The sequence below is a fragment of the Sinomicrobium soli genome (assembly GCF_003285545.1).
Lineage (GTDB): Bacteria > Bacteroidota > Bacteroidia > Flavobacteriales > Flavobacteriaceae > Sinomicrobium.
The window spans coordinates 1-115,343 of record NZ_QLNV01000012.1; the positions used below are offsets into that span (position 1 = coordinate 1).

Genomic DNA, 115,343 nt, shown 5'->3' on the forward strand with positions numbered 1-115,343 from the left:
AAATTCTTCATCAAATCTGAACTAAATAATAATTATTTATCGAATTTAGCGGTGTCCTAAAAGAGGGAAGGCTACAAGTCAAAAAATACGAGTACCCACATAATCCGGTAAGCGTTAAAACGATGTTGGTCCATCCTCCCGTTAATTTTAGTATATCACCGGGTAGCGAATGCTTCTCAATTCGCCGGTAATACATTTATACAGCGAAGAAGTAGTACTGCTTACGGCCACCATCAGCGGACGCAGTTTTTGCATGATCATCACATCACAGGTCGCCAGTTGAAGCAGATCAGCCTTGACTTCCCTGGTCAGTTTTCCTTCTCCCGGGTGTTCTTCCATCCACCGGTATACCGCCAGATCTACATAAGGGCGGTAGGGTTCCATAATATCATCTGCCAGGCAATACGCATTATACTTGTTGCGGTGAAAAATTCCGAGGGTGGGATTCAACCCGGAACTTACCAGGGCCCTCGCCACGATACTCCGCAATACGGCATATCCGAAATTCAGGAAATTGTTGGGCATATCCCCTTCTCTTTCCCGGGTAAAATTTTCAAATAACTGTTTCCAGTAATACTGTGCGGCAATGCCCTCCATATTGGTACTGTCGCCCGACCGTACCTGGCTCATATAATCCACCAGCGGTTCGTGAGGCTTCCGGAGCTTTTTCAACAATAACATCTGCTGGCTTATCTTGGCTTCCACGGTTTGTTTCCACAATTGTTTACGCAAGGGTTCCGAAATATTGATCTGCTGTTTAAGCCTTTCGGAATGTTCCACATGCCCGCTCATGGGCAGCATCATGGCAAACGGCAAATGCTGGGCATCGCAACTGATCACGGCCACATTGTTCCCCTGGAGGGCCACAATAAGCTGGTGGCTGATGGTTACCTGGTAATTATCCAGCATCAGAACAGCCATATCCTCTACCGGAACAGATCCTTTTTCTTCCTTGTTTTCAGGGTCGATAACCTTTAACTGCCGGTCCTTGAATTTCAGATATGCCGGATTACCGATATAAATGGTTCGCTTGATCATAATTAAAGGTTATTAGGTTGGTTAATCATTTTTTACGGTATTTATCTTCCTCCTGCCATTTAATGGGTTATTTTTAATGTATTGCGATATACGGTGATATGCCTGAGGGTTGCGGATAATGTGTTCGTAATAATTGCGTTGCCAGATCTTAAAATCTGATTTTTTTGATTATTTCCGTTGGGGCGGTTGGGGCGAATTTCAATGATGGCATGAAAACTGATCTGGCATTACGGTAAATTCATGTAAGGCCATGTTATCTCTTATATTCGCTGTATTCAGCCATTCCTCATGTACGATCTGCCCTTAGGGGTTTAAGATCATTCTTCTGTTTTCTATCTCTCCGAATATATGTTCCCGGCTCCGAACACATAGGGTTATAAAATACAATCCCGGCTGTGCATAATCATAGCCTTGCAGGCATATACTTCTGCGGTGATGGATATTGGGAGTGTATGGGTCATTGTTTAAAAAATTGTTTTATGCTCTTGATATATTTCCTAATCGATCTACTTTGAGTTTGATGCAATGTTCCTTTATTCGTGTAGTATTCTCTATATTCACTTCTGATTTATTTAAACTCCCAAATTCTCCTATTTTAGTTTTTGCATCATAGTTTTTAATAAGAGAAGCAATATGGGATTGAACAAAGTGGCATTCCGCACCGGTACTACTTACCATCTTATAGATATTCCTAACCTGTTCTTTACTGAAATTATTAAAATCAATTTGACCTATATTTTCCTGTTCTTCTTCCGTTGGTATATACACCAAATCATTTGGAGAAATATAAAACAATAGTCTATTTCCTTTTTCATCAGTTTCGGGTACAGAAGTCAGTCCTTGTTTTTGTCTTTCAATGACAATATTCAACGGAATAGTTTCGTAGCTCCGCTTTTGTTTTTTTTCATCCCAATAGACAGCAAAAAACAAGTTTGTTCCTTTTGCCGCTTCAACATATTTATCTTTTTTATTCCCTTTGTAACCAACTTGAAATTTACTACCTACTTCAAAAACCCGGACTTTTAGTATGGGGTGATGTGGTTTTCCATCATTGTATTGGGTAATTCTTTTATTCATATCTTCAATACCTTCCGGCGAAAATGCCAATTCAGGGTGTTCAATCAATTTCTTCTTTTTGATCAGTTCTTTTCTTTTTAAAATTTTTCCGGAAACATCATTCTCTTCAACTTCAATTTTGGGTTCATCATACTTTTCCAAATGATTTATCAATATTTTTTGAATACCCGTATCCGTTATGCTTTCAATATTTTTTGAATTAAACGACATATCTAAACTCTTACGAGTGGCTGTCAGGATTTTTCCTTTAGGCATTTTTATTCTTGGTAAATCAACTAATCCTGAAACCGTTTCTTTATGCATTGGTTTTCTGATTGCCCAATTCAGACCTTTTTGTTCAATTTTTGTCTTTTTACCGTTTATGATCTTTTCGTAATAATTGGTTGCCTTATTGATAACTCTTAAATTTTGCTTAAAACTCACCACAATTTTTTCCAATTCATTTTTGGCATCGACAGTAAAATTGTTCCACGGCTTTTTAAATTCAGTGAATTTGTCTCTTTCATTTCCATTTTTATCCTGCCATTTTTCTTTGTTACGCAATGTATGTTGCAAATCGTACCGTTCATTTTTTGATTTTGCGTGTTTGTTATTCAGCAAGTTAACGTGGTTACGAGTGGCACAGGCAATAACCAAAGCATCCAAAGCATGGTGACGATGGTCAATTCGCTTCTTTTGAAAGCCTCTCGAAAGCTCTAACGGAACAGTGGGTAAATGTTTCTGATATTTTTCATTCCAGGAGGTAAAATTATTGCTTTTTGTCAGTTCATTCATTCGCTCAAAACGAGGTAAAATCAAATCATTCCAAATATCATTTAATCCCCAATCCTGTTTTAGTCTCCCCGTTATTTTTCCATTGCCCGGGATTATATTTTTGGAATTTATCCCTTCATCACCCTTTTCTGTCCGAACGATATTGGATAACAGATTAGACACATATTTGCTAATATATCGGGTATCGTTGAGTTGGCGTTCAATCATTTTCTCAGGTATTTCGTCCAACAACAATTTGTTTTTCTTGCCTCTGTTTTTGTCGTAATGCTCTTTTACAAAAGTTGTATATGCTTCTTCCGAAAAAATTTCTACCTCCCCCGAACTTGTTGTTACCTTTTGTCCGTAATGATTTTTAATAAACTCCAGTCCAAGTTGTTTATCTTTCAGGCTGTTCACCTCGGCTTCACAAATTACTTTGTTACTAAAACTGTCGTCAAAATAACGACTTTGCGGAATAACATGTTCTATTTCATAAGCAGAAGTAAATAGTTTACTCAACGGGATAGGTTTGCCCGTATATGGTGACCGGTATTTTTGTTCCAACCAAAGTTTATAGCGTTGGATTTCCGACCTTGTCGGTTCTGATTTCTTACTGATTTTTTCGATCTCATCAGGAATGGCAATACCAGAATTAAGCACACCGTCTTCGTATATTTTTAACGCTTCCTGTTGCATCGGGGAATATGGTCTCACATTTTCTACCGAGTTATCATTTATCAATTCAGAAAGTATCGCTTTTATACGTAAATTGGTATTTTCGTTTTCGGAAATAATGCTCGACAAATATTTACGTTCATCTGCCGGATTTTTCATGTCCCGACCTAATTCGATATGAATTTCATCAAAATAATTTTTTGCACCTTTTCCATATTGTTTCCAAATATCTTTTACCACTCGTAGTGTTTCCGTTACAACTTGTTCCACAATAGGGTTGCGCAAAGAATGCTGTTTGAAATCTTTCAGATATTGCTCCAAATCGGTTACAGAATTCCATTGGCCTGCAACATTGGCTTCGGAATGACGATCATAAACGATGTATTGAGCCAACCATAATTGCAATCCCTGAAAATGATTTTCTTCGGTTAAGCGGATGGCTTTTTCACGAACTCTATCCTTTATTTCTTCATCGTATTCTCCGGTGATAATTTTACCGATACGAGCTTTGGTTTTCTCATCAATAGCATCCCAACTCCAATATTTCCCAATGCGTAAAAAGGGCAGCAGCTTTTTAATGGCCTTTTCAGAATACCTGCCATAACCACTATCGAAAGGTTTAAACTTTTTAAAGTTTTCAATAAAAGATTCCTCATTTAATGCATATTTATTAGCAAAAGACCGTAGAGCCTTTTCATATTCAATTTTATCGGTAACGGAATAAATGATATGCCATAAATGTTGCTCTATTTCTCTTGACAGGAAATCTTCAGGAACACCTTCAACTTTCCCTAACCGTCTTCTAATTTCGTATCCGGTCTCATTCATCGGATAATTCTTGGATTCATCTTTATCCGTATCATAGACGTAATTCCAACGATATTTTCCTATTTCTTTGGAAATTTCATTTTTTAAAACTTTACCTTTTGCGTCTGGAAACTTTTCTTTTATTATTGGTACAATAAAATAGCTTAAAATATCTTTATGATTGACCTCTTTTCGACTCATTAAAAATTCAAAAAGATTTTCCAAACTTTCAATTCCATTGATAAATTGAACCGTTATATCAGTATCATCCTCTTTAGTGTAAATTTTTAGGTTATACAACCATTGCCAAACTCGAAATTCCTGATAATAGGGATTGGATTTTGGAATGGCTTTCAGGTATACTATCTGCTCATTTCCATCTTCATCCTTGAATGTTCTAAATTCCAATGGACAATTCCCAATGGACGATTTTTGGCTTTTTAGTGGACGTTGATAAAAGATAATATCGTTTAAAAATAAGTGGACAAAATCGCGTTTGCTTAACTGCAATTGGTGAGCCTCATTATTCCTATACAATTCGCGAACACAGTCATTGTATAAATCATCGGTAAATAATTCGGGTTGCAGTTCAATTTGCCTTTGCAGAATTTGCCTTAGTTCATCTTTGTAAAACTTACGTTCAATGGTTCTTACCAATTTTCCCCTTATTTTCTGATTGGGGTTTTGAAGCAGGTTTTCGTAAATATATGTTCCTACGGTTTGACGGGATTGGTTAATTTCTTGTTCGGTTTTCTTTTTGATTAAAGTCCAGTCATCTTCTTTAGGGGCACGAAAACTTCTCTTTTCTTCTCCATCTTTATTCGTTTTTACAGAACCGTCATCGTTAATATCGGTTGTTACAATAAAATCTTTAACTTTATCTTTCCAATCAGATAAATCTGTTTTGCTTGAGCGTCTGTAAACCCAACCATTTTCAAGGATTAATGAATACCATATTTCTCCTTTTTTGTTAGGCTCCTCATCAGCTTTTACATCAGTAACTTTTAAAGAATAGAACTCCACCAGCTTATTGGGGTTTTCCTCCTCCTCTTCGCCTCTTAACTGATAATAGCCCCGTTTTTGATTGAAATTCAGGATTATCCAAACCAATTCTTCTTTTTCTATTTTTTGAGTTAATGCCTTTTTACGCAAATAATAAATAGTCCAATCATAAGGGATTTTTATCTCTTGCCCGTTTGCCTTGAAGTTGGCAACCATTTCGTTAAAAGACCTTTGGAATAAAAATTCAAATTTATCTTTATCGTTCTGCTTCCATGCCAATTTAGGTTCGGTTTCTTTAAAAAATTGCCCCAAACGTTTTTCAAAATCAATTTGTGAAGCATAATGTTTTGGAAGAAAGCCCAAAATATTAAGAATCCTATGCAGTCGTTCTCTTCGAAGTAAATGTCTTTCTCTCAATCGTCTTACACTGCGATAACCTGTTCTTTCAGCAGTTTGAGAAATAGAATTTCCTTTACCGAAATCTCCCAAAACATCTTGACTCATCGGAATTATCCTGCTTCCCAGTCCGAGTATTTGTCCTTGTTTATTCTCAAAATCCTGTTCAATCAAAGCCCATCCTATGCTATTGGTCCCCAAATCCAATCCTAAAATTCTCTTCATAATTAAAAACGGTAATACGATTAGTATAGTCAATATCCTTTAAAACCCTGCTTTTTTCGCATAAAAAGCCGGTATGAAAAATTAATTTTCTAAAAATAAGCAAAAAAACAACACCCTGTTTACGGAAAACCACATGCGGGATAAATTATTTTTTTATATATTAGCTGCACAAATTTTTTGAAAAGCAATTCACAATAAGGATTATTCCGTTGTGAAAACATTTGGGTTACCTCTTGTCCATAATCAGGAGGTTTTTTTATGCCCAAATGTTTCACGAACACCATTGTATAACAATGGAAAGACTTGTGAGCTAAAAATTTACCCGGGGCATTCGCAAGTTTGCCTCGTTTTTATTTGTAAATGTGTTATAAGCACCTGAAACGGAAAAGTAACAATCAGGCAAATGTGTTCAGGGAAGTTTCATTATTGGTTTAGCAACCCCCTTTTCCTTTTCTGGTCGGCAAAAAGCAGAAGCCACAAGATGCACAGGCAGGTACTGGTAAACATGCCTATGCTGTAAAATGTACCTGTCGGGGTATATAAACCGATGATCAGGCTTCCCAGGGCAATAATCCCGGCAAAGACGGCATACCATTTGGTATTATAGAACCAGGAATAAGGAAAGAGGTGTGCCCCGGTAATAATGGCATAGACCATGATGAAATAGTCCGGGGTTTTTATCAAAACATAAAAAAGGATGGGAAAATAAAAAAGCTGTGCAAAGTTAAGCCACAATCCCAGGCGTTGTAAGGGGTTGTTCCTGATCTTCCAGTTGGTACCCAGTATCCTGGAAAATAAAAAGGCCAGGGGGAGCAATGGCCCGCCTGCAATAAATGCGAAGATGCTTTTGGTCCCGGGATCGTAATCCAGGGTCCATACCAAAGCGATGACCGCCCAGATGATGATACCTGCCAGTATAAAATCTATCCCGTTTTTCGATGCTACGGACAACTGGTTCCGCAATGTGTCCAATTCCTTATCTGTCATATTTCTGGTTTAGCTCGTTTTTTCACACCTCCTGCATTCCCTGAAAATCAAACCGGTGTCATCGGCCCTTAAATGCCCGGTATTCCGGATACTGCCCTTTTCCTACTGTTCTTCCCCTCGGATAGCTGATCTCCATATCTTCCATAAAGAGCTCCCGTACCGGTCTTTGTCCCCGTTGAACACGGTTATTCTATACCGTTAAAAAAAAGGGCTACCTATCCGGTAACCCTTCCATAAATAGTGTACTGCAAAAACCGCTTACCACTGGAACAACGGCCTGGTTTTCATCAGTTTGTTTACTTTTTCGCGTATGTCTTCGATCACTGCTTCATCGGTGTGATGGGTAATGACCTCGTCGATAAGCTCCACTACGGTCTTTACATCGTCTTCCTTAAGCCCGCGGGTCGTAATGGCCGAAGCGCCGATACGGATACCGGAAGTGACAAAAGGGGATTTATCGTCAAACGGCACCATGTTCTTGTTTACCGTAATATCGGCCTTTACGAGGGCTTCCTCGGCTTCCTTCCCTGATATATCCTTGTTTCTCAGGTCGATCAGCATCATGTGGTTATCGGTCCCGCCACTGATCACCTTATATCCCTTTTCCACGAACAGTGCGGCCATGGTCTGTGCATTCTTGCGTACCTGGAGTACATAGTGGAGGAAGTTATCGGTAAGGGCTTCCCCGAAGGCTACGGCCTTGGCGGCGATAATATGCTCCAGCGGACCGCCCTGGTTTCCCGGGAATACGGCGCTGTCTAACAGGGAAGACATCATCCGGGGCTTGCCGTTCTTCAGGGTAATCCCGAACGGGTTTTCAAAATCTTTTCCCATCATGATGATCCCCCCCCTGGGGCCCCTCAGGGTTTTGTGGGTGGTGGTGCTTACGATATGGCAATGCGGCACAGGGTCGCTGAGTATGCCTTTGGCGATAAGCCCGGCAGGGTGCGAGATATCGGCAAAGAGAATGGCGCCTACGCTGTCGGCAATCTCCCGGAAGCGCTTGAAGTCTATATCCCTCGAATATGCGGAAGCCCCGGCAATAATAAGCTTAGGCTGCTCTTTTTTGGCTATTTCCTCAATTTTGTCGTAATTGAGCGTACCGGTTTCTTCATCTACCCCGTAGAAAACAGGATTATAGAGTTTACCGGAAAAATTCACAGGCGAACCGTGGGTAAGGTGCCCGCCGTGAGACAGGTCAAAACCGAGGATCTTGTCTCCCGGGTTCAGGCAGGCGTGATATACCGCCGTATTGGCCTGCGATCCGCTATGCGGCTGTACGTTGACCCACTCGGCACCAAACAGGGCCTTTGCCCTTTCGATCGCTATATTCTCTACTTCATCCACTACTTCGCATCCCCCGTAATAGCGCTTTCCCGGGTACCCTTCGGCGTATTTGTTGGTGAGTACCGAACCGGCCGCTTCCATGACCTGCCCGCTTACGAAATTCTCCGAAGCGATCAGTTCCAGCCCGTGTAACTGGCGTTCCTTTTCGGCTTCAATCAGTTCAAAAATCTGTTCGTCTCGTTGCATTATTTTAAGTTCAAAGTTCAATAATCCTGTTCCTGTTTACGGTACCGCCTGCCTTTTAATCCCGCCTCCGGCCCGGTGTTTACACCATTTGTTCACACGTACCAGGGGCAGTCATTCCCGCTCCATTAACAACTTTCGTTAAGAAAAGCCAAAAATAACAAATACATTCGGTAAATTGAGCGAAAATAATATCTTTGAATACAATTTTATCAAACATAAATCAACAATTTTATTATGCCTATCACTGCCAATGACCCCAACAGAACATCATGGATACAGGTAGCCCCGGACTCCGACTTTCCCATCCAGAACATTCCGTTCGGTGTGTTTCTCACCAGGGACGATGTGATTACCATCGGTACGCGTATCGGGGACACCGCCATAGACCTGGGAGCACTGCACCAGCTGGGATATTTCGACGGCATTCCCCTTACCGATGACATCTTTCTCCAGGACAGTCTCAATGACTTTATTTCCGACGGAAAGAAGACCTGGCGGCTGGTACGCAACCGCATAGCAGAATTGTTTGATACCGAAAACTCCAGGCTGAGAGATAATGAAAAACACAGGCACGTAGTGCTGTTTACCCTCGATGAGATCGAAATGCAGCTCCCGGTACAGATCGGTGACTATACCGATTTTTACAGCAGCAAGGAACACGCCACCAATGTGGGGAAAATGTTCCGCGACCCGGATCATGCACTGCTGCCCAACTGGCTGCATCTCCCGGTAGGCTACCACGGAAGGAGTTCTTCCATAGTTCCCTCGGGCATCCCGGTACGGCGGCCGCTGGGGCAAACACTTCCCCCGGGAGCCGATACCCCCGGGTTCGGTCCGTCCGAAAGGGTGGACTTCGAACTGGAAATGGGCTTTATCACTACCGATGCCAATCCGCTGGGAGAACCCATTCCGGTAAACGAGGCCGAAGACTATATCTTCGGGATGGTGCTGTTTAACGACTGGAGTGCCCGCGACATACAGAAATGGGAATACGTACCCCTGGGGCCTTTCCTGGCCAAGAACTTCGCCTCGTCGATGTCGCCGTGGATCGTGACCATGGATGCCCTGGAACCTTTCCGCGTGGCCAGCCCCGAACAGGACCCGCAACCGCTTCCCTACCTGCGCTGTGAAGGTCATAAAAGCTACGATATTCACCTCGAAGTATCGCTCACTCCCGAAAACGGGCAGGCGCAGACCATTTCCCGGAGCAATTTCAAATACATGTACTGGACCATGGCACAGCAGCTGGCCCACCATACGATAAACGGCTGTAATGTCAATTCGGGCGACCTGATGGGCAGCGGCACCATCTCCGGCCCTACCCCCGACAGCTACGGTTCGCTGCTGGAACTCAGCTGGGGCGGCAAAAACCCGCTGAAACTGAACGACGGAACCGAAAGGACCTTCCTCCGGGACGGCGATACGGTAACCCTGACCGGGTACTGCCGCAATGAGAACGTCCGTATCGGTTTCGGGGAAGTCTCCAACAAACTGCTGCCGGCAATCAGGAAGTAGAGCTCGTTGGTATTTTAAATGTCATTCAGAACGTAGCGCAGCGAAGTGAAGAATCTCAACCCTGGCCTAAAGGAGCTTCAACAACATGACAGGTCAAAATAGATTTAACTGCGTTGAGCCCTTCGGGGTTCTCCTATCGTCGGAATGACAAGTTCCACTGCGCCTGTGACAATACCTGTCATTCTGAACGAAGCACAGAGGAGTTGAAGAACCTCCGGGACGTATCTGTCGTACTGTACCTATTACCCTATTTTACAGTAACATTCACTTCAAGAGGATTTGCTATTATTTCGGCCTGCCGTTGCAGCATGGCGTCCCAGTCTGCCACAGCAGATACCTGCCCGCTTTTCTCCCAGGCAAAACCGGCATAAAAGGTGGCCTTATCCCCGGGTTTTGTCAGGACGATAAGATTGCTCTGGTCCGGTACGTCGCTCTGGCGGGCAAATGCGGAGTCTATTACCTCAGGGTCCATCACGATCCCCTCCCCCACTTTGGCGTCGTCAATGGTTTCCCAGTAACGGAACCAGCCTTCTTCCTCATTGATCCTGTGTTCGCCTTCGTTCTTGTGCAAAGTGATGCCCACGGCATAATTGGGGATATCTCCAGCCGCAGACAGGCTGACGTCGAAGCGGGAAAAATTGGAGCCCAGGTCGAGGCTAACCCTTTTGGTCTCTTCAATATCGTAGTCGCTCCACGCGGCGTATTTCAGTTCGAATACCGTACGCAAAGGGCCGTCGGCTATGGTGTTATGTGAAATATAATTTTCCGACACATAAAGACTGTCATTCTCCCATAACCCGGTTCCCCCGGTTCCCCTGCTGTCGCCTACATGATAAGGGTCGTAGCCCTCACCGTGGTCTATATGGTAATATCCCGGGGCTTTGACATGTTCGGCATACCATCTGTCGATCACCGACCTGTCTGTTCGCTTCAGCCACAGGTCCACGCCGCTGGACAGGGTACTTCCAACCACTCCCTCCAGGGCTTCTTTCTGCCCCGTGGGCCCGTAAACCCTGAAGGCCACCTTGTCATTTTCCCAGGTATAGTCGTCGGTACGCTCGGGGACAAACCGGGAATAGGCGATCACATCGCTTTCGGGTTCCGGGTTTACACTATCGGTCACCACGGTATATCTCGCCGTTCCGTTGGCCGGCACATCGGCCTGGAACAACCATTCGTCCGCAGTGCCGTCCTGGTCGTAATCGATCCACTGCGTGCGGAGATTCGTTTCTTCCCCGTCTTTTCGCAAACGCAGGTTTTTCCTGTCTGTTCCTTCCGGGACATTCAGTTCCGATACCGGGATGGCGACCACCTCCGTTCGTTTAAAACCCAGGTCATTGGACACTTCCACGGAAAGTCCGGGAGCCTCCTTCGGGCCATTACAGGAAAGCAATGCCCCCGAAATGACCATAGGTGCGCCATATCTTTTAAGCACACCGCTTACTCCAGTAGTCTTGATCTTGTTCATCTTCAGTTTGTTTTTCAGGTTATTCTCCGTTTGTATCTGATGGTGATCCGATGGATCTTTTGTCTCTCTTTTAATCCGTATAAAACATCTCACCCCTTCCTTTTGCGAAGCGATGAGGCCCTTTCCACAAAGCTGGCCTCCAGCGTTATGGTACGGTTCTCTACCTCCTCCCTTTTTTCGATCTTTTCGATCAACAGTTCACAGGCTATTTTTCCCATTGCAAAACCGGACTGGTCAATGGTACTCAGGGCCGGTTCTATGACTTCCGAGACCGGCTCATTACTGAAGCCGACCAGGGCTATTTCGTCCGGAATGCCGATATGGTGTTCCTTCAGGTATTTCATCGCTCCTATGGCTGCGGTATCATTGGCCGAAAACACCCCGTCGATAGCCGTCTTCCTTTCGTAAAAGTCTTTCATGACCCCGTATCCGTCCTCTTCCATCAGCCTGCTGACCACCACCAGTTGTTCGTCATACGGCAGCATATGGTGTTCCAGGGCCGCCTTGTACCCGAGGAAGCGGTTCCTGTAAATCTCAAGGTTCTGCGGACCGGAAAGATGGGCTATCCGGGTACATCCGTTCCGCACCAGATGTTCCACCGCATCGCGGGAAGCCCGGAAATCATCTCCCAGTACCTTGCTGCTGGATGGCATGCTCTTGCAATACCGGTCGAAAAAGACCAGGGGGATATGGTGCTTTTCAAAATAATCCAGGTGTTCGCAGTCATTGCTCTCCATCGATATGGAGATCAGGATGCCGTCTACCTGGTTGGCGATCAGGTTGGCGGTAATGCGCTGTTCCCGCTCCAGCTGCTCCAGCGACTGGCATATCAGTACATTATAACCGGCGGAAAAGGCAGCATCCTCAATGCCCGAAATGGATTCCGAAAAGAAGTGGCGGGCAATACGGGGTACCACTACTCCTATGGTATTCCCCCGGCTCTTTCTCAGGTTGGAAGCCAGCATATTGCGCTGATAACCGAGCTCCCCGGCTTTCTTAAGCACCTTGTTCTTGGTCTTCTGGCTTACCCGGCTGCTATCGTTCAGGGCACGGGATACCGTAGAGCTGTCAATGCCCAGCGCTTTCGCTATCTCATAGATGGTAACCCTGTTTTTTTCCATATCCGGCATGGGAATATTTCCCAGAAATTACAATTTATTACTACAGGCATAACCGCCTGTTACCCTTTCCCCGGCATCAATCAAAAAATCCCGGCAGCCACAGGCTGATAAGGGGGATAAACGTCACCAGCAACAGTACCACGGCCATGACCAGGTAAAGCGGCAACAGCGGTTTCATTACTTTTTGTATGGTGGTCCGCGCCACGCCTACCCCTATAAACAGTACCGACCCTACAGGGGGAGTACACAGCCCCACACAGAGGTTCATCACCATAACGACACCGAAGTGAACGGGGTCTACCCCGAGGTCTTTCAGTACCGGAAGGAAAATGGGCGTAAAGATCAGTACGGCCGGGGTCATGTCCATAAAGGTACCCACCACCAGCAGCAAGAGGTTTATGATCAGTAAAATGACATATTTGTTATCGCTGATACTCAGCAGCACCTCACTTACCGACTGCGGGATATCTTCATACGACAGTACCCACGACATACTCATGGAGGTAGCGATAAGCAGGGCCACCACCGCCGTGGTGTTTATGGAACTCAGGAACACTTCATACAACCGTTTCAGGTCCATTTCCCGGTAGATCAGCGACAGGATCAGGGTATAGAATACCGCGATCCCCGATGCTTCCGTAGCCGTGAATATCCCGGAAACAATACCTCCTATGACCACCACGAGCAGGAGCAGGCTGGGAAAAGCATCCAGAAAGGTACCGGCTATCGTACGGATACTGCTCCGTTCTCCTGCGGGGTATTTCTTTTTGCGTATCCAGTAGGTCGCCGCAAGCATCAGGGCAAGCCCCATAAGGATGCCCGGAAGGTATCCTGCCAGGAAGAGCGCGGCTATGGAAACCCCGCCGCTGGCCAGGGAATAGACAATAAAGACATTGGAAGGCGGTATGACCAGTCCCGTAGTGGAAGAGGTGACATTTATGGCGGCCCCGAATTCCCTCGAATATCCTTCCTTTTCCATTCTCGGCGCCATAATGCCCCCTATGGCAGAGGCTGCGGCTACTGCCGATCCGGAGATGGCCCCGAACAGCATGGCAGCTATGACATTGACGTAAATAAGTCCGCCCGGAAGCGCCCCGATCAGGGATTTGGCAAAATTGATCAGCCGGTTGGCTATGCCCCCCTGATTCATGATCTGCCCCGCGAGAATAAAAAACGGGATCGCCAGCAGTGAAAAGCTGTCCAGCCCGGTAGCCATACGCTGTGCCACCGTGGTAAGGGCGGGAAGGGAGTCTATGGTCAGTATCATGGTACATATACACGAGATCCCTATAGACCAGGCTACGGGAACGCCGATGCCGAGAAGTACGGTAAAAGTAATGACCAGGACCAGGATCTCAGATATCATGACAGGTATTTTTTTGCATTGAACAATTCGTTGATCTTATAGGCCATTATCAACAGGCCACTCAGCGGGATTACCGTGTACACCAGGTAAAGCGGTACATGTAGCGCTGCGGAATACTGTTCCAGTTCATAATTGATATACACGAGGTTTGCCCCCCCGACGACAAGGACAAAAAAGGCAAAAAGAGCAATAAGGATATTGATCCCTATCCTGAGCCGGATACGTCCCTGTTCGCTCAGCTTCGGTCCGAGAAGGTCGATGGCGAGGTGCTGCTGCTGTCCTGAAGCATAAGCAGCTCCAAGAATACCGAGCCATATCAGCAGATAGCGGGACAACTCCTCGGTAAAGGAACTCGGAGAGCCCATGATATAGCGGGAAACGACCTGCCATAATACGGAGCACACCATAATGCCCATCAGTATTACGAGAAATCCTCCCAATAGCCTGTTAAGTATTCGTTTCATACGAGTAAATTATTTATTGTGTGCCGGTTGCTGGTTTGCTATACCGGCTCCGTGCACCGCGCTTCAACGGGTATCCTGAATACCCTTTATGATCCTTTCCATTTCGGGGTCCTGCATAAAGGCATCGTACATGGGCTGTACCCTTTCCCGGAAGGCCTCCTTTTCCGGGTAAATGACCTCTACCCCTTCTTCCTTTATTTTTTCCAGGGCATGTTCTTCGGCTTCCTTCCATATTTTTTTCTCATATGCAGCCGATTCCCGGGCGGCTTCTTCAAGCCACTTTTTCTCCTGTTCACTGAGCTTGTCCCAGACTATGGTACTGATCATCAGTACGTCGGGAAGCGCGGTATGCTCATCCATGATAAAGTATTTACACACCTCGTAATGATAAGACAGGTAAAAGCTGGGCAGATTGTTTTCAGCGCCATCCACTATTCCCTGCTGCAGGGCGGTATAAAGCTCGCCCCAGGCGATGGGTGTGGGAGAACCTCCGAGGTTTTTTACCATGTTTACCGCGGTCTGGCTTTCCATGACGCGGACTTTCAGTCCCTTGAGATCATCAGGAGTACGTATGGGTTTCTGCGTATAGAAATTCCGGCTTCCGGCATCGTAAAAGACAAGTCCCTTCAGGCGTTTGGGCACACTGGCATCCAGCAGTTCCCCGCCTATGCTGCCTTCGAGTACCTCAAAGCGGTGCGCCTCGTCCCGGAACAGGAAGGGCAGGCCGAAAACCTTCATGCTGGGCACAAAATTTTCCAGGGCGCCGGCAGAGACCTTGGTCATCCCGACACTCCCTATCTGCAACAATTCCAGGCACTCCCGCTCCGACCCCAGTTGCTGGCTGGGATAGATATCTACCGTGAGCATACCGCCGGATTTTTCCCGGAGCCTGTCGGCCATAAACTGCATGGCCTTATGCACGGGATGCGACATGTCCAGGCCGTGTGCCAGCTTTATCACCTTATGACCGGTTTCGGATTTGCAGGAGCAGGCCAGCAACAGGATCAGTATCCATACTACAGGGTATCTCATGATGCGTTATTTTCTCAGGTCTGCAATGATATCCATCACCTCGCGCACCCTTCCGGTCACCGCCTCGTAATCGTAATCTCCCCCCGGACCTGCGGGGAAGAGTTTTCCTCCCATGCCCACACAGTGTACCCCGGCATCAAACCACGCCTTCAGGGCCTCTTTTTCAGGGGCCACCCCTCCCGTGGGCATGATACTGCTCCAGGGCATGGGCCCCTTAACGGCCTTAACAAAAGAGGGGCCTCCCACCTGGGCTCCCGGGAATATCTTGACCACTTCCGCTCCCAGTTCCTCCGCGTAGCTGATCTCGGTTACCGAACCGCAGCCCGGCATCCAGGCCACCTTGCGGCGGTTGCAGCAGCGCGCCATTTCGGCATTGACCAGGGGAGAGACGATAAAATCGGCCCCTAACTGAAGGTAAAGCGCGGTAGTTCCCGCATCTATGACCGACCCTACACCCAGTATCATTCCCGGAAGTGCTTCCGTCACAAACCCCTTCAGCTCCCGGAATACCTCATGGGCCAGGTCACCCCTGTTGGTAAATTCGAATACTCTTGCTCCCCCTTCGTAGCACGCCCTGATCACGTTTTTGCAAATCTCCGGATCCGGATGATAGAACACCGGTACCATTCCCCCGGCCCCCATAGTCCGGACCACCTCTATTCTCGAATATCCTGCCATCTTTATATGCTTTTTATGTGTTGATATTTATTATCAAGTTTTCAGACCACCCAAAAACTAACTACTCAATACTCAATACTAACTACTCAATACTAACCCCCAACCACTCACCTCTTTATACGCCCCCCCGTATTCCCCTTCATCACCTCGAGCACTTCCTCCACGCTCACCAGGTTGGCATCGCCCGGAATGGTGTGTTTCAGGGCACAGGCGGCATTGGCAAAGCGCAGGGTATCCCTGTCTTCAAAGTGGATCAGGCCGTAGATCACCCCTGCGGCAAAGGCATCTCCCGTTCCTATACGGTCTACCACCTGTGCTATCTCGAGCTCTTCGCCCGAAATATATTCATCTCCCGTCCATGCATGGCCGTAGACTTTCTGCCAGCTGGCACTCAGCCCGGTCCTGACCTTGTCGAATACCTTTGTAATATTCGGGCAATCGTCCTGTAATTGTTTACAGGCACTCACAAAACCGTCTTTCGAGTGATCGAAATCCGTTTCCAGTATCTCGTTTATTTCATTGACCCCGCCTATGAGGATATGGGAATTGGCTACCAGCGCTCTCAGCACCTCCGTACCATTGCGCCCGTACTGCCAGAGGTTGCTCCGGTATGCCGGATCGGCCGTTACGGTAACCCCCAGCCTGTTGGCCGCCTCCAGTCCTTCCTTCAGGGTCTGATACGCCCCTTCCGAGATGGCCGGGGAGATCCCGGTCCAGTGCAGGTAGTCCGCATCCCGGAGAATATGCTCCCAGTCTACCATTTCCGGACGGATATGGGCAAAGGCGCCGTAAAGCCTGTTGTATGCAATCCGGCTGGCCCGCATGCCGGAACCCGTTTCGAGAAAATAAAGCCCGAGCGGATGCGGCACCCTGTTGACTTCCGAGACATCGATACCGTGCCCTCTCATGACAGAAATAGCGGCATCTCCCACCAGGTCGTCGGAGACATTGGTGATCTGCTGCGCGTGCACCCCGAAACGCGACAGCGATGCCGCCACGTTCATTTCAGTACCCCCGAAATAGTATTCCAGGATATCGGAATGTACAAGCTTGCGATAGCCCGGGGGCGAGAGGCGCATCAGCACCTCGCCGAAGGTAACTACCTTATGGTGATTTTCCTTTTGTGCCATACTGCTGCTGATTTATTCTCCTGCCGGTTTTCCTATGGTAGCGAGGATACCCCCGTCGACATACACCACCTGCCCGTTGACAAAATTGCTGGCTTCGGAAGCGAGGTAAATGGCCGTTCCGGCCAGTTCATCGGGCTGTCCCCAGCGTCCTTCCGGGGTACGGTTGATAATAAATTCGTTAAACGGATGCCCGTCTACCCGTATGGGTTCGGTCTGGGAAGTGGCGAAATACCCCGGGCCGATACCGTTCACCTGGATATTGTGCCGGGCCCATTCGGTGGCGAGGTTTCTGGTCAGCATTTTCAAGCCGCCTTTGGCCGCGGCATAGGCGCTCACATTATCCCTCCCCAGTTCGCTCATCATGCTGCACATGTTGATGATCTTTCCCGACTTTCTCCTGATCATGTCGCGGGCCACCAGTTTCGACATCACAAAGGGTCCCACGAGGTCTACATCGATCACCTTCCTGAAGTCGGAGACCTTCATATCCACGGCCATCTGCCTCATGATGATCCCGGCATTATTGACCAGGATATCGATCTTCCCGTGTTTTTCCACGATGCGCTCCACGGCCTTTTCCGCCGCTGTCTCATCGGTAACATCGAACAGGTAGGGGGTCGCCTTATAGCCCTTTTCCCCGTATTGCCCTATGGCCGTATCTAATTTGTCCTGTGTAATATCGGTGATGACCAGTTCTGCCCCGGCCGAAGCCAGGCCATTGGCAATGGCCATTCCGAGACCGTGTGTACCCCCGGTGATCAAGGCTGTTTTTCCTGTCAGATCAAACAAATTCATAATGTATTAAAGTTTTAGTCGTTTTTATTGTTTTGCACGTATCCCGCATTCATCTATTTTAACTCATCGGGAGCTACGCCGTCCATATCCCCGTAATCCAGGTTTTCACCGGCCATACCCCAGATAAAGGTGTAATTGCTCGTTCCCGCACCAGAGTGAATGGACCACTCGGGAGAGATAACGGCCTGGTGGTTTTTCATGAATATATGGCGGGTCTGGTCGGGCTGCCCCATAAAATGGCTGATGGCCTGCCCTTCTTCCAGGTCGAAGTAGAAATAGACCTCCATACGGCGTTCATGGGTATGTGCCGGCATGGTATTCCACACACTGCCTTCCTTGAGTTCGGTCATCCCCATCTGCAACTGGCAGGTTTCCACGACACTGTTTACCAACAGCTTGTTGATGGTGCGTTTGTTAGAATATTTGCTGTCTCCCAGTTCGACGATCTCGGCTTCGTTTCGCGTGACCTTTTTCGTGGGATAAGCCGTATGCGCCGGTGCCGAATTGATATAGAAATAAGGCTGTTCCCCTCCTGCCGTTTCGAATACGACTTCCTTACACCCCCTGCCTACATAAAGGGCCTCCTTGTGATCCAGCTCATACACTGCTCCGTCTACGGTAACCTTTCCCTTTCCGCCTACATTGATCACTCCCAGCTCCCTGCGCTCCAGGAAATAGTCGGCCTTGAGTTCATCTATGGTCCCGAGCTTCAGGGCCTTGTCTACGGGAAATGCCCCACCCGCAATATAACGGTCGTACATGGTATAGGTAAGACGTATCTCGTCCCTGACAAACAGTTCTTCGATTAAAAAATGTTCCCGAAGCTCTTCTGTCGTATATCTTTTCACATCTTCGGGATGATGTGCATACCTGAATTCCGAATGTGTCATGGCTTTGCTCGTTTTAAATTGTACAATCGATTGTACAAATCTATGATTTTATTTTGCCAAAACACAGGTTTAAATGTTAATATTAAGCTATACAAACAATAATAACAAAAAACCAATCGATTGTATTATCAATGGTGCAAATCATCAAAAACCGGTGTATCTCAGTCTTCCGTATCCCCGGCGGGCCTGCCGTCTTCCGTTCTTTTGTGTTCCCTGCTTTCCTTGCCGTAATGCGAGGGCGACACCCCGAAGTACTGCCGGAAGCTCTTGCTGAAATACCTGGGGTCCCTGTAACCTACGTGATAAGCCACTTCCGATACCATGACATCATCGCGCTCCAGCAGGAGCCTCGCCGCTTTTTTCAATCGTACGGACAATACGAAATCATTGGGGGTCTGCCCGGTAATACGTTTGATCTTCGAATAGAATTTTGATTTTCCGAGGTGCATGGCCCCTGCAAAATCCTGCACATTGAAATCCGGGTTCCCGAGGTTTTCTTCCACGATCTTCCGGGCCTTCTCCAGGAACTCGCTGTCCACGGCATTGGTGGCCACTTCCTTTACGGTCATGTTCGGGTCTGACTGAAACCGTTGCTGTACCAGCCTGCGGTTATTCAGCATGTTCCTTATCCGCGCCCTGAGAATTTCAACCCGGAAAGGCTTGACCAGGTATTCGTCTGCCCCGCATTCAAACCCTTCCACCCTGGCCTCTACGGAAGACCGGGCCGTGAGCAGTATAACCGGGATATGGCAGGTTTCTATATTCCGTTTCAGCACGGTGCACATCTCGGTGCCGGACATTCCCGGCATCATGACATCCGATATAATGAGATCGGGCTCTTCCTGCAATGCCATTTCCAGTCCCTGTTTTCCGTTATCGCACCAGTATACGTCATATGCAGGACGTAACATTTCTGCCACCAGGCGCCGTACTTCGGGATTGTCTTCCACCAGGAGAATTTTTTCTTTACCCCCTTCCCCGTTCTCACCGTCACCACCGGCGGGACTGCCCGCATCATCTTCCGGGGGCAGGTAGGGCGGCTCCATCGTCACATTCCGGGGGCCCTCCCGGTCTTCGGTAGTTTCCGGATAGGATTCGACCTCCAGGGGCAATGCTACCCTGAAAACGGTATATACTTTCTCTTCACTGTCTGCGGTGATGCTTCCCTGGTGCAGCAATACGATCTCCTTGCTGATCGCCAGGCCTATTCCACTCCTGCCGAAAGCAGCACCCCTTTCACTCTCTACCTGGTAATACGGGTCGAATATCCGTTGTGTTTCCTCTTTCCTGATCCCGATCCCGTTGTCTTCTACCAGGGTAATTACCTTTCCTTCCTTTACAAAGACCCTGATACCAATACGCCCTTTTTCGTCTTCCACAAACTTGAAGGCATTGGAAACAAGATTGTAAAAAACCTTTTCCAGCTGCCTGTAATCAAAGACAAAAACAATAGCTCCGGCAGGCAGTTGCAGATCGTATTGTATGTGTTTCTGCCCGGCCGTTTCGCTAAACAGCTCATACACATAGGTGATAAGCTGTTTGAAATCGTGCCGCTCCAGCCTGAGCTTCTCATGGCCACTCTCCAGTTTTCTGAAATCGAGCAATTCGTTGACCAGGTAGTCCAGCCGGTATACATTATCGAGCGACTTGCTGATCTTCTGACGGTTATCATCCTTCTCCCTGGTATGGTTCAGTACGGTTTCCAGCAACCCCATAATAATGGTGAGCGGCGTCTTGAATTCGTGGGATATCTTGGTAAAGAACTTCAGCTTGGCCTGGTTGAGTTGCTGTATCTGCTCTTTCTCCCGCTGTTTGGCCCGGAGTTCGTTAATCATATGTACCCGGTTCCTGTACATGATGAGAAGGGTTCCGGTAATACATACCGAAACCAGTATATATCCTGCAATGGCGTACCACCTGCGGTACCAGGGGGGCTGTACGGTGATTACCAGGCCGGTCTCATCGATAACGATCGGGGTGCAGTTTCTGACGGCCTGTATCCGAAGTGTATACACCCCGGGGGGAAGGTTGAGAAAGGTCAGGTTGTTCTGATCCCTGATATCTATCCATTCTTCCTGGTTCTCCGCCAGTTTGTAGCGGTAGTTAAAGCTTTCGGTAGGCACGTAATTGCAGGCCGAAAACTGCAGCTTGAGAAACTGTTGTCCCGGCCCCAGTGTAATGGAATCGGTAAAGGCAATATCCCGTTTCAGAATCCCGGTAGAATCTCCCGGGATCACATACTCGTTATTGACCTGCAGTGCAGAAAATATCAGCCTGAAATCGCTGTCGTTGTCAAACACTTCCCTCTCTTCGAAAGATACCAGCCCGTCTATCCCTCCTACGAACAATGTTCCGTCGCCGGTAAGCATCAGGGCCCTGTGGTTGGGCTCTTTTAGCGGAAACCCGTTTTCCCCGCCGGGATAATTGTAAAAGCATTCGCTATTGAGGTCGAACAGGGAGATTCCCTTCGAAGTACTGATCCACAGGTTTCCCTGCCTGGATTTCTCGATCCCCTGGATAAAATTGCTGGAAAGGCCTGAATTTTCCACATTGTAGAACCGGAAAGCATCCTTTTCCCTGTCGTACAGGTTGAGCCCTCCCCCATGAGTACCGAACCACAGTCTGAAATAGTGATCTTCATAGATATACGATATGTTGTCGGAACTGATGGAATTCGGGGTCTCCGAAGCCTCATAGGTCTTCAGTACGCGCGTATGCGGATCGTAGGCGAACAGTCCCTCATCCAGGGTACCGATCCACAATATCCCGAAACGGTCAATAAGCAGGCAGTTTACCCGTTTCCTGAATATATTTCCTTCGCGGTCCCTGATAAAAGGCGAGAATTCTTCACTTTTCGTATTATAGGCCACTACCCCCTCCTTGGTGCCCAGCAGGTATATGTCTCCCTTGTACGGAATGATCTCTTCCACAATATTGGACGGTATGCTCTGCGGATCATCCGGGTCCGGAAGATAGGTCGTGAACCTTCCCGTTCGGGTATCCAGTTTCCGGAGCCCCCCGAGATGTGTTCCCACCAGCAGGGTATCACTACCGGTAAACTGCAATGCCTTTACATTAATGTTCCTGTGGTTGTAGCCTCCGCCCTCCTCACCGAGCCGGTAATGTTCGAAGGTCCCGCTCTTCCTGTCATACCGGTCTACCCCGCCTCCCTCAGTAGCAATCCATACCTTGCCGTCGTCCCCTTCCCTGATCTCACTGATCACATTAAACCCCAGTGTTTTGTTTTCCGCTTCTTCCGAAACTTTCGGATAGCTTGTAAAAATATTAAAACGAGGGTGGTAATAATTGATCCCTCCGAAATAAGTTCCGAGCCACATTCCGCCCTGGCGGTCACGGGTAATGCTCAATATGCTGTTGTGAGACAGCGAACCGGCATTCAGTTCATCATGGGTATAATTGGACACGGCAAAATTTTGTCCGGGTTTCAGGATGCTCAACCCCCGAAAGGTACCGATCCATATGTTTCCGTTATCGTCTTCCTCAATATCGCGAACCGTATTGCTGGGCAGGCTGTACGGCCCTTTACCGGAACTACGTATATTCTTCTCTGCCCTGAAAAGGCTGTCCAGCTTATAAATTCCGTGATTATAGGTCCCGATCCATATCCTCTGCCCGGAGTCCACAAATATTTTGGTAGAATTGATCCCCAGTATCCTCCGGGTAGTGCCGCTACCAGGATTATAGAGATATAGCCCGCTGTTCGTGGCCATCCACAACCTGCCTGCATCGTCCGCATACAGATCCTGTACGATCCGGGTTTCTTTCAGAAGGTCCGTATCCGGTCTGAAAGCCCGGCCGTTATCGTCCAGCTTCATGATACCGTGATCCGTTCCCAGAAAAATATGACCGTCATACCTGGCAAGCGTATTGACACCTCCCACGTAAAACCGCCTGAATCGCTGATCTTCTGTATTCAGCCTGGAAACACCGCTTTTGGAAATGATCCACAAATCGTCACCATCGGGAATTATTCTCGTAATGAAATGCCCCAGCAACGAAGTGGAATCACCCCTTACGGGACGGAAAGTCTTGATGGAGGAGCCGTCGAACATATTGAGCCCGTCTCTCGTACCCATCCATATCCTTCCGGTTTTATCCTGTACTACAGACGACACAGACGACTGTGACAAGCCTTCTCCCGTACCTATATGCTTAAAAGATATCTCCTGGCCGGGAACTTCTGTATAAAGCGCCACCGCAAATAACACCAGGACAAATCTTGCGACCCTCTTAAACTTCATATATGGTACACTTACTTATGATATTCTATTCATTCAAAATGAATGTACAGTATACATCATTTTACCGGCAATATAATACTTAATCCTATCATAATGGCATAATGGCCCCCTGACCGGTTCTCCATGTCTGCTTTCCCGCAGCATTGCCTGCCCCTACTCCCCGCTGATTTTCTTCATGCGTTCGAGGGCCTCCAGGTAATAATAGTCGGCATACACCAGGGGAACATCTATTTCATTTCCGTGGGGAATACTCCCTACGCTGTGCCTAAGAAGGAAATAGCCCTCTCCCCGGCGGTTCCTGAACCTGTCGGAGCTGAGTGTTTCCAGGACGGTATGCGCTCTTTGCAGGTAATCCCCCTCAGAATATTCGCTGAGTTCGATCCAGGCAGAGGCCATTATTGCCGCTGCCGAAGCGTCCCTTGGCGCTTCCGGAATATCCGGGGCATCAAAATCCCAGTAGGGGACCCCATCATCGGGATAGTTGGGATGCGAAATGATAAAACCGGAAATCCTTTCGGCCATTTCCAGGTATGCCTTGTCCCGCGTATAGCGATAACACATGGTATAGCCGTACAATGCCCAGGCCTGCCCCCTGGCCCAGGCACTCTCATCGGCATATCCCTGTGCCGTTTCCCTGCTCCTGATCTTTCCGGTTAGGGGGTCGTAGTCTACCACGTGATACGAACTCGCATCCTCCCGGAAATGATTTTTCATGGTGGTATTGGCATGTTTTACGGCAATATCGGCATAACGCGGGTCTCCGGTAAGTTCCGACGCTTCGAAAAGCAATTCCAGGTTCATCAGGTTATCGATGATCACCGGAAATTCCCAGCCGCGCTTTCCCTGCCAGTTGTCCCCCACGTCCCAGCTCTGTATACACCCTGTTTTTTCGTTAAACCGGGTGACCAGCGACGAGGCCGCATCGAGCATGACCTCTTTATACCTGTCTTCTTTTGTGATCTGATAAGCTTTTCCGTAAGAACAATTAAAAATAAACCCGAGATCGTGATCGGTGGTCAGGTCTTTGTGTGCTACGAACTGTTCCTGCGAGGCCACAGCTTCTTCCTTCCACTTCTCATCCCCGGTCTGATCGAAAAGTATCCAGCATACTCCCGGCCAGAAACCTTCGGTCCAGTCATATCTTTCCCCGGTCCATTTTACCTGTCCTGCTTCATCGATCGTCCTGGGGATCTTGCGGTGTTTTACCGCCTGCTCCCGTAACGGGTCGAGTGTTTCTGCCAGTTCCCGGGCCCCGGGGAGATCTCCTTTCTGCCCGGAACGGCAGGACCCCATCAGTGCCAATACGGTGATTCCTAAAATAATCTTTTTCATTTGTTGCATTTTTTTTCACACAGGTTTTCCCCTGTTCTCTCCGAATTTTATGGTTTATCAATGTTATTCCCTTCGCTCATAGACACTACAAACCGGGCCCTTGTCCCGGAAGGTATAAAGGCGTCAAATCCCAGCATGGTGGTTCCCGGGTTAGGCTGGTTGTAATCGCCATAAGGCCTGCCCGTAAAAGGGCATATCGTCTCGGAAGGTTGTTCGGACGGCCTTACTTTCAGGTCGAGGGGAATATTACTCTCGAAAACGAGCATCATCTCTTTCCCTTCCTGGGTGAGGATCATCCCCCGCTCCGTAAGCCTGACCCGGGCCGGGGTCACCATATTCCACCTGATCCGGACCCCATTATCCGCGGTTTTTACGATATCTTCCACCTGCAGGGTCTCCTGGTCAACCAACCGCAATTCGCGCGTGGCCTTCCGGAGTTCCCCGTGCAGGTTAAGTACATCGGTCAGGTCCAGTGTTACCCCCTTCTGTTTCCCGGTATCAAATGATTTTATGATCGTCGCCTTACCTTGTACATTATGAGGCTGATCATTTATGGAAAGCGTATTGTGATTCAGGTTGTTCATGCGGAATATCTCCCACCGTTGCCCGTCCTGTTCCATATCCCACAGATCCACGCCTTCCCGTTCCAGGGTTTCGTACTGCTGCGAACCGAAATCCATGGCCCAGCGAAGATGTCCCGTATCGTAGACAAAACTTCCCTGGTCCATATGCCCGTGGCTCGAAAAAGCCTTTCCTCCCTTGACTCCGAGGTATTTTGCCCTGTCATCGTCCCAGGAGGTCCTGGTATAAAATACCGGGGTTTCTCCCCCGCCCGACCATGTGACGGGAAAATCTCCCATATCTGCTGCATGGGGTTCCGTTCCCCGGGCAAAAATAAGGGCCATGGGCAATAACCTGTCGTCATTACCATGACGATAGGTAAAATACCTGCCGCTCCTGATCAGTTGCATTTCCTGATAGACCAGTTCCGGGCTGTTCATTTTCCGGGCAAACCAGAACATAGCATAGGCCGGGTAAGGTTTGCTGATACAATCGCTGTAATTGAAATACTGCCCGGAAGGTCCGGTAGAAAAAAGCATGTATTGTGCAGAGTTCATAAACCCCTGGTGCGCAGAAAGTCCGTAATCGGTTCCCAGTACGTTTTCCAGGGCTTCCAGCATCAGCACCTGGAAACTGGTCCCGTAGTTCCAGTACCCGGGACCTTCGGGATAGTTACCGTCTTTCCCGTAACCCTCCAGGGGCAGTACGTTGCTTTTTACGGCTTTGTCAATAACAGCAGCGGCTTTGTCCGGTTCGTCTTCCATAACCGCAAGGGCTCCCATAACCAGCCCGGCATTACATACCTGGTTCCAGTTGTTGTCCCTTTTATAAAACCAGGCATTTCCCGGGTCGGATGCCGCATCCAGCCCGTTTTTTACGATGGCCTCACGTATCCTGTGACGCGTACTTTCAGACAGATCGTTGTACAGCCAGTCATACCCTATCGCAGCCCCCATACACATTTCTCCCACATCGAGAAAATGCGAAGGGTTCCAGTCGTCAAAGGCACTGACGGCCAGCAGTTCTTTCTCCGCCCTCTGCAGATACCCTGTATCTCCCGTCATGCGATAGGCATAGGACAGGAAAAATATACGGGTAAGGGCGAGCCGTGAAACGGCCAGCAGGCGCTTGCCTTCCTTTTTATAGGTAACCGGGGCCTGCCCCAGCATTGCCGTACTCTTTTCCAGTATATAGCGGTGCATCTTTGCCAGCGCATCACTGTTTTGAACCGATGTTTTCATTCCGGGTATTTCCGCGTCCCCGAGCAATAGCCTGGGATGGGGAGGAACCGGGGCAGCGAGGGTCCCTCCCCGGGTATACGGCATTGCCGCCCAGGTATTCCAAAATATAAACAACAGGCAGATCCATAGGATATGATCTCTTTTTCGGTGGCGTACTCCGGTAATGTAATTCATGGTTTTCTCTGATATTCCGGTAATCATTTCCCTGTTCCGGGGCTGGTGTATTTCTATCTTTCCTTCAGGGTTACGGTATAGGTGACCCTGGTATTTGCCGGGACCGTGCTTCTGAAACCGAACATTTCCACTCCATTGTTCCGGGTTTCGTAACTGGTAGAAGGATTAATTACCCTGTCCGTTTCCAATGTAAACCCGGCATCAGAGACCACATGTACATCCAGTTGTTTGCTGTTACTGCTCACCGTAACCGTACTCTCGTCCGAAATATCCGCCGTTCCCGGACTGATCATGTTCCAGTATACCTCCACCGGTGTGTCGCCTGCTTCCAGTACATCCACTACCCTGAGGTCATCTCCGTTTTCCAGGGTCACCTTCCGGGTGGCACTGACGAGTTCGCCTGACAGGTTAAGGACATCGGTCATATCCAGGAGCGCCCCTTTTTCCGATGCGGTATCATAGACTTCCAGTACCGTTGCCCGGCCCCTGACATTGTGTCGCTGACCGTTAATGGTAATGGTATTGTGATTTTTGTTGTGCAGCCGGAATACATCCCATCGTTCGGAATCCTGGTCCATATTCCACAGATCGACCCCTGCGGCTTCCACGGCGGCATAACTCTGCATGCCCAGGTCTACGGCCCAGCGGGTATTGCCTATATCATAGACAAATGCTCCCGCGTCCATATGCCCGTGGCTGGTATAGGCTTCTCCTGCCTTTATCCCTACGTATCTGTCGTCATCACCTTCCCATCCCTTCCGGACCGTCACTACAGGGGTAATGCCCTCGCCTGACCACACTTCTTTCTGCGGGGCAGAAAGCTGGTCCAGATTGAGGTCCTTTCCGTAGATCAGGGCCAGGGGGAGTATCCGCTCCTCGGAAAAATTCCTGAAATACTCTCCTTCGTTAAGCAATGCCTTTTCTTCGAACAGCAGGGAAGCATTCTTCTGTTTGCCTGCATACCAGAACATGGCGGGCAGGGGTTGCGCCGTTTTGGCACAATCGGAATAGTTGAACCACTGGCCGGAAGGCCCGGTCATGTATAGCATATACTCTGCCGAAGCCATAAATCCCGGAGTGTCGGAGAGTCCTGCATCGTTACCAAAAGCGCTATCCAGCGCAGCCAGCATCATCACCTGAAAAGTTGTTCCGTAGGCCCAGTATCCCGGACCTTCGGGATAGTTCCCGTCGGGAGCATATATCTCCAGTACTTTCCGGTTGGTTTCCAGGGCTTTTTCTATAATGGCCACCGACGCTTCCGGTTCTTCTTCCAGGATGGCCAGAGCACCGTATACCAGTCCGGCATTACAGACCTGGTTCCAGTTATTCTCCCGGTCGTAGAACCAATTATAGCTCGATACCTTTGAGGTCTCAAAAGCCTTTTCCACAATAGCGGAACGGATCTTTGACCGGGTTCCTTCGTCTAATGCATCATACAGCCAGTCGTATCCTATGGCTACCGCCATGGTCATTTCCCCCACATCGAGATAGTGAGTGGGGTTCCAGTCCGGAAAATCACAGACGGCGTTTAATTCGGCTTTGGCCTTGATCAGGTATAATTGTGACCCTGTCATCCTGTACCCGTAAGACAGGAAAAAGATCCTTTTCAAAGCCTCCCTGGAAACTGCCAGCAGGCGTTTCCCGTCTTTCTTATAGGTCAGGGTACTGCCCCCTACCATCATGTCGCACTGCTGCAGTACATAATTGTGGACATCTCCCAGTACTCCCCCGCCGGCAACTTTCCCTTCCAGGTCTTCCAACGCCTCTTCCGACATCATAAGGCGGGGATGCGGTGCCACTTTTTCATAGTCAAAAGTACCCTCGGGATAATCCGGCACCGGTCTGGGGTCCGGTCCGGGATCAGGATCCCCCATGGATTTGTCTCCACAGCTCATAAAGCAGCTCAGTATAACTGCATAGTACCCGATTAACAATAGTCTTTTCATATATTCCGTTTTGCTTTTATACTTCTCAATACAACCATCCGGGGGTTTTCACCAGGTTGTCATTCATCTGGATCTCTTTGGTAGGAACGGGCCACGGCCAGATCCTGTCTGCCCAGTACCACCTCTCGGTAGAAGGATCGCCCCAGACCGATTTTCGTCCGGCACTACCGGCATCCCCGAATTTCATTTCCTGATAATTATCCATCCCCCAGCGTACTTCATCGTAATAATTTACCCCTTCGAGACAAAATTCCACCCTGCGCTCATAGCGCACACGCTCTATCATGTCTTCCCTGCCGTTTACGGCATTGGGGCCCGAACCTCCGTTGGTCAGGGCAGGCATATGCGCTCTCTGCCGCACGCGGTTTACAATAGCAATAGCATTGTCTACCTGTCCCGTTTCGGCATAAGCCTCTGCCTGGAAGAGCAAGACGTCCGTGATCCTGATCAGGGGATAATCTATATCGTAATGCTGCCTGTCGATCAGCACTCCCTTTTCGGTGACGTTGTACTTCTGGTACATATAAAACAGGGAGCCTCTTTTGTCAGACCACATATCTCCCCCGTTGGCTCCCCGGAGTATCATGGGCCAGCGCAGTACTTTTCCGTATTGCATTTCCCCTCCGTTGTAATACGGGCTATAACAATCGGCCACATCGTATGGGGTAAACACAGACTGAACAAGCCTTGGGTCTCTTTGCTCATAAATGGCCTTTATCCGGGCTTCATTCCCCGTATTCAGGTAATACTGGTCTACAATGCTTCCACCTATCCTGTTCCTGGCGGCTGCGTATGCATCCTTTTTCTCTTTGATATCCGAAGTCTGCAGGCTATCTCTCAGGAAAAACACTTCCCGTTGCTGCACGGTAAGCTGATCCCATCCCGGTAAAGCCTCGTTCCAGGAGAATTCACTTCCGTCACTGTTCTGGTAGTAATCCACAAAACCGGGTGCGGGCTGCAGTTCGGTCCACCCGTCATAGTGGTCCCTTCCCCCGATGATCTTCTGGAGGTTATCTCCGTATCCCGCTTCCGAATCGTACTGAACGGTCAGTATGAATTCCGGGTCCTGTTCATGATCACGGGTAAAGAGATCGCCGTATTCTCCGGTAAACATACCGTGCCCCAGGGCTTCGACCTTTCCGAGATCGGAAATGGCCTTTTCATAGTCTTTTTTCCACATATAGATCATTCCTCTCAGGGCATAGGCCGATGCTTTCGAGGGCCTGCCGTAAAAGTCTCCTGCCAGGTTGGCCTCCGGAAAATGGGGGTTCTCTATACAGGCTGTGAGGTCGTCTATGCAAAACTGCCATACCTCGTCTGCCGAAGACTGCGTCTTGACAGCATCTTCATTGGAAATGGGCACGTCATAGATCGGTACGCCCTGGTATAACCGGTTCAGCCGGAAATAGAAATAGGCCCTCATAAACGTAGCTTCGGAAAGCAACCTGTTGTACTTTTCTTCAGACAGCGGCGCCTTTTCGAGGTTTGCAATGGCATCGTTACAGCGATGGACGCCTTCGTAATGCCTTCTCCAGGTATTCTGTATGATCTGATAATTCGGTGTTACATCACCGGTAAGGAACTGGTAGGTGAAATTGTTCTTATAGAACTGGCTGGTAAAGCCCGATCCTTCCATCAGCGCCACTTCCAGCAATCCCCCGGTGGTATTGGACACATTGGCATTTCTAAACACGTTGAAAATACCGTTTACCCCCTTATCTGCCAGCTCTTCGGAAGTCCACATATTGGCAGTGGTGATATCGTTATACGGGGCGGTATCCAGAAAATCCTTGCCGCACCCGGCTACTGTGGCCGCCAGCAATACGATAAGATATTTAACCTTTATTATTCTTGTTTTTTCCATAACTGAATTTGTCTTTTTAAAACTGCAACTGTATACCCAGTGCCATCTGTCTCAGGGTAGGATAATTGACGCTTGCCCCGATCTCCGGATCTATCCCCGGGTAGTCTGTAATGGTCAGCAGGTTCTCCCCGGAAAAATACAATCTGAGCTTGCTGATATCGAACTGCTCCAGTACCTTGTCCGGGAACCGGTATCCGATCTGCAGGTTTCTCAGCTTTACGAAAGAAGCATTGTACAACCAGAACGTACTGGAGAGGTCGTTGGTGCGCTCCGTGGCATCCGTAAGCCGGGGAAATGTGGCATCCTGATTCGTCCTGGGGTCTTCAGGACTGGCAGTATCGTAAAAGAAATGGTCATTGGCGATACGTTCGGATAACGGGTTGCCATTTACCGTTCGGGTGGCGTTGTAGAAATCCTGGTTCCAGTACAGGTGAAAACCGGCACTTCCTCCCCATACCATAGCCATGTCCCATCCCCTGTAACTGGCCGAAAGCTGTAGCCCGAAGTTGTATTTGGGAATAGATGATTTTCCGGTAAACTGCTTGTCATTCTCATTTCCGTAATCTCCGTCGCCGTTGTTATCGGCATATACGAGGTCCCCGAGATACAGTCCGTTAGGAGATACGATATTACTTCCCACGAAAGTATATCCCTGGTTTACCATCTGTTCCACCCACTTCAGGTTATACCCATTCCTGATCATTCCGTCCTGCGGGCCCTGGTCCATCCCGGCTTCTCCCGATCCCGGGTACCTTCCGTCTCCCGTGTAGAGGGTATGCAGAAAATATTCCCCCAGCGTATGTCCTTCGGCTATAACACCACCGAAACCGTTTTGCATCGTTTCCCCCACATTACTTTTATATTCCCCGTCTTCCGTCCAGCCCCGTTCTACCGGACCGCGGAAACGGGTGACCATATTGTCGTTTGCCGAGAAATTCCCCTGTACTTCATAATTGAAGTCACCGATGTGGTCTCTCCAGCCCAGGTTTACCTCTACTCCCCTGTTCCTTACCGAAGCCAGGTTCTGGGTAGAACCTGTAGCGGTTCCCATGGTCACGTGCATGTCAGGCACATACAGTATGCCGTCGGTATCCTTGTTATAAAGGTCGACGGTAGCATTGAGCCGCTGGCCGAATGTAGACAGGTCCAGCCCTATATTGGTCGTCGTGGTGCTTTCCCACTCGAGGTAATTGTTTCCTATCTTGGTTACGGCCAGGCCGGTTGCCGGCTGCCCGCCTATTACCTGTTTTACCAGGCCATATACCGACTGCCATGCGTAGTTGCCTACACTGTTATTCCCCAGTTGCCCCCAGGACCCCCTGATCTTGATGTCCTGGAATACATCGGAAAAGCTTTCCATGAAGGGTTCGTCCGAGATCCGGTAACCTGCGGAAAAGGACGGGAATACCCCCAGCCTGGAATCGGGATGAAAACGGGAAGATTCGTCAGCCCTTATATTGAATTCGAAAAGATACCGCTGCTTAAAATTGTAGTTTACCCTTCCGAAATAGGATATCAGCGCCCAGTCGGTCTGGGTACCGTTGGCGTTCAGCACTTCGGTTGCCGTACCGAGCTCATGAAGGCTCCAGTCTGCCATGCCCTGGGCAGTGGCATTAAAGCTGCTCTCATTGTAATACTGGATATTATTACCTGCCAGCAGATCGAGATTGTGGTCTTCATTGATCTGTGTGGAGTACCGCAGCAATACATCGGAGATATACTGTGCCCTCTTGAAAGAGCTGTTGTAAATATTCTGTATCCCGAGATCGGTTTTGTCCTGCCGGATATCCTGCACATAATCCCAGCGTCCCTTCTGTACTCCCCACGTAGCATAATCGCCCCATTCGGGCGCGTAGTTAAAACTGGGTTCCAGCGTGAGGTTGTCGGCGAGTTTTACAATACCGTAAATGGCGGCGTTAAGCCGGAACATCCTGTCGTATCCGCCCCTTGCCATTTTTTCGAAAATATTATTGGCATTGGACGACTCTTCCACGATAAGCGCCGGGACCCCCCATTTATCTTCGGTTCCGGGATAAATACCCGGGGTAGTCTTATCCAGGAATTCAAAACCCCTGCCCACATTGGCCATCCCTTTGTGCTGCCGCAGTCCGAAAACACGGGTTCCCACAGTGAGCCAGTCATTCAGCTCACTTTCCAGGTTTACCCTGAACTGGTAACGTTCCATTCCGGAATTTTCCATGATCCCTTCGTTATTGAGATACCCCATCGAAAGGTAATACTTCACCTTATCAGAACTTCCGGAAACAGAAAAGTCGTGTTTCTGCATAATGCCCTGGTTGAATACTTCATCAAACCAGTCGGTATTGGGATAAGCGATGTAGTTGGGCACTCCGTACTCATTGAGCTCATTAGGGTTTTGCCCCGCATTTCTCCAGGCGTCAATACTGCCCTGTGAAAATTGCATGGGGCGCTGCATGTTTTCGAGGCCTTCATTGATCAGCTCCATGTGCCGGGCGTAATCACTTACCATATTCACGGTATTCAGCGGCTCCTGGAAAGAGAGCATCCCCGAATAGTTAAAGGTAGGTTTGCCCTTACCCTTACGCGTGGTGACCAGGATCACCCCGTTGGCTGCCCGCGACCCGTAAATGGCCGAGGCTGCAGCATCTTTCAGCACCGAAATACTTTCGATATCACTGGGATTGACGTTGTTCATATCGGAAACAAAACCGTCTACCAATACGAGCGGATCGCTGTTGTTCAGGGTTCCTGTTCCCCTGATCCTGATGGTAGCATTATCACTCCCCGGCTGGCCGGACCCCTGCATGACATTGACCCCCGCTGCAAGCCCGCCCAGGGCCGAAGAAATATTGGTCACCGAACGGCTGGTCAGCTCATCGTCAAAATTTACCGTGGCCACGGAACCGGTGAGATTCACCTTTTTCTGTGTTCCGTACCCCACTACCACAATTTCGTCCAGCTGATCTGTTTTGGGTTCCATCGTCATATCTACAGAAGTCTGTGTTCCTACGGGAACTTCCCGGGTCTCGAAACCTATATAGGAAAAGACCAGTATGTCGTTCTCCCCTGCGACCTGTATGGTGTATTTCCCGTCAAAATCGGTAGAAGTCCCGTTACCGGTTCCCTTTACAAGTACGGTAACCCCGGGCATGGGGGCCCCGAGATCGTCTACCACTGTTCCCGATATTTCCATGTTCTGGGCCAGCAGGCTTTCTGTGCACAGCAGGAACAACAGCATAACAAGAGGCTGCAGCACACTGCTCCTTTCGGTATTAAATATCATTTTCATCTGTTTGCGTTTATTGTTTTTTCAAACTGTGAACCAACCTGAAACCCAGGGCACTGTGTGAACTTTCCTGTGCACGGGAAGAACGCTCATGCACCATGAGAAAGGTCTCTTCCGAAGCGCTTTCATGATTGACACCTCCTCCGCGTACCACACGGAGACTATCTGTACTGATGGGTTCTATCGGTCCGCGGGGGTCTGTTGCGGCATCCGAAGTATAGTAATCCGGGTCAAAAAAATCGGAGCACCATTCCGCCACATTCCCGGCCATATCGTATAAACCGAGTTCATTGGGTTGTTTACTCCCTACCTCCACAGGTTGCCCGGAAGCACTCCTGTACACGTAGTCATCTATGAGATCAGGATTATTAAAACCGGGAAAATCCCCGTCCTGATCGAGTTTTCCTCCCCGCGCAGCGTATTCCCATTCCGCTTCCGTAGGAAGACGGAAGTTCATATTGGTTACACCGTTCAGCTTGTTTACAAAATCCCTGGCCAGCACCCACCTTACCTGGTTTACCGGGATTTTCGGACCGATGTCCTTGCTGGGATTCGTATATCCCAAAGCTTCGAAAATTTCCTGGGTGAGTTCGAACTTCATCATTTTAAAAGAGGATAACGCGACTTCGTGGTGTGGTTGCTCATCCGATTTATAACCTCCCATGGTAAATGTCCCTCCTTCTACCTCGATCATGTCGTCCCATATCCCGTCTATCAGATCGTTTCCGGTATTATTTACGGCGAGGATAATAGGTTCGCTCAGCTCACTTTCGCCATTACCGGTAACGGCCTGCACCATGTATATCCTGGTCGTCCCGACGGGAATGGCGGTATCTCTCACGGAAGTTTCCGTAAGGGGGGCATCTCCCAATACCTCGTACGACGCTGCCGGAGCCGAGGCATCGTCGGTATAATACACCATGTACCCACTGGCATTGTCCACCGGGTCCCAGGTAAGGGTTGCTACTCCCGTATCGGCATCGTATTCTGCCGGGTACATGATGGGAGGAAGTACAAATTCCTTTTCTGTTTCCGTTTCGTCGCTATCGGAACAGGAAACCGTTCCGAGGCACAAGGCCATACAGGCTCCGCCCATAAGAAGGCCGGCCTTTTTCAGATATTGTCTTGTCATAAGGTTATTAATTTAAAGTTGTGATTGATTGAATATCCGAATCAAATGTAGCCGACCGGGAGATATTACATGAGGTAAAATCTTCCGGAAAACATCAAAGATCTTACCTTATAACAAAGACGCTGATTATCAAAATCTTACAATAGAAACCAAACAAAGCCGGATTATTATTTTACACATTTTACGGAGCATTTTACACCATACACACAACTTTATGGCTATTTTATTTGTTTTTCATTAATTAAAAAGGGTATTTTTTAACATATACAAAACCGATACGGACCGGAAACCGTCGGTCAATACCCTACCTCGTTGTATCAGCCGGCCATCCGGCCGGACTAAAAAACCGGACACCGGGACTGCAGGTGTAAACTTTCATTTACCTCCGCAATCCCGGTGTCCGGTTAAGGTATCCGTTTTTGTTTTACCCGGGATTGTCCGGGAATTACATACGGATATTTCCTATTTCAGTTCGAGTTGTTCCGTGGTACCGTAGTCTTTTCCCCGGATGGCCTCAAAACCGGTTACCATTTCTTTCAGTTTTTCCGGTTCTGACCGGGCGAGATTGTCCTGCTGTTCCTTGTCGTCGGTAAGATGGTACAACTGGAATTCATCTGCATTACCCAATTCTATATTGACCTGTTTACTGAGTGCAGGCCCTTCGTAAGGAGGGATCATCACCCAATCGCCCTTCCTGAATGCTGTTCTGGAAGTAGCCTCAAGGACCAGGGACTCCCTGCCCTTGTCACTTTCTCCCAGCAAGACAGATAACATTTCCTCGCTATCCGTATCCTTTTCCTCCGTACCTGCCAGTTTGGCCAGGGAAGCGAGCAGGTCCATCTGGCAAATGAGGGCATCCGAAACACGGGGTTGTATCCTGCCTTTCCAGTACGTGATAAACGGTACTCTTGTTCCGGCTTCGAACAGGCTGTACTTACCGCCCCGAAGCCCGCCTTTCGGATCGTGATTCCCTTTTAATTCTTCGGCACCGTCAACGTAACCGTCGTTCAGCACAGGGCCGTTATCACTGCTGAAAATGACGAGGGTATTTTCCAGGACTCCTTCCTCTTCAAGGGTTTTCATAAACTCCCCGATCACCCAGTCGGCCTCCAGGATCACATCGCCGCGCGGCCCCAGACCGGATTTACCGGCAAAGCGCGGATGTGGTGTTCTCGGCACATGGGGCTGCTGCAAGGTATAGTGCAGAAAGAAAGGCCCGTCTTTATGATCTTTTACATACTGCTGCGCCTTTTCCAGAAAATGATCTGCCATGTCTTCATCCTTCCACTTTGCGGCCTCTCCTCCTTTCATAAAACCAATCCTCGGGATCCCGTTGACCACGCTGTTATTGTGCCCGTGGTGCCATTTCATCTTCAACAGTTCCGGATGGGTAAGGGCGGTGGGCTCCCCTTCAAAATTTTCCTTGTAGTTCACCTCGATCGGGTCTTCGGGGTCCAGCCCTACCACATCGCCGTTGTCGATATATACCGTAGGCACACGGTCCTGGGTAGCGGCCATGATATGGGAATAATCAAACCCCACTTCGTTGGGCCCCGGCGAGATATGCCGGTTCCAGTCGATCTGTCCAGTTCCGAGCCCGAGGTGCCATTTACCGACAATTCCCGTGGCATAGCCCTGTGACTTAAACATTTTCGGCAAGGTCTTCTGGGTCGTCGAGATCAGCAAAGGTGCGGTTCCGGGAAGTATTTTGGCCCCCTTATTACGCCAGGGGTACATCCCCGTAAGAATGGCATACCTGCTCGGGGTACAGGTAGCCGAGGTAGCATACCCGTCGGTAAAACGCACTCCGCCTTCTGCCAGCCCGTCTATATTGGGAGTCCTGATCTCCGTGGCCCCGTAACAGCTGAGGTCTCCGTACCCCAGGTCGTCCAGGTAAAAAATGACCACATTGGGCTTTGACGGTTCTTCTTCCGTTTCCTGGCGGGTTTGTTTTTTACCGTTCTGGCAACTGGTCATCATCAGGATTCCCAACATCAAAAGGGCAGGAACAAATATTCCCCGCCCCCTCTTATTCACAGGATAGCATTTCATTTTTGATATATTTGGTTTAAATTACTTGGTTACTCGTCATAACTGTAACGGTCGCAATGCCTTTCATAAATCTCCCTGTCAATATCATGGGGATAGTGATTATACCAATCCAGAAGCTTCCCCTTCAACGCATCTGCTTTTTCCCGGTTTCTATCGGCGATATCGACAGATTCTTCTTCATCGGCACTAAGGTCGTACAACCGTACATTACTTCCGTCCACATCCATCACAAGTTTATATTTTCCTTCCCTCACGGCAAGATCAGGGTCATTTTTACCGAACAGTCCGGGTCTGTCGGGAGGGCGGATCCAGAACAACGCTTTCTGCTCGGCCTGTGCAGCCTTGCCCAGCAGTACCTCTGAAACATCCGTACCGTCAATTTGCAGTCCCTCTCCATAGGCAACACCGCCAATCTTCGCAAATGACGGTAACATATCTATCGCAGAGAAAACAGCTTTCGAATTCACACTTCCCTGTTTTTCTGCGGGCATCACCCTCGGAAACCATGTGATCATGGGTTCCCTGACCCCTCCTTCATACAACTGGGTTTTATTCCCCCTCAGGTGTCCCGCCTTATTTACTCCCACATCCGGCCCATTATCACTGGTCAAAACAATCAGCGTATTCTCAGACAATTCCGGATCATTTTTTATAAAATCAAACAACCTTCCCAATTGGGTGTCCATTTCCTGCATCACTCCCAGGAACCTGGCTTTTCTCGACGCATCACCCCGGAGGTCTTTAGGAGGTTCCAGGGGAGTATGGATATCATCAGGCCATAAATTAATGTAAAAGGGTTTTCCCTCTTCCCCCGCATTTTTTATTGCCTGTATTACCCGGTCTACAAAAACCCGGGTGAAATTCTCCCTTTTTATCCAGTGGATATCACCTTTTCCCAGCCTGGCCGATTGCGATTCCAGGTCAGGACGCTCCGGATCGTCTCCCAGTTCCAGGGTTTCAAACTTTGCCAGGTAACGCTCTCCCAGACCTTCAAACTGTGTTACCGATTCGTCAAAACCGTAATCCGTAATTAAAGGAACATCTGCTATATCACGTCCGCCTCCCATATGCCACTTACCTATATGAGCGGTGTAATACCCAGCCTTTTTCATTGCCCTTGCCACCGTAGGTGCCTGTATATCCAGGCTGTTTTTCATTCCCCGCTCCATGTTCGATCTCCGGTCGTGTATATACGAGGTAATACCCCAGCGACTCGGATACTGCCCCGTCATAAAAGAAACCCTTGAAGGGGAACAAATGGGGGAATTTACGTAAAATTGTTTAAAACTCAGCCCCTCTGCTGCCAATTTGTTCATATGGGGAGTACTGACCTCAGTATTCCCGTACCCCGGCAGGTCGCCATATCCCATATCATCGATAAGTATAAACAGGATATTGGGCTTTTGCTCAGTATGTTTCCCGGAAACTCCCATACAGCTTTCCAGTGCCAAAAGCCCTAAACCGAGTATAACTACAATTGTTTTTTTTACCATAACATTTTCGTTTAAGCATTAATTCAGTAAAATCTCATATGTTTTTATACATTGTACAATCATTTATAATCTCTTGCTATCCCTGCTATTCTTCTATTTCGAACTGGAAAGAAGAAATTCTGAAATTCCCTTTTTTTCCCGTATTGAAAAGGGAGAGGAAATCTTTGTAGTCCCTGCCCCCCTGAAGTGAAATATCCAGGCCGGAAACATCCGCCAGTTTACGCTGATGCCCGGAAGTGATCTGCACCTTCCTGGTATTCTTTCTGTCCTTGCCCGAAAAGACAAGCATGCTCCCCCTCTTTTCCTGGTTGACAATGGTGCAGGCCTCAGAGGCATCCAGATGGGTAAACCCTATCCCGGTAAGCCTGAATCGTACCGAAGACGGCATTTCACTCAGGTCTATTCCTATAAAATACCCTTCATTCCGGTCAATACCATTCCCGTCTCCTCCCCTGACCCCTAATTGACCGTCTGCAGACCGGTCTATGCCGGCATCCTGAACAGTACCCCCGGCAATTCTTTTGGCATGAATCCTGAACCTGAAGGCTTTGTTCGCAAGTTCGCCGATATCGGTAACCCCATAGGGTTGCCAGTCCGGGGTGTCCATAACATAAGTATATCCCTCATTACTGATACCTATGGTGGATGTACTGTAAAAACGTTTGTTACCTTCCGCAGCACTGCTGGGGTCAGGGGCATCGAGAATAAACGTGTTTTTTTTCAGGGTGATGTCAGGTATCCCCTCCACGAGTTTTACAACAAACCGGTTACGGGTACCCGGAGGTAAACTGACATCAAACCCGACCATTACCGTACCTTCGTTCTTCTGGTTGTAGGCTTCATAATACTTGTTATCGAATTCGCGTTTATATTCCGGGGGGGTTTCCGAGAGCCTGATGGCCATTTGTACGGGAATCTCGGACACCACCTGTAACAACATGGTTTTCCCGGCCTGTGAAAGTACGATGGTATTCTTGTCGATAATCTCGGCAGATGCGGGGGTTACCATATTCCATCTCAGATCGACAGCTTTATCATCAGTCTCGATAACATCTTCTATCCTGAGATAGGAATCGTCCACTATAACTGCTTTCCTGGTCGCCTTTTTTAACTCATTGTCAAGGTTCAGCACAGGGGTCAGGTCAATTTTTGCTCCCTGCTCATACTTTTCTTCATATGTTTCTATAATCGCTGCCCTTCCTTCAACATTATGTCGCTGGTTATTAATCGTCAAGGTGTTATGATTCAGGTTATTATACCTGAATATATCCCATCTTTGGGCATCCTGGTCCTGGTTCCAGAGATCTACGCCTTCGGATTCGAGGGTAATATAGCTCTGGAGGCCAAAATCCATAGCCCATCTCAACCTGCCTACATCGTATACAAAGGTACCCTGGTCCATGTGCGAATGTCCGTCGGAAGCACTTCCTCCCTTGATTCCCAGATATTTTCCCTTGGTGTCATCCCAGCTTGTCCGTACAAAAGATACCGGGGTAATCCCGTGCCCGGTGAACATCATTTGTGATGGTACTTTTACGTCAGACAGCGTGAGCTCTTTTCCAAAGACAAGTGTATTTGGTAAGACTCTTTCGATATCTGATGAAACAACGCTGGTATACACTCCCTTTCTGATCATATCGATCTCCTGGTATATCAGAGACGGATTATTCAGTTTTTGTGCAAACCAGAACATGGAGGAGCGTGCAGTCTGACTTTTTCCACAGTCGTAATAATTAAAGTAATCTCCCGAAGGTCCCCCGGCAAAGAGCATATAATTGGCTGATTCCAGGAAGCCCGGCGCTTCTGACAGGCCATGATCAGACCCCAGTGCGCTTTCCAGGGCTGCGATCAGCATCACCTGGAATGTGGTGCCGTAATTCCAGTAGCCCGGCCCTTCCGGATAATTTCCATCAGGTCCGTAAGCCTCCAGGGGTAAACGATTTGATTTTAAAGCTCTTTCAATAATGGCCACGGATCGCTCTTTTTCGCTTTCCATAATGGCCAGGGCCCCATAAACCAATCCCGCATTACAGACAGAATTCCAGTTACTGTGTCTTTCGAGAAACCAGGCATTATCTTTTACATACGAAGGTTCAAAGGCTTTTTTCAGAATGGCCTGGCGCACATTTTCCCGGGTACTTTCTTCCAGGTCATCGTAGAGCCAATCGTAAGCTATGGAAACAGCCATACACATTTCGCCCACATCGAGGAAATGGGAAGGATTCCAGCTTTCGAAAGCACAGAGAGCATTCAGTTCTTTTTCCGCCCTGTGCAGGTATTTTTTATCCCCGGTCATGCGGTAACTATAGGACAAATAATAGAGCCTGGTCAGTGCCTTTCGGGAAACTGCCAATAGTCTTTTACCTTTTTTCTTAAAAACCAGGGGGGCTTCTCCGAGCAAATTATCGGAAACCTGATGTATATAGGTATCTATTTTTTTAAATTCCGGGTTTCTCTTCAGTGATGATCTCAGTATTTTTTCACCTTCCTCACTTAGTAAAAGCCTGGGATGGGCAGCAATTGCGGAGTAGTTATAAGAAAGTGCCGATGCAGTGTTTTGTGCATGGGTCAGGAGACATGAAATAAACACACATAATATAAGGATTCCCCTTAAAGCACCGTTGTATTTATTATCCTTACCCCTTAAATTTATGGAAAATACCATCTTCATTAGTTTACGTTTTTGTCAATAATCACCATCCTGTTCTTTGACCAAGGCTCTGGTTGATAAGGGTTTCCTGTAAAGGGTAAGGCAAAAAGAAGTGTTTGCTTCTGTCAAAATTAATACCGGGTGACAGATAGGTTTGGTGGTACTGATTATTATTGACGTAGAGCGCATGATTCTTAATAGCTTCGTTGGTCTCCGTCAGTTTTTCCTCAAGAAGGTTCCATCGGATCAGGTCCTGTTTCCTAAGCCCCTCAAAGCATAATTCCCGTAACCTCTCATCTACAATTTCCTTAAAAAAATCGTCGTGGTTAAGGCTTCCCGTATACGGGTCCAGGCCGGCCCTTTCCTTTACCATATTCAGATCGTTCACCGCCGCATCATTGGCCGGTGCAGTCCCGAACCTGCCACCGATAACGGCTTCTGCATGCATTAACAATACATCCGAATACCTTAAGATGGGAAAATTGATACTTGTAAAATTAGGATCGGTATCCGAACCGGGGGTATTATTGAGAATCGTATAGGCTGCATCTGTCATGTTACCCGCTTTTAAAGCTTCGATATTTGCCGGTTCCCATCTTCTGAACTTCCCTATCCCGTATTCCTGGTGTAAGGGAAAATCGAAAATATAGCTCATGGTATATGCCTGGTTGGCACTGGAATACTTATTCCGGTAGCCGGCAATATTCCACTCTCTTCTCATGTCTTCCTGGGAATAGATGTTATAAACCGGTAAACCCACATTTACTTTACAAAAACCACGCGGAATATCCTGGGTGCCTACAAACTCCACTCCATTCACATTGCCCAGTCTCCCGTGGACATCCAGCCCCATACTCTGAAAATTACCGAAAGAAATCTCAAACAACGACTCTTTCAGGTCGTACCTGTCCTGCAGGTAACTAAGGAAATGGTTCCTGTAGCTCAGGGGATCGGCGCTGTAAGGTACAATACCGTGCCAGCCGTCATTGATAATGATCTCGCATTGCTCCCGGGCTTTTTCGAAATATTGCTGGTTGTTCTCAAAATAACTCTCAGCATCATTTTCGGACAGGTAGGGCTGGAATCCGCCCATTCTTAAATACAAACGGGCCAACAGGCCGTGGGCTGCCATTTTATTGGGTTCCCCCGGTATATATTCCGAACTCTTGGCGTGTACCAGGTGTTCGGCAGCAAACAAATAGTCCTGTTCCGCCTGGGTATAGACCTCAAATACCGGGGACGGGGGTACATTGTTGTCTTCCTGGGAAGAACTGGGGGTTAGCCTCAAAGGTACCGGCCCGAACCAGTTGGCCAATGTAAAATAGCAAAACCCCCTCATAAAGCGCGCCTTGGCCAGGAGGCTGTTATATTCTTCGGTAGTGAACATCTCCGGGTTCAGGTTGGTTTCAAACTGGTTGACCAGTTGAATACAGGTATAGAACCTCAGCCATATGCCTTTAATGGCATCATCCGATGAGGTGTGTGCATATTTAGCTGCATCCCAGGTAGGGTTATTGGGATCATTGGTATAGGTTTCATCCGTTCCGGCTTCAAGAAGGATATTAAACCGCTGTCCGTATACGTCGTCATTTGCAAGGGTACCATAGATCCCCGACATGGCCAGCTCCGCCTCTTCTCTGGAAGAATAAAAGGATTCGGCTTTCCATGAAGACTTGGGTTCTACTTCCAGAAAATCGGAACAGCCCGTAAACGTAAAAACGGTCAGGAACATTATTGCGAAGTAAATATTCTTTGTTTTCATGTGTCTGTTTTATTGTTTTTTCAAAATGTAAGTTCAATCCCTCCGGACAGCGTTATACTTTGCGGATAGGCCGAATAATCAAGCCTTGGGGTCAGAGCACCGAACCTTCCGACCGAAACATCAGGATTGTATCCTTCATAGTTGGTCCAGGTATAAAGGTTTTGTGCCGAAATGGACAACCTGCACTTTTTGATCTTGAATTTCTCCAGTATATCTCCCGGAAGGCTGTATCCGAGAACCACGGTTTTAAGCTTTAGGTAAGACCCGTCGTCAATATGCCGGGTATCCAGTTTATAGCCATACGGAGTCGTCAGGTTTACCCCGTCAAATCGCATTCCCCCTATATCGGTATCCGTGTTGGTCGGTGTCCAGATCTCGGCAAGGGATGTCAGGCCGTTCCTGTTTGGCCTGTATATGCTCCCGAATTCCGATTTATTACCATTTAATATATCGAAGTCATAGGCCCATTGCAGCAGGAACTGAAAATCAAAAGATCCTATCGTAAAGGTATTGGTCAATCCGCCGATGTGCTTTGGCTGCGGATTTCCGATAATGGTCCGGTCGTCTTCATTGATTATACCATCACCGTTCAGGTCCCTGAATTTTACCATTCCGGGCCGCATTGCAGTGCGATAACTCGGCACACCTTCCTTCAGTTCATAATTTCCGTCGTTAGTCTGAAGAAAATCTTCCTGCTGATAGATACCGTCAAATTCAAGTCCGTACATCATCCCTACCGGGTGCCCTACCCTGGTAATATACTGGTATTCCGTCTGCAGAAACTGCAGGTCCCAACCCGGATCTATAAGCAGTTCATTCTGTCCGCTGTTCAGCTTCTCTGTCCTGGTCTTATTGAACGCTATATTAAAATCCGTCTCCCACCGGAACCGTTCATTCCTGATATTTTGTGAACTCAAAGCGAACTCTATTCCCCTGTTAGACACTTCTCCTACGTTTTGCTGTACCCGGTCAAATCCGGTACTGAGCGCCATGTCGGCATCCAGGAGCAGGTCCGTTGTCCTTTTTTCATAAAAATCCACGGTAAGATTGAGCCTGTCAAAAAGGTACAGGTCAAGGCCTATATTGGTCTGGGCAGTAGTTTCCCAACGCAGATCGGGGACCGCCATATTACTCTGGTAAGCACCGGGAGAGAAGGCCTGGTTAGTCCCTAAAACATATCCACTGGATGTATTGACAGAAAACATGTTATACGCTTCAAAGTCACCGATACGGTTATTTCCTGTCACTCCCCAACCCGCTCTTATCTTTAGATCGGATACGGCATCAACAGACTGCATAAATTTCTCTTCAGACACTCTCCAGGCAAGTGAAAAAGACGGGAAATATCCCCACCTGTTCTCTTTCCGGAATTTTGATGATCCGTCGGCCCTGAAATTAACTGTTGCCAGGTAACGACTTTTATAGGTATAATTGACCCTTCCGAAGTAAGACAACAGGGCATTGGCAGAATGAGAAGACCCGGCTATTGTTGCCGTTGTTGCGATACCCAGGTTATCGATGCCGAACTGGTCGGTGGGAATATTCCTGTTTTCCAGGTTATAGGCCTCCCTCGTACTGTACTGGGCCTCCATCCCTATCAGTGCGCCATATACATGATCTCCTTTGCTGTCGTTGAATTTCAGTGTATTTGAGGTAGAAAGTATATCCCACCTCGTGTTCGATATCAAACCGTGAATCCCCCGGTTGGTCCTGGAAGCCTGCTGGGTATCTTCGTTGTAGAAGACAGAGCTTTTCTGGGTGGTGGTCCTATAGTTTCCGCTGACCGTCAGGCTGAATTTATCTAAAAAATCATAATTTAATCCCAGGGTTCCGGAAAGTACGTCCCTGCTTACCTCCCTGTCGGTATTTTCCAGTGTTTTCACGGGGTCGTACAGATAGGGATCCTGGTCCTGTATGACGCTTTCTTCATCATTGCTCCAGTTTATGGGATCTACCGGTCTGAAGGAAACCGCATCCCGTATCACACTGGTCCTCGTACTACCGGAAACCTGCAAACCCGTACTCTTTATCTTGCTGTAATCGATCTGCCCGTGGACCTTAAAGTTCTCCCTTACCTTGTGTGTAAATTTCAACCGATTGTTGATCTTTCTAAACCCCGTGTGGATAAGGGTTCCTTCCTGATCTAAAAAATTTCCGCTGTAATACAGGGTGGTCTTTTCATTTCCTGCCCTCAGGGAAAGGGTATGGTTACTGGTATACGCTGTCCTGAAAATTTCGTCCTGCCAGTCTGTTCCCTTCATATTCCTGTACAATTCAGGATCAACCCAGCTGGTTTTGAATTGTCTTACATTCTGTCCCGGCGCATAGCTGTCATCAGCATAAGCCAGTTTTTCCTGGTATTTTGCAAATTCATACGGACCCAACACCTCTAACCTGTTGGGGATAACCTGTATCCAGGAAAACGAACCTATGCTTATATCCGTCTTTCCGTCGGTCCGCCCGCTACGGGTATTGATAACGATTACCCCATTAGCCCCGCGGGAACCGTAAATGGCCGTAGCAGAAGCATCCTTGAGAATATCAAAACTCTCAATGTCGCGGGTATTAAGGCTGGAGGGGTCAAACCCCTCGAGAGGGATGCCATCCACCACATACAAGGGCGAATTATCCCCGGTAATCGAATTTCCTCCCCGGATCACTATCTTTTGATTACTTCCCGGCGTTCCGTCGCTCGACGTAACCTGCACTCCGGCCGCCCGGCCTGCCAGGGCTTCGTCAAAATTAGACGTTGCGGTAACTGCAAGCTCTTCAGGATCTATTACGGATACCGAACCGGTAAGGTCTTTTTTCCTCACCGTTTCATACCCGATAACCACAACTTCATCAAGAGCTACTTCATCCGACTCGAGTGTGACATTTATGACTTTCTGCCCAAATACATTCTTTTCAACCCTTTGAAAACCTATATAGGAATAAACCAGGATATCGGATTGTTCGATATTATCGATGGTGTAATTTCCATCGAAATCTGTGGTAGTGCCCCGCGGACTGCCTTTTACAATAACATTGGCCCCCGGTATGGGCACACCTTTATCATCTGTGACCGTACCCGTAATGGTGGTTTGTGCAAAAACACCAACTACAGGGATAAAAAACAACAATAATAAGAGTTTGATTGGTTTCATACATAATATTTTTTTGCTTCCAGAAAATATACAGGGCCCTCCGTTCTTCACGGCTTTACTTTCCGATACCGATACACCGCTGACCTGCCATGCAGTTTGCTTATCCATCGAAAATCTCCAGGAGTATGCCCCAGGTTTGTTTATAAATAATCGGATACAGTATCAATCGGTAGACTCGTCTGCCCTGTAATTAAAATCGGAAAGGAAATACGCTCCTCCCCTTCCGGGCACTGTGGAGTTGTTCAATAGTTCTCCCTCGAAATAGGATGCCACTTTAAAAGCAACCGTAAAGTTCGGGGATATTAATTCCGGAGGAATGTCATAGGAACATTTCACCCATTTACCGTAGAAAGTGGTACCGGGTACTTTTCTTCCATCAGGATCGGGCCCCTCCTGATTACCCGGATACGGAGTGCCGACAAACTCGGGACCCCAGGGGGCGCCGGAAGACCTGCCGCCATTTACTCCTTCCGATCTTCTGCACCGTATACCCTCATTGACCTTGGTCCAGGTACCATTGAGCCAGTTTCCTTCGGCATCCTGGATATCACCCCCGGTATAATCGGTTGAAATATACACTTCCAGATCCGTGGGCGTTCTGCCATCTTCCATATAATTCTGATAAGCGGGCTGATAATAATAGTTAAAGGAAAGGTCGTAACCGTATTGGAATAGTGTCAGGTCCTGCGTGGAAGTAACCATCCAGGAAGCGGTGGGCTGTGTGCTGCCACCGGAATGGGTCTGGGTTTCCAAAACGGTCTGGGACGTATTCCCGGCAGGCCGCTCTTCCGGGGCTTCCAGGAACCTCCCGGCACTGTTGTCTACTACACCCCAGATATCCTCCCCGTTACCGGGAATATCTACCTGGACGGAGAAACCATCCCCTCCTGTCGGGAATGACCCCGACGTATTCAAAGTAGGGTAGAAAGGATAAATCGTTTCAACCGGCATCTCTTCCGGGGTATCCGTAATAATCGTTATAATCTTGTTTTCAAACAATGTGACCTCTTCGCTTATATTGCTTACTACCCTGATCGTAGGAGATAATGTATCGTATGTGGAATACATATAGTCCGGAGCGAGAGCGATCTCACCCGTTTCGCCATTGATACTGAGTTTATCAGTATGATTTTCCAGTTCGAAGGTAACGTCAGGATTGGCATTGGGAAGAAGCGGCTCGCTGGTCTTGCTGTCGGGATCACCGTATACCAGATTCTGGTTTTTGGGTGAGTAGATCAGGTTACTTGGTAAAAGGGGAGATATGTACAGGTGAAAGGCATCCTCAAAGGTAGTAGCATATTCCATCCCGTCAGATTCCGTACTCACCTTTATGGTAAAGTAGTAGTCCCCTACGGTAAAATTATGTCCGCCGGCAATAGAAATAATTCCGTTGACAGCCGTATTGACAGCATCAACAGATAATATCGGATCTCCGTTTCCGTCAACTTTACCCTCTTCGGGATCTATTTCAATTTCTACGGGAACACTTTCCCCGATACTCACATACTGCAGGTGCGATTCGTCCAACAGTGTACCATCCTCCTTTCTTATACTTACCAGCTCAAACCGGGGAATAAGCCCTCCTGTATGAACGGTAGGGGCAGTTGTCGTGATGTTCTGACTTTCCCTCGCATCCGTAATACTTACGTAATTAAGATCCTCAGGATCCCGGATATCTTCTAAGCCCGATTTAAAGGAAGCATCTTCACAAGCCGATACTGCCAGCAGGTAAAGCAACAATAAAGGTAATTTTTTAATTTTCATAATTTAACAATTATAGTAACGTTATTTTAGCTGGTTTTTAATTATGGTGTTCTATTATTGACAAATATCAAAAAATAATATTGTTGGAACAGGGGGATAATTGTCTAAAATGCGGGGGCATATAATCCCTGTTGCCCCTGTAAACACTCTGGTACCGGGTTATTTTTACAAGCTTAGGTACTCCCTGTTCCCGGCATTTTGTACCTCCTGTTAAGACGCATACCCCCCGTTTTCTTTCTGAATAGAACAGTACATTGTATCCTTCAAAAAATCAATTGATCCAACCCATAACTTATTCCAGATGAAAACACAACTCGCTTCTACCACACTGCATATCTTCCTGATATGCATGTGTTCCGTAACAGGTACTAAAGCACAGCAAACAGATACCGCCGGGAGAAAGAATATTCTTTTTATCGCTGTCGATGACCTGAGGCCGGAACTCGGATGTTACGGGGCCGGCTATGTAAAAACCCCAAATATAGACAAGCTCGCATCAAAAGGTGTTTTATTTGAAAATGCCTATTGCCAGCAGGCGATCTGTGCCCCTTCGAGGAACAGCGTAATGACGGGACTACGTCCGGACGCACTGAATATATATGATCTCAGTACTTTTTTCCGGACCACCGTACCCGATGTCGTAACCCTTCCCCAACATCTGAAAAACAACGGCTATATCTCGGAAGCCGTAGGGAAAATATATCACGAAGGGCATAATAACAGGGATGATATACTCTCGTGGTCCCGGCCTTCATGGGATTATAAAACTCCCTTAAAGAATTTAAAAAAGGTCAAGAGGGGCGATACCACCGACCTGCAGTCCGATTTCCCGAAAATAAACGGGGAACTGCTCCCCTTTTATAAATCAAACGCACCGGAAACAAATATGACCGATGCGGTGATTGCGGACATAGCCGTAGAACGGTTGCACCAACTGAAAGACCGGCCCTTTTTTATGGCAGTAGGTTTCAAGAACCCTCATCTTCCCTTTGTAGCTCCTGCGAAATACTGGAACATGTACAAGCCCGAAGATATCCGTATCCCGGAAAGAAATGATCCCGATGGAGTATCCCGGTATGCCTTTGCCCGGTGGTCCGGAGAACTCAATAAATATCACGGTATTTCACAGTACAAAACGGAAGGATACCTGCCTGATGATCTCTCCAGGAATCTCATACATGGCTACTATGCTGCCGTGAGCCAGGTCGATGACCTTATCGGGCAACTTATCACAACTCTTGAGGAACTTGGTGTAAGAGACAATACTATAATAGTGCTGTGGGGAGATCACGGGTGGAAGTTGGGTGAATACGGTATGTGGGCCAAACACTCCAACTGTGAGCTGGATACCCGTGCACCCCTTATAATAAGCGCTCCCGGATTTTCCGGAGGAAAAAAAAGCGAATCACTTGCAGAGTTGCTGGATATCTATCCTACCCTTTGCGAACTGTCGGGAACAGGCCTGCCGGATCACCTCCAGGGGAAAAGCCTGGTACCGGTTTTAAAGGACCCCACATTCAAGGTTAGGGAAACAGCCATGAGTCAGTATCCCAGGGGAAAATATCTCAAAGACGATCCCACAAAACGGGAGATTATGGGCTATTCCATTACTGACGGACGATATCGTTTTACCCGGTGGCAATCCTATAAAAATCCGGACCGGGTACTGGACCGGGAACTCTACGACCACCATAAGGGAAGAATAGACCTGAGCAACCTGGCAAGGCTGAAAGAATACGATACGATAGTAAGAAGAATGGAAAAGCTATTGAACGACCAGCTTGCCCATAACCGGTGATACATTTTTCAAATCCCAGGATTTTACAGTCAGAAAAGCGAACGTGATTTTTTATTCATAAGTATGGAAGACATGAATAAAACATCATGCGGACACATAGAGGTAACAGCTGTACCGCTCATTCCCATGCTTTTTAACTACAAAAATGATACTTATGAAACCACACTATAAATTATCGGCATTCCTCATTTTTATTTCCTTATATGCCAATGCCCAGAATAACATCATTACCCTCGATCCGCTTCCGGGCGGTTCGGAAGGAAATAACAGGTATACAGACAGTTCCACCTTTGAAACAGATGGCTCCGGGAATGTGTCTTATCACAATAGCAATAGCTATGATGACTGGAGTGTTACAGCCTCTACCATAACTCCTACAGGAGCCCTGGGACGGACCTTTTCCATCACTTTCGGCGGCATGAGCGAAGTAAACACCGTCATAGGAAATGATTACGGTGCCCTGATATCTCCGGCCGGGATAGACCGTGCCGCAAGCGGCGCACTGGGGATAAGGGGAGGCATCGGGAACGGGATAGATTCCGGAGAAGGGTATTATTTCGGGCTGGACCTGACCAACCTGAATTCGACCGCTGCCGTCCAGATAACCAAAATATCGGTGACCGACCTTGCTGCTACCGGCGAAACCGGGGTCATCGTAAGCCGGTTAAACCCTTCGAGAAAATTCACCTTCGGAAAACCGGGAGCCCCCGGCGTCGATTATGAGCTTGCAGGAGGGGCAGGAACCATTGATGTATCTTCATTTAATCTCTATCTCACCGGGGGAAATATCAACGAGCATATGGTTTCCGTGTTCAGCAATACTACAGTGCCCAGCGGATACAGAATTACAGGTGTCGAACTCAGGGTGCGGACCAATATACTCAATCCCAATCCTGTTTCCAATGCTTCCCATCCACGGCTTCTCCTGGGTCAGGGAGAGGAAACCGATGTACAAAACCTCATCAGTCAGTCTGCCGAATTTAATGCCATCCACGAGTATATCCTTGAAAATGCCGATAATTTCGTCCAGGAAAGTCCGCTGGTATACAATGCCGTAAATAATCGTATGCTGGAAACTGCCAGGGAAGCCATAAGGCAGGTTTTTTACCTGGCATACGCTTATCGCATGACCAGTGATACAGACTATCTCACCAAAGCCGAAGAGGTTATCAATACGGTTTGCGACTTCCCGGATTGGGTTACCTATACACTCGATACGGCAGAAATGTGCTTTGCCGTAGCCATCGGGTATGACTGGTTGTATCATGAATTGTCGGCAACTACCAGGCAAAAAGCCAGGGAAAGCATACTGGACTACGCATTTCTTACCCAGAAAAACAAACCTTTCTGGGATATGACCTCCAACTGGAACCAAGTAGGTATCGGCGGCCTGGCCTATGGTGCCCTGGCTATTTATGGCGACGGTACTGCACAAATGGACCAGGAAGCCAGATTTGTCATGAACAATATTCTTGTGAAAAATCCGAATTCCATGGAAACCTATGCCAACGGGAACTATCAGGAAGGTGCCATGTACTGGTCTTACGGGTCCACTTATGAAGTATTGTTATTATCAGCACTTGAAGGGATTTACGGGCAGAACCACGAAGGGGTCAGAAGGCTCAGAAGTACACCCGGATTTCTCGAATCGGCAGAATATATGCAGTATGTTACCGGAACGTCCTCCCTGTATTTCAACTACAGCGATTGTACGGAAAAGCGAATTCCGCTGCCGGCGACCATCTGGATGGCCGATAAGCTGAACAACCCCTCGCTCCTGTCTGTGGAACAACTATTGATGCAAAACGGAAAATATACCAGCAATTACTCCGATGATTCCAGGTTTCTCCCCATAGCCCTTATATACGGGAAGGAGATCGACTGGGAGAACCTGTCTGCTCCCGGGCCCAAAGTATGGAAAGGATACGGCTCGCAGCCCGTAGTCCTGGTCCGTACAGACTGGCAAGGCTCTAATGGAAAATATGTGGGAGTCAAAGGCGGAACCCCGGATTACAGCCATGCCCATATGGATGGCGGCACTTTTGTTTACGATTCCCAGGGAAAACGCTGGGCCTCGGACTTCGGTAAGTATGATTACAATGCCGTCAAAGCCGGCATCTCCCCTCCCGGGAGCGCCAATGATTTCTCGCAGGGGTCTTCCCGGTGGAACATATTCAGGGTCAGCAACCTCAATCACAACACCATATCCATAAAAAAATCATCCGAAACCAACTGGCAACACCACAAGGTAAATGGCAGTGCCAGTATTACCGGGATCTTTGACACTCCGGCAAAAAGAGGGGCAGAATTAGATATGCGAGGGCTTATCGGGCTGGATGACGAACTGGAGGCCATATACAGAAGTGTTTACCTGGTAGACGAATCCTACCTCGAGATCAAGGATTCCATAGATAATGGTTCCGGGGCTGTAGACTTGTACTGGAACATGGTCACCACTGCCCTCGTGGAAACTCTCGACTCCTCCAGGATCAAACTTACACAGGGAGGCAAGACCGCAATTCTCGAGATCAGTTCTTCCAACCCTTCCGTAAGTTTTACCATAGCCGACAACCGCTCTACAGACCCGGTAGACTATTTTCCACCGGCAACCTACGAGAGAAAAAACGACGGCACGGTCATGATCGGTTTTGAAGCTGCTATACCCGCAAATGAACAGGTGACCTTTACCGTGACCCTCAAAGACGATGCGGAGGTTCCCCCTTCTTCTACAGAACCCGTAAATTACGTTCTGCTGGAACTACCGGACCCCAATACCGGGAGAGAGGCCAACGGACTGTACTATGACACCTCAGAGTTTTATGTAGATTCCCAGGGAGATGTAAGTATATCGGGAATAGCTACGGAGTATGCATGGAATGTTTACGGGGATACCGATATAGACAGTATCATGGGGCATAAGTTCTTTTTCAGGTGGCATGGCATGGGAGCTGTCAATACCGTTGAGGGAAATGATTTCGGAGCTTTGGTAACCCCGGCCGGAATTGACAGAAGTGCCTCCGGCGAACTCGGGGTACGGGGGGGTGCAGGAAACGGCATAGATCCCAACGAAGGATATCTCTTCGGGTTTGACGGTTCCTATCTGCCGGACATAACAGGTTTGCAGCTTGTAAAAGTGGGTGTGAATTTTGTTTCCTCCTCCCGTACCGGGATACTGGTCAACAGGAATGATACGTCTAAACGGGTTTCCTTCGGCGGGCCCTCTTCGGCGGCTGATGTTATCCTGCCTTCCGGGCAGGGGTTTGTAGATGTCGAATCACTGGATATTTCTATCACTGGGGGCCAGACCGATTATGAAATGGCTTCCGTTTTCAATTCGGGAACTTCCGGAGGGTTCAGGATCAATAAGGTAGTTTTTAAAGTAATCTCTTCGGGAACTGCCCCTCTTTACACCATGTCGGCGCCATCGGTGGAGGATGCAGAAAAAGATGCGGTTATCCTCTACCCCAATCCCTTTACCAGTACCATAACCCTCCGGAACACCAAAGAAGAAAACCATTTTCTAAACCTGAGTCTTTTTACGGATACGGGAACACGCCTGTTTTATAAAACTTTTGACAACAGCCAGGCCGGAGATACCCGGATCCTGGACCTGCAAGGTATTAAGCCGGGAATATACGTGATCCGTATGGAAATGTCTTCAGGAAAAACAATCACTAAAAAAATTGTAAAACAATAAATCTATTCACACTGATGAACCTATTTAAAATTACTGTTCTATTGTCTCTTCTTGTCATTTCGGGCTGCCATTCACAGCAAAAAAACGAAACCCGTTTACTGGAAAGTGAACAACAGCTCCACGTATTGCGATCGCTATCCGTAAAAGAAAAAAAGAATCCCAGGAGTATGGATAAAAACGGGGAAATCGTATGGGCGCGGCAGCCTTATGACTGGACGGAAGGTTTCTGGCCGGGAACCTGCTGGATGCTTTATGAAAAAACCGGGGACGAACAGTGGAAGGAGGCTGCCTCAACCATTCAGGAACTCTATGTACATCACAAAGACCTCACCAATGATCACGATCTCGGCTTTATATTTAACAATTCCTTCGGCAAGGCTTTCAGGATCACGGGGGATGAGCGGTATAAAAAGGTACTGCTGGATGCCGCCGATGCCCTTATCACCCGTTTTAACCCAAATGTAGGTTGTATACAGAGCTGGGATGTAAGCGACAACTGGCAAAGTAAACGGGGGTGGAAATTTCCCGTGATTATAGATAACCTGATGAACCTCGAGCTCTTGTTTGAAGCTTCGGAAATAACGGGGGACCCCAAATACAGCGATGTTGCCATTGCCCATGCCAATACTACCATGGCAAAGCATTTCCGCAAAGACGGAAGCTCGTATCACGTGGTCGACTACGATCCCGGAACAGGAGCGGTCAACAGCAGGATAACCGCGCAGGGCTATGCCGACGAAAGCGCCTGGGCAAGAGGACAGGCCTGGGGCCTGTATGGGTATACCATGTGCTATCGGTATACAAAGGACAGGAAATACCTGGAAATGGCGGAAAAAATTTCAGGTTTTATTTTGTCCCATCCCAACTATCCGGAAGACGGGGTCCCCTTTTGGGATTTCAATGCGCCGGATATCCCCGATGCCTTAAGAGATGCCTCAGCGGGGGGCATTATGGCCTCGGCATGGATAGAACTGGACGGCTACTCCGATCGCGGATACCTGGACCGGGCCAGAACCATACTCGAAACCCTGAGTTCCGAAAAATTCCGCGGGACTTCAAAAAAAGACTATTTTCTGCTCAAGCATAGTGTAGGAAGTATTCCCCACGGCAACGAAATAGATGTCCCCCTTAACTATGCCGATTACTATTATCTGGAGGCCCTGTTGCGTATCACAAAAAAGGCTTTGTGAGATATTCCGAAAAATCGTAATATTATGACCCTGTAAAAAGCCGGGGTTGTGACCCTGATACAAACCGATAATGCCATATCGTACAGCTGTCGCAATATCACAGTTAACCCTGTTCCGGAGTTTATCTTGAAATTAATCACCAAAACCCAATAAACATGTTTCGAAAACACCTGTTTCTTATAGCACTGCTGATCGGTGCTACATCTCTTGCACAAACAAAAGTCGGCTCCCTTTTTACCGATCATATGGTATTACAGCGGGATACGGAGGTTTCTGTATGGGGTACTGACGATCCCGGCACCAGGATCACCCTGTCCGCAGACTGGGGAGAAAAGAGCTTTGCAATAACCGATGCGAACGGAAAGTGGAAACTGGCCGTAAAGACTGCCGGTGCGGGAGGACCGTACACTATGGAGATCAAGGGCTCGGAAAAGATCGTTCTCCGGGATGTCCTTCTCGGAGAGGTATGGCTTTGTTCAGGTCAGTCCAATATGGAAATGCCCATGAAAGGGTTCAACGGGCAGCCCATATACGAAAGCAATGACCTGGTGCTCAACAGTACAAACCCGGAACTTCGTCTCTTTGATGTAAAACGGAACATGAGCAACGACCCGGAAGACAGTTGTGAGGGCAACTGGCAGCAGGCCACCCCCGAAACCGTTTTTAACTTCAGCGCGGTAGCCTATATGTACGGAAGCATGCTGCAGGAAAAGATCGGTGTCCCGGTAGGGATTATCTGCAGCAGCGTAGGAGGAACAAGAGTGGAAGCCTGGACCAGGAAAGAGATCCTGGCCGATCCGGAACTGGGTGTGGAAGTAAACATGGGCGACCCTTCTAAAATGGGGAAAAACAATGCCTCGGTACTCTATAATGCCATGATACACCCTCTTATACCATATGGTATCAAAGGCGTTATATGGTACCAGGGGGAATCCAACAGAAACAATGCACAGCAGTACGCGACACTTTTCCCTGCCATGATAAACAGCTGGCGGGAAGAATGGGCACTGGGAGATTTTCCCTTCTATTACGTTCAGATAGCACCGTTCGGATACAAACCCGAGGTCAACTCGGCTTACCTGAGGGAAGCACAACTGCACAGCTTACAGCATACTACCAATACCGGGATGGCCATCACCATGGATATTGGAGACAAGGGCTCCATTCACCCGCCCCGGAAAAAGGAGGTGGCAAAACGCCTGTTGTACCTGGCCCTTGCTAAAACCTATGGCTTTGACGGCATATTGTATAGCGGTCCCATTTACAAGTCCATGGAAGTAAAGGGAAATGAGGTGGAACTGAGTTTTGATCATGCCCCCAATGGCGTATTCAATTTCGGGAAACCCCTTTCCGGCTTTATCATTGCGGGAAAGGACAGGAAGTTTTATCCGGCGGAAGCAAAGATCACAAGGGGTAAACTTGTGGTTTCCAGCACAGAGGTCCCCCAACCGGTTGCCGTGCGATATGGCTGGACCAATTACCTCGAAGGAAGCCTGTTTAACCTGGCAGAATTACCGGCTTCATCGTTCCGGACAGATGACTGGGAAAAATAAAGTAAAAGTGCCCGGGATATATTCCGGGCGCTCCCTTTTTTTCAGGCAGCACCCACAAAATCCCTTACAGATCACCGTCATTAGTATAATGATCATATCTTCCCGGGCCTTCCGGTTTCACAGACCGGGTTGCTGTAAAATATCAGGTAAACACTATTCTGAAGATGATATCCCTATGACATTAGCATATCGTTCGCCCCTTACCACCAAGCGCTCTTATACTCTTTATCAATAAGGTATTATTAATTAACTTGGTAATTTACTTCAAATAATGAGAATCCGTTATTACATATACCTGGCCATCACGCTGTTCGGCTTTATAAAATACGGTATTGCTCAAGATCCGAAAAACCTTCCAAAAGAACTCAAGTTCAGGCACTATACTTCTTCACATGGGCTATCACAAAGATCCGTGATGGCTATAGAGCAGGACAGTAAAGGCTATCTGTGGTTCGGTACGCGGGACGGGCTTAATAAATTTGACGGAGATAAGTTTACGATCTATAAACACAGTGACGACGATACCACGAGCCTGAGTAACAACAACGTGCATACCATCTATGAAGATACACGGGGCAACCTGTGGATCGGCACACAAAACGGATTAAACAGGTACCATCCCAAAACAGATAGTTTCATAAGGTATAAGCATTCCAAAAAAGATAACAGCATAACGGATAATATCATATGGGGCATTACACAGCTCAACCCGGAATTATTATGGGTAGCGACCAATAACGGTATAAGCCAGATCAACCTCTCCAACGATATCATAACACGGATATACCAGAAAGAAAACAGCTCCGGATTTCCGGGGGATAACAACAATCGCAGTTTTCTGAAAACCGGGAAAGACAGCTTATGGATATGTAATACCACCTATATCAGTATTTACCATCATTCCACGGGCAGTTTTGAATATATAAATTATCCGAAAAAAGAAGACAACGACATACATATCAACGGGCGGCCTACCCTGCTCCGGGACCACAACAATACCATCTGGCTGGGCTATGAAGGCGGGCTGGCAATATATGACACTGTACTGCGGATTTTTAAAGATGTGGAACTGGAAGGAAAGAAAATCATCGGTGCCCCTGTAAGGAGTATCTGTGAGGACCTTAACGGAAATTTATGGATAGGCAGTTACGATGGTTTGTTTATACTGAACAGTGACCGTTCCGGGGCCAGGTATATATCACATGATGAAAACAGGGCTACCAGCCTGAGTCAGAACTCCATATATAAAATCATCAAAGATTCCAGGGGAGACATGTGGATCGGGACATGGGCCGGGGGTATCAATTATTACAATAAAGACAACGGGGCATTCAGGAACATTTCTTTCGGCAGTGCCAGAAACAAACTCAATTACAAGGTGGTAAGCGGTATGGCAGAAGACCGTAGCGGTAACCTATGGATCGGAACAGAAGGAGGAGGGATCAACTTCTACAACCGGGAAACCAAAAGATTCAGCTATTACAAGCACGACCCCGGAAACAGGAAGAGCCTGACCGCCAACAATGTAAAGGCCATAATCATAGACAGCAAAGGCTTTATCTGGGTAGGGATGCACGACGGGGGGGTCAATTTTCTCGACCCGGGGAAAACTCCCTTTGAATTCAAGGAAATAGACTTTCCCGAATCGCATAATATCTCCTTAAAAGGGTATAAAGTACTTACCCTTCTCGAAGACCGGAATGGTAATATATGGATCGGAACGCTCACGGGCGGACTGATGTACTATAATGTTCAAAGCGGAATATTGTCTAAAATAGACGATGATATCAGAACGGTAATGAGTATTGTCCGGACCGGGAATCCGGACCTTCTGCTGGTCGGCGGGTATAACAGCGGACTGAAGACCATTGATATAAATACCAGGGAGATCAGGAATATCTCTCTCGAAAATACGGACCGAAAAGATACTCCCCTCTACATCAACTGCATTTTTGTAGACAATTATAATAATTACTGGATCGGAACAGAAGGGCAGGGATTGTACATGTACGACACCAATATTCACAAGACAAAGGCTTACGGGCTTAAGGAAGGCTTGCCCAATGATATCATTTACGGTATCCTTTCCGACGATAACGGGAACTTGTGGATCAGCACGAACAACGGTATCAGCAGACTGAATATAGAATCGGGCAATATCAAGAACTTCAGCCATGCCGACGGGCTGCAGGGTAACGAATTCAATTACGGTTCGGCGCTCAAAACCCGGAACAACGCATTGTTTTTCGGGGGAACAAACGGGCTCACCTACTTCAATCCGATCGAAATACGAAAGAATACCTATATCCCTTCCATCGATATCACGAACATCGAGGTAAACAATGTTCCCTATGCCCATATCACGGATTCCATCCGTCAGGTAACCCTGAAATACAACGAAAACAATTTCAGCCTGGATTTTACGGCATTGAGCTATATGCAGCCGGAAAAGAATGAATTTGCCTATATGCTGCAAGGTTTTGACAAGGATTGGAAATACGTCGGAAAACAACGAAAAGCGATCTATACCAACATCCCCAGGGGAAAGTATGTTTTTAAAGTAAAAGGGGCCAACAACGACGGGGTCTGGAATGAAGAAGGAGACACCCTCCCCATCCGGGTCCTTCCCGCCCCCTGGAAAACCTGGTGGGCCTATTTGCTATATGCCGCCCTGTTGACGGGAATAAGCGTTTATATCAGGAAATTAATCGTATTGAGAATACGCGAAAAAAAGGAAAAAGAAAGACTGGAAGAAATAAACCGGCTGAAACTGAGATTATTTACGGATGTATCTCACGATTTCCGGACGCCGCTGACCCTCATCACGGGGCCCCTGGAAAAAATGATAAGCCAGAAAGCAGGCGACCACCGTATAAGACAGCAACACGAGATCATGTACCGGAATGCCCGGATGCTTTTGCAACTGATCAACCAGATCCTGGATTTCAGAAAAAGTGAAGCGGGAAAACTCACTTTGCAAGCCTCCGAAAACAATATTGTTCCCTTTGTCGGAAATGTCAAGAAATCCTTCGACGCCCTGGCAGAACACAAAAATATTTCGTTCGATCTTATCTCCGAAAATGAACGCATCCCGGTATGGTTCGACAGGATCAAACTACAGAAGATCCTCTTCAACCTGCTGTCCAATGCATTTAAATATACAGACAGTGGCAAAAGGGTCTGTATACGTATTTCAACGGAATCAGACCAGCGACAGGCCACATCCGCAGACTTTGTCAGGATAGAGATCATCAATTTCGGAAATGTGATCCCCAGGCATCAGCTCAAATTTATTTTCGAACGTTTCTACCAGCTGGAACACAACAGCAAAGAACCGGGATCGGGTATCGGGCTGGCACTCACCAAAAACCTGGTGGACCTCCACAAGGGACAGATAAAAGTGAAGAGTTCCGAATCTCAGGGAACGCGTTTTATCGTGCTGCTCCCCCTGGGCGATAAACATCTCGGCAAAGGCGAACGTATTGATGCCCCCCTTCCCCCCGATGAAGACCACACTCCGGTATACGTGGATATTCCAGGGGACTCCCCCGGTGCCATGCCATCAGAAACGCCTCCCGTTTCTGCTCCAGGCAAGGATATCCCTGCCCTGTTGATCGTGGAGGACAACAGGGAAGTGAGAGAATTTATCATCGGAATTTTCAGGGACAGCTACAATATCTATACGGCGGGGCATGGAAAAGAAGCAGTCGGCATTACTCAAAAAAATGTAATAGACCTGATTATAAGTGATGTAAGCATGCCGGTCATGGACGGATATGAATTGTGCAATACCATAAAAACCACACTGATAACCAGCCATATACCGGTAATACTGCTCACCGCAAAAACTTCCGAAATACACCAGGAAAAAGGGTTCGATACCGGGGCAGATGCTTATATTACCAAACCCTTCAATGCCAGGTTACTACAAAAAAGGGTAGATAACCTGCTGAAGACAAGGGCTAACCTGATCAGAAAATTCAGGAATGACATCATCCTGAAACCCAAAAACCTGAAAATTACATCAACCGATGAGACTTTTCTGCAAAAGGCAATCTCGGTGGTAGAGGAAGGTTATACCGATCAGAATTTCAATACTGCCGCTTTTGTAGCCCGTATGAATATGAGCCGTACCGTACTATACACCAAAATAAAAGCGCTTACCGGCCAGAATATTTCCACCTTCATAAGAACCATACGTCTGAAAAAGGCCGCATTACTGATCACACAGACCAAAATGAATATCTCCCAGATCGCTTATGAAGTAGGTTTTAACGACCTGAAATACTTTCGGAAATGTTTTAAGGAATTCTTTAAGGTCACTCCCTCCGCCTATAAAAGAGACCATGCGGAAACACACAATCCATAACAATTCTTAATTAACCCTTTTTAACGTCCATAAGGCCGGTAATTCAGTGAAAAATAAGTACCTTTAAGGGAATCACATCATTATTATTTCGCTTTATGAACAACGATATTTTCAACATCAGGAAAAAACTTCATACACCGGACGGCGAATTCGGTTATTACAGCCTTGCCGAGTTGTCAAAACAGGGGTATGATATTGAAAAAATGCCGTTTTCTATCAGGATTCTCCTGGAAAACGCCCTTCGGAATTATGATGATTTTGCGGTGACCCGGGAAAATATAGAAACCATTCTCCACTGGAAACCCGAAGCTTCCGACAAGGATATCCCCTTTAAGCCCGCCCGGGTGCTCATGCAGGACTTTACCGGGGTCCCTGCCGTGGTGGACATTGCTTCCCTCAGGGCAGAGGTGGCGAGAAAGGGAAAGGACCCGGAAGGTATAAACCCCATGATCCCGGTAGACCTGGTGATCGATCACTCCGTACAGGTCGATTACTTCGGGACCGAATACGCCTACCAGGGCAATATGGAAAAGGAATATACCCGGAACAGGGAGAGGTACCAGTTCCTGAAGTGGGCACAGCAGTCCTTCCGTAACTTCAGTGTGGTACCCCCGGGAATGGGAATATGCCACCAGGTCAATCTCGAATATCTTTCCAAAGCGGTCATTGAACGCGACGGGGATATTTTTCCCGATACCCTGGTAGGTACCGACAGTCATACCCCCATGGTAAACGGTATCGGGGTCGTTGCCTGGGGAGTGGGAGGTATAGAAGCCGAAGCGGCCATCCTCGGGCAACCGATTTACTTTATCATGCCGGAAGTCATCGGGCTCAGGCTGAGCGGAAAACTGCCCCCGGGCTCTACCGCCACCGATATGGTGCTCACCATCGCCCAGTTGCTGCGGAATTACGGAGTGGTCGGGAAATTCGTAGAGGTCTTCGGGCCGGGGCTGGACAACCTCTCCGTACCGGACCGGGCCACCATCGGTAATATGTCGCCGGAGTTCGGATGTACGGTTACCTATTTCCCCATAGATCACAAGACCCTGGAATATATGCGGCAGACCAACCGGACGGAGAAACAGATAAAACTCGTAGAAGAATACTGCAAAGCCAACATGCTCTGGCGCGAGGGCTCCGAAAGTATCGAATATACACATGTCCTGGAACTCGACCTCTCTACGGTAGAGCCCACAGTGGCAGGGCCCAAGCGGCCGCAGGACAGGATATCCCTCAAAGATTTCAAACCGGCATTTATCAATATGCTTCACAAATCGTTCGGGCGCACCTACCTCGAACCCGAAGAACAACTGGTGCGATGGGCCGCGGAAGGCGGTGATGCGGAACCCGATGGTTATATCCCGCCCATGCCCCCGGAAACAACCATAGAAGAAAAAGAGGAAAAGGGAGGTATGAAAGTCGTCTCCGTTACCGTCGGGCAGGAACAGTTTATGCTCTCCGACGGGGCCGTGGTGGTCGCTGCCATTACTTCCTGTACCAATACGTCCAACCCCTACGTCATGGTTGGCGCCGGACTGGTAGCGCGAAAGGCCCGGGAATTCGGGCTGGATGTAAAACCCTGGGTAAAGACCTCGCTGGCACCGGGATCGAAGGTGGTTACCGACTACCTGGAAAAAGCCAGCCTCCTGGACGATCTCGAAGCCATGAAATTCCACGTCGTAGGATACGGATGTACTTCCTGTATCGGAAATTCCGGGCCACTTCCCGCCCATATCGCCAAAGCAGTGGAAGAACACGACCTGGTGGTAGCCTCGGTATTGTCGGGAAACAGGAACTTCGAAGCGCGTATACATCCGCAGATCAAGATGAACTTTCTCATGTCTCCCATGCTGGTGGTAGCCTATGCGATTGCGGGTCGTGTAGACATAGACCTCATCAACGATCCCATAAGCTACGACCCCAATATGCAGCCGGTTTACCTGAAAGATATATGGCCGGAAGACGACGAGATCCATCAGACCCTGCAGGCCATACTGTCGCCGCAGCAATTTGCCGATAACTACGGTAGTATTTTTGACGGTAATCAAATCTGGAGAGACCTGGATATCCCGGCCGAAAAGGTTTACGAATGGGACGATACCTCCACCTATATCAAGGAAGCTCCCTTCTTTAAAGACCTCCCTGATCAGCCGCTTCCCGCAGAAGATATCCGTAATGCCCATGCCCTCCTGGTGCTCGGGGACAGTATAACCACAGACCATATTTCCCCGGCAGGTGCCTTCAGTGAGTTGTCCGCAGCAGGTCAGTACCTGGTAAACCGCGGAGTGGCCAGGCCCGATTTTAATTCCTACGGGTCCCGGAGAGGAAACGACGAAGTCATGGTGAGAGGTACTTTTGCCAATGTGCGTATCAGGAACAAACTGGCCGAAAAAGAAGGCGGATATACCAGGTTCCTGCCTACCGGAGAGGAGATGACCGTTTATGATGCCGCTGCAAAATACAGGGAAAGCAATATTCCCCTGGTCGTACTTGCCGGCAAGGAATACGGAAGCGGTTCGTCAAGAGACTGGGCTGCCAAAGGGACATTCCTCCTGGGGATAAAGGCGGTCATTGCCGAGAGCTATGAGCGCATACACCGGAGCAATCTGGTGGGTATGGGAGTGCTCCCCCTCCAGTATTCCGGCACGGATGCAGAAAAGCTGGGACTGACCGGTGAGGAGACCTTCAGTATTTCCGGTATTGCCGATGACCTTGTTCCGCATAAGGTGGTCGAGGTTTCCGCCACGGGAAAGGACGGGAAACACATCACCTTCAAGGCAGTCGTACGCCTCGATTCCAGGATCGAGATCGAGTATTACCGGCACGGAGGTATCCTGCAGTATGTGTTGAGGCAGTTTTTGCATAAATCGTGATCAGAAAAAACAGGGACAGGGAGGTATCTGAAATAATATTTTCCAGATACTTCCCTGCCGTTTTAATACCTCAGTTATATAGGCGCACGTTTGCCTGGTCACTCATGCTTCAGTACTTCTTTTCTCCACTGCGCAAGCCGTTTTTGCAACCGGTGCGCTTTTTCAGGGGATTGATGTACAAGATTATTCTGCTCACCGGGATCATCCTTAAGGTTGTACAACTCATATTTCCCCGTATCAAAAAACTCGATGAGTTTCCAGTCACCATGCCGGATGCTACCCGAAGACCTTCCTCCGAGGAAATGGCGTTTCTTCAGGGGATAATGCCAGTAAAATGACCTTTTTTGCTTTCTCTTTTTTGCTTTCAACAGGGAAACCATCGATTTGCCATCCATATGTCCCGGTATTGTTCCACCGGCCCAATCGGCCATAGTCGGGTAAAAGTCGTAATTGGCAACGGGCTGTGCTATGCCGGTGAGGGCGTTACTATCCCGAAGATCAGCAATAATAAGAGGTACCTTTACACCACCCTCATACAACATGCTTTTTCCTCCTCTAAGCGGAGTATTATCCGTAACATTGGTTTCTCCCCCGTTATCACTGGTAAAAATGACGATCGTATTCCGGTCCAGTCCCAGCTCTTTTAAAGTATACATTATTTTCCCTACCCCGCGATCAATACTGAGCAACTGCGCGGCCAGATGAGGATTATTGTTGCCTCCCCGGAAATCTTCCGGCCATTTTTTATAAGGGTTATTTTCAGGGTTGTCTTTATGGGGCGCACTTTTGCTGGCTCCTTCCTTCTCCTGGAAATAGGCTACCAGTTCGGGTTTTCCGTGTACATAGGTATGAACCGCATAATGACTCAGCATCAGAAAAAACGGCCTGTCGCGGTTTCTTCTCATAAACTCCAGGGCCTCTTCATGCTGACGATCGACCAGAAACTCTTTCTCTCCGGAAAGTTTCCTGCTGATATCCCTGTTAAAATGATACGGGTAAAAATAAGACCCCGCTCCTATTCCCCTGTTTTCGCTTACCATGACCTCATCGAATCCGTGTATTCCGGGCAAGGTTTCTTCAGGGGCCCCCTCCAGCCGGTATCCCGACAGGTGCCATTTACCGACAATCCCTGTACGGTATCCTGCCTTCTTAAGCATTTCCGGCAAGGTAATGAGGGCGGTATCCAGGTGCTTTTCCGTATCCGGCCTGAGGTAATCATTGATACCCAGCCTGGCGGGATATTGACCACTCATCAGCGCTGCCCGTGAAGGAGAGCACACCGGAGCAGCCGTATAAGCCGAGGTAAAGCGGGTACCGGTTCCGGCCAGGCTGTCGATAGAAGGGGTCTCATTAAAATCGTTACCATAACAGCCGAGATCGGAATACCCGAGGTCGTCGGCCATAATAAAAATTATATTAGGCTGCTGCTGTGCCCTACCCCATACTATTCCGCACAGCATACACAGAACGTTCAAATAACATTTTATTTTCATAATAAATCCAGGTTTTAATTGCAGCAGGATCACTTATAAACCGCACCGCTTCTCAATACATCTTCCATAAATACCGGTCCCGGATGGTTCATCTTTACGGCACCCGTAGATGCTCCGGGTTTTTCTCCTCTTGCAAAATCATTATTTTTTCTGCCGTACTCGTCCTCCCGGTCATTGGTCGGAGACCGGGGCTCCGAATCCCCGGTCTGTAAGGTCCATATCCGGAGAACAGACCTTAAAAACACAGTAATTTCCTTATGCACTCCAGCTTTATTATAAAACTGGTAAGGATCTTCCCGTACATTATAGAGTTCTTCGTGAGGCCGCGGTACCAGGAACACATCCTGCTGCTCTTCCCGCAACAGGTGATCTGCATGGGCATCCCACAACTCTTTCCCGGAAGGAATCACCCTCGTAGACTCCCCGGCCAAGTTTCTTCGTTCCGGATATGCATTCCTGATATACATCCAGTCTCCCCACCTTACCATACGTTCGTGGGCCTGGAACACATGCCAGTTGTGTTCCGCAAATAAAAAATCGCGGACACTTTCTTTCCGTCCCTTGACTACAGGATCAAAACTCACCCCCTGAATTTCTTCCGGAACCGGTATTCCAGCCCATTCCAGAATAGTCGGGGCTATGTCCATCGTACTGGTCAGTGCCCCCGACGAGCCGGGTTTTACTCCCGGTCCGGTGACCATCAGCGGCACTTTGGAACCACTGTCGTACATTCGTGTCTTACACCTTGGAAAGGGCCTGCCATTATCACTGGTAAATATTACATAAGTATTGTTTTCCTCCCCCTGCTCTTTCAACGCCTTCATCAATTTACCGAGATAGTAATCCACTCTCGATACCTCGTGCAGGTATCCCTGCAGGTCTGAGCGGGTCAATGATCCGTCAAACAACATGGGAGGCACTTTAACCGATCCCGTATCCACCTTTTTTCCATCATTGTCATACTGCCAGTCCCGATGGGCGTCGTAGGATGCAAACCAGAAGAAAAAAGGTCGGTCTTTCGGGCGCTCTTCCAGAATTTTTACCCAATCCTGCTGCCCCCCGGGCCCCACCCCGTCGCAAATGGTATCAAAAGCCTGCGAAACATGGGGCCCCATATGGTTTTTACCCGACAATACCGTATAATAACCCTTTTCTTTCAATAGCCCGGGAAACATCACCTGGTTCCGGGGAAGCGGATTATGCAGTTCGGGAGCCCCAGTATTATGAGGATACCTGCCCGTAATCATGCTACACCTGCTCGGGCTACAGCTGCTTGAGGTTACATAGGCTTCCGTAAACACCATCCCCTTTTCGGCCATACGATCCAGTTCCGGGGTTATCCCATAAGGACCTCCGTAAGCTCCCAGGTCGTTCCGGCTAATATCATCAGTAAGCATAAATATGATATTGGGAGACTTTTTATGCTCCTGTGCCATCAGTGATGTACAAATGTCAAATAGCAACAAAATAACAAGAATATGCGTCTTTTTCATGTGATCGGAAGTTTTAGCTTAAAAAACCGTGTGCTTTCCTATTACAGGAAACTCTGCTATCCGCAAGGTAGTACATCCATAGGGAATAAGGGTGATCTCCTCAATGTTTTCATTGTACTGCATCCCCTGCATTATACTATAGGGAACCGGTCCTGCACTTTCATTGTACAGTTTCCACGAAGGGATCCGGCTGGCCCTCGCCTTTATCCTTACCGGGGCTTTACCGGTACTCCACGGATATGATGCGATTTCGCCGTCGACCTCAACATCAAACTCCTGTTGCTCAAGTTCTCTGAGACCGTAATTCCAGGGGCTATCGGAAGTAACTTCAAAATAAGAGGTGCCCCCATGTGCGATCTCTTCGTCCACCCTTTTCCACTTTTCTTCCATTTTCAGTCCGTACACCAACGGACCTCTTTCCACCGTTGCGGCATTTTCATACCAGCGGCTTACCGTCACATTCATTGGGATGACCAACTCTACCCGGTCTCCGGACTCCCAGGTCCTGTCCAGTACAATCATACTTCCTCTCTTTGCCCGGTCTTCCTCTTTTCCGTTGATTTTCACTGTTGCAGAATTACACCAGCCCGGTACGCGAAGATGTAACGGAAATGATACCGGTCCCTTTTCAGGTCTGATTATAAACGCTATAGTCTCTTTAAAGGGATAGTCGGTTACCTCTTCCACGGTAACAACATCACCGTTGCCCACCGTAGCAGTTACTTCACTCGGCGCATATAATAAAGCGGCCAGTCCATTATCCGGTGTGGCGTACCACAGGTTTTGAGTAAACTTGGGCCAGGCCTGGTGCATATTGGCCGTACAGCAGGGATAGCCGGTCAGCAGGCCATAACAAAGAGGCGTACCACCGTGATTTACATCAAAATTCCTGACATGTCTGGTAATCCTCACCTGGTTGACCTGCTGGTAATACTGTCTCGACATAAAATCATCGGTAATCTGTGTCGGCAATATATTGAAGGCTATTTTCTCTATATGATCTGCAAAAGACGACTTTCCCTGAATCTGTAACATGGTCTCCAGGGAAAACATCATTTCTGCAGCTGTACACAACTCCGACCCCTGCGTCGGATTATTTCCATGCAGTGTTTCATCTCCCCCGAAAAGCCCGTGGGGCATCCCGTTATAACGCTTCAGGTCTTCCAGCCCCTTGTCTACGGCATATAAGAGTTCCTTGTCTTTTGAAGCCTGGTAAAACACAGAAGGTGTTTTCAGTCCCTGGACCAGGTTCACACAATGCATGGTCCCCTTCTCCGAAGTCATACTGGTCTGTGTAAAAGCGTGCACAAAGTCGTAATTCTGTTCGTAGATGATTTTTCCCAGGTCCAGCAACCACTGTTCTCCGGTAATATTATAGAGCCAGTATACTGCCATGAGATTATCTCCGCCCCTGTATTTGGCCCAGAACGTCCAGTTGTCCAGGGGAGTTTCAGGAAGATGTTGCAGCTGATACCGGAAATATCCCCGCATCAATTCAATAACCCTTTCATCTCCGGTAGCGGAATAATGCTGCATGAGAACTTTTAACATCACCATCTTCGGCCACCAGTCCCTGGAATTATTTCTCTGCAGTCCTTCTTCAAAACCATAATCCTTTTCCGGTCCGAAATAACCATTGTCCTGGCGGCTGTTCAGGGCGGCCTCTACCCATTTGCCGGCTTTCTGTTTTAATGCTTCGTCATCCAGCTGATAGGCAAGAGGTAACAGCCCGTCTATCCAGTACGGACCTCTTTCCCACTGATCACCGTCTCCCCCGAGCCATCCGTTTCTGGGCCCCATAACTGCAGGGTACAATTCATCCAGTTTTCCGGTAGCCCCGTTTTTCTGGCGCACAAGCTGCTCGCGAAGCCAACCTTTTGCCCTGATACTCCCCAGGGGAAGTTCCAGATAGGGTTTCTCCGCAAGAGGAGCCTTATTTTGTATGGGATATCCCTCGTCACCTGCGGTATGCCCAACCGGACGAGCGGATATCGCTATCCACCAGTAACATACTAAACACAACAGAATTCCTGCCGAGACCTTCAATAAATTTTTCATGCTTTTACAATTTTTCAGATAAGATTTTGGTTACTATAGCCCGCACCAGTCCAGAAAATCCGAAACAGAGACCCGGGCCGCCCCTGTCTGCGATATACCATATGCAAAGTAGGGTTTGTTGCGATCGGGAATCACACAGTCGCACCCCCATCCTTCGTAATACATATAGAGGGTTCCTTCATGTTCAAAAACTTCTCCGTACCAGATTCCTCCCTGGTCCCACTCACCGGCATCGCCCCTCGTAAAAAAAGGTTGATCGTTCTGCACCTTGGTCCAGTTTATAAGGTCATCGGAATAGGCTACGTGAAAACGTTCGGGGAAATCAAAATGTTTACTGCTCCCCTGGTATACCATAAACCATTTATTATTCAGGCGGAATATCCTGGAACCGTTTACAGACTCACTGTCGAAATCCCCGGGACCACCTCCTACGGGAAGTACGAGGCTTACCTGGTCTTCACGGTAAACTTCAGGATCGTCAGTCCTCATCACATATAACTGCAATGGCCCTGCGAATTTGGTACCGTTCCAGTTCCCGTCTCCATAGAAAATATAATATTCTCCGTTGTGATATATGGCGTCACTACTCCCTATAGCCTGTTTAAGAACCTGGTCAAACTTGGTAAAACTCAGTCCGCCATCTGAGGAAGATGCCCCTGCCAGGGCCCCGGTATTGTACATGGTGGTTTTGGCATTAAAGAAAAATTTAAATGCTCCCGAGGGGCCTACTACCGGTGCACAATCCAGCATGCCTTTATCGTCATAGCTCCCTGCCGGACCATGAGATATCACGGGATTGGAGGTATATTCGTCCCAGGGGCCGTATGGTGAGAAATCATTGGCCTCCTGAGTAAAAAGACCTATCTGGTCGTGATATTCCGGGACATAACCACTCCCCCTGGCATACAGACGCCACTTTCCATCCGGACTTTCATCGGGAGACAAAATGGCGGCATTTGCGATGTGAACTCCATACCATGTACCCGCTACAGGACGCAATACAGGATTGTTTTCATATCGCTGCATCAGTGACGGAGTCCTGTCCAGCGGAGGCCCCTTAAGGTCATCGAAATACCACGCCGTTCCGGGGGCCTCTCCTCCTGCATCGAACAACAGGATGATTTTTCCGAAAGTGTCCGGGGCAATGTCCAGGTCCTTAAAATCAAACGAGAGTTCTGTCCACTCATCCGTTACGGTAAGTTCCTGTTGTACTTCCAGCTGTCCCTGCTGCCAGTCATCTGGATGTTCGATTTTAAGATATACATTTCCGGGATGGGAGCTTCGTACCTTTACCGTAAATACGGTGCTTTCGTCAAAATCGAAGGTCCCGTCCAGTTTTTCGGAGTATAATAATTCCCATTTATCAGCCGTACTGTAAATTCTTCCGCATCTGGAACTCGAATTGATACTATCGCTTCCCGGGTTGTCGGCAATAGCGTAATGCATATCCTGTTTATTCCCGTAAAAGCTGACCGCCACATCTTCATAATCGGCATAAACCTGTATTCCGGTTTCCGTTTCTGTTTCGTTCTCTGCTTCCGTTCCGGTTTCGGTTTCTATGTTTTCCTTGCCGTCTCCCGGCTTATTCTCCTCCTTACTACATGCCCCGGTACTGATCAGCAATACCGAAAGGAATAGATTTCCGGCTATTATTCTTTTGTATTTCATATCTTTTAATTATATCCTGGATTAGGTTTAAGGTTCGGATTGGCCAGCATTTCTTCTCTGGGAATAGGAAAAAGGGTTCGGAATGATTCGCTCGGGGAGTGAAAAGACCACGCTTTGGTAGTGAATTGTCCGAAACGGATGAGCTGCTGCCGGCGATGTCCTTCCTGGCAGAACTCCCAGGCATATTCATCGAGAAACCGGTCATCATCCAGCATTCCCGCTGTCAGGGGTTCCGGAGTTTCGAAAGCCCTGCTTCTGACCTCATTGATCAGAACGGTAGCACTCTCTGCATCGCCCTGCCTGTACAAACACTCCGCAAGCATAAAATAGATATCCGCATAACGGAAAAAGACAAAATCATTGTTCATGGCAGCCATGACCCCATCTTCAATCTCATATTTGAAAAGACGGTATCCCTGATGCTCCCCGGCATCTGTCAGGTCGTCTATTTCCCGGGTATAATCCAGAGGTTTCCCCGCATCTTCAGACCTCCATCCGGCACAATACAGTGGTGTGCCGTCTGAAGCATACTGCGGCCCCGAAAGCCACGAATCGGCTATTCTCAGGTCGTCGGGGTCATAGGAGCTTATAAAAGAAGGAGTAGCACTGATCCCGCCCCAAAACCCGGTCTGGGCATTAAAAGTCTCCCTCGACAGGCCATGTAGCGTCCACATATGTACATGAAAACGGTTGTTTCCTGCCGTATATACTTCATCAAAGGGAATGGCAAAGGTGATTTCCCCGGAATTTTCATTATCGGCCATAAAAGGAGCCTTATAATTTGCTTCGAGATGATATTTGTCGGCTCCCATGATTTCTTCGCACAATGTCTTGCACTCTTCCCACATGGGTTCTCCGCTCCATACTTCCGCATTCAGGTACATCCGGGCCAGGAGATGCCTGGCATTCCACCTGTTCCACCTACCGTAAGTATCGGCATTTACCTCGTTGCTGAGGAGATCCATATTTTCCCTGAGTTCGGTAACGATAAAATCGAAAACCTCGGCACGGGAAGACGTCTCCGGCAAAAAACCCTCGGGAAGATCAAACTCGGTCACTATGGGAACATTGCCGAAATAATCGATAAGCAGATAATACCAGAATGCCCTTGCTACCTTGAGTTCTGCAATGACCGCATCGAGATCGGGAACTTCAAATTCTGCATTTTCAAACTGATATATCAGGCGGTTGCACGTATTAACCCCGTTGTACATCTGCCTCCATGTCTGTCTTATGGTATTCTCATCATTGGTCCAGTCGTGAAGATAAAGGCGTGTGTGTATCCCTCCGTCAAACCAGGCGGAGCCGCGTACAGGGGTTACGGTCTCATCAACCGTATTCAATGCCAGCCAATACCAGCTTCCCTGGTGATTGGAAACAAGACTCCGGTAACCGGAATAAGCCGGTGCGAAAGCTGCTACGACATCTTCCTGTGTCTTGAAGAAATTATCAGTTGTCAGCTGGTCGTATACCGTTTCTTCCAGATCGGTACACGAAACAACAGTTCCAAGAACCATTATGACCCAGCCTGTTTTTAATATGTTTTTCATAGATTTAGATTTTTGGTCCAAAATTTTTAATATTCCCGGACAACCGCCGTGAACCTATGTCATGATAAAACAGTATTCATCATGAGTTGTACAACAAGTTGTTTACCGGTTTAAAAGCCGAGCTGCAATCCCAGGGTATAGGTTGATGTCGTCGGGTACATCAGGCTCGGCGACACCCCCGGGGCCAGTCCGTTAAAATTCACTTCCGGGTCTACGCCTGTGTATCCTGTAAAGGTGTGGAGGTTCAGGCCGGAGAGATATACCCTGAGCCTTTTGATAAACGTGCTGTCTTCCTTCAACCTGAAGGTATACCCGAGAGAAACATTATCCAGTTTTACGTAATCTCCGTCTTCAATGTAATAACTCACGTATTTCGGAACATCCTGCAAATAGTAATCCCCTCCGTAAGGCTTGTCCAGTATGGTTTTCGGGTGATTCCAGTAGGCATAGGAAAAGGTCTCGTGCTTCATCCTGAAATGATTGAGGATCTGGTACATGAAGGCTCCCCTGAGACCTACGGTAAAGTCGAACTGCCTGAAGGTCATGGTTGAGGTCAGCCCGGCAAACATCTTCGGCACGCCGTTTCCGATAACCTCCCTGTCTGCATCGGTCTCGGCACCATCCTCATTCGCTTTTTTTATGATCCAGTTCCCGTTCTCATCAACACCTTGCGACACCCAGCCGTAAAAATCGCCCAGGGGATGACCTTCGCGGACGAGATGGGTCGTTTTCTGTATGGGAGCACCTGTGGAGCCCGTTTCCAGAAAATCCCTCTCATAGGTTTCGTTGGAAAGTTTGGTAAGTTCATTTTCATTGTAGGAAACATTTCCGGAAAGCTGCCAATGAAAATGCTCCGTACTTACAGGAGAGACGTTCAGCACCAGCTCTATTCCCCGGTTCCTGATCTTTCCCACATTGGCATATATGGTAGAAACCAGGTTGGGAGGTACGGGAACATTGTAGGTATACAACAAATCGGAGGTGTTCCGCTGGTACAGATCCAGGCTTCCGCTTAGCCGGCTGTTCCACAGGGTAAAATCGATCCCTGCATTGAGTTCTCTTTTCGTTTCCCATTTCAGGTTGGGATTGGGATTGGAATACGGCCCTACTCCCTGAATCCATTCTCCTCCGCTGTACATAAAGCCTCCATAGGCAAAGCGATACAGGCTCAGGTAAGGATCGTTGGGCATGGTCCCGGTTACCCCGTAACCAAGCCTTATCTTCAGGTCGTCTATCACTTCAGAATCACGGAGAAACGATTCTTCACTGATACGCCATGCCCCTGAAAAAGATGGAAATAACCCCCATTTATTATCTGCCCCGAACTTGGAAGACCCTTCCTGTCTGAGGCTGGCCATAAACATAAAACGGTTTTTGTAGCTATAATTTACCCTGCCGAAAAAAGAGATCAGGGTACTTGAATTTTTATAACTCGACATTCCTGCCAGCCCTTCCTGCAATGCTTTTCCCACTCCTATATTATTGTAACTGAAAGCATCTGTAGGGAAATTGTAGTTCATCGCCGAGAAGCCTTCGGAAACCGAGGTATAGTAACCATACCCTCCCAGAAGGGCCAGGGAGTGATCTCCCCATTGGTCATTGTAATCTGCCGTGATCTCAAGAGTTTTATCGATATGCAGGTTTGTCCACTGCTCGGCGTTACCGTTTCTTCCGTTCTGGGTATTGGTATAATGTTTTTTATTGGCATATTTTCCGCGGTGGTTACTGTTTCGCTGAAATCCTCCCAAAATGCCCAACCGCAATCCGGTAAGGGGTTCTATCGTAATTTTACCATTCAACAGCATTTCCGACCACTTGTTTTCATCCGTTTCTTCGAGAAGTTGTTGTACGGGATTCAGAGAATGGGGGTATTCGGTATAATTCCCCTCTTCATCCATCACGCGGTCCGTGGGGTTCCATAAAAGAGAATAGCGGTAGACGTCTTCCCATATCGACCTCCCTTTCGACTGGGTATTATTGATATTAAAATTAAATTTCACCAGGCCATCTGCTGCCGAATGGTTAAGGCTCAACCGGCTGGTAAGCCTTTCCTGATCAGAATTTTTGATAACACCATCCCTGGAACGATAACTTACCGATGCCGTATATCCCGATTTACCGTTACCTCCGTTGACCAGCAGCGTATGCACCTGGTTTACCGGTTTCCTGGATATTTCGTCCCACCAGTCGGTACTGTACCCCTTGTCGTCCAGCGTATTCCCTATCTGCGGGTCATCCATAAGCCCACGGTACTCCGAAGCGGAAAAAACCGGAATTCTGCGGGATACTTCCTCATAGCTCATATAACCGTGATAATCTACCGTAAGCCTGTTCTCCTCTTTCCCTTTACCACTGCGTGTCGTAATGATAATAACCCCGTTCGTCCCTCTGGTTCCGTAGATGGCTGCTGCCGAACCATCCTTCAAGACATCAATAGACTCGATATCCTCAGGAGCTACCGTACTCAGATTTCCTCCGGGTATTCCGTCTATAATAATCAGTGGCTGGGAATTTCCCTCGAGGGTAGATGCTCCCCGAAGCATGATCTGCGCCCCTGCATTCGGGTCGCCCGACGGCGTTCCCACCGCCAGACCGGCAACCTTTCCCTGGAGTAACTGCAGGGGGCTCCGCACGGGGGCCTGGACGAAATCGTCCGATTTAAGGCTTGCAATAGAACTGGTAAGCTCTCCCTTACGCTGTGTCCCATACCCCACCACAACCACCTCATCCAGGGCTTTCACATCGGTCTCCAGGCTTATATCCACTTCCGTTTTCCCTTCCAGTGCTATCTCCCGGGAAATATATCCTATAAAGGAAAACTGTAAAATATAGTCTTCTCCGGTTTCCGGAAGTGAAAGTTCATAGACTCCGTCAAAATCAGTTACCGTACCTGCCGAAGTCCCTTTAATCCTTACCGTAGCACCGGGAAGCGGTTCACCATTCTCATCGGTCACTACCCCGGTGACCAATGGTCCCTGGTCATACAACAGGTCATAAGGCCCATCCGGAATGGTAAAGGAACGATGCTCCGCATGTCCCCTTGCTATAAAAAAAAGGAAACAGATCATTCCGAACCTGGCCAGATGACCAATGGGGAATTGCTGTTGACGTTCGTAATTTGTTTTCATGGGTTTTGATTGTTAATTGATTTCTGAATTGAATGATTATGATCATGATCTGCAGACAAAGAAAAAAAACAGTGGTGAGCATATAATGGATATTTCATCAAAAAAGATGGATTAATACATCCTTTCGGAACCTTTCACGTTTATACAACGGTTTCTCTCCGCATGTTCATGGACTTTTTATTCAAATGATAGATTATTCATCCAATACGGACAAACAGCTTCTGCACTACTGTTAAAAACCTGATAAATATTTATATTAGTCCCGATAAAAAAATTAAACTTTCAAATACATGCATTCCAGATGGCCGGTATTTATCATTCTGTTATTTTTCTTTTCACAGATATGGGGTCAGGAAATCCGTTTCAGGCACATTGCAGAAAAAGAAGGGCTTCGCTACACCTGGGTATGGGATATCATGAAAGACTCGGAAGGATTTATATGGTGCTCCACACAGGAAGGGGCATTTCGCTACGACGGTTTGTCTTTTGAACAGTTCAATGCCCGGACCACCCCGGCCTTACGGTCGGATCGGGTCAACACCATTTATGAAGATCACAATAATACCCTCTGGTTCGCAACAGGCTCCGGATTATCGCGTTATAACCGGCAGCAGAATACTTTTACTCATTTTAACAGGGCATCTTTTAAAAATCTCCCGTCAGACAATATACTTTATATCACTGAAGACCGGGAGCAAAGATTATGGATTGCCACCACCGGCGGATTATGCCTGCTGGATACGGAAGATAAAAAAATCATCTCTCCCGTCCCTCACACCTCTCCTGCTTTCCGCAAGGCCACAAAAGCAGTTACCGCTATGCTTAACGATAGCCAGGAACGTCTATGGATAGGGGGCACCGACGGACACCTGTGGCTTCTGAATCCCGACGGTTCGTTTAAAGGATTTCCCCTGACCGAAGATAAAGGCTATAAAAAAATCAATGTTATCAGGGAAGATGCTCACGGATACCTCTGGATAGGTTTCAGCAATCACGGTCTTATTCAGTTTAACCCCGTTTCCGGGAAGACTGCCAGCCATTTTACTGCAGAGAACGGCCTGCCTCACAATGAAGTCCGGGATATCCTCGAAGATCATACGGGAAATATCTGGATAGGTTCTGAAAAAGGCATTGCACTATACCATCCGGAAAGCCATACCTTTTCATATATCCAGGCGGATACCCAACATCCTTACGGGCTTTCAGACAATGCTGTGTACTGCATGCTGAAAGAAGGGAACGGAGATATCTGGATCGGGACCTTTTTCGGAGGACTCAATGTAAGACACAACAGGTATGAACAATTTCGTTGTTTTCCTTCCGGAAGTACAGGCAACAGCCTTCCCGGTATGGCCATCAGCGATATTTACGGAAAAGACCAATATATCTATATAGGTACCGAAGACAATGGCCTCAGTATCTACGATACCATTCAGAAAAAATTCAGGAATTTCACTCCCTCCAACAGCACCCTGAGCTATTCGAATGTACATGCCGTTCATGTAGATACCGGCCAGAATCTATGGGTAGGCACCTATACCGGGGGACTGAACCTGAAGAAAAGGAACAGTACGGAGTTTCAAACAGTATCTTTGGGCACAGACTATACACCGGGTTTCGACAACAGTGTATACTGCATATTCGAGGATTCCGGTAAAAACCTGTGGTTCGGTACCCGGAGAAAGGGGCTCTTCAGGTACGATAAACACCTGGACAAAATACTTCCCGTATTTCAGGAAGAACTGGGGCACATGTTTATCTGGGATATCCTGGAAGACAGTTCGGGAAATTTATGGCTGGCCACCTATGGATCAGGATTGTATATGATCGACAGGAACGAGAACATACACAATATCCGTATTCCCGTAAACAATACCATAACCTTATACCAGGACAGCCGTAATAACATCTGGTTGGGCACCGAAAAAGAAGGCCTCCTCATACTGGACGAAAAAGGAAATATACTCAGGCATTACACCCGTAAAGACGGTATCCCTGACAATACCGTTTATGCCATTATAGAAGACCGGTTCCATCATATCTGGATCACGACTAATTACGGGATCTCGCGAATAGCCCGACAGGAAGAGGGCATCGAGACCTATACGATCTCCGATGGACTGCCGACAAATCGTTTCAACTACAATTCTGCTCTGAAATACGGAAAGCATATTTACCTGGGAAGTACCAGGGGGCTGGTGGCAGCAGATCCCGCTTTCGAATATCACAGTGAGAGAGCACCGGATATCTATTTGCGGAGTTTCTCCCTGTTCAACGAGACCATCCGCACCAAACCCGGCAAAAAATCTATTTTACCCGAACAGATCCATTATACCGATACCCTGAAGCTCGGCTACAAACAGCATTCCTTCAGTATCGATTATACTGCCCTGACCTTCTGGAACAGTGACAAAATAGAATATGCCTACCGGCTCGACGGTCAGGATCAGGACTGGAATTTTGCAGGGAACAAACACAAGGCCAGCTATACCAACCTCTCCCCCGGACAATACTGCTTCAGGATCAGGACCGTGGATGAACACCTTGAGCTGGCAGACAATGAAAAAAAATTATACATTGTCATTTCTTCCCCGTGGTACAAAACCTGGTGGGCTTATCTTCTGTTTACCGTATTAATGCTCTCCCTGACCGCCACCATCCTGTATTCCGTACTCCTGAGAATAAAAGCCGAGCATGCCCTGGATCTGGAGCGCATGGAAAAACGAAAAATGGAAGAGATCAACCTCCTGAAAATGAATTTTTTTACCAATGTTTCCCATGAGTTCAAAAATCCCCTTTCTCTTATCAGCGGCCCGATAAACCAGCTTATCACCTTAAAGAATATTGCCCCCGACAGGAAAAACTGGTACTACCAGTTGATCAAGAGAAATGCCGACCGATTGCTCTTATTGCTCAACGAGTTACTCGAATTCAAAAATTACCCGAAGGAACCGGTTGCGTCAACATCGGAGTATATAAAACCACACCCGGTAATAGAAGAAATGGTACACGCATTCGGGTGGCTGGCCGAAGAGAAAAAGATCAGTTTTCACTATGAGACCGCTTGCCTGGAGATCAGCATCCCGATAGATCTCACCAGGTTCGAGAAAATCCTTTCCAATCTCTTGTCCAATGCCTTCAAATTTACTCCTTCGCACGGTTATATTACCATAGAAAGTGAAGTGGAAAAAGAAAACTTCATATTCGTCGTGAAAAATTCGGGTAAGGGGATTAAAAAAGAAAATCTCTCCAGAGTATTCAACCGGTATTTTAAGGAAGATAATCCGAATGACATACAGGGGTCCGGAATAGGGCTGGCGTATGTAAAAAGCCTTGTGGAATTGCACCAGGGAAAAATAACAGTGCAGAGCCTTTCCGGAGTGGAAACCTGTTTTACCGTTATACTTCCCTTAAGGGAAGATGCAGAAACCCATCCCGGTGGTACAAGACAGCCATCGGACACTACTTCCCATCCGGGAGGCTATACGCAAAATGATCTGAAAAAATATTATAACAAAGAGAAACCACGACTTCTTATTGTAGATGACAGCAGGGAAATAAGAGATTTTCTGGAAGATTCGTTAAGCGATGACTTTAATATAACAATCGCCCAAAATGGTAACGAAGCCTTTCAGAAAGCCCAGACCGTTCATCCGGAAATCGTTATAAGCGATGTTATGATGCCTAAAATGGACGGGTACGAATTGTGCAAAAAACTGAAAAATAATTTTATGACCAGTCATGTCAGGATTATTCTCCTTACCGCCCTTACAGAGGGAAAACAGGAAATTTCAGGATATAAATCCGGAGCAGATGCCTATATCTCCAAACCCTTCAACATAGAACAACTCACATCTGTAATCACAAACCTTCTGATACACAATCAGATGCTTAAATTAAATTTTCAAAAAAGTATAGAAGACCCTCAATCCGAACTGACCCATTCCAACCCTGATGAGCAACTGTTATCCCTTGCGGTCGGGACTGTGCGGAAGCATATGGATGACCCTGATTTTAACCTGGAAAAGTTTGCTTCCGAGGTCGGACTCAGCAAGACCACACTCTACCGGAAGCTAAAGGCCATTACCGGGCAGTCTACCAATGAGTTTATTCTTGGTATCAGGCTCAAACAGGCGGCCAGACTCATTAAAAACACCTCAAAAAGAATATCCGAAATCTCATATGAAGTGGGCTTTTCAGACCCTTATTATTTTAGCAGGGCCTTTAAAAAGCATTTCGGAATATCTCCGAAAGGATACAGAAGACAGCCTCTTTAAGCTTTACTTAGTTTATTAGTTGCTAATAATCAGTCTATTATTATTTCGAGCTTAAGATTATTTCATCGTTCCCTGACCCTCGACTGCGACTATATAATTCCGAATTTTTATTAGAAAAAGAGGAGAGCAGACCACGCTCTCCTTATAGAAAACTCAAGTCCAGTTCAATATCCCGAATCCAAAACAAACAAACCGGTTTTGGAGCAGCAGATTTAAAACCCTTCTATTTTAAACTCTATATAATAATAGAAATTCAGGTTGTGGGTCTCATTTTTATACACCACCCCGAAATAGTAATCCCCGTTTCCCCATGCCTTGCCTCCTGTAACAGGGGCCGGAGGGTCATTGGCATCTTCTTCCGCACCTATCGGAAATTCCGGTCCTCTGCGAAAATACCTGCCGTTTTCGATATCATAATGAAAATTGGTAAAGGTGAATACCTCTTCATTTCCTTCATGAGTATACGTATCGTAAACAATGGCTTTTGAAAAATCAATATCGTCTACCGCTTCCGGCTTATGGTTGTATTTTTTATTGATCAGTACGATATACATGATCCCGTCTCCCTGGACATTGCGAATATTTACCTGAGACATCAGGGTATCGTTTTTCGCAAAAGAATCACTCCCGTAATCCTCCTGGTTGTAGTAATCGTAAAAAGGCGTGTCGCCGATATCGCCGTTTTTATATACATTGAAGATCCGTATCTGCGGATCTACCGGCAGGTTCTCGGGTAACAATAAGGTTATGGCAGCCACTTCTTCCAGTACCGTACCATTAGTATCATTTACTATAATAATAAAATCATACACCCCTTCAGCCGCATCTTCCGGAATGGTAAGGTGCTTGTGAACATTGGCGTTTTTCACTCCCTGGTATTCGTCCCAGACAATCTCGTGAGACCATTCATGGGAATAAGTATCATCACTGCGTTGTACTATCCTGATCCGGACGTCCTCAATACGGTCTCCGGCCACAACGTCCATTTCAAAATGAAAATCCCTTCCTATAACCCCGATACCGTTATTACCGGAACCGACATCGACCCCCTCTATAGTCGGTAAGGGAGCCGAAATGTCATCTCCGTCATCATCGTTACTACATGACACTACAAATACCGGCAATAGAACAGCAAGAAATAAGAACCTGATTATTAACTTTTTCATATATATTCTTTTATAGCATTATTAAAACATAAGGGACAAACTACTCCACAACCTTGATATCGATCGCCGTTCTGCTCTGCCATCCGGTAGCGTCGATCACGGAATACTGGCAGTGATAATCGCCGGTGTCCACATCTTCGGGTACGGTAAGTTCCAGTTGTATCTCATAAGAAGTTCCCCCTTCTTCAATGGTATAATTCTCCATGAGCGTCCACGGGTCTGAAGCTTCCTTTACGGGGCCCAGTTCACAGGTTTCTTCCTGGTCGTCGTGGGTGTGATGATCAAAGTTGTGATGAATATCCAGGCTGTATGCCGCCAGTGCCATATTATCGGTGACCCGGGCCCGGAACGTATAGGTCTCTCCCCGTTTCAATACCTCGCACGCCTTCGGAAAGCCCTCGTCGTACGCGATGCTTATGGTGGGCTTTTCCTCATCCTTATCTATACTGTCATCATCCGAACACCCGAGAAGCCCGAGCATCAAAAGGACCGGTAAATATCTTTTTTTTAATTTCATGGTATACGTATTTAAGGACTCCCTTGCCGTTTATGGCTTGGGAGTCCGTTTATAATCCTTATACTAACTGGCAGTAACATGAAGGTGTGCTTCGTAGGAAGTCACATTTCCCTCTTCATCCTCTACACTGAATAACATGTGATATTCTCCGGCAGGGGCCGTTGCGGGAACGTCGATATGCTCGTGGAATTCCGCTTCGGTCTCTCCGTGGTATCCTTCGCTGAAGGCCTCGTCGAAATGCCATTCTGCCTCTCCTTCCCCTATCTCAATGCCGTGACCGTGAATATCTACCGTGATCTCGTGGATGCCGTGAACGGCGACGATGCTGAATTCGGCGTGGAAATCACTTCCCCGGGCCACTTCTTCATCGATGTGAAAATCACTCAGGGTTACAGGGGCCAGCACCTGGAGATGTCCTTCCGTTTCCGTACTGTTACCGGCTTCGTCGGTTACAGTAAGTGTAATGTGGTATTCCCCCGAAGGAGCCGTTGCGGGGACGTCGATATGCTCGTGAAGGACAGGGTTGAGTACGAGATACTTCTCGTCCGTATAACTCTGGTGAAAATGCCACTCTTCTTCGCCTTCACCCACTTCAACGTCATGGCCGTGAATATCGATATCGATGCTCGCTACGGGCACTGCTGCCGATATTTCGGCTTCCAGGTGTACATCAGAGCCCTTATAGGCCACACGGTCTGCGGAATGTGAACTTCCCTCCCCGTATTCAAAACCGGAGATCTCCGGGGCGGCCCCTCCCGACGGGCCGTCGTCGTCATTACTACAGGACACCGAAAACAGTCCTGCAAAAACTACAATCGCTAAAAATTTCAAATTTGACTTCATAAGATGAGTATTTATAAATTAATAATTGGAATTCTTTATGGTATGGGAATGGTCAGTGACAGGGACAGGTTTCTCCCGGCCTCGGGTACCGCAATAAGCCTGTAAAAACTGGTGTGATTGTAATACCGGGTATCCAGCACATTGCTCACCTTCAGCCTCAGACCTACCGGCGGATAGTCCCTGAAAAGATCCATATCTGTCTGCCAGGACAGGTTTAACACCTCATATCCCCTGGTTGATTCTTCCGGGGGAACGATCTCGTCCTGTGTCGCCGCGACCTTGTAATCTGCGGTAAATACCGGTTGCCGGAAAAAGAGAAAATCCCCGCTCCCGTACCGTACGGAAAGCAAGCCGGACAAGGGAGGGGAAAACGGCAGGGTAAATCCCTTTTTCGGGCCGCTTCTCTGCCTGGAATGCACATACTCGCCGGAAAGATCGATATGGAGCCTGCCGAACAAGGTGGTTCCGGCACTTACTTCTCCGCCTATCCTGAACACCTCACTCTGGGTGTATTCATACACCTGAAGGGTCTCGTAATACGAAGAGGTCGGATTCAGGTAAATATAATTATCGAACCAGTTGACAAAAGGGCTTATACCGAAATGAAAGCCCTCGCCTTCATGACTGACATCCACATCCAGCTGATAGGAGCTTTCGGGATCGAGATCTGCCCGCCCTTTTTCAAAACGGTACATATGGTAGTTTACCCCGTCGGAAGCCAGTTCATTGGCCAGAGGGATCCTGAAACTCTTACCGAGATTTATTTTATACGTCGTTTTGCCCGACAGATAGCTTATCCCTGCCGAAGCGCTGATATTGTCGAAATGCAGGGTCTCCGCCACAGCCCGTTGTAAATATTCGGAAGAGCTTGTCCCATCCGGGTGATTTACTTCCGTTGGGAACCAGTCGTAATAGGATCGGGTTTTCATCATGCCGTAATCGTAGCGCAGGCCGGCCTGCAGGTGCAGTCCCGGGCGAACCTCAAACTGGTCGTACGCGAATATCCCGGCCGTAAACCTGGTATAGGCAGGAATGAGAAACCCCCACCCCCCTATGGAATTCTCCTGTAGTTCCAGGTTTATACCTCCTGCCAGTGTATGCGTCCCCAATACATACGTATCACCCGCGTTCAGGGTATAGGTCTGTTTGCGGAACTCCCGTTCCCGGCTGTCATCCGGTTTGGGCATATGCCCGTGCGGAACCGGTTCCGAGTGCTCTTCCCGCCAGTTGTTCTGGAACCCCAGGTCGATATCAAGGGTATGATCGTCGATGGTAATTGTGGTATTATTGGTGATCTTAAAGTGATTTACCTGGTGAAAAGGAAGGTCGGTATCCCGGGCAGACCGGTCGTAATCGATCTCCGAACTCCGGACCTCCAGCCCGTGTGCATTCGCAAAAAAACCGTTTTTGGCATACACATTACTGAAAAAGGTCTCCGAAGTAATGTTATCCGAAGTATAGCCCACGGAGAAGCTGGCATTGGCCTCCTCCCCGGCGGTATTTCTGAGGTGCCTCTTGTGGAGTTCAAAGATATACCCTTCAAAGTTGATCCGGTCGGCAGGCACCTTATAGTCGGCATAATCCCTGAAGGTAAGCCTCCCGCGATAGTACCATTTCTCTTTCCTTCCGGTCACCCCTGCCGAGATCCCCAGCAGGTTATTATTGGTCTCCCCCAGAAGATTTACGCTTCCGGAAAACGAATGAGGACCGGGCATAGCCGGGGCAGGGATATCTACCACACCGGCCAGGGCATCGGAGCCATACAGCAGCGAAGCCGGCCCTTTTACCACACGAACGCGTTCCACGTCGTACTGATCGATCTCCAGTCCGTGATCACTACCCCATTGCTGTGCCTCGTGTTTTATTCCGTTCTGCACCACACTTACCCGGTTAAATCCCAGTCCGCGGATCACCGGTTTGGACTGCCCCGAACCAATGTTTATGGTAGTAACCCCCGGAATGCGCGACAAGGTCTGCATCAGGCTGTTCTCCCGGTTCGCTTCCATAAATTCCCGGGATACCTCTATGATACCCACCGGGTTTTCGCGCGCCCTCCGCTCGTGGCTCTTCCCATATACTTCCACTCCGCGAAGTTCCGTACCAGACGATTTAAGCACTATGGTCACCCTCGTGATATCGCTGTCCACATGGAGCACTACCCGTTCGGAAGCATATCCCAGGTAGGACACTTCGAATTCCCGGTTTCCCCCGGGTACACGGGTCAGGGTAAATTCGCCATCCGAAGCAGAAACGGCATAAAACTCTTTTCCTACAATACTTGCCCCGGCAAGGGGCGCTCTTGTATCAGCATCTATCACCAGTCCCTTTACGGTAAAGGTCTCCTGACCCACAGCCGGTAAAAATGACAATAAGCAAAAAAGGTACAGGACAAGCCCCGCACACGACATTCTTGTCATGATCTCTGAATACTATAATAGTTGAAAAACGGGTTTCTCTGTACGGAAACCACATACGTTTCGTATCCTGTGTTCCGGAATCGTACCGAAACGAAGCGATAAAGCGCTCCCGTAACGGGGATAACAAGTATACTTCTTACCGGTTTACGGTATAAAACACAGGGAAATAATCCCGGAAGCTGTCTGAAATTTATTCAGGGATAAAATTCAGACAGTTTCTCAGGCAACAGCCATTATAAATGAAGGGGGAGGCCTGGAAAAAAGCTGGTCGGGACAGATGCTTGCAGTGTAAATGAAATCATAGGTCTCAAAGTGCCCGGCCGGGATCATCTCTTCCCTTGCCGGGATAACTTCCATATCCGGTCCGGATAATATCACAGGGGTATAATTGGGAGTCACCGCATAATCGCAAATCACACAGTCTTTTGCGGAATCATCGCCGTGAAGATGCGACAAGGCATGCAGCCCGGCCACTTTCATGGAAAGAAAAAGCGCCAGGAGCAGATACACCGTACTATGTTTTAAAAAAGTATTCCGCATGGGCCACAAACATACAAAAAAGAACATCTTAAATGCAACTACGTATCATAAAATTATTAATATAAAGCGGGTGCAAAAAAACACCATTCAAAAATTCTTCGTATTTTAGCTTTATGATCAAGGTCGTAGTTTTAGGCTCGGGAAATGTAGCTTCCCATCTTATACGGGCATTTTCGGAAAGTAACGAAACAGCAATCGTCCAGGTGTTCAGCAGACATCCGGTCTCTTATGGCAATATTCCTGTTACCGGTGATTACGGAGCACTTCTTCCGGCAGACCTGTACCTTATTGCCGTAGCTGACGACGCCATTGCCGAAGTATCCCGGATGCTGCCGTTTGAAGGACGGCTGGTAGCACATACTTCCGGCAGCGTGGCACTCCGCGAAACAGACGGGCGCAACCGGAGAGGGGTCTTTTACCCCCTGCAGAGTTTCTCAAAATCCCGGAATATCGATTTTGCTACGGTTCCCCTGTGCCTGGAAACCGAGCACGAGGCAGATTACAGCCTTTTACAGCAGGTGGCCGAAAGCATTTCCGGGCAGGTATACCAGGTCGGTTCCGAACAGCGGCGATCCCTCCATCTCTCTGCCGTATTTGTCAATAATTTTGTCAATCACCTGTACCACATAGGAGAGCAGCTCTGCACGGAGAACGGGCTCCCTTTCGATATACTGCGTCCGCTTATCGCCGAAACCGCGGCAAAAATAACCGGAATACCCCCGTCGGAAGCCCAGACCGGTCCGGCCAGGCGCCACGATAATACCACCCTGCTGAAACACCGGGAACAACTGCAATCCCACCCACTGTACCTCCTGCTGTACAGCCTGTTTACCGAATCCATACAAAAAAGCGAATAAGAATACACCGCCGTGCCGGCATACCCGTGAAACTTTGTAACTTGCAGGCTGTTTTTGAAGGTTGAAGGTGCTCAGGCATGGGTTGAGATTCCCTGCCTGCCGGCAGGCAGGTTCGCTTCGCTCTGAATGACAATAACTGACTCTCAATCATAAACCCGGAACCTGCAACAACTATAATATATTTTAAACTGACTTTTTTTACATGAAAAACTACAAGGAGTACCTCGAAGATATTACCACTTTTGTCTTTGACGTAGACGGTGTCCTTACCGACGGGACCATCATGATTACCACGGATGGGCAGATGCTCAGAAACATGAGCCTCAAGGACGGGTATGCCATAAAAACGGCTATAGAAAAGGGATACAATATCTGTATTATTTCGGGAGGTACCAATGAAGGGGTGCGCGAACGCCTCCGCGGGCTGGGTGTTACCGATATTTACCTCGGGGCCCATCACAAGACCGGGGTTCTTGAAGAATACTTTGATATCTACGATATAGCCCCGGAAAATGTCCTATATATGGGTGATGATCTTCCCGACCTTCCCCCCATGCAGATGGTAGCCCTGCCCACCTGCCCGCAGGACGCCGTACCGGAGCTCAAGGAAATCGCGAAATACATCTCCCATAAAAACGGCGGGCAGGGATGTGTAAGGGACGTGATCGAACAGGTACTGAAAGTTCAGGGAAAGTGGAACGACAGTTTCGGGGCAAATTACGATTAAACCCTAATATCACGATATATGCTTTCGGAAATTTTAAAGGATTATCACATTATACTGGCATCGGCTTCCCCGAGAAGACAGCAGTTTTTCCGGGACCTGGGAGTCCCGTTCGAAATACGCCTGAAAGAAGTGGAGGAAATCTATCCGGAACGGCTTCGCGGCAGTGATATCCCGGATTACCTGGCACAGCTAAAGGCCCTGCCCTTCAGGGACGAACTCCGGGAAAAAGAGATCCTCATCACCTCCGACACCATAGTATGGCATCTCGGCAGGGCCCTGGGAAAGCCCCGGAGCAGGGAGGAAGCCCTTGACATGCTGAGATCCCTCTCGGGGAAGGACCATAAGGTGATCACCTCGGTATGCTTTACGACAAAACACCTGCAGAAAACGGTAAATTCGGTAACCAGGGTATATTTCGACCATCTCACCGAAGATGAAATGGCCTATTATACCGATACCTTCAAGCCATATGACAAGGCAGGGGCTTATGGCATACAGGAATGGATAGGCCTGACCGGCATCCGGAAGATCGAGGGTTCCTATTTTAATGTGGTGGGCCTGCCGGTACACCTGGTATACCATACATTGCAGACCCTGATCGGGCATGAACCGGAAAAATAGCCGGCCGGAAGCGATATTCTACATGGTGTGGCGTATCTTTATTCCACAGTAATAAACAGATAAAACATGAATGATATCCTCTCCCTGTACCAAAAGGAACTGCTCAACAGCATCATAGCCGTTATCCTGCTGCTGCTGTTGAAATTCCTGCTGTCGAAGATCATACGAAAGGTAGGGAATCTCAGCAATTACAATACGGCCAGGACTTCCCTTATCGTCAGGTATGCCAATATTGCGGTCCTCCTGATCGGCCTTGCGGCCATCAGTATCGTCTGGAATGTCAATTTCCAGGACCTCGGCCTGCTGATCTCATCCGTTTTTGCTGTTATAGGAGTGGCCCTCTTTGCCCAGTGGTCCATTCTCAGTAATATTACGGCGGGAGTAATCCTGTTTTTCACCTTTCCGTTCAAGATCGGTGACCAGATCGAGATACAGGACAAGGATTTTCCCGTACGGGCAACCATAGAGGATATCAAGGCATTTCACCTGATGCTTCGCACGGAAGAAGGGGAACTTATCACCTACCCCAACAATCTTCTTTTACAGAAAGGGGTCAAGGTATCTCCGCAGATCCCGGAAGACGACGGTTCGGGAAGCCTGTAACGAAACCCGGTGCAATACGAGGAGCGGCACATACTATTTATCACCTTATGAGTTAAAGAAAGCCTAAACCTTCCCGGATAAATTCCATTATTTTTATATTTGAGAGATTGTTACCGGGATGCCCGGTACGGGGCAACCGTGTATTTTGATGGCCCCGGAACCTAAAAACTAACTGAAATGCGTCTTGTTACTCTGCTTATATGCCTCGTTATTTCCATTCCTCCCCTCTATCCGCAATCGCCGAAACCCTATACTTCTTCCGAGATATACCACGCGGTAAAAAAGCTGAATTTTCTCGGGACCGCGCTCTATATAGCGGCTCATCCCGACGATGAAAACACGCAGATGATCTCCTATCTCTCCAATGAGGTCCACGCCCGGACGGCCTATCTGTCCCTGACCCGCGGAGATGGCGGGCAGAACCTGATCGGCACCGAACTCAGGGAGCTTCTGGGCGTGATAAGGACCCAGGAGTTACTGGCCGCAAGGCGTATTGACGGCGGGGAGCAACTGTTCTCCAGGGCCAACGATTTCGGCTTTTCAAAATATCCCGACGAAACGTTTAACATCTGGGACAAAGACAGCGTTCTTGCCGATGTGGTACTGGCGATCCGGAAATTCCGGCCCGATATCATCATCAACCGATTCGACCACCGCAGTCCGGGCACTACACACGGCCATCATACGGCCTCGGCCATGCTCAGTGTGGAAGCCTTCGGCCTTTCGGCCGATACGGACAGTTATCCCGGCCAGTTGGCACAATTGCAGCCCTGGCAGCCAAAAAGACTTTTTTTCAATACCTCGTGGTGGTTTTACGGGAGCCAGGACAAATTTGAAGAAGCCTCGAAGAAAGGGCTTATCGCCATCAATATCGGAAAGTACTACCCCGAGCTGGGGAAAAGCAACGGGGAAATTGCCGCCCTGAGCCGGAGCCAGCACCGCAGCCAGGGGTTCGGGAGCCCTGCATCGCGGGGAAGCTCAACAGAATACCTCGAACTGCTCAAGGGTGACAGGCCCGGAGATAACGACCTCTTTGCAGGGATCAATACCACCTGGTCCAGGATAGACGGTACGGAAGAGATTGCCAAACTGCTGAAAAGTGTGGAACACCATTTCGACTTCGGGAACCCTGCCTCCCACCTCCCCCAGCTGGTAAAGGCCTATACCCTGATCCGGGACCTGAAAGATCCCTACTGGAAAAAACTCAAAACACGGCAGATCAAGGACATTATCCTGGCCTGTGCGGGGCTTTACCTGGAGGCTTCCACCACTACCCCCCAGGCTTCTCCCGGGACTGAAACCATCGTCCGGATAGAAGCCATCAACAGGAGCCATGCGGATATCCGCCTGGAACATGTGGATATCGTTCAGGCCGGAACGGAAAAGAAGACAGACCTCCCCTTGCCCTATAACCGGGAAAAAAGCCTGGAGTTGGCTGTCCCGGTCCCGGAACAGGCAGGTTATTCCGCTCCGTACTGGCTTACACATAAGGGGACAACGGGAATGTACCGTGCTGAGAAAAAATATATCGGCCTGCCCGAAACCCCTTCGCTGCTCACTGCCGGTTTCCGGGTAATCATAGAAGGAACCCCCCTCGACTTCCGCAAGGATGTGGTCTACAAATACACCGACCCGGCCCGGGGAGAACGCTATCAGCCTTTCCAGATACTTCCGCCGGTCACGGCAAGTACGGGAAATGATGTCAATATTTTCAGGAACACCCCGAAAACGATCCCCGTAAAGGTAAAGGCCATCACAGGGCACATCGACGCCTCCGTTTCACTGGATATCCCCGACGGATGGTCGGTGACCCCCGACCGCATCCCCCTGAAACTGGAAAACAGGGGGGAAGAAAAAACCGTTATTTTCAATGTCGCTCCCCCGGAAAAAGAAAGCGAGGGAATCATTACCCCCATAGTACACATCAACGGAAAAAAATACGACAGGAAGCTTGCCGAGATCAATTACGATCATATCCCCTTCCAGTCTGTCCTGCTCCCCGCAGAAGCGAAGGTGGTAAACCTGGACCTCAAAAAAGCAGGGCATACGGTGGGGTATATACCCGGTGCAGGCGATAAGATCCCGGAAAGTCTCCGGCAGCTGGGATACCAGGTCAGTACCATAGATATCACATCCATATCAAAAGCTTCCCTTTCCGGCTTCGACGCCGTGGTGGTCGGGATCAGGGCATATAATGTTTTTCCTTCACTGTATACCAGACAGGCAGCCTTACTCGATTATGTAAAATCCGGGGGTACCCTTATCGTACAGTACAATACCGTAGGGCGTAGCAATACGACCGATGTAAAACCCCCGTACCCCTTTCGGCTCTCCCGGGACAGGGTGACCGATGAAAACGCCAAAGTGACCCTGCTCGACAGGGAACACCCCATACTCAATACACCCAACAAGATAGGCCCGGCCGATTTTGAAGGCTGGGTACAGGAAAGGGGGCTTTACTTCCCAGACCAGTGGGCAGAGGAATACCATGCCCCGTTATCCATGCACGATACCGGCGAAAATCCTAAAGAAGGCAGCCTGCTTGTAGCTCCTTACGGAAAAGGTTATTATATTTACACGGGACTCAGTTTTTTCAGGGAATTACCCGCCGGGGTCCCGGGAGCATTCAAACTGTTTACCAATATGCTTTCGATAGGGAAGCAAAAAGCAAACAGCCCGTAAAATGAAGAAAAAACAGGGATATCGCATTTCACCAAAATGGCACTGGAAAACCAGCTATACCCTGGTGCTCATTGCCAATGCCGTTTATATCATACTGTTTTATTTCATGATGCAGGAAAACTGTTAGTCCATGGAAAGAATCGACTGGATCATACTGTATACCACCCTTCTTTTCATCGTTGTTTACGGCACATGGAAAACGAAGAAAAATTCCTCTGTCAAAGACTATATACTGGGCAATAAGGAATCCAAATGGTGGACTATTGGTCTATCGGTCATGGCTACCCAGGCCAGCGCGATCACCTTCCTGTCTACTCCCGGGCAGGCTTTTCACGACGGAATGGGCTTTGTACAGTTCTACTTCGGGCTGCCCCTGGCCATCATTGTGATCTGCATGGTATTTATCCCGGTATATCACAGGCTGAAAGTATACACGGCATACGAATTCCTCGAACAGCGGTTCGACCTGAAAACACGTACGCTCACTGCCATACTGTTTCTCATACAGCGCGGGCTGGCTGCGGGAATTACCATTTATGCACCTTCCATCATACTTTCTGCAGTACTGGGATGGGATCTCAAGACACTGAATATCATTATAGGTACACTGGTCATCATTTACACCGTGGCGGGAGGTACCAAAGCGGTCAATGTTACACAGAAACAACAGATGTTTGTGATCATGTCCGGAATGTTCGTGGCGTTTTTTCTCATCCTCCACTACCTGCCGGACGACCTCACGTTTAACAAGGCGCTCAAGGTGGCAGGGGCCAACGACAAACTCGACATCCTCGATTTCTCCCTGGATGCGGAAAGCCGCTATACCTTCTGGAGCGGGATTACGGGAGGCTTTTTCCTGATGCTCTCCTATTTCGGCACCGACCAGAGCCAGGTACAGCGCTACCTTTCCGGAAAATCGATAAGGGAAAGCCAGCTGGGACTTGTTTTCAACGGCCTGCTGAAAGTGCCCATGCAATTCTTTATCCTCCTGGTAGGGGTCATGGTTTTTGTATTCTATCAATATCACGATTCTCCCCTCAACTTTAATCCCGCCGCCACAGAAGCGGTAATGAATTCATCATACGCCGATGAATACCAGCAACTGGAACGCGACCACAAAAGCCTGGAAACCCGGAAAAAAATGGCCCAGGAATACTATTCCGGTGTGCTCAGCGTCAAGGATTACCAGCTGGTCATGGCGGCAAAAAGAAAGATAAAACAGATCAATCTGGAAGAGCGGGAAAACCGCGCCAGGGCCAGGACACTTATAGAAAAAGCCGATCCCGCGATCGAGACCAACGACAAGGACTACGTTTTCATACACTTTATCCTGAACAATCTTCCCACGGGATTTATCGGGCTTCTCCTGGCCGTAATACTCTCCGCCGCCATGTCGTCCACGGCATCGGAACTCAATGCCCTCGGGACCATTACAACCATGGACCTCTACAAGAGAAACCGGAACAACAGCAAGGACGACAGGCACTACCTGGCCGCATCCAAATGGTTTACCTTTCTCTGGGGAGCCATAGCCATACTGTTTGCCAATTTCGGGTCGCTGGTAGACAATCTCATACAACTGGTAAACATCATCGGCTCGGTCTTCTACGGCAATGTGCTGGGGATATTCCTGCTGGCTTTCTTTTTCCGGTTTATACGGGGTAATGCCGTGTTCTGGGCAGCCCTGATCACACAAAGCATCATATTCTTTATCTATTACCGGTTCGTATACCTCGAAGAACATATCGGGTATCTCTGGCTTAATTTTATCGGATGTGTACTGGTCATCCTGATCGCCATACTCCTCGAAGGAATACAACGGAGCTTTAAAAAGGGACGGGCATTATCCCCGGAATAGCAGATAGCCCCCGGGCATTTTTACTATCTTTGTACCGGGCAGGCCCGAAATTCCGGCAGACGAAGCCGGGGCTCCATATAAATACGGCATACGGGAATGCCCTGATAAGACTGATAATCACAGCCGATAATACCAAAAGATCATGTTAGGACTCAAATTACCTACGGACCCCCGCTGGGTGAATATCGTAGAGAAAAATATCGAAGAAATACTTACCGACCACGCCTATTGTGAACAAAAGGCAGCCAGTACGGCAGTCTCGCTTATCGTTTCCTTTCCGGAATACACCGAACTGGTACAGGAAATGACGGCCCTGGTCAGGGAAGAGATCAGCCATTTTAAAATGGTACACGACAGGATTATAGCCCGCGGATGGGTACTGGGGCGGGAACGGAAGGACCAGTATGTCATAGAGCTCATGAAGTTTTTCCCAAAAGGAGGAAGCCGGCAGTCTCACCTTGTTCACCGCCTTTTATATGCCGCCTTGATCGAAGCCCGCAGCTGTGAGCGTTTTCGCCTGCTTTCGGAAAACATACAGGACGAGGAACTGGCTACCTTTTACCGCAACCTGATGGCCAGCGAGGCCAATCACTACACCATGTTCCTCGCCTTCGCCAGAAAATACGGCGACCGGGAAGAGGTGGACCAAAAATGGCAGGCCCTGCTGGAACACGAAGCCGGGATCATGAAAGACCTCGGCAAAAGGGAGACCATGCACGGATAGGATAGTACACAAAAAAATCCCGTCGGTAAAACCGGACGGAATAAAAAAAATCCTGTCTATCACCGACAGGATTTTTTTTGCTGCATCCGGAAAGGATGACAGGTGCTATTTCACAAATTTTTCCATCACCTCGTTGCTCACCCCGGTATTGGAGAAGCCCCCGTCGTGGTAAAGGTTCTGCATGGTCACCTTCCGGGTAAGGTCTGAAAAGAGGGTCAGCGTATAATCTGCACATTCTGCTGCCGTGGCATTCCCCAGCGGCGACATCATGTCGGCATAGGCGATAAACCCGTCAAATCCCTTTACGCCCTGTCCGGCCGTGGTAGGTGTCGGGGACTGGGAAATGGTATTGACCCTCACCTTTTTGTCCTTGCCGTAAAAATATCCGAAACTCCGCGCTATGGATTCCAGGTAAGCCTTGTTGTCGGCCATATCGTTGTAATCGGGAAAAGTGCGTTGCGCCGCCATATAAGACAGGGCTACGATACTCCCCCATTCGTTCATGGCATCGTTTTTATGCAGGGTTTGCAGTACCTTGTGAAAAGAAACCGCCGATACGTCCCATCCCTTTGTCGTAAAATCGTAATTCTGATCCGTATAATGCCTTCCTTTCCTCACGTTTACCGACATGCCAATGGAATGCAGTACAAAATCCAGCTTACCTCCAAGAACCTCCACGGATTGTTCCACCAGCTTCTGCAGGTCATCGAGATTGGTGGCGTCTGCAGGAATGATCTCGGAACCGGTTTTTTCCGCCAGATCTTTTATCTGCCCCATTCTCATGGCAATAGGTGCATTGGTAAGCACAAAAGTACCTCCTTCTTCATGAACCCGTTCTGCGGTTTTCCAGGCAATGGAGTTCTCATCCAGGGCCCCGAAAATAATCCCTTTTTTTCCTTTTAGTAAATTGTACATTTCTATCTGTTATGTTTGTCGTTTATGATTTTACCACTCGTAAGACAGCCTCTGTCCTGATCGCTTCCGGAAACGCACCGGCTTGTCCATAACAGGCCGTGCAAATATCTGTACCGGGATTGGATATTACAATAATAACAATTCTCTGGCATGTGACAGGGCCGATTCCGAAATATTTTTACCGCTGAGCATTTCCGCGATCTCTCTCACGCGCTCCTCTCCGCCCAGTTCCCTGATCTCCGTAGACGTAGTCTCGCCGGACTCCTCCTTGTATATCTTGAAGTGCCTCCCCCCCTTTGCCGCGATCTGCGGGAGATGGGTAATGGCAAAAACCTGCATCCGTTCTCCCATCTGTTTCATGATATCGCCCATCTTGTCGGCCACTTCTCCCGATACCCCGGTATCGATTTCATCAAACATGATGGTGGGCAGCATTTCATACCTGGCCAGGATAGCCTTGATCGAAAGCATGATCCGGGACAACTCTCCTCCCGAAGCCACTTTTTTCAATTCGCCGTAATGGCTTCCCTTATTGGCCGAGAACAGGAACTGCAGCTCATCCCTCCCGTTGGTAAAGAAAGAGGTCGTAGGAACGATCTCTATACGGAAAGTCGCGTTGGGCATTCCCAGTTTGCTCAGCGATTCTTCCAGCGACTTTTTAAGTCCCGGGACTGCTTTCCCGCGATTCCTGCTTATGCGGTCTGCTACCTTTCCCAGCGCTTCCTCCAGTTCCAGCACCTGCAATTGCTTGCTCTTGATCTCCTGCTCCAGGTTTTCCGTAACCGACACCTTTTCTGCCAGGCTATCCCTGACGGCTATCAGTTCTTCCATCCCGAGAGCCCCGTGTTTTTTCTGCAGGTCGTACAGGAGCTGTAATTTCGAACTCACTTCTTCCAGCTGACCGGGATCGGCTTCTATGGTCTCGTTGAGGTTCTGTATTTCGTTGAAAGTGTCATCCAGTTCGATAAATGCCGAACTGACCCTTTCGTAAAGTTCGTCAAACCCCTTTCCGTATCCGCTGAGTTTTCCGAGGGCGCTTCGCATACTGTTGAGATGCACCAGTATGCCCGATTGCTCATCGCTGAGCAATTGCGAAGAAAAAGCCAGTTTTTCCCTGATATCTTCCACATTGCCCAGTTTTTCGAAGGTGGCTTCCAGCTCTTCCAGCATGCCGGGTTCCAGTCCGGCACCGGTAAGTTCCTGGAGCAAAAAGGTATTGTAGTCCTGCTCCTTGTCGGCCTCTTTCTGGAAATCAATAAGCTTCTGAAGTTCCTTTTTCGCCTGGTAGTACAATGCCAGTTTTGCCGTATATGCAGCAATAGCATCGCGGTTCCCGGCAATGGCATCGATAACCTGGAACTGAAACTCATTGCGCGTAAGTTCCAGGGTCTGGTGTTGCGAGTGGATATCTATAAGCCGCAGGCTCAGTGCGGAAAGGATATCGAGGGTCACGGGAGTATCATTTACAAAGGCCCTCGACTTTCCCCCGGGGAGGATTTCCCGGCGGATAATGGTGTGGGCCTCGTAATCCAGATCGAGTTCCTTAAACAGTTGCTGCAGTTCATAATCGGCTATGGCAAATTCCGCTTCGACAACACACTTTTTCTCCCGGTCCTTAAGGCTGTTAAGATCAGCTCTCTTGCCCAGGACCAGGGATAGCCCACCCAGTAAAACGGACTTCCCGGAACCGGTTTCGCCGGTCATAACGGTGAGCCCCCTGTCGAAACGTACTTTCAGATCGTCGATTAAGGCATAGTTTTTTATGGATAGTTCCAGTAACAATACACACGGTTTTTAACGCTTCAAATATACTAAGAAACTGTCTAAATTTTATCCTTCGGATTCTTTATGTTTCCAATACGCCATCCGGGCCCTTCAGTTATATTGCTGAAAATTATTTGAACCGGGAGGCAGATTCCCTGCCTGCCGGACAGACGGGTTCACTGCGTTCTGAATGACATTTTAAACAAACCAAGAACGACCAACTACCAACTACGAACTAAGAACTATACCTTCCTGCGTTTGCGTTCCTTTTTAAGCAGGGTAAGCTCCCGGCTGGTCTGTCCGGCTACGGAAGTATTTTCTTCCGCCCTTCTTATCAGGTAAGGCATCACATCCTTTACCGGGCCGAAAGGAAGGTATTTTGCCACATTGTACCCGCGGGCCCCGAGGTTATAGCTGATATGGTCGCTCATTCCGTAAAGCTGCCCGAACCAGACCCTGAAATCATCCTTTTCGATACCTTTCTCTTCCATGAGTTCAAGTAACCTGTAGGAACTCTCCTCGTTGTGGGTCCCTGAAAAGACCGCCAGGCGGTCCAGGTGTTCCACGACATAGTCCACGGCTTCATCATAGTTGTGGTCGGTGGCTTCCTTGGTCGGGCAGATAGGTGTGGGATATCCCATTTCTTCGGCCCTTTCGTTTTCCTTTTCCATATAAGCGCCCCGCACCAGTTTTACCCCTACATAAAAATCTTCTTCTTCAGCCTGCCGGTGCAATCGCCTTAAAAAGTCCATACGATCGTGACGGTACATCTGCAGGGTATTGTATACGATCGGCTTTTTCCTGTTGTATTTCCGCATCATATCGGTAACCAGGTCATCGGCTGCATCCTGCATCCAGCTTTCTTCTGCATCGATAAGCAGGGCCACATCGAGCTGATGTGCCTTCCGGCAGGCCGAATCGAAGCGGTTGACCACCCTGTCCCACTCGTCCTGCTCCCTGATGGTGAGTTCTTTTCCTTCCCCTATTTTCTGAAAGAGGGCAAACCTTCCGAAGCCCGTAGGCTTGAATACCGCAAACGGGATGGCTTCCTTTTCCTTGACAAAATTCAGAATGTCGATAACCCTCCGGTGCGACTCGTCGAGAGGGTTTTCCTCATCCTTGCCCTCCACCGAGTAATCGAGTACCGCCGAGACTCCTTTATCATACATGCGGTCGATAACAGGCATACAATCCTCCTCATCTGTCCCCCCGCAGAAATGATCGAATACCGTAGAACGTATCAGGCCTTCCACAGGCAAATGTGACTTGATCGCAAAATTGGCCACTGCCGTTCCGATACGTACCAATGGCTGATTGGCAATCAGCTTAAACAAGAAATACGCCCTTTCCAGCTCCGCATCGGTCTTCAGGGCAAAAGCAGTTTTTGTGTCTTCGAAAAATCGTTCCATTGACAATCTCCATTACAGCTTAATAAATGATTTAAAGATGAATTACAACGGCCTTCTTATCATTTCTCCTGTGGAGCCCCCTTCATTTCAAGCCGTAAGATAACCAGGCCGGTTTCCCGAAACGAAAATAATCCGAATTGTTCAGAATAAAACAAAAAAAGATAAAAACTTTACGACATTTTTTCAAGGGGAAAGCTGGTTGCAGGTTGAAGGCTAAAAGCTTCGGACTTCAAGCTTCATACTTCCATTCACCCCCATTTTCACACACTTTATCGTCAGGGTAGTGTTTTTTTTACAGTACCATAACCGAAAACACTTCATAAATTGCGTATATTTGGAATATATGTCAAACCTGTAAATCGTAAATTCTATGAGCCTGAAAGCAAAATATCAAGCGGTTATTGACCTTGGTAACGAATTGAAGATCAAGGAAGGAAGCATCTCCGAACACGAAGATCATCTCCAGTTAAAAGGAACGGCCGGAACCCAGTATGAGAAAAACTTGATCTGGGACAAGATCAAGGAAATAGGAGGAAACCAGCCAGCCGATATCAAGGCAGACATCAAGGTAGCCGAACCGGATGCTTCGGTATATCACAGGCATACCGTACAGACGGGGGAAAGCCTCAGTAAAATAGCCCGGAAATATTACGGGGATGCCAATAAATACAACACCATATTCCAGGCAAACACAGACCAGCTGAAAAATCCCGATCTCATTCAGCCCGGGCAGGAACTGGTAATCCCGAAATTATAACCCTATCACATTAAAACAGTATGGCCTTTTACCGTTTTGTCCAGTAAAAGGCCATGTTTTATTTCAGGAATACTGCGGGACGTCAGCCCAGTTGTTCTATAAAACGGATGGTGTGGTTATAGATACGCTCAAACTGTTCGTCTTTCCCCATATCGGTATTGTCCAGTTCTATGGCATCTTCAGCTTTTACCAGTGGTGAGTCTGCCCGGTGTGAATCGATATAGTCTCTTTCCGAAACATTTTTGAGTACTTCCTCGTAGGTAACCTCTTTTCCTTTGCCCAAAAGTTCCTTATACCGGCGTGTAGCCCTTATTTCCGGGGAGGCCGTCATAAAAAGCTTCAGTTCGGCATCCGGGAATACGACAGTTCCGATATCCCTGCCATCCATGACGATCCCCTTGTCTTCCCCCATTTTTCGCTGTTCCTCTACCAGCTTATGCCTCACTTCGGGAATGGCAGCGATATTACTCACCCGGTTAGACACTTCCATGCTTCTTATCTTATCCTCCACATTCTTTCCGTTGAGCAGTGTTTCGGCATCTTCACCTCCCTTTTTCTTTTCAAAACGGATATTGATACTGCCCAGACTTTTCAACAGGCCTTCCTTATCGATCCCTTCTGTGGTAAACATACCGTTTTCAAGCGCAAAAAGCGTCACTGCTCTGTACATGGCACCGGTATCCACATAGATATATCCCAATGCCCTGGCAAGCCGTTTTGCTATGGTACTTTTCCCCGTCGAGGAATAGCCGTCAATGGCTATGATTATTTTTTTCATAGGTATATTCTGCTACTACTCTCCCATTGCAGCTGCTACAGCTGCAGAAAGCCTTTTATAGGTGCCGTTTTCCAGACGGTCGCGTATTGCCGAGAAGGCGTCCAGGGTCACATTCACATCCTCAAGGGTATGTGTGGCCGTGGGGATCATCCTGAGCAGGATAAGGCCTTTGGGAATTACCGGGTATACCACTATGGAACAGAATATCCCGTAATTTTCCCTGAGGTCCTTCACCAGGGCCATGGCTTCCGGTATGCTTCCGTTCAGATATACGGGAGTAACGCAGGTATTGGTTGTCCCTATATTAAAACCTCTCTCTTTGAGCCCGTTCTGGAGGGCATTTACATTTTCCCAGAGCTTGCCCTTTAATTCGGGCATGGTACGGAGCATTTCCAGGCGTTTCAATGCACCCTTGACAAATACCATAGGCAGTGATTTCGCAAACATCTGCGACCTGAGGTTGTATTTCAGGTAGTCAATGATCTCCTTGTCTCCGGCAAGGAATGCCCCTATACTGGCCATGGATTTGGCAAATGTGGCAAAATACACATCGATATCCTCCTGAATGCCCTGTTCTTCACCCGCTCCTGCCCCGGTGGCTCCCAGGGTACCGAAACCGTGGGCATCATCTACAAGGAGGCGGAACTTGAATTTTTTCTTAAGCGCAACGATCTCCTTGAGTTTCCCCTGTTCACCGCGCATACCGAATACTCCCTCCGAGATCACCAGTATCCCGCCCCCGGTTTGTTCCGCCATTCTGGTGGCCCTTTCCAGGTTCTTTTCGAGGCTTTCGATATCGTTGTGCATAAAGGTAAAACGCTTTCCCATATGCAGCCTTACACCGTCGATGATACAGGCATGCGAATCGACATCGTATACGATAATATCGTCTTTGGTTACCAGCGCATCTATGGCAGATACCATGCCCTGGTACCCGAAATTCAGCAGGTAAGCCGATTCCTTATTTACAAAAGCGGCAAGTTCGTTCTGCAGTTGCTCGTGTACATCGGTATGCCCGCTCATCATTCTCGCTCCCATAGGGTAAGCACAACCGTGTTCCGCAGCGGCTTCGGCATCGGCCTTAAGCACTTCAGGATGGTTGGCCAGCCCGAGGTAATCATTTATACTCCACGTAATCACCTCCTTGCCATTGAACTTCATTCTGTTGGATATGGCCCCTTCCAGCTTCGGGAATACGAAATATCCCTCGGCCTGTGAAGCCCATTTTCCCAACGGTCCCTTATTCTCAATGATCCTTTCAAATAAATCCTTCATGTAGATCTCAATATTTAAGATAGTTTTTTCTTAACGCCAGTAAGCTAAATTACATATTTTAAGCGTGTATCCGCAAAAAATATCAGGAAGATATGAACCCTTTTGTAAACAAACATCCGCCTGAAAGCGGATGTTAAAGTCTCGTATACGGTTATTTTATATATTCGATCTTTTGTGTTTCCTCGATATTCTTACTGTCGAAGAATCCTTGTTCCCGCATCCATTCATCGCTGTATATTTTACTCATATACCGCGATCCGTGGTCGGGAAACACCATGATCACATTACTGTTTTCATCAAACTCCCCTTCTGCTGCAAGCTGTTTTACCGCCTGCATTACCGCTCCGCTGGTATATCCCACAAAAAGCCCCTCCGTCTTGGAGATCTCTCTTGCAGTATGGGCACTCTCCTCGTCCGAAACCTTTACAAACCGGTCTATGACGTCGAAATCGGTAGCAGTGGGGATAAGGTTTTTCCCCAGGCCCTCTATGCGATAAGGATAGATTTCCTTGGAATCGAATTCCCCGGTCTCGTGGTATTTCTTGAGTACAGAGCCGTAGGCATCCACCCCGATGATCCTGACTTCCCTGCCGTGCTTCTTTGCCTGCTCCTTGAGATAACGCGCAGTCCCGGAAATTGTTCCCCCTGTACCGCTGCAGGCTATAAGATGGGTTATGGTGCCTCCCGTCTGGTTCCAGATCTCCGGACCGGTAGTCTTGTAGTGGGCATCCATGTTCAGTTCGTTAAAATACTGATTGATATACACCGAACCTTTCATTTCTTCATGCATGCGCCGTGCCACCTGGTAATAGGAACGCGGGTCGTCAGCGCTCACATGAGCCGGGCATACATAAACCTTGGCCCCCATCGACCGCAGCATGTCTATCTTGTCTTTCGAGGATTTGGAACTTACCGCCAGTACACAGTCATATCCTTTTACGATACTCACCATGGCTATACTGAAACCGGTGTTTCCCGAGGTGGTCTCTATAATGGTATCCCCGGGCTTGAGGATACCGTTTTTTTCGGCCTGTTCGATAATGTAAAGCGCTATCCTGTCTTTTGTAGAGTGACCCGGATTAAAAGCTTCAACCTTCGCATAAAAGTTCCCCTTAAGGGTCTCCGTTATGGAACTGAGCTTTATAATAGGAGTATTTCCGATCAGTTCTAATACATTATTGTAAGCCTTAACCTTATCTTTCATATAACTTGTATTTGGTTTCAAAGTCGGTTCTTTCAAAAAACCAAAAACCGAGCAAATTTAGTTATTTTTTTTTATTACTCTTTAATTCCCTCCAAATCTAACAGAAAAGCATACTCCTCGGCAACCTCCTTCAAAGCGTCAAAACGCCCCGAGGCACCGCTGTGGCCCGTTTCCATATTGGTGTGAAAAAGCAATATATTTTTATCCGTTTTAAGTTCGCGAAGTCTGGCTACCCACTTTGCAGGCTCCCAGTACTGCACCTGCGAATCGTGATACCCGGTAGTTACAAGCATATTCGGATACTCCTGTGCCTTTACATTGTCATAGGGAGAATACGACTTTATATAATTGTAATACTCCTTGTCATCAGGGTTTCCCCATTCGTCATATTCGCCCGTAGTGAGCGGGATAGATTCGTCGAGCATCGTAGTTACCACGTCCACAAAAGGCACCGCGGCGACTACGCCGTTATAAAGCCCGGGAGACATGTTTACCACGGCCCCCATCAGCAGTCCCCCTGCCGATCCGCCCATGGCGTACAGATGCTCCGGAGAAGTGTATTTTTCCGCAATGAGAAACCTGGAACAGTCTATAAAATCGGTAAAGGTATTTTTCTTCTTAAGCAGTTTTCCGTCCTCATACCAGGGCCTTCCCAGGTATTCGCCCCCCCTGATATGGGCTATGGCATAAATAAAACCCCGGTCGAGCAGGCTGAGCCGCACAGTAGAGAAATACGGGTCTATCGTTGCCCCGTAGGAACCGTACCCATACAGCAACAAGGGGTTCTTTCCGTCTTTTTTGATCCCTTTCCGGTACACCAGCGATACGGGCACTTTTTTCCCGTCTCCCGCCTCGGCCCACACGCGCTCCGAGACATAGTTATCCTTGTCGAACTTTCCCCCGAGCACTTCCTGCTCCTTTTTGACTTCCTGCTCCCTGGTCACCATATTGAAGTCTATGGTAGACAGCGGGGTGGTTAGGGCATTATAACGGTATCTCAGGATATCGGTATCAAATTCTATATTGGTAGCCGTATAGGCCGTATAAGTCTCGTTATCGAAGGGAAGGTAATAGTCTTCACTGTGGTCCCAGCGCATCACCCGTATCTTGTTCAGGCCTTCACTGCGCTCGCTCACCACGAGAAAATCCCGGAATATGTCTATGTCTTCGAGCAGCACCTCTTCCCGGTGCGGCAGCACTTCTTCCCAGTGCTCCTTCTGCGTTTCCGTTTCGGAGGTCCTCATGAGTTTGAAATTCGTCGCCCCGTCGGCATTGGTCAGGATATAAAAAGAATCCCCGTAATGGGATATGCTGTACTCCAGTCCCCTCACCCTGGGCTGGAAAACCCTGAAATCACCCCCGGGGGTATCCGCTTCCAGCACGCTGTATTCCGAGGTAAGGGTACTGTGCGAACCGGCTATGATATATTTCCTGGATTTGCTCTTGTACACAAAGGCATTATAGGTATCATCCTCCTCATGGTACACCAGTTCGTCCTGTTGTCCCGCCCCCAGTACATGGCGGTATACCCTGTCGGAACGCAGGGTCTGCGGGTCTTTTGCAGTATAGAACAGGGTTTTGTTGTCGTTGCCCCATGTACTTCCGCCGGTAGTATTGCCGATCTCCGCCGGATAGATCTCCCCGGTCTCGAGGTTCTTGACCCTTATCGTATAAATCCTCCTGCTCACCGTATCGACCCCGAAGGCAGCCAGCTTGTTGTCAGGGCTGATATTGATCCCTCCCAACTGAAAGAACGAATGTCCCTCTGCCATGGCATTGCAGTCGAAGAGTATTTCTTCCCTGCCGTCCAGCGAGTCCTTTTTTCGGGTATATACGGGATAGTCCTTTCCTTTTTCGAAACGGGTGATATACCAGTATCCGTTATAAAAATAGGGCACGGACTCATCGTCTTCCTTTATCCTGGATTTCATTTCCGCAAACAGCGATTCCTGAAATTCGCGGGTATGGGCGGTCATCTTTTCGTTATAATCGTTTTCCCGTTCCAGGTAATCGATAACCTCGGGGTTATCCCTTTCGTTCATCCAGAAATAGTCGTCTATCCTGATATCACCGTGCTTATTCAGAGAAGTAGGCTTTTTGTCCGCTACGGGAGGTACAATATTTTCGGTCACTTTGGAAGTATTTTTATTTTTACAAGCTGCTGCAAAAATAATACTTATAATAAGCATGACACTTATTTTCTTCATAACGATTTATAATATTTCGCCCAAAAAGCAGTACAATTTAATAATTTTGCCATTATAAATACTTAAAACAACCGAATAATGTTGGGAGATATTACCGGAATGATGGGAAAACTCAAGGATTGGTTACGATTTTTTTTTATATTTACTTACATAACCATAAAAAATACCGCCGATGTTTGAATTAAAGAAAACGGATAAGGGAGGATTTCACTTTACACTAAAAGCAAAAAACGGCCAGGTGATCCTGAGCAGTGAAACCTACAGTGGCAAGAGTGCTGCGGAAAACGGAATTGCCTCCGTAAAAAAGAATGCTCCGGACGACGGCCGTTACGAACGCAAGACAGCCAAGAACGGAAAGTTTTACTTCAACCTCAAGGCAACGAACGGACAGATCATCGGCACCAGCCAGATGTACGCTTCCGAAGCCGGAATGGAAAACGGGATAGATTCCGTCAAGAACAACGCTCCCGGTGCGGAAACCAGGGAATTGTAATTTACAACAGGTGCGCGTTTCCGCTTTGCTCAAACGCGCACCTATAGCATTCCGACAACAGAATGCTATTCAAACTCAAAGCTTATCTGCGTACGGTCGTCGTCTTCCTTTTTCCCATCGCTTATATTTTCTTCATCGACCACCTCCATATCTTCAGGCTGGGGTTCTTCCGGTACATCATAAGGTAAGGGATCGAGAAGGCTGATCTGCTTTACCCTGTCTGTGGTCAGCTGGTTCCCCAAAGCCTTTATTCCCTTAATGGTTATAAACTCTTCGAGCATTACGGCGAGGTTTTCCCTGGCCTGTTTTCCCCGGGGTTTTACAAACTCTACTTCCGCTACCGGTTTCCAGTCGGTAGACACGACTTCCAGCTGTGATTTGGGATGTTCGGTAATAAAAAGCTCCTCCCTGTTCCCCTGTTCTATAAGAAAGCGCTTTACATAATACCTTTCCTTCTCCCCGTCATAATAAATGGCCGAGACCGGTTTTTTCGGGTTCCATTTTTCAAGTACGATCATATCGTCATCAAAATGTGTAGACAGGTCGGGTACTATGGTTTTGGCCACCCCCGACTGGTTGATGACCAACAGCCGGTCTTCTCCCCGGAACGCCCCGAGGAGTTCTCCCCTTCCGTCTACGTTCAGCCGCTGTACCGTATCGTCGAACCAGATCTTTCTGGGCTTCAGGGTAGACACCCCCTTTTCCTTGAGTTCAATGCGTTTTACGGCATACTTGGTGACCAGGTTCCCTTTGGACTGCCTTCCCTTGATCAGCACATCGGCAAAATCGAGATCCCATTTGAGCTTTTTGATGCTTCCTGCCTGCCGCAGGAATACGGTGATCATTTCCGCCTCCCCGTTGGGGTTTGCTGAAAAATAAAGGATAGACGACCCTTTCTTTCCCTGGGTCAGGTCGTATTCCCGGTCTCTCGTTACCGAAGTGACGTGAAACCTTTTGATATAGCTGGCCCCGCCTTTTCCGTCTTTATACACCAGGTTGTAAACCGTTCGCTTATCCTTTTTCCTGAAGACCGCGGCATGAATGATATTCTTGCCTACAAAAGTCTTGGCTTCTACCCGGGTGACCATCATCTTTCCTTCCCCGGTAAAGACAATAATATCGTCTATATCGCTACAGTCGCAGATATATTCGTCCTTTCGCAGGGAAGTCCCTATAAACCCTTCTTCCCTGTTTACATACAGCTTGGCATTGCGCATTACCACCTTGGTAGCCTCGATATCGTCAAAGACACGTATCTCGGTCTTCCTTTCCCGGCCTTCCCCGTAGGTCTTTTTAAGGCGGGTAAAATAATCTATGGCATAGTCGATAAGATGCCCGAGGTGGTGTTTTACCTGGGCGATGTCCCCTTCCAGGGCGTCGATCTTCTGTTGTGCCTTGTCTATATCGAATTTGGAAATACGCTTTATCCGTATTTCCGTAAGCCTGACAATGTCTTCCTCGGTCACCGCCCGTTTCAGGTGCTTGATATGGGGCTGCAATCCCCTGTCGATGGCAGCTATAACACCCTCCCAGGTCTCTTCCTCCTCGATATCGCGGTATATCCTGTTTTCTATGAAAATACGCTCCAGGGAAGCAAAGTGCCACTGTTCTTCCAGCTCTTTCAGCTGTATCTCCAGTTCGCTGCGCAGCAGTTCCACCGTATAATCGGTAGATCGCCTCAGCATTTCCGACACCCCCACAAACAGGGGTTTATTGTCCTCTATAATACAGCCCAGCGGCGATATGGAGGTCTCACAGGCCGTAAAGGCATAAAGGGCGTCTATGGTCTTGTCCGGAGATATCCCCGACGGCAGGTGTACCAGGATCTCCACTTCAGCCGCCGTATTGTCTTCGATCTTCTTGATCTTGATCTTTCCCTTGTCATTGGCCTTGAGGATGGAGTCGATCAGCGAAGAGGTATTCGTACCGTAAGGGATCTGGGTAATCACCAGGGTATTCTTGTCCATCTGGGATATCCGGGCCCTTACCCGTACTTTTCCTCCGCGCATGCCGTCATTGTAATTGGTCATATCCGCGATCCCGGCCGTCGGAAAGTCGGGGTACAGTTTAAACGATTTGCCTTTGAGGTGTTTTACGGAAGCATCGATCAGTTCCAGGAAATTGTGCGGAAGTATTTTTGTCGATAATCCCACGGCAATCCCCTCGGCCCCCTGTGCCAGCAGCAGGGGAAACTTGACCGGAAGGTTTACCGGTTCCTTCTTCCTCCCGTCATAACTCAGCTGCCACTCCGTGATCTTGGGGCTGTACACCACCTCCAGGGCAAACCTGGAGAGCCGTGCCTCGATATACCTGGGCGCGGCCGCACCGTCGCCGGTGAGGATATTCCCCCAGTTTCCCTGCGTATCTATCAACAGGTCTTTCTGCCCGATCTGTACCATGGCATCCCCGATACTGGCATCCCCGTGCGGGTGATACTGCATGGTATGCCCCACGATATTGGCTACCTTGTTGTACCTTCCGTCATCGAGTTCCTTCATGGAATGGAGTATACGGCGCTGAACGGGTTTAAAACCGTCTTCAATGGCAGGCACGGCGCGTTCCAGGATCACATACGAAGCGTAATCCAGGAACCAGTCTTTGTACATCCCCGTGACCCGGGTTATGGAATCCGTATTCGCATCTTCGTTATTAAGATCCTGATTATCGATATTTTCCTCCATGTAAAGAGTGTTTTATAAGCTGATATATGGTTGTTAGTTCTGTAGCGAAAGTGTGGTGGCAGCTCCCGGAATTCCCTGCTATTGTTCTTCTACCAGGTCCAGTTCCACTTTCAGGTTATTGATGATAAATTCCTGCCTGTCCGGGGTGTTTTTCCCCATATAGAATTCCAGGAAATTATCTATGGACATCGCCTTGTCCAGCATTACGGGATCCAGCCTTATGTCTTCTCCTATAAAATACTTGAACTCGTCCGGGGATATTTCCCCGAGCCCCTTAAACCGGGTAATTTCCGGGTTCCCCTTTAACTTGCGTATGGCCTGTTGCTTTTCTTCCTCGCTGTAGCAGTAGATGGTCTCCTTTTTGTTCCGCACCCGGAACAGCGGGGTCTGCAGTATAAACAGGTGTCCTTCCTTGATCAGTTCGGGGAAGAACTGCAGGAAGAAGGTTATGAGGAGCAGGCGGATGTGCATCCCGTCTACGTCGGCATCGGTGGCGATCACGATATTGTTGTACCGGAGATCTTCCAGGGACTCTTCTATATTCAATGCGGCCTGAAGCAGGTTGAACTCCTCATTTTCGTATACCACTTTTTTAGACATCCCGTATGAGTTCAACGGTTTTCCCCGGAGACTGAAGACCGCCTGGGTATTGACATCCCTCGACTTGGTAATCGATCCGGAAGCAGAATCACCCTCCGTAATAAACAGGGTGGTATCGAGCCTGCGGTCGTTTTTCATATCGGCGAGGTGTACCCTGCAGTCCCGGAGTTTCTTATTGTGAAGGCTCGCTTTCTTCGCCCTTTCCCTGGCCAGTTTGCGTATACCCGAAAGTTCTTTCCGCTCCCTTTCGGCCTGTAGTATTTTGCGCTGGAGTTTTTCGGCCGTTTCCGGGTTTTTATGAAGGTAGTTATCCAGCTGGGTCCCTATAAAATCGTTGATAAAGGTACGCACCGTGGGCAGTCCGTCCCCCATATCGGTAGACCCCAGTTTGGTCTTGGTCTGGCTTTCGAATACGGGCTCCATCACCTTTACCGAAATGGCCGCTATGATGGATTTACGGATGTCGGCGGCCTCGTAATTCTTGCCGTAGAAATCGCGTATCGTCTTTACCACGGCTTCCCTGAAAGCAGCGAGGTGAGTCCCTCCCTGGGTGGTATTCTGCCCGTTTACGAAAGAGTGGTATTCCTCGCTGTACTGGGTCTTGCTGTGCGTCATGGCCACCTCGATATCATCACCCCGCAGGTGGATGATCGGGTACAGCATGTCGTCGGTATTGTTATTGTCTTCGAGCAGGTCCTTCAGCCCGTTGTCGGAATAGAACTTCTCGCCGTTAAACACTATGGTAAGCCCCGGATTGAGGTATACATAGTTCTTCAGCATGCGTTCTATATACTCGTTCCGGAACTTGTAGTTCTTGAAAATGGTGTCGTCGGGAATAAAAGACACCTTGGTCCCCCTTCTGCGTGAGGTTTCTTCCAGCTCTTCCTCATCGGTAAGATTCCCCGATTCGAATTCCGCCGATTTCGATTTTCCGTCCCGGGTAGACTCTACCCTGAAGTAAGACGACAGGGCATTCACCGCCTTGGTACCTACCCCGTTGAGCCCCACCGATTTTTTAAAGGCGCGGGAATCGTATTTCCCTCCGGTATTCATTTTAGACACCACGTCCACCACTTTCCCCAGCGGGATCCCCCGGCCGTAGTCCCTGACAATCACCTTGTTCCCCTGTACGCTGATCTCGATGGTCTTTCCGGCCCCCATCACGAATTCATCGATACAGTTGTCCATGACCTCCTTGAGCAGGATGTAGATCCCGTCGTCCGCACTGGAGCCGTCCCCCAGTTTACCGATATACATTCCGGGGCGCATCCTGATGTGCTCCTTCCAATCCAGTGAACGTATATTATCTTCGGTATACTGAGATGATTGCGACATATTGTAAGCAGTTTGGTTCCGACGCTAATATAGCAACTCCCACCAAATTATGAAAGGCGGAAAAATTAAATTAATCAACAACAACAGTGTCATTATTGTTGATTTTTGTTACTGGTTGCAGGTTTGTGCATTGGGATTGGGTTCGTGCTTCAAACCTCACACATTAAACCTGAAATGCATCACATCGCCGTCCTGTACCACGTATTCCTTCCCTTCCACCCTCATTTTCCCGGCTTCCTTTACCTTTGCCTCACTGCCGTGGGCAACATAATCGTTATAGGAGATCACCTCCGCACGGATAAAGCCTTTCTCGAAATCGGAGTGAATAACCCCGGCGGCCTGTGGTGCCGTGGCGCCTACGGGAATGGTCCACGCCCGCACCTCTTTTACCCCGGCCGTAAAATAGGTCTGGAGTTCGAGCAGTGTATACGCCGCCCGGATGAGCCTCGCCACCCCGGGTTCGTCAAGCCCTATATCCTGCAGGAACATCTGCTGCTCCTCGTAATCCTCCAGCTCGGCAATATCGGCCTCGGTGGCCACCGCCAGCACGATAACCCCGGCATTTTCGTCCTTTACGGCTTCCTTTACCTGCTCCACATATGCATTGCCGTCCCTGGCCGAGGCCTCATCCACATTACAGACGTATAATATGGGTTTGGAGGTAAGCAACTGGAAATCTTTTATGATCTCCCTTTCTTCATCGTTTACATCGACCGCCCGTGCAGAGACCCCGCTTTCCAGTGCCGCCTTGAACTTCTGAAGCACAGCTTGCTCCTTCAACGCATTCTTGTCGCCGGTCTTGGCCGCCCTGTTTACTTTCTCGAGCCGCTTGTCTACCGTTTCCAGGTCTTTGAGCTGCAATTCTATATCTATGGTCTCCTTATCGCGAACCGGGTCTACACTGCCGTCGACATGCACGATATTCCCGTTGTCGAAACAGCGGAGTACGTGAATAATGGCATGGCACTCGCGGATGTTCCCCAGGAACTGGTTCCCGAGCCCTTCTCCCTTACTCGCCCCTCTTACCAGCCCGGCGATATCGACGATCTCCACGGTGGCGGGCAGCACCCTTTCGGGATGCACCAGCTCTTCCAGTTTTTCCAGCCTGTGGTCGGGTACATTGACCACCCCCAGGTTAGGCTCTATCGTACAGAACGGGAAATTGGCACTCTGTGCCTTGGCATTGGACAAACAGTTGAACAGGGTCGACTTTCCTACATTGGGTAATCCTACTATTCCGGCTTTCATTATTTTCTATTTTTTTGCGACTGCAAATATAAGAAACTGTTTAAGTTTTTTCCTTCTTCAAATTACTCCCTCCCCGCGAGTGTGGAATAAATGAAAATTCGTAATTTCGTCACTTTGTCCAAAGCTGTCCATTACGTATTTCATATGACAAATCACGAAGAGTATATTGAAGTTCTCGGAGCCCGTGTACACAACCTTAAGAATATCGATGTGACCATCCCGAGGGAGAAACTGGTCGTTATCACCGGTTTGTCCGGCAGTGGAAAATCGTCCCTGGCCTTCGACACCATCTATGCCGAGGGGCAGCGCAGGTATATAGAGACCTTTTCTGCCTATGCCCGGCAGTTCCTGGGGGGGCTCGAACGTCCGGATGTAGACAAGATAGACGGACTCTCGCCGGTTATCGCCATAGAACAGAAAACCACCTCGAAATCGCCGAGGTCTACCGTGGGTACCATTACCGAAATATACGATTTTCTCCGTCTGCTTTACGCAAGAGCTTCGGATGCCTACAGCTATAACACCGACGAAAAGATGGTCAGTTACAGCGATGAGCAGATCAGGGAGCTTATCACCGGAGATTTTGACCGCAAAAGGATATACCTGCTCGCCCCCGTGATCAAATCGAGAAAGGGGCATTACCGCGAACTTTTCGAACAGATCGCCAAACAGGGGTTCGTAAAGGTACGGGTAGACGGCGAAATACGCGATCTCGAACGGGGCATGAAGGTAGACCGCTATAAGACTCATGATATAGAGATCGTCATAGACCGCCTACAGGTAAGTACAGACCCGGAAGCACAGAAACGACTGTCGGACAGTATTAATACCGCCATGTACCACGGGGAGGATGTGCTGATAGTGATGGAACACGGCAGTGAGAACAGCCGGTATTTCAGCCGTGCACTCATGTGCCCGTCTACCGGGATCTCCTACCCCGCCCCTGAACCCAATACCTTTTCCTTTAACTCTCCCAAAGGGATGTGCCCCCGTTGCAACGGTCTGGGTACCGTACGGGAGATCAACCTGAAAAAGATCATCCCCAACCGGAACATCTCCATCAAATCCGGTGGTATCGCTCCCCTGGGGGAATACAAGAGATCCTGGATCTTCAAACAGCTCGAGACCATTGCCGATCGGTTTGAATTCAAACTCAGCGATCCCATAAAAGACATTCCCGAAGAAGCGGTAAACATGATCCTGTACGGGGGAAACGAGAAATTCTCGGTGGTATCGAAAACCCTCGGGATAACCCGCGATTACAGGATCGATTTCGAGGGGATCGTAAGTTTTATCGAAAACCAGTACAACGAAAATGCCTCTGCTTCGGTAAAACGCTGGGCCAAGGAATATATGGACAAAACCGTATGTCCCGAATGCGGGGGATCACGGCTCAGGAAAGAATCGATGTACTTCAGGGTATACGACAAGAATATAGCAGAACTGGCCTCCATGGATATCTCCGACCTGTACGAATGGTTCCGGAAACTCCCGGAACACCTTTCGGACAAACAGCTCAGAATAGCCGAAGAGGTGATCAAGGAAATAAGTTCCAGGCTGAAATTCCTGCTGGATGTAGGGCTCAATTACCTCACGCTGAACCGGGGTTCCAAATCGCTCTCCGGGGGAGAAGCCCAGCGCATACGCCTGGCCACACAGATCGGTTCTCAGCTGGTCGGGGTCCTGTATATCCTGGACGAGCCCAGCATAGGGCTGCACCAGCGCGATAACGAACGCCTTATCAATTCGCTGGAATCCCTCCGTGATATCGGGAATTCCGTACTGGTGGTAGAGCACGACAAAGACATGATAGAAAGGGCCGATCACGTTATAGACATAGGCCCGAGAGCCGGGCGGCACGGCGGGGAGATCATTTCGCAGGGCACTCCCGAAGCCCTGAAAAAGCATCATACCCTTACCGCCGATTATCTCAATGGCACCCGCGAGATCCCGGTGCCGGAAAAAAGACGGGAAGGCAACGGGAAATCACTGGTCCTGAAAGGATGTACGGGAAATAACCTGAAGGATATAGACGTCGAATTTCCCCTGGGTATCACCATCGGGGTTACCGGGGTCTCCGGCAGCGGGAAATCTACACTGGTCAACGAAACCCTTTACCCCATTCTCAATGCCCACTTTTTTAATGCCGTTAAAAAACCGATGCCCTACAAAAGTATCGAAGGGCTCGAACATATCGACAAGGTTATCGACATCAACCAGTCGCCCATAGGAAGAACGCCGCGGTCGAACCCCGCCACATACACCGGGGTTTTCAGTGAGATCAGGACCCTCTTTGCCAAAACTCCCGAGGCCATGATCAGGGGCTATAAGCCGGGACGGTTCAGTTTTAATGTGGCGGGCGGGCGTTGCGAAACCTGCCAGGGTGCCGGGCTCAAAGTGATAGAGATGAACTTCCTGCCCGACGTATATGTAGAATGCGAGACCTGCCAGGGCAAACGGTTCAACCGGGAAACCCTCGAGATCCGCTATAAGGGAAAATCCATATCAGACGTACTGGAAATGACCATCAACGAGGCAGTGGATTTCTTTGAAAAAATTCCGAAAATATACCGCAAACTGAAAACCATACAGGAAGTAGGACTGGGATATATCACCCTCGGACAGCAGTCTACCACCCTCTCGGGAGGAGAAGCCCAACGGATAAAACTGGCCACCGAACTGTCGAAAAAAGATACCGGGAATACCTTTTATATCCTGGACGAACCCACTACCGGGCTGCACTTTGAAGACATCAGGGTATTGATGGAAGTACTCAACCAGCTGGTAGACAGGGGGAACACCGTACTGATCATAGAACACAACCTCGATGTGATCAAAATAGCCGATCACCTCATAGACATAGGATATGAAGGAGGCAAGGGCGGCGGCCGGGTGGTCGCTACGGGAACCCCGGAAGAAGTGGCCCGGGACCCCAAAAGCTATACCGCAGGATTCCTGAGAAAGGAACTCGGGCAAAAATGACCCTCAAAACACCGGCAAACTTTAAAAACTACCTGAAGCTATTCCAAAAAATTTGACAGGAGCATAAGGATAATAAAATCAAAATTATCTATGTTTACGTCGCAGAATACAAAGTTGTGGGTAAAGTTAATGAGTTATGGAGTTATTAGGTTATTCAGGCAGTACCCGATAACTTAATAACCCGATAACTTAATAACCTGACAACCGATGAACTCAAACATTCAGATATGGGTAAAGTACAACAGAACAGAAGCTGGAATGCCATAAAGGCAAACGATTCCTGGGCGATTTTCAAGATTATGGGGGAATTTGTGAACGGATACGAAAAAATGAGCCAGATAGGCCCTTGTGTATCCATTTTCGGATCGGCCCGTATCAGGCCAGGGGACAAATACTACGACCTGGCTGAAAAGATCGCATACAAGATCGTCAACCACGGCTACGGGGTCATTACCGGGGGCGGACCGGGGATTATGGAGGCGGGGAACAAGGGGGCCCACCTCGGGGGCGGTACTTCGGTAGGCCTCAATATCGAACTGCCTTTCGAACAGCACGATAACCCGTATATAGACAGCGATAAAAACCTCAACTTCGATTATTTCTTTGTCAGAAAGGTCATGTTCGTAAAATACGCACAGGGATTTGTGGTCATGCCGGGAGGTTTCGGTACCCTGGACGAACTTTTCGAAGCCATTACCCTTATACAGACCAGGAAAATTGACAAATTCCCGATCATTCTCGTAGGTACGGAATTCTGGGGCGGACTTTTCGAATGGATCAGGGAAACACTGCTGGAAAGACACCGCAATATCAGTCCGCAGGACATGGACCTCGTAAAGATCGTGGATACCGCGGATGAGGTCCTGGACATCATCGACTCTTTCTACCAGGACACCAACCTGAGCCCCAATTTTTAATCTCATGCGGCAATCACCCCGTATATCAACATACCGCAGGCAGGTGTACGGCCGTGTCGTACACCTGCCGCGTATTGCGGGGTATTGCTGCCTGTTTGTTATTACCGCCGGGCTGAACACCCTCTGTGCCCAGAACAAGCAGACCATTACGGCACGGCTGCACCCGGAAACACATACCATCAACATCCAGCAGGAGATCCTCTTTCACAACAACTCTTCAGATACCATAAACAGCATCTATCTCTCCGACTGGAACAATGCGTACTCCGGCAAAAATACCGCACTGGCCAAACGCTTCGGGGAAGAGTTCGACAAAAGCCTGCACCTGGCCAAAGATGAAGTAAGGGGATATACGAAGATCATCAACATATCGGACAAGAATTTCCATTCCGTACACTGGGAACGTACCGGGTCGAAAGACCTGGTAAAGGTACAGCTCAATTTTCCGGTCTATCCCGAAGGGAACATTCTCCTGAGGCTGTCATACACCGTAAAGCTCCCCGCAGCCTCCTTTACCCGCTACGGTTATGACGAACTGGGAAATTACCGGCTGAGATACTGGTACCTCACCCCAGCTGTGTACCACGGGCACGAATGGGCGCTCTACAGCAACAAGAACCTCGACGACCTGTATACCGGGCAGACCGACTACCGGGTGATCTTCAACTACCCGAAGGATTATGCCCTGACCTCCGATCTCGACACCGAAGAAGACAGGACCGTGGCCGGCATCCGGCAAACCGTCCTTAAGGGAAACGGGCGAAACGATGTAAAACTGTACCTGGAAAAGGGCAATTCCTTCGAAAACTACCACACCGGTCCGCTGTCACTGGTCACCAACCTCAGGTCGGGCGATCTGCCCCCGGAAGAGAAATCATTCTCCGCCAGGCGCATCGGCAGTTTTATCCGAGACAACCTCGGGCCCTACCCCCACCAGAAGCTCATGGTTACCGAAACAGAGTACCTCAAGACCCCGCTATACGGACTCAACCAGCTTCCCGGTTTCCTGCGCCCTTTTCCCGAGGAGTTCCAGTACGAACTGAAACTGCTCAAGACCACACTCCACAATTACCTCGAAAACACCCTGTTCCTGGATACCCGGAAAGACAGATGGATCGCAGATGCCATCCAGGTCTACCTGATGATGAAGTATGTAGACACCTACTATCCCGACATGAAGCTTCTCGGAAACCTGTCGAAGTTATGGCTGGTAAAAAATTTTCATATTGCACAAAAAGGATTCAACGAGCAGTACCCGCTTCTCTTTATGCTGATGTCGAGCAAAAACCTGGACCAGTCGCTGGCTACCCCCAAGGACGAACTGATAAAATTCAATGAGAAGATCGCCGGCAAATACAAAGCCGGACTGGGACTGGTATACCTGGAAAATTACCTGAACGACGGCACCATTCCGGAAAAGATCAAAAAATTCTATCGTGATTACAGGCTTAAACCCGTAAATGCCACCGACTTTGAAAAAAAACTGAAAGAAAATACCACCAAAGATATCGACTGGTTTTTCGACGAGTATGTGAGTACCCGTCACAAGATCGACTTTACCATTAAGAAAGTAAGGAAAAACCAGGACTCCATCTGGGTCACGGTCAGGAATAAGGAACGTACCAATGTCCCCATCTCCCTGTTCGGCGTCAGCAATGATACGGTATTGTCAAAATACTGGTTCAACAATATTACCGGCGATAGCACCTTTCGCATCCCCAATAACAACGAAAAGAGACTGGTGCTGAACTACGACAAGATCATTCCCGAATTCGACCAGAGGGACAACTGGAAATCGCTAAGGGGTTTTTTCTCCCAGAACAGGAAGCTAAAACTCCAGTTTTTTCAGGATGCCGAAAACCCCTATTACAATCAGATATTCTACGTTCCTACGGCCTCTTATAACTTTTATGACGGGGTAGTACTGGGCATGCGCATGCACAACAAGACACTTACCGAAAAACCTTTCCTGATCGATGTGGTCCCTTCGCTGGCCACCAAAAACAAGTCACTGGTAGGATCGGGGGTCATCGCTTACCGCAATTATCTCAATGAAGGCAATCTCTACCTCTCTTCCTTCTCGGTGAGCGGTTCGAGCTACCATTATGCAAAAGACCTCAGGTACAGCACCATAACCCCTACGGTAAGCCTCGGGTTCAGGACAAGCGATTTCCGGTCCAATATCAGGGAAGCACTCACCCTCCGGTTTGTCAATGTGATCCGCGAAAGAGACGAAACCATGACGTCTGACAATAACGATCCCGACTACAGCGTGTTCAACGCCAGGTACTCCTATTCCAACAACGGTATCATCAACTATTTTTCCTGGTTCTCCGACCTGCAGGTGGCCAACAATTTTTCAAAGCTCTCCTTCGATGTCGAGTTCCGGAAATTATACCAGAACAACCGCCAGCTCAACCTCAGGCTGTTTGCCGGAAAATTCATTTACAACGATACCAGTAACGATTATTTCAGCT

The 115,343-nt window shown here is 48.3% G+C and carries 68 protein-coding genes (1 of these 68 running past the window's edge); 21 read left to right on the forward strand and 47 right to left on the reverse strand.

Annotated features, from left to right (window positions below):
* Positions 1 to 147: 147 nt before the first annotated feature.
* The 4 genes from cas1 to glyA all read right to left on the reverse strand — a co-directional run bounded on the left by cas1 (position 148) and on the right by glyA (position 8,493).
* Positions 148 to 1,038 carry a type II CRISPR-associated endonuclease Cas1 gene (gene cas1, locus DN748_RS14485; RefSeq protein WP_112372551.1) on the reverse strand — a complete coding sequence of 297 codons (891 nt, stop codon included), beginning with the start codon at positions 1,036 to 1,038 and terminating at the stop codon, positions 148 to 150.
* Between the two features lie 477 nt (positions 1,039 to 1,515).
* Complete coding sequence (gene cas9, locus DN748_RS14495) at positions 1,516 to 5,973, reverse strand: type II CRISPR RNA-guided endonuclease Cas9 (protein WP_112372609.1); 4,458 nt, start codon at positions 5,971 to 5,973, stop codon at positions 1,516 to 1,518.
* Positions 5,974 to 6,396: 423 nt separating this feature from the next.
* Positions 6,397 to 6,960, reverse strand: coding sequence for a DUF7010 family protein (locus DN748_RS14500; protein WP_112372552.1), 564 nt, complete (start codon positions 6,958 to 6,960; stop codon positions 6,397 to 6,399).
* A 258-nt stretch (positions 6,961 to 7,218) separates the two neighbouring features.
* Positions 7,219 to 8,493, reverse strand: coding sequence for a serine hydroxymethyltransferase (gene glyA / locus DN748_RS14505; RefSeq protein ID WP_112372553.1), 1,275 nt, complete (start codon positions 8,491 to 8,493; stop codon positions 7,219 to 7,221).
* Positions 8,494 to 8,727: 234 nt separating this feature from the next.
* On the opposite strand from glyA, the gene fahA reads away from it, so the two are divergent.
* Entirely contained in the window at positions 8,728 to 10,008 is a 1,281-nt protein-coding gene (fahA, locus tag DN748_RS14510) for a fumarylacetoacetase (RefSeq protein ID WP_112372554.1), read from the forward strand.
* Positions 10,009 to 10,255: 247 nt separating this feature from the next.
* Here the strand turns inward: fahA and DN748_RS14515 are convergent, their stop codons facing one another.
* The 22 genes from DN748_RS14515 to DN748_RS14620 all read right to left on the reverse strand — a co-directional run bounded on the left by DN748_RS14515 (position 10,256) and on the right by DN748_RS14620 (position 47,599).
* The gene (locus DN748_RS14515; protein WP_112372610.1) at positions 10,256 to 11,476 is read right to left on the reverse strand and encodes a DUF4861 domain-containing protein; all 1,221 of its coding nucleotides are present in this window, start codon (positions 11,474 to 11,476) and stop codon (positions 10,256 to 10,258) included.
* 89 nt (positions 11,477 to 11,565) lie between these two features.
* Positions 11,566 to 12,597, reverse strand: a complete 1,032-nt coding sequence (locus tag DN748_RS14520; RefSeq protein WP_112372611.1) for a LacI family DNA-binding transcriptional regulator — start codon at positions 12,595 to 12,597, stop codon at positions 11,566 to 11,568.
* A 76-nt stretch (positions 12,598 to 12,673) separates the two neighbouring features.
* On the reverse strand, positions 12,674 to 13,963 hold the full coding sequence (locus DN748_RS14525; protein WP_112372555.1) for a TRAP transporter large permease: 1,290 nt from the start codon (positions 13,961 to 13,963) through the stop codon (positions 12,674 to 12,676).
* Positions 13,960 to 14,427, reverse strand: a complete 468-nt coding sequence (locus tag DN748_RS14530) for a TRAP transporter small permease (protein ID WP_112372556.1) — start codon at positions 14,425 to 14,427, stop codon at positions 13,960 to 13,962. Before DN748_RS14530 ends, DN748_RS14525 begins: the two co-directional genes overlap by 4 nt.
* A gap of 63 nt (positions 14,428 to 14,490) precedes the next feature.
* Entirely contained in the window at positions 14,491 to 15,459 is a 969-nt protein-coding gene (locus DN748_RS14535) for a TRAP transporter substrate-binding protein (RefSeq protein ID WP_112372557.1), read from the reverse strand.
* A gap of 6 nt (positions 15,460 to 15,465) precedes the next feature.
* On the reverse strand, positions 15,466 to 16,137 hold the full coding sequence (locus DN748_RS14540; protein ID WP_112372558.1) for a bifunctional 4-hydroxy-2-oxoglutarate aldolase/2-dehydro-3-deoxy-phosphogluconate aldolase: 672 nt from the start codon (positions 16,135 to 16,137) through the stop codon (positions 15,466 to 15,468).
* 107 nt (positions 16,138 to 16,244) lie between these two features.
* The gene (locus DN748_RS14545) at positions 16,245 to 17,267 is read right to left on the reverse strand and encodes a sugar kinase (protein WP_112372559.1); all 1,023 of its coding nucleotides are present in this window, start codon (positions 17,265 to 17,267) and stop codon (positions 16,245 to 16,247) included.
* Between the two features lie 12 nt (positions 17,268 to 17,279).
* Positions 17,280 to 18,062 (reverse strand): gluconate 5-dehydrogenase, encoded by a 783-nt coding sequence (locus DN748_RS14550; protein ID WP_112372560.1) that lies wholly within the window; start codon positions 18,060 to 18,062, stop codon positions 17,280 to 17,282.
* A 53-nt stretch (positions 18,063 to 18,115) separates the two neighbouring features.
* Complete coding sequence (kduI, locus tag DN748_RS14555; RefSeq protein ID WP_112372561.1) at positions 18,116 to 18,952, reverse strand: 5-dehydro-4-deoxy-D-glucuronate isomerase; 837 nt, start codon at positions 18,950 to 18,952, stop codon at positions 18,116 to 18,118.
* A 161-nt stretch (positions 18,953 to 19,113) separates the two neighbouring features.
* Complete coding sequence (locus DN748_RS14560; protein ID WP_112372562.1) at positions 19,114 to 23,214, reverse strand: hybrid sensor histidine kinase/response regulator transcription factor; 4,101 nt, start codon at positions 23,212 to 23,214, stop codon at positions 19,114 to 19,116.
* 153 nt (positions 23,215 to 23,367) lie between these two features.
* Positions 23,368 to 24,546 carry a glycoside hydrolase family 88 protein gene (locus DN748_RS14565; RefSeq protein WP_112372563.1) on the reverse strand — a complete coding sequence of 393 codons (1,179 nt, stop codon included), beginning with the start codon at positions 24,544 to 24,546 and terminating at the stop codon, positions 23,368 to 23,370.
* A gap of 47 nt (positions 24,547 to 24,593) precedes the next feature.
* Positions 24,594 to 26,522 carry a heparinase II/III domain-containing protein gene (locus DN748_RS14570; RefSeq protein WP_161554570.1) on the reverse strand — a complete coding sequence of 643 codons (1,929 nt, stop codon included), beginning with the start codon at positions 26,520 to 26,522 and terminating at the stop codon, positions 24,594 to 24,596.
* Positions 26,523 to 26,575: 53 nt separating this feature from the next.
* A complete protein-coding gene (locus DN748_RS14575; protein ID WP_112372565.1) occupies positions 26,576 to 28,468 on the reverse strand; it encodes a heparinase II/III domain-containing protein in 1,893 nt (630 codons plus the stop codon).
* A gap of 25 nt (positions 28,469 to 28,493) precedes the next feature.
* The gene (locus DN748_RS14580) at positions 28,494 to 30,332 is read right to left on the reverse strand and encodes a RagB/SusD family nutrient uptake outer membrane protein (RefSeq protein ID WP_112372566.1); all 1,839 of its coding nucleotides are present in this window, start codon (positions 30,330 to 30,332) and stop codon (positions 28,494 to 28,496) included.
* Between the two features lie 16 nt (positions 30,333 to 30,348).
* Positions 30,349 to 33,603: a SusC/RagA family TonB-linked outer membrane protein gene (locus DN748_RS14585; RefSeq protein ID WP_112372567.1), complete on the reverse strand. Its 3,255-nt coding sequence runs from the start codon at positions 33,601 to 33,603 to the stop codon at positions 30,349 to 30,351.
* Between the two features lie 10 nt (positions 33,604 to 33,613).
* The gene (locus tag DN748_RS14590; RefSeq protein ID WP_112372568.1) at positions 33,614 to 34,732 is read right to left on the reverse strand and encodes a formylglycine-generating enzyme family protein; all 1,119 of its coding nucleotides are present in this window, start codon (positions 34,730 to 34,732) and stop codon (positions 33,614 to 33,616) included.
* Positions 34,733 to 35,194: 462 nt separating this feature from the next.
* Positions 35,195 to 36,784: a sulfatase family protein gene (locus DN748_RS14595; RefSeq protein ID WP_410528314.1), complete on the reverse strand. Its 1,590-nt coding sequence runs from the start codon at positions 36,782 to 36,784 to the stop codon at positions 35,195 to 35,197.
* Between the two features lie 29 nt (positions 36,785 to 36,813).
* The gene (locus tag DN748_RS14600) at positions 36,814 to 38,277 is read right to left on the reverse strand and encodes a sulfatase-like hydrolase/transferase (RefSeq protein ID WP_112372569.1); all 1,464 of its coding nucleotides are present in this window, start codon (positions 38,275 to 38,277) and stop codon (positions 36,814 to 36,816) included.
* Between the two features lie 85 nt (positions 38,278 to 38,362).
* Positions 38,363 to 40,948 carry a heparinase II/III domain-containing protein gene (locus tag DN748_RS14605; RefSeq protein ID WP_201741490.1) on the reverse strand — a complete coding sequence of 862 codons (2,586 nt, stop codon included), beginning with the start codon at positions 40,946 to 40,948 and terminating at the stop codon, positions 38,363 to 38,365.
* A 22-nt stretch (positions 40,949 to 40,970) separates the two neighbouring features.
* Positions 40,971 to 42,689 (reverse strand): RagB/SusD family nutrient uptake outer membrane protein, encoded by a 1,719-nt coding sequence (locus DN748_RS14610; protein ID WP_112372570.1) that lies wholly within the window; start codon positions 42,687 to 42,689, stop codon positions 40,971 to 40,973.
* Positions 42,690 to 42,709: 20 nt separating this feature from the next.
* Complete coding sequence (locus DN748_RS14615) at positions 42,710 to 45,835, reverse strand: SusC/RagA family TonB-linked outer membrane protein (protein WP_112372614.1); 3,126 nt, start codon at positions 45,833 to 45,835, stop codon at positions 42,710 to 42,712.
* A 162-nt stretch (positions 45,836 to 45,997) separates the two neighbouring features.
* Positions 45,998 to 47,599 carry a hypothetical protein gene (locus DN748_RS14620; RefSeq protein WP_112372571.1) on the reverse strand — a complete coding sequence of 534 codons (1,602 nt, stop codon included), beginning with the start codon at positions 47,597 to 47,599 and terminating at the stop codon, positions 45,998 to 46,000.
* 301 nt (positions 47,600 to 47,900) lie between these two features.
* Between DN748_RS14620 and DN748_RS14625 the strand changes: the two genes are divergently transcribed.
* From DN748_RS14625 to acnA, 6 genes are all read left to right on the forward strand, one after another.
* The gene (locus tag DN748_RS14625) at positions 47,901 to 49,397 is read left to right on the forward strand and encodes a sulfatase (protein WP_112372572.1); all 1,497 of its coding nucleotides are present in this window, start codon (positions 47,901 to 47,903) and stop codon (positions 49,395 to 49,397) included.
* Between the two features lie 154 nt (positions 49,398 to 49,551).
* Complete coding sequence (locus DN748_RS14630) at positions 49,552 to 53,094, forward strand: heparinase II/III domain-containing protein (protein ID WP_201741491.1); 3,543 nt, start codon at positions 49,552 to 49,554, stop codon at positions 53,092 to 53,094.
* Positions 53,095 to 53,108: 14 nt separating this feature from the next.
* A complete protein-coding gene (locus DN748_RS14635; protein ID WP_112372574.1) occupies positions 53,109 to 54,284 on the forward strand; it encodes a glycoside hydrolase family 88 protein in 1,176 nt (391 codons plus the stop codon).
* Between the two features lie 155 nt (positions 54,285 to 54,439).
* A complete protein-coding gene (locus DN748_RS14640; protein WP_112372575.1) occupies positions 54,440 to 55,837 on the forward strand; it encodes a sialate O-acetylesterase in 1,398 nt (465 codons plus the stop codon).
* A gap of 271 nt (positions 55,838 to 56,108) precedes the next feature.
* Complete coding sequence (locus DN748_RS14645) at positions 56,109 to 60,206, forward strand: hybrid sensor histidine kinase/response regulator transcription factor (protein WP_112372576.1); 4,098 nt, start codon at positions 56,109 to 56,111, stop codon at positions 60,204 to 60,206.
* Between the two features lie 95 nt (positions 60,207 to 60,301).
* Entirely contained in the window at positions 60,302 to 63,079 is a 2,778-nt protein-coding gene (gene acnA / locus DN748_RS14650; RefSeq protein WP_112372577.1) for an aconitate hydratase, read from the forward strand.
* A 98-nt stretch (positions 63,080 to 63,177) separates the two neighbouring features.
* Here acnA and DN748_RS14655 read toward each other — a convergent pair whose 3' ends face one another.
* The 6 genes from DN748_RS14655 to DN748_RS14680 form a co-directional block, all read right to left on the reverse strand.
* Positions 63,178 to 64,572: a sulfatase gene (locus tag DN748_RS14655; RefSeq protein ID WP_112372578.1), complete on the reverse strand. Its 1,395-nt coding sequence runs from the start codon at positions 64,570 to 64,572 to the stop codon at positions 63,178 to 63,180.
* Positions 64,573 to 64,601: 29 nt separating this feature from the next.
* Positions 64,602 to 66,065, reverse strand: a complete 1,464-nt coding sequence (locus DN748_RS14660) for a sulfatase family protein (RefSeq protein ID WP_112372579.1) — start codon at positions 66,063 to 66,065, stop codon at positions 64,602 to 64,604.
* An 18-nt stretch (positions 66,066 to 66,083) separates the two neighbouring features.
* Positions 66,084 to 68,123 (reverse strand): beta-L-arabinofuranosidase domain-containing protein, encoded by a 2,040-nt coding sequence (locus DN748_RS14665; protein ID WP_112372580.1) that lies wholly within the window; start codon positions 68,121 to 68,123, stop codon positions 66,084 to 66,086.
* 33 nt (positions 68,124 to 68,156) lie between these two features.
* Positions 68,157 to 69,791, reverse strand: coding sequence for a glycoside hydrolase family protein (locus DN748_RS14670; RefSeq protein ID WP_112372581.1), 1,635 nt, complete (start codon positions 69,789 to 69,791; stop codon positions 68,157 to 68,159).
* Between the two features lie 5 nt (positions 69,792 to 69,796).
* Positions 69,797 to 71,341: a RagB/SusD family nutrient uptake outer membrane protein gene (locus DN748_RS14675; protein ID WP_112372582.1), complete on the reverse strand. Its 1,545-nt coding sequence runs from the start codon at positions 71,339 to 71,341 to the stop codon at positions 69,797 to 69,799.
* Positions 71,342 to 71,451: 110 nt separating this feature from the next.
* The gene (locus tag DN748_RS14680) at positions 71,452 to 74,469 is read right to left on the reverse strand and encodes a SusC/RagA family TonB-linked outer membrane protein (RefSeq protein ID WP_201741492.1); all 3,018 of its coding nucleotides are present in this window, start codon (positions 74,467 to 74,469) and stop codon (positions 71,452 to 71,454) included.
* 290 nt (positions 74,470 to 74,759) lie between these two features.
* On the opposite strand from DN748_RS14680, the gene DN748_RS14685 reads away from it, so the two are divergent.
* Complete coding sequence (locus tag DN748_RS14685) at positions 74,760 to 78,746, forward strand: hybrid sensor histidine kinase/response regulator transcription factor (RefSeq protein WP_112372583.1); 3,987 nt, start codon at positions 74,760 to 74,762, stop codon at positions 78,744 to 78,746.
* A gap of 212 nt (positions 78,747 to 78,958) precedes the next feature.
* On the opposite strand, the gene DN748_RS14690 is transcribed toward DN748_RS14685, so the two are convergent.
* The 5 genes from DN748_RS14690 to DN748_RS14710 form a co-directional block, all read right to left on the reverse strand.
* On the reverse strand, positions 78,959 to 79,912 hold the full coding sequence (locus tag DN748_RS14690; RefSeq protein ID WP_112372584.1) for a DUF4625 domain-containing protein: 954 nt from the start codon (positions 79,910 to 79,912) through the stop codon (positions 78,959 to 78,961).
* A 40-nt stretch (positions 79,913 to 79,952) separates the two neighbouring features.
* Positions 79,953 to 80,429, reverse strand: a complete 477-nt coding sequence (locus DN748_RS14695; RefSeq protein ID WP_112372585.1) for a DUF4625 domain-containing protein — start codon at positions 80,427 to 80,429, stop codon at positions 79,953 to 79,955.
* 63 nt (positions 80,430 to 80,492) lie between these two features.
* On the reverse strand, positions 80,493 to 81,272 hold the full coding sequence (locus tag DN748_RS14700; protein ID WP_112372586.1) for a DUF4625 domain-containing protein: 780 nt from the start codon (positions 81,270 to 81,272) through the stop codon (positions 80,493 to 80,495).
* Positions 81,273 to 81,307: 35 nt separating this feature from the next.
* The gene (locus DN748_RS14705; protein ID WP_236636880.1) at positions 81,308 to 83,623 is read right to left on the reverse strand and encodes a TonB-dependent receptor; all 2,316 of its coding nucleotides are present in this window, start codon (positions 83,621 to 83,623) and stop codon (positions 81,308 to 81,310) included.
* Positions 83,624 to 83,908: 285 nt separating this feature from the next.
* Entirely contained in the window at positions 83,909 to 84,199 is a 291-nt protein-coding gene (locus DN748_RS14710) for a hypothetical protein (protein WP_146746624.1), read from the reverse strand.
* 143 nt (positions 84,200 to 84,342) lie between these two features.
* Between DN748_RS14710 and DN748_RS14715 the strand changes: the two genes are divergently transcribed.
* From DN748_RS14715 to miaE, 8 genes are all read left to right on the forward strand, one after another.
* Entirely contained in the window at positions 84,343 to 85,086 is a 744-nt protein-coding gene (locus DN748_RS14715) for a Rossmann-like and DUF2520 domain-containing protein (RefSeq protein WP_112372589.1), read from the forward strand.
* 202 nt (positions 85,087 to 85,288) lie between these two features.
* Positions 85,289 to 85,813 carry a KdsC family phosphatase gene (locus DN748_RS14720; protein WP_112372590.1) on the forward strand — a complete coding sequence of 175 codons (525 nt, stop codon included), beginning with the start codon at positions 85,289 to 85,291 and terminating at the stop codon, positions 85,811 to 85,813.
* 18 nt (positions 85,814 to 85,831) lie between these two features.
* Positions 85,832 to 86,434, forward strand: a complete 603-nt coding sequence (locus DN748_RS14725; RefSeq protein ID WP_112372591.1) for a Maf-like protein — start codon at positions 85,832 to 85,834, stop codon at positions 86,432 to 86,434.
* A 66-nt stretch (positions 86,435 to 86,500) separates the two neighbouring features.
* Complete coding sequence (locus DN748_RS14730; protein WP_112372592.1) at positions 86,501 to 87,037, forward strand: mechanosensitive ion channel domain-containing protein; 537 nt, start codon at positions 86,501 to 86,503, stop codon at positions 87,035 to 87,037.
* A gap of 177 nt (positions 87,038 to 87,214) precedes the next feature.
* Entirely contained in the window at positions 87,215 to 89,719 is a 2,505-nt protein-coding gene (locus DN748_RS14735; RefSeq protein ID WP_112372593.1) for a PIG-L family deacetylase, read from the forward strand.
* A 1-nt stretch (position 89,720) separates the two neighbouring features.
* Positions 89,721 to 89,846: a hypothetical protein gene (locus tag DN748_RS19380; protein ID WP_262511157.1), complete on the forward strand. Its 126-nt coding sequence runs from the start codon at positions 89,721 to 89,723 to the stop codon at positions 89,844 to 89,846.
* A 3-nt stretch (positions 89,847 to 89,849) separates the two neighbouring features.
* Entirely contained in the window at positions 89,850 to 91,577 is a 1,728-nt protein-coding gene (locus DN748_RS14740; RefSeq protein WP_112372594.1) for a sodium:solute symporter family protein, read from the forward strand.
* A gap of 142 nt (positions 91,578 to 91,719) precedes the next feature.
* The gene (miaE, locus tag DN748_RS14745) at positions 91,720 to 92,301 is read left to right on the forward strand and encodes a tRNA-(ms[2]io[6]A)-hydroxylase (protein ID WP_112372595.1); all 582 of its coding nucleotides are present in this window, start codon (positions 91,720 to 91,722) and stop codon (positions 92,299 to 92,301) included.
* 105 nt (positions 92,302 to 92,406) lie between these two features.
* On the opposite strand, the gene DN748_RS14750 is transcribed toward miaE, so the two are convergent.
* The 3 genes from DN748_RS14750 to DN748_RS14760 all read right to left on the reverse strand — a co-directional run bounded on the left by DN748_RS14750 (position 92,407) and on the right by DN748_RS14760 (position 96,389).
* Entirely contained in the window at positions 92,407 to 93,216 is an 810-nt protein-coding gene (locus tag DN748_RS14750) for an enoyl-ACP reductase FabI (RefSeq protein WP_112372596.1), read from the reverse strand.
* A 126-nt stretch (positions 93,217 to 93,342) separates the two neighbouring features.
* Positions 93,343 to 94,998: a DNA repair protein RecN gene (recN, locus tag DN748_RS14755; protein WP_112372597.1), complete on the reverse strand. Its 1,656-nt coding sequence runs from the start codon at positions 94,996 to 94,998 to the stop codon at positions 93,343 to 93,345.
* A gap of 224 nt (positions 94,999 to 95,222) precedes the next feature.
* Positions 95,223 to 96,389: a proline dehydrogenase family protein gene (locus DN748_RS14760; protein ID WP_112372598.1), complete on the reverse strand. Its 1,167-nt coding sequence runs from the start codon at positions 96,387 to 96,389 to the stop codon at positions 95,223 to 95,225.
* A 370-nt stretch (positions 96,390 to 96,759) separates the two neighbouring features.
* On the opposite strand from DN748_RS14760, the gene DN748_RS14765 reads away from it, so the two are divergent.
* Positions 96,760 to 97,146 (forward strand): LysM peptidoglycan-binding domain-containing protein, encoded by a 387-nt coding sequence (locus tag DN748_RS14765; protein WP_112372599.1) that lies wholly within the window; start codon positions 96,760 to 96,762, stop codon positions 97,144 to 97,146.
* 82 nt (positions 97,147 to 97,228) lie between these two features.
* Here the strand turns inward: DN748_RS14765 and cmk are convergent, their stop codons facing one another.
* The 4 genes from cmk to DN748_RS14785 all read right to left on the reverse strand — a co-directional run bounded on the left by cmk (position 97,229) and on the right by DN748_RS14785 (position 102,610).
* Positions 97,229 to 97,924 (reverse strand): (d)CMP kinase, encoded by a 696-nt coding sequence (gene cmk, locus DN748_RS14770; protein WP_112372600.1) that lies wholly within the window; start codon positions 97,922 to 97,924, stop codon positions 97,229 to 97,231.
* 15 nt (positions 97,925 to 97,939) lie between these two features.
* Positions 97,940 to 99,199, reverse strand: a complete 1,260-nt coding sequence (locus DN748_RS14775; protein WP_112372601.1) for an aminotransferase class I/II-fold pyridoxal phosphate-dependent enzyme — start codon at positions 99,197 to 99,199, stop codon at positions 97,940 to 97,942.
* Positions 99,200 to 99,350: 151 nt separating this feature from the next.
* Positions 99,351 to 100,403 carry a PLP-dependent cysteine synthase family protein gene (locus DN748_RS14780; RefSeq protein WP_112372602.1) on the reverse strand — a complete coding sequence of 351 codons (1,053 nt, stop codon included), beginning with the start codon at positions 100,401 to 100,403 and terminating at the stop codon, positions 99,351 to 99,353.
* Between the two features lie 74 nt (positions 100,404 to 100,477).
* Positions 100,478 to 102,610 (reverse strand): S9 family peptidase, encoded by a 2,133-nt coding sequence (locus DN748_RS14785; protein ID WP_112372603.1) that lies wholly within the window; start codon positions 102,608 to 102,610, stop codon positions 100,478 to 100,480.
* A gap of 172 nt (positions 102,611 to 102,782) precedes the next feature.
* On the opposite strand from DN748_RS14785, the gene DN748_RS14790 reads away from it, so the two are divergent.
* A complete protein-coding gene (locus tag DN748_RS14790; RefSeq protein ID WP_112372604.1) occupies positions 102,783 to 103,103 on the forward strand; it encodes a YegP family protein in 321 nt (106 codons plus the stop codon).
* Positions 103,104 to 103,168: 65 nt separating this feature from the next.
* Here the strand turns inward: DN748_RS14790 and DN748_RS14795 are convergent, their stop codons facing one another.
* From DN748_RS14795 to ychF, 3 genes are all read right to left on the reverse strand, one after another.
* Positions 103,169 to 105,784 (reverse strand): DNA gyrase/topoisomerase IV subunit A, encoded by a 2,616-nt coding sequence (locus DN748_RS14795; RefSeq protein WP_112372605.1) that lies wholly within the window; start codon positions 105,782 to 105,784, stop codon positions 103,169 to 103,171.
* Positions 105,785 to 105,862: 78 nt separating this feature from the next.
* Entirely contained in the window at positions 105,863 to 107,719 is a 1,857-nt protein-coding gene (locus DN748_RS14800) for a DNA topoisomerase IV subunit B (RefSeq protein ID WP_112372606.1), read from the reverse strand.
* 156 nt (positions 107,720 to 107,875) lie between these two features.
* Entirely contained in the window at positions 107,876 to 108,967 is a 1,092-nt protein-coding gene (gene ychF / locus DN748_RS14805) for a redox-regulated ATPase YchF (protein ID WP_112372607.1), read from the reverse strand.
* A gap of 144 nt (positions 108,968 to 109,111) precedes the next feature.
* On the opposite strand from ychF, the gene uvrA reads away from it, so the two are divergent.
* From uvrA to DN748_RS14820, 3 genes are all read left to right on the forward strand, one after another.
* A complete protein-coding gene (uvrA, locus tag DN748_RS14810) occupies positions 109,112 to 111,949 on the forward strand; it encodes an excinuclease ABC subunit UvrA (protein ID WP_112372616.1) in 2,838 nt (945 codons plus the stop codon).
* A gap of 227 nt (positions 111,950 to 112,176) precedes the next feature.
* The gene (locus tag DN748_RS14815) at positions 112,177 to 112,866 is read left to right on the forward strand and encodes an LOG family protein (RefSeq protein WP_112372608.1); all 690 of its coding nucleotides are present in this window, start codon (positions 112,177 to 112,179) and stop codon (positions 112,864 to 112,866) included.
* Between the two features lie 4 nt (positions 112,867 to 112,870).
* Positions 112,871 to 115,343: the 5' portion of a gluzincin family metallopeptidase gene (locus DN748_RS14820; RefSeq protein WP_236636881.1), read on the forward strand. It continues 416 nt past the right edge of the window; only the first 2,473 of its 2,889 coding nucleotides appear in the window; its start codon is at positions 112,871 to 112,873; its stop codon lies off the right edge, out of view.

What these genes read in the sequence shown, in the direction of transcription:
- cas1 (WP_112372551.1), bottom strand. Translation starts at nt 1,038, where the DNA reads ATGATCAAGCGAACCATTTATATCGGTAATCCGGCATATCTGAAATTC.
- cas9 (WP_112372609.1), bottom strand. Translation starts at nt 5,973, where the DNA reads ATGAAGAGAATTTTAGGATTGGATTTGGGGACCAATAGCATAGGATGG.
- DN748_RS14500 (WP_112372552.1), bottom strand. Translation starts at nt 6,960, where the DNA reads ATGACAGATAAGGAATTGGACACATTGCGGAACCAGTTGTCCGTAGCA.
- glyA (WP_112372553.1), bottom strand. Translation starts at nt 8,493, where the DNA reads ATGCAACGAGACGAACAGATTTTTGAACTGATTGAAGCCGAAAAGGAA.
- fahA (WP_112372554.1), top strand. Translation starts at nt 8,728, where the DNA reads ATGCCTATCACTGCCAATGACCCCAACAGAACATCATGGATACAGGTA.
- DN748_RS14515 (WP_112372610.1), bottom strand. Translation starts at nt 11,476, where the DNA reads ATGAACAAGATCAAGACTACTGGAGTAAGCGGTGTGCTTAAAAGATAT.
- DN748_RS14520 (WP_112372611.1), bottom strand. Translation starts at nt 12,597, where the DNA reads ATGGAAAAAAACAGGGTTACCATCTATGAGATAGCGAAAGCGCTGGGC.
- DN748_RS14525 (WP_112372555.1), bottom strand. Translation starts at nt 13,963, where the DNA reads ATGATATCTGAGATCCTGGTCCTGGTCATTACTTTTACCGTACTTCTC.
- DN748_RS14530 (WP_112372556.1), bottom strand. Translation starts at nt 14,427, where the DNA reads ATGAAACGAATACTTAACAGGCTATTGGGAGGATTTCTCGTAATACTG.
- DN748_RS14535 (WP_112372557.1), bottom strand. Translation starts at nt 15,459, where the DNA reads ATGAGATACCCTGTAGTATGGATACTGATCCTGTTGCTGGCCTGCTCC.
- DN748_RS14540 (WP_112372558.1), bottom strand. Translation starts at nt 16,137, where the DNA reads ATGGCAGGATATTCGAGAATAGAGGTGGTCCGGACTATGGGGGCCGGG.
- DN748_RS14545 (WP_112372559.1), bottom strand. Translation starts at nt 17,267, where the DNA reads ATGGCACAAAAGGAAAATCACCATAAGGTAGTTACCTTCGGCGAGGTG.
- DN748_RS14550 (WP_112372560.1), bottom strand. Translation starts at nt 18,062, where the DNA reads ATGAATTTGTTTGATCTGACAGGAAAAACAGCCTTGATCACCGGGGGT.
- kduI (WP_112372561.1), bottom strand. Translation starts at nt 18,952, where the DNA reads ATGACACATTCGGAATTCAGGTATGCACATCATCCCGAAGATGTGAAA.
- DN748_RS14560 (WP_112372562.1), bottom strand. Translation starts at nt 23,214, where the DNA reads ATGAAGTTTAAGAGGGTCGCAAGATTTGTCCTGGTGTTATTTGCGGTG.
- DN748_RS14565 (WP_112372563.1), bottom strand. Translation starts at nt 24,546, where the DNA reads ATGAAAAAGATTATTTTAGGAATCACCGTATTGGCACTGATGGGGTCC.
- DN748_RS14570 (WP_161554570.1), bottom strand. Translation starts at nt 26,522, where the DNA reads ATGAATTACATTACCGGAGTACGCCACCGAAAAAGAGATCATATCCTA.
- DN748_RS14575 (WP_112372565.1), bottom strand. Translation starts at nt 28,468, where the DNA reads ATGAAAAGACTATTGTTAATCGGGTACTATGCAGTTATACTGAGCTGC.
- DN748_RS14580 (WP_112372566.1), bottom strand. Translation starts at nt 30,332, where the DNA reads ATGGAAAAAACAAGAATAATAAAGGTTAAATATCTTATCGTATTGCTG.
- DN748_RS14585 (WP_112372567.1), bottom strand. Translation starts at nt 33,603, where the DNA reads ATGAAAATGATATTTAATACCGAAAGGAGCAGTGTGCTGCAGCCTCTT.
- DN748_RS14590 (WP_112372568.1), bottom strand. Translation starts at nt 34,732, where the DNA reads ATGACAAGACAATATCTGAAAAAGGCCGGCCTTCTTATGGGCGGAGCC.
- DN748_RS14595 (WP_410528314.1), bottom strand. Translation starts at nt 36,784, where the DNA reads ATGAAATGCTATCCTGTGAATAAGAGGGGGCGGGGAATATTTGTTCCT.
- DN748_RS14600 (WP_112372569.1), bottom strand. Translation starts at nt 38,277, where the DNA reads ATGGTAAAAAAAACAATTGTAGTTATACTCGGTTTAGGGCTTTTGGCA.
- DN748_RS14605 (WP_201741490.1), bottom strand. Translation starts at nt 40,948, where the DNA reads ATGAAGATGGTATTTTCCATAAATTTAAGGGGTAAGGATAATAAATAC.
- DN748_RS14610 (WP_112372570.1), bottom strand. Translation starts at nt 42,689, where the DNA reads ATGAAAACAAAGAATATTTACTTCGCAATAATGTTCCTGACCGTTTTT.
- DN748_RS14615 (WP_112372614.1), bottom strand. Translation starts at nt 45,835, where the DNA reads ATGAAACCAATCAAACTCTTATTATTGTTGTTTTTTATCCCTGTAGTT.
- DN748_RS14620 (WP_112372571.1), bottom strand. Translation starts at nt 47,599, where the DNA reads ATGAAAATTAAAAAATTACCTTTATTGTTGCTTTACCTGCTGGCAGTA.
- DN748_RS14625 (WP_112372572.1), top strand. Translation starts at nt 47,901, where the DNA reads ATGAAAACACAACTCGCTTCTACCACACTGCATATCTTCCTGATATGC.
- DN748_RS14630 (WP_201741491.1), top strand. Translation starts at nt 49,552, where the DNA reads ATGAAACCACACTATAAATTATCGGCATTCCTCATTTTTATTTCCTTA.
- DN748_RS14635 (WP_112372574.1), top strand. Translation starts at nt 53,109, where the DNA reads ATGAACCTATTTAAAATTACTGTTCTATTGTCTCTTCTTGTCATTTCG.
- DN748_RS14640 (WP_112372575.1), top strand. Translation starts at nt 54,440, where the DNA reads ATGTTTCGAAAACACCTGTTTCTTATAGCACTGCTGATCGGTGCTACA.
- DN748_RS14645 (WP_112372576.1), top strand. Translation starts at nt 56,109, where the DNA reads ATGAGAATCCGTTATTACATATACCTGGCCATCACGCTGTTCGGCTTT.
- acnA (WP_112372577.1), top strand. Translation starts at nt 60,302, where the DNA reads ATGAACAACGATATTTTCAACATCAGGAAAAAACTTCATACACCGGAC.
- DN748_RS14655 (WP_112372578.1), bottom strand. Translation starts at nt 64,572, where the DNA reads ATGAAAATAAAATGTTATTTGAACGTTCTGTGTATGCTGTGCGGAATA.
- DN748_RS14660 (WP_112372579.1), bottom strand. Translation starts at nt 66,065, where the DNA reads ATGAAAAAGACGCATATTCTTGTTATTTTGTTGCTATTTGACATTTGT.
- DN748_RS14665 (WP_112372580.1), bottom strand. Translation starts at nt 68,123, where the DNA reads ATGAAAAATTTATTGAAGGTCTCGGCAGGAATTCTGTTGTGTTTAGTA.
- DN748_RS14670 (WP_112372581.1), bottom strand. Translation starts at nt 69,791, where the DNA reads ATGAAATACAAAAGAATAATAGCCGGAAATCTATTCCTTTCGGTATTG.
- DN748_RS14675 (WP_112372582.1), bottom strand. Translation starts at nt 71,341, where the DNA reads ATGAAAAACATATTAAAAACAGGCTGGGTCATAATGGTTCTTGGAACT.
- DN748_RS14680 (WP_201741492.1), bottom strand. Translation starts at nt 74,469, where the DNA reads ATGAAAACAAATTACGAACGTCAACAGCAATTCCCCATTGGTCATCTG.
- DN748_RS14685 (WP_112372583.1), top strand. Translation starts at nt 74,760, where the DNA reads ATGCATTCCAGATGGCCGGTATTTATCATTCTGTTATTTTTCTTTTCA.
- DN748_RS14690 (WP_112372584.1), bottom strand. Translation starts at nt 79,912, where the DNA reads ATGAAAAAGTTAATAATCAGGTTCTTATTTCTTGCTGTTCTATTGCCG.
- DN748_RS14695 (WP_112372585.1), bottom strand. Translation starts at nt 80,429, where the DNA reads ATGAAATTAAAAAAAAGATATTTACCGGTCCTTTTGATGCTCGGGCTT.
- DN748_RS14700 (WP_112372586.1), bottom strand. Translation starts at nt 81,272, where the DNA reads ATGAAGTCAAATTTGAAATTTTTAGCGATTGTAGTTTTTGCAGGACTG.
- DN748_RS14715 (WP_112372589.1), top strand. Translation starts at nt 84,343, where the DNA reads ATGATCAAGGTCGTAGTTTTAGGCTCGGGAAATGTAGCTTCCCATCTT.
- DN748_RS14720 (WP_112372590.1), top strand. Translation starts at nt 85,289, where the DNA reads ATGAAAAACTACAAGGAGTACCTCGAAGATATTACCACTTTTGTCTTT.
- DN748_RS14725 (WP_112372591.1), top strand. Translation starts at nt 85,832, where the DNA reads ATGCTTTCGGAAATTTTAAAGGATTATCACATTATACTGGCATCGGCT.
- DN748_RS14730 (WP_112372592.1), top strand. Translation starts at nt 86,501, where the DNA reads ATGAATGATATCCTCTCCCTGTACCAAAAGGAACTGCTCAACAGCATC.
- DN748_RS14735 (WP_112372593.1), top strand. Translation starts at nt 87,215, where the DNA reads ATGCGTCTTGTTACTCTGCTTATATGCCTCGTTATTTCCATTCCTCCC.
- DN748_RS19380 (WP_262511157.1), top strand. Translation starts at nt 89,721, where the DNA reads ATGAAGAAAAAACAGGGATATCGCATTTCACCAAAATGGCACTGGAAA.
- DN748_RS14740 (WP_112372594.1), top strand. Translation starts at nt 89,850, where the DNA reads ATGGAAAGAATCGACTGGATCATACTGTATACCACCCTTCTTTTCATC.
- miaE (WP_112372595.1), top strand. Translation starts at nt 91,720, where the DNA reads ATGTTAGGACTCAAATTACCTACGGACCCCCGCTGGGTGAATATCGTA.
- DN748_RS14750 (WP_112372596.1), bottom strand. Translation starts at nt 93,216, where the DNA reads ATGTACAATTTACTAAAAGGAAAAAAAGGGATTATTTTCGGGGCCCTG.
- DN748_RS14760 (WP_112372598.1), bottom strand. Translation starts at nt 96,389, where the DNA reads ATGGAACGATTTTTCGAAGACACAAAAACTGCTTTTGCCCTGAAGACC.
- DN748_RS14765 (WP_112372599.1), top strand. Translation starts at nt 96,760, where the DNA reads ATGAGCCTGAAAGCAAAATATCAAGCGGTTATTGACCTTGGTAACGAA.
- cmk (WP_112372600.1), bottom strand. Translation starts at nt 97,924, where the DNA reads ATGAAAAAAATAATCATAGCCATTGACGGCTATTCCTCGACGGGGAAA.
- DN748_RS14775 (WP_112372601.1), bottom strand. Translation starts at nt 99,199, where the DNA reads ATGAAGGATTTATTTGAAAGGATCATTGAGAATAAGGGACCGTTGGGA.
- DN748_RS14780 (WP_112372602.1), bottom strand. Translation starts at nt 100,403, where the DNA reads ATGAAAGATAAGGTTAAGGCTTACAATAATGTATTAGAACTGATCGGA.
- DN748_RS14785 (WP_112372603.1), bottom strand. Translation starts at nt 102,610, where the DNA reads ATGAAGAAAATAAGTGTCATGCTTATTATAAGTATTATTTTTGCAGCA.
- DN748_RS14790 (WP_112372604.1), top strand. Translation starts at nt 102,783, where the DNA reads ATGTTTGAATTAAAGAAAACGGATAAGGGAGGATTTCACTTTACACTA.
- DN748_RS14795 (WP_112372605.1), bottom strand. Translation starts at nt 105,784, where the DNA reads ATGGAGGAAAATATCGATAATCAGGATCTTAATAACGAAGATGCGAAT.
- DN748_RS14800 (WP_112372606.1), bottom strand. Translation starts at nt 107,719, where the DNA reads ATGTCGCAATCATCTCAGTATACCGAAGATAATATACGTTCACTGGAT.
- ychF (WP_112372607.1), bottom strand. Translation starts at nt 108,967, where the DNA reads ATGAAAGCCGGAATAGTAGGATTACCCAATGTAGGAAAGTCGACCCTG.
- uvrA (WP_112372616.1), top strand. Translation starts at nt 109,112, where the DNA reads ATGACAAATCACGAAGAGTATATTGAAGTTCTCGGAGCCCGTGTACAC.
- DN748_RS14815 (WP_112372608.1), top strand. Translation starts at nt 112,177, where the DNA reads ATGGGTAAAGTACAACAGAACAGAAGCTGGAATGCCATAAAGGCAAAC.